The sequence below is a fragment of the Enterocloster bolteae genome (assembly GCF_002234575.2).
In the GTDB taxonomy this organism is placed as follows: Bacteria; Bacillota; Clostridia; order Lachnospirales; family Lachnospiraceae; genus Enterocloster; species Enterocloster bolteae.
In genome coordinates this window covers 3,919,448-4,034,790 of record NZ_CP022464.2, presented here as the reverse complement: position 1 = coordinate 4,034,790, position 115,343 = coordinate 3,919,448, and the positions used below count along the sequence as shown (strand labels likewise).

General features: G+C 49.5%; 107 protein-coding genes and 1 riboswitch (2 of these 108 running past the window's edge). Of the genes, 80 read left to right on the top strand and 27 right to left on the bottom strand.

Annotation, left to right across the window (positions count from 1 at the left end; translation table 11 throughout):
• The 10 genes from CGC65_RS18800 to CGC65_RS18755 form a co-directional block, all read left to right on the top strand.
• Window positions 1-617, top strand: the 3' end of a protein-coding gene (locus CGC65_RS18800; RefSeq protein ID WP_002564932.1) for a DASS family sodium-coupled anion symporter. Its footprint begins 796 nt before the window's first position; only the last 617 of its 1,413 coding nucleotides appear in the window; its start codon lies off the left edge, out of view; its stop codon occupies window positions 615-617.
• A 19-nt stretch (window positions 618-636) separates the two neighbouring features.
• Window positions 637-1,782 (top strand): amidohydrolase family protein, encoded by a 1,146-nt coding sequence (locus CGC65_RS18795; RefSeq protein ID WP_002564931.1) that lies wholly within the window; start codon window positions 637-639, stop codon window positions 1,780-1,782.
• 12 nt (window positions 1,783-1,794) lie between these two features.
• Window positions 1,795-2,895 (top strand): iron-containing alcohol dehydrogenase family protein, encoded by a 1,101-nt coding sequence (locus CGC65_RS18790; protein ID WP_002564930.1) that lies wholly within the window; start codon window positions 1,795-1,797, stop codon window positions 2,893-2,895.
• A 279-nt stretch (window positions 2,896-3,174) separates the two neighbouring features.
• On the top strand, window positions 3,175-4,278 hold the full coding sequence (locus tag CGC65_RS18785; RefSeq protein WP_002564929.1) for a mandelate racemase/muconate lactonizing enzyme family protein: 1,104 nt from the start codon (window positions 3,175-3,177) through the stop codon (window positions 4,276-4,278).
• 24 nt (window positions 4,279-4,302) lie between these two features.
• Window positions 4,303-5,703: an ABC transporter substrate-binding protein gene (locus CGC65_RS18780; protein WP_002564928.1), complete on the top strand. Its 1,401-nt coding sequence runs from the start codon at window positions 4,303-4,305 to the stop codon at window positions 5,701-5,703.
• 72 nt (window positions 5,704-5,775) lie between these two features.
• Window positions 5,776-6,678 carry a carbohydrate ABC transporter permease gene (locus tag CGC65_RS18775; RefSeq protein ID WP_002564927.1) on the top strand — a complete coding sequence of 301 codons (903 nt, stop codon included), beginning with the start codon at window positions 5,776-5,778 and terminating at the stop codon, window positions 6,676-6,678.
• Between the two features lie 13 nt (window positions 6,679-6,691).
• Window positions 6,692-7,531, top strand: a complete 840-nt coding sequence (locus tag CGC65_RS18770; RefSeq protein WP_227124364.1) for a carbohydrate ABC transporter permease — start codon at window positions 6,692-6,694, stop codon at window positions 7,529-7,531.
• A gap of 11 nt (window positions 7,532-7,542) precedes the next feature.
• A complete protein-coding gene (gene dgoD / locus CGC65_RS18765) occupies window positions 7,543-8,685 on the top strand; it encodes a galactonate dehydratase (RefSeq protein WP_002564925.1) in 1,143 nt (380 codons plus the stop codon).
• A gap of 39 nt (window positions 8,686-8,724) precedes the next feature.
• Window positions 8,725-10,254, top strand: a complete 1,530-nt coding sequence (gene argH, locus CGC65_RS18760) for an argininosuccinate lyase (RefSeq protein ID WP_002564924.1) — start codon at window positions 8,725-8,727, stop codon at window positions 10,252-10,254.
• Between the two features lie 138 nt (window positions 10,255-10,392).
• Window positions 10,393-11,559 carry an ROK family transcriptional regulator gene (locus CGC65_RS18755; RefSeq protein WP_002564923.1) on the top strand — a complete coding sequence of 389 codons (1,167 nt, stop codon included), beginning with the start codon at window positions 10,393-10,395 and terminating at the stop codon, window positions 11,557-11,559.
• 66 nt (window positions 11,560-11,625) lie between these two features.
• Here CGC65_RS18755 and CGC65_RS18750 read toward each other — a convergent pair whose 3' ends face one another.
• Entirely contained in the window at window positions 11,626-12,117 is a 492-nt protein-coding gene (locus CGC65_RS18750; RefSeq protein WP_002564922.1) for a VOC family protein, read from the bottom strand.
• Between the two features lie 130 nt (window positions 12,118-12,247).
• Between CGC65_RS18750 and CGC65_RS18745 the strand changes: the two genes are divergently transcribed.
• The 3 genes from CGC65_RS18745 (at window position 12,248) to CGC65_RS18735 (ending at window position 15,313) form a co-directional block, all read left to right on the top strand.
• Entirely contained in the window at window positions 12,248-13,147 is a 900-nt protein-coding gene (locus tag CGC65_RS18745; RefSeq protein WP_002564921.1) for an AraC family transcriptional regulator, read from the top strand.
• Between the two features lies 1 nt (window position 13,148).
• A complete protein-coding gene (locus CGC65_RS18740) occupies window positions 13,149-14,300 on the top strand; it encodes a metallophosphoesterase (RefSeq protein ID WP_002564920.1) in 1,152 nt (383 codons plus the stop codon).
• Between the two features lie 200 nt (window positions 14,301-14,500).
• The gene (locus CGC65_RS18735) at window positions 14,501-15,313 is read left to right on the top strand and encodes a sugar phosphate isomerase/epimerase family protein (RefSeq protein ID WP_002564919.1); all 813 of its coding nucleotides are present in this window, start codon (window positions 14,501-14,503) and stop codon (window positions 15,311-15,313) included.
• A gap of 15 nt (window positions 15,314-15,328) precedes the next feature.
• Here the strand turns inward: CGC65_RS18735 and CGC65_RS18730 are convergent, their stop codons facing one another.
• Window positions 15,329-16,111, bottom strand: a complete 783-nt coding sequence (locus CGC65_RS18730; RefSeq protein WP_002564918.1) for a nitroreductase family protein — start codon at window positions 16,109-16,111, stop codon at window positions 15,329-15,331.
• A gap of 182 nt (window positions 16,112-16,293) precedes the next feature.
• On the opposite strand from CGC65_RS18730, the gene CGC65_RS18725 reads away from it, so the two are divergent.
• Window positions 16,294-16,515, top strand: a complete 222-nt coding sequence (locus CGC65_RS18725) for a PF20097 family protein (protein ID WP_002564917.1) — start codon at window positions 16,294-16,296, stop codon at window positions 16,513-16,515.
• On the opposite strand, the gene CGC65_RS18720 is transcribed toward CGC65_RS18725, so the two are convergent.
• Window positions 16,510-17,658: a double-cubane-cluster-containing anaerobic reductase gene (locus CGC65_RS18720; RefSeq protein WP_002564916.1), complete on the bottom strand. Its 1,149-nt coding sequence runs from the start codon at window positions 17,656-17,658 to the stop codon at window positions 16,510-16,512. The two genes, CGC65_RS18725 and CGC65_RS18720, sit on opposite strands and share 6 nt — an antisense overlap.
• 1 nt (window position 17,659) lies before the next feature.
• Entirely contained in the window at window positions 17,660-18,433 is a 774-nt protein-coding gene (locus tag CGC65_RS18715) for an acyl-CoA dehydratase activase (protein WP_002564915.1), read from the bottom strand.
• Between the two features lie 262 nt (window positions 18,434-18,695).
• Here CGC65_RS18715 and CGC65_RS18710 point away from each other — a divergent pair, with 262 nt between their 5' ends.
• Both CGC65_RS18710 and CGC65_RS18705 read left to right on the top strand, forming a co-directional pair.
• Window positions 18,696-20,279: a sensor domain-containing diguanylate cyclase gene (locus CGC65_RS18710; protein WP_002564914.1), complete on the top strand. Its 1,584-nt coding sequence runs from the start codon at window positions 18,696-18,698 to the stop codon at window positions 20,277-20,279.
• A gap of 14 nt (window positions 20,280-20,293) precedes the next feature.
• On the top strand, window positions 20,294-22,894 hold the full coding sequence (locus CGC65_RS18705; protein ID WP_002564913.1) for an EAL domain-containing protein: 2,601 nt from the start codon (window positions 20,294-20,296) through the stop codon (window positions 22,892-22,894).
• 181 nt (window positions 22,895-23,075) lie between these two features.
• Here the strand turns inward: CGC65_RS18705 and CGC65_RS18700 are convergent, their stop codons facing one another.
• Window positions 23,076-23,699 (bottom strand): TetR/AcrR family transcriptional regulator, encoded by a 624-nt coding sequence (locus CGC65_RS18700; protein ID WP_002564912.1) that lies wholly within the window; start codon window positions 23,697-23,699, stop codon window positions 23,076-23,078.
• Window positions 23,700-23,861: 162 nt separating this feature from the next.
• Between CGC65_RS18700 and CGC65_RS18695 the strand changes: the two genes are divergently transcribed.
• From CGC65_RS18695 to CGC65_RS18665, 7 genes are all read left to right on the top strand, one after another.
• Window positions 23,862-25,223 carry an MATE family efflux transporter gene (locus CGC65_RS18695; RefSeq protein WP_002564911.1) on the top strand — a complete coding sequence of 454 codons (1,362 nt, stop codon included), beginning with the start codon at window positions 23,862-23,864 and terminating at the stop codon, window positions 25,221-25,223.
• Window positions 25,224-25,325: 102 nt separating this feature from the next.
• Window positions 25,326-25,736 carry a DUF2500 domain-containing protein gene (locus tag CGC65_RS18690; RefSeq protein WP_002564910.1) on the top strand — a complete coding sequence of 137 codons (411 nt, stop codon included), beginning with the start codon at window positions 25,326-25,328 and terminating at the stop codon, window positions 25,734-25,736.
• Between the two features lie 162 nt (window positions 25,737-25,898).
• Complete coding sequence (locus tag CGC65_RS18685) at window positions 25,899-26,753, top strand: threonine/serine exporter family protein (protein WP_002564909.1); 855 nt, start codon at window positions 25,899-25,901, stop codon at window positions 26,751-26,753.
• A complete protein-coding gene (locus CGC65_RS18680; RefSeq protein ID WP_002564908.1) occupies window positions 26,750-27,193 on the top strand; it encodes a threonine/serine exporter family protein in 444 nt (147 codons plus the stop codon). The genes CGC65_RS18685 and CGC65_RS18680 overlap by 4 nt, the downstream gene beginning before the upstream one ends.
• 348 nt (window positions 27,194-27,541) lie before the next feature.
• Window positions 27,542-28,213, top strand: coding sequence for a Crp/Fnr family transcriptional regulator (locus tag CGC65_RS18675; protein WP_002564907.1), 672 nt, complete (start codon window positions 27,542-27,544; stop codon window positions 28,211-28,213).
• Between the two features lie 62 nt (window positions 28,214-28,275).
• Window positions 28,276-28,974 carry a metallophosphoesterase gene (locus tag CGC65_RS18670; protein ID WP_002564906.1) on the top strand — a complete coding sequence of 233 codons (699 nt, stop codon included), beginning with the start codon at window positions 28,276-28,278 and terminating at the stop codon, window positions 28,972-28,974.
• A 15-nt stretch (window positions 28,975-28,989) separates the two neighbouring features.
• On the top strand, window positions 28,990-29,646 hold the full coding sequence (locus CGC65_RS18665; protein WP_002564905.1) for an HAD family hydrolase: 657 nt from the start codon (window positions 28,990-28,992) through the stop codon (window positions 29,644-29,646).
• Between the two features lie 87 nt (window positions 29,647-29,733).
• Here CGC65_RS18665 and glgD read toward each other — a convergent pair whose 3' ends face one another.
• The 6 genes from glgD to xdhA all read right to left on the bottom strand — a co-directional run bounded on the left by glgD (window position 29,734) and on the right by xdhA (window position 37,612).
• Entirely contained in the window at window positions 29,734-30,879 is a 1,146-nt protein-coding gene (gene glgD / locus CGC65_RS18660) for a glucose-1-phosphate adenylyltransferase subunit GlgD (RefSeq protein ID WP_002564904.1), read from the bottom strand.
• Window positions 30,873-32,081: a glucose-1-phosphate adenylyltransferase gene (locus tag CGC65_RS18655; RefSeq protein ID WP_002564903.1), complete on the bottom strand. Its 1,209-nt coding sequence runs from the start codon at window positions 32,079-32,081 to the stop codon at window positions 30,873-30,875. The genes glgD and CGC65_RS18655 overlap by 7 nt, the downstream gene beginning before the upstream one ends.
• Before the next feature lie 343 nt (window positions 32,082-32,424).
• Complete coding sequence (locus CGC65_RS18650; RefSeq protein WP_002564902.1) at window positions 32,425-33,765, bottom strand: uracil-xanthine permease family protein; 1,341 nt, start codon at window positions 33,763-33,765, stop codon at window positions 32,425-32,427.
• Window positions 33,766-33,791: 26 nt separating this feature from the next.
• The gene (gene xdhC / locus CGC65_RS18645; RefSeq protein ID WP_002564901.1) at window positions 33,792-34,292 is read right to left on the bottom strand and encodes a xanthine dehydrogenase subunit XdhC; all 501 of its coding nucleotides are present in this window, start codon (window positions 34,290-34,292) and stop codon (window positions 33,792-33,794) included.
• Window positions 34,285-35,175 (bottom strand): xanthine dehydrogenase subunit XdhB, encoded by an 891-nt coding sequence (gene xdhB / locus CGC65_RS18640; protein ID WP_002564900.1) that lies wholly within the window; start codon window positions 35,173-35,175, stop codon window positions 34,285-34,287. The genes xdhC and xdhB overlap by 8 nt, the downstream gene beginning before the upstream one ends.
• 10 nt (window positions 35,176-35,185) lie before the next feature.
• Window positions 35,186-37,612: a xanthine dehydrogenase subunit XdhA gene (xdhA, locus tag CGC65_RS18635; RefSeq protein WP_002564899.1), complete on the bottom strand. Its 2,427-nt coding sequence runs from the start codon at window positions 37,610-37,612 to the stop codon at window positions 35,186-35,188.
• Window positions 37,613-37,679: 67 nt separating this feature from the next.
• A riboswitch (purine riboswitch) is annotated at window positions 37,680-37,776 on the bottom strand.
• Between the two features lie 329 nt (window positions 37,777-38,105).
• Here xdhA and CGC65_RS18630 point away from each other — a divergent pair.
• From CGC65_RS18630 to CGC65_RS18605, 6 genes are all read left to right on the top strand, one after another.
• Entirely contained in the window at window positions 38,106-40,241 is a 2,136-nt protein-coding gene (locus CGC65_RS18630) for an EAL domain-containing protein (protein ID WP_319638720.1), read from the top strand.
• A 3-nt stretch (window positions 40,242-40,244) separates the two neighbouring features.
• Window positions 40,245-43,472, top strand: coding sequence for a response regulator (locus CGC65_RS18625; RefSeq protein WP_002564897.1), 3,228 nt, complete (start codon window positions 40,245-40,247; stop codon window positions 43,470-43,472).
• 4 nt (window positions 43,473-43,476) lie between these two features.
• On the top strand, window positions 43,477-43,845 hold the full coding sequence (locus CGC65_RS18620; protein ID WP_002564896.1) for an Hpt domain-containing protein: 369 nt from the start codon (window positions 43,477-43,479) through the stop codon (window positions 43,843-43,845).
• A gap of 19 nt (window positions 43,846-43,864) precedes the next feature.
• The gene (locus CGC65_RS18615; protein ID WP_002564895.1) at window positions 43,865-46,282 is read left to right on the top strand and encodes an ATP-binding protein; all 2,418 of its coding nucleotides are present in this window, start codon (window positions 43,865-43,867) and stop codon (window positions 46,280-46,282) included.
• Between the two features lie 58 nt (window positions 46,283-46,340).
• Window positions 46,341-47,888, top strand: a complete 1,548-nt coding sequence (locus CGC65_RS18610; protein ID WP_038281589.1) for a DUF4454 domain-containing protein — start codon at window positions 46,341-46,343, stop codon at window positions 47,886-47,888.
• A gap of 100 nt (window positions 47,889-47,988) precedes the next feature.
• Window positions 47,989-48,471 carry an NADH-quinone oxidoreductase subunit NuoE family protein gene (locus CGC65_RS18605; protein WP_002564893.1) on the top strand — a complete coding sequence of 161 codons (483 nt, stop codon included), beginning with the start codon at window positions 47,989-47,991 and terminating at the stop codon, window positions 48,469-48,471.
• Here the strand turns inward: CGC65_RS18605 and CGC65_RS18600 are convergent.
• Complete coding sequence (locus tag CGC65_RS18600) at window positions 48,449-49,042, bottom strand: DUF1062 domain-containing protein (protein WP_007038201.1); 594 nt, start codon at window positions 49,040-49,042, stop codon at window positions 48,449-48,451. The genes CGC65_RS18605 and CGC65_RS18600 overlap by 23 nt on opposite strands.
• Before the next feature lie 181 nt (window positions 49,043-49,223).
• Window positions 49,224-49,499, bottom strand: coding sequence for a CD3324 family protein (locus CGC65_RS18595; protein WP_002564891.1), 276 nt, complete (start codon window positions 49,497-49,499; stop codon window positions 49,224-49,226).
• 267 nt (window positions 49,500-49,766) lie between these two features.
• Here CGC65_RS18595 and CGC65_RS18590 point away from each other — a divergent pair, with 267 nt between their 5' ends.
• The 3 genes from CGC65_RS18590 (at window position 49,767) to CGC65_RS18580 (ending at window position 52,960) form a co-directional block, all read left to right on the top strand.
• On the top strand, window positions 49,767-50,051 hold the full coding sequence (locus CGC65_RS18590) for a YciI family protein (protein ID WP_002564890.1): 285 nt from the start codon (window positions 49,767-49,769) through the stop codon (window positions 50,049-50,051).
• A 123-nt stretch (window positions 50,052-50,174) separates the two neighbouring features.
• Complete coding sequence (locus CGC65_RS18585; RefSeq protein ID WP_002564889.1) at window positions 50,175-51,596, top strand: TolB family protein; 1,422 nt, start codon at window positions 50,175-50,177, stop codon at window positions 51,594-51,596.
• 155 nt (window positions 51,597-51,751) lie between these two features.
• Window positions 51,752-52,960 carry a dicarboxylate/amino acid:cation symporter gene (locus CGC65_RS18580; RefSeq protein WP_002564888.1) on the top strand — a complete coding sequence of 403 codons (1,209 nt, stop codon included), beginning with the start codon at window positions 51,752-51,754 and terminating at the stop codon, window positions 52,958-52,960.
• A 124-nt stretch (window positions 52,961-53,084) separates the two neighbouring features.
• On the opposite strand, the gene CGC65_RS18575 is transcribed toward CGC65_RS18580, so the two are convergent.
• Genes CGC65_RS18575 through CGC65_RS18565 form a run of 3 tightly spaced genes read right to left on the bottom strand, consistent with a single transcriptional unit; the run spans window position 53,085 to window position 55,921 of the window.
• Window positions 53,085-54,392, bottom strand: coding sequence for a TRAP transporter large permease (locus CGC65_RS18575; RefSeq protein ID WP_002564887.1), 1,308 nt, complete (start codon window positions 54,390-54,392; stop codon window positions 53,085-53,087).
• Window positions 54,389-54,892, bottom strand: coding sequence for a TRAP transporter small permease (locus CGC65_RS18570; RefSeq protein ID WP_002564886.1), 504 nt, complete (start codon window positions 54,890-54,892; stop codon window positions 54,389-54,391). The genes CGC65_RS18575 and CGC65_RS18570 overlap by 4 nt, the downstream gene beginning before the upstream one ends.
• 3 nt (window positions 54,893-54,895) lie before the next feature.
• Window positions 54,896-55,921: a TRAP transporter substrate-binding protein gene (locus tag CGC65_RS18565; RefSeq protein WP_002564885.1), complete on the bottom strand. Its 1,026-nt coding sequence runs from the start codon at window positions 55,919-55,921 to the stop codon at window positions 54,896-54,898.
• A 252-nt stretch (window positions 55,922-56,173) separates the two neighbouring features.
• On the opposite strand from CGC65_RS18565, the gene CGC65_RS18560 reads away from it, so the two are divergent.
• Window positions 56,174-56,725 carry a DUF3795 domain-containing protein gene (locus tag CGC65_RS18560; protein ID WP_002564884.1) on the top strand — a complete coding sequence of 184 codons (552 nt, stop codon included), beginning with the start codon at window positions 56,174-56,176 and terminating at the stop codon, window positions 56,723-56,725.
• A 126-nt stretch (window positions 56,726-56,851) separates the two neighbouring features.
• On the opposite strand, the gene hydA is transcribed toward CGC65_RS18560, so the two are convergent.
• The 3 genes from hydA to CGC65_RS18545 form a co-directional block, all read right to left on the bottom strand.
• Window positions 56,852-58,237, bottom strand: coding sequence for a dihydropyrimidinase (hydA, locus tag CGC65_RS18555; protein ID WP_002564883.1), 1,386 nt, complete (start codon window positions 58,235-58,237; stop codon window positions 56,852-56,854).
• Window positions 58,238-58,330: 93 nt separating this feature from the next.
• Window positions 58,331-59,065 carry an isochorismatase family protein gene (locus CGC65_RS18550; protein ID WP_002564882.1) on the bottom strand — a complete coding sequence of 245 codons (735 nt, stop codon included), beginning with the start codon at window positions 59,063-59,065 and terminating at the stop codon, window positions 58,331-58,333.
• A gap of 193 nt (window positions 59,066-59,258) precedes the next feature.
• Window positions 59,259-59,450: a hypothetical protein gene (locus CGC65_RS18545; RefSeq protein WP_007038195.1), complete on the bottom strand. Its 192-nt coding sequence runs from the start codon at window positions 59,448-59,450 to the stop codon at window positions 59,259-59,261.
• Between the two features lie 41 nt (window positions 59,451-59,491).
• Between CGC65_RS18545 and CGC65_RS18540 the strand changes: the two genes are divergently transcribed.
• Window positions 59,492-61,051: a helix-turn-helix domain-containing protein gene (locus tag CGC65_RS18540; RefSeq protein WP_002564881.1), complete on the top strand. Its 1,560-nt coding sequence runs from the start codon at window positions 59,492-59,494 to the stop codon at window positions 61,049-61,051.
• Between the two features lie 33 nt (window positions 61,052-61,084).
• On the opposite strand, the gene CGC65_RS18535 is transcribed toward CGC65_RS18540, so the two are convergent.
• The gene (locus tag CGC65_RS18535; RefSeq protein WP_002564880.1) at window positions 61,085-62,377 is read right to left on the bottom strand and encodes an MFS transporter; all 1,293 of its coding nucleotides are present in this window, start codon (window positions 62,375-62,377) and stop codon (window positions 61,085-61,087) included.
• 287 nt (window positions 62,378-62,664) lie between these two features.
• Here CGC65_RS18535 and CGC65_RS18530 point away from each other — a divergent pair, with 287 nt between their 5' ends.
• The 4 genes from CGC65_RS18530 to CGC65_RS18515 all read left to right on the top strand — a co-directional run bounded on the left by CGC65_RS18530 (window position 62,665) and on the right by CGC65_RS18515 (window position 65,869).
• Window positions 62,665-63,174: a DedA family protein gene (locus CGC65_RS18530; protein ID WP_002564879.1), complete on the top strand. Its 510-nt coding sequence runs from the start codon at window positions 62,665-62,667 to the stop codon at window positions 63,172-63,174.
• Between the two features lie 11 nt (window positions 63,175-63,185).
• Window positions 63,186-64,454 carry a glycosyltransferase gene (locus tag CGC65_RS18525; protein ID WP_002564878.1) on the top strand — a complete coding sequence of 423 codons (1,269 nt, stop codon included), beginning with the start codon at window positions 63,186-63,188 and terminating at the stop codon, window positions 64,452-64,454.
• Window positions 64,393-64,983 carry a lysophospholipid acyltransferase family protein gene (locus CGC65_RS18520; protein WP_002564877.1) on the top strand — a complete coding sequence of 197 codons (591 nt, stop codon included), beginning with the start codon at window positions 64,393-64,395 and terminating at the stop codon, window positions 64,981-64,983. The genes CGC65_RS18525 and CGC65_RS18520 overlap by 62 nt, the downstream gene beginning before the upstream one ends.
• Before the next feature lie 118 nt (window positions 64,984-65,101).
• Window positions 65,102-65,869 carry a cyclase family protein gene (locus tag CGC65_RS18515; RefSeq protein WP_002564876.1) on the top strand — a complete coding sequence of 256 codons (768 nt, stop codon included), beginning with the start codon at window positions 65,102-65,104 and terminating at the stop codon, window positions 65,867-65,869.
• Here the strand turns inward: CGC65_RS18515 and CGC65_RS18510 are convergent.
• Window positions 65,857-66,735 carry a LysR family transcriptional regulator gene (locus CGC65_RS18510; RefSeq protein WP_039897625.1) on the bottom strand — a complete coding sequence of 293 codons (879 nt, stop codon included), beginning with the start codon at window positions 66,733-66,735 and terminating at the stop codon, window positions 65,857-65,859. The genes CGC65_RS18515 and CGC65_RS18510 overlap by 13 nt on opposite strands.
• 289 nt (window positions 66,736-67,024) lie before the next feature.
• On the opposite strand from CGC65_RS18510, the gene CGC65_RS18505 reads away from it, so the two are divergent.
• The 11 genes from CGC65_RS18505 (at window position 67,025) to CGC65_RS18455 (ending at window position 79,082) form a co-directional block, all read left to right on the top strand.
• Window positions 67,025-68,512, top strand: a complete 1,488-nt coding sequence (locus CGC65_RS18505; protein ID WP_002564874.1) for a UbiD family decarboxylase — start codon at window positions 67,025-67,027, stop codon at window positions 68,510-68,512.
• Window positions 68,509-69,102: a UbiX family flavin prenyltransferase gene (locus CGC65_RS18500; RefSeq protein ID WP_002564873.1), complete on the top strand. Its 594-nt coding sequence runs from the start codon at window positions 68,509-68,511 to the stop codon at window positions 69,100-69,102. The genes CGC65_RS18505 and CGC65_RS18500 overlap by 4 nt, the downstream gene beginning before the upstream one ends.
• On the top strand, window positions 69,087-69,485 hold the full coding sequence (gene lpdD / locus CGC65_RS18495) for a prenylated flavin chaperone LpdD (RefSeq protein WP_002564872.1): 399 nt from the start codon (window positions 69,087-69,089) through the stop codon (window positions 69,483-69,485). Before CGC65_RS18500 ends, lpdD begins: the two co-directional genes overlap by 16 nt.
• Window positions 69,486-69,969: 484 nt before the next feature.
• Complete coding sequence (locus tag CGC65_RS18490) at window positions 69,970-71,076, top strand: autoinducer 2 ABC transporter substrate-binding protein (protein WP_002564871.1); 1,107 nt, start codon at window positions 69,970-69,972, stop codon at window positions 71,074-71,076.
• A gap of 109 nt (window positions 71,077-71,185) precedes the next feature.
• Window positions 71,186-72,718: a sugar ABC transporter ATP-binding protein gene (locus CGC65_RS18485; RefSeq protein ID WP_002564870.1), complete on the top strand. Its 1,533-nt coding sequence runs from the start codon at window positions 71,186-71,188 to the stop codon at window positions 72,716-72,718.
• A gap of 3 nt (window positions 72,719-72,721) precedes the next feature.
• Window positions 72,722-74,020, top strand: a complete 1,299-nt coding sequence (locus CGC65_RS18480) for an ArgE/DapE family deacylase (protein WP_002564869.1) — start codon at window positions 72,722-72,724, stop codon at window positions 74,018-74,020.
• 57 nt (window positions 74,021-74,077) lie between these two features.
• On the top strand, window positions 74,078-75,055 hold the full coding sequence (locus CGC65_RS18475; RefSeq protein WP_002578300.1) for an ABC transporter permease: 978 nt from the start codon (window positions 74,078-74,080) through the stop codon (window positions 75,053-75,055).
• Window positions 75,052-76,029, top strand: coding sequence for an ABC transporter permease (locus tag CGC65_RS18470; protein ID WP_002564867.1), 978 nt, complete (start codon window positions 75,052-75,054; stop codon window positions 76,027-76,029). The genes CGC65_RS18475 and CGC65_RS18470 overlap by 4 nt, the downstream gene beginning before the upstream one ends.
• 14 nt (window positions 76,030-76,043) lie before the next feature.
• Entirely contained in the window at window positions 76,044-76,793 is a 750-nt protein-coding gene (locus CGC65_RS18465) for a glutamine amidotransferase (RefSeq protein WP_002564866.1), read from the top strand.
• Between the two features lie 64 nt (window positions 76,794-76,857).
• Window positions 76,858-78,009, top strand: coding sequence for a M20 family metallopeptidase (locus tag CGC65_RS18460; protein ID WP_002564865.1), 1,152 nt, complete (start codon window positions 76,858-76,860; stop codon window positions 78,007-78,009).
• A gap of 50 nt (window positions 78,010-78,059) precedes the next feature.
• A complete protein-coding gene (locus tag CGC65_RS18455) occupies window positions 78,060-79,082 on the top strand; it encodes a LacI family DNA-binding transcriptional regulator (RefSeq protein WP_002564864.1) in 1,023 nt (340 codons plus the stop codon).
• A gap of 72 nt (window positions 79,083-79,154) precedes the next feature.
• Here CGC65_RS18455 and CGC65_RS18450 read toward each other — a convergent pair whose 3' ends face one another.
• A complete protein-coding gene (locus CGC65_RS18450) occupies window positions 79,155-81,137 on the bottom strand; it encodes a sodium-translocating pyrophosphatase (RefSeq protein WP_002564863.1) in 1,983 nt (660 codons plus the stop codon).
• A 242-nt stretch (window positions 81,138-81,379) separates the two neighbouring features.
• Between CGC65_RS18450 and CGC65_RS18445 the strand changes: the two genes are divergently transcribed.
• The 23 genes from CGC65_RS18445 to rhaD all read left to right on the top strand — a co-directional run bounded on the left by CGC65_RS18445 (window position 81,380) and on the right by rhaD (window position 103,747).
• Entirely contained in the window at window positions 81,380-81,775 is a 396-nt protein-coding gene (locus CGC65_RS18445) for a pyridoxamine 5'-phosphate oxidase family protein (protein ID WP_038281899.1), read from the top strand.
• Window positions 81,776-82,037: 262 nt separating this feature from the next.
• Entirely contained in the window at window positions 82,038-84,011 is a 1,974-nt protein-coding gene (locus tag CGC65_RS18440; RefSeq protein ID WP_007038186.1) for a putative bifunctional diguanylate cyclase/phosphodiesterase, read from the top strand.
• A gap of 115 nt (window positions 84,012-84,126) precedes the next feature.
• Complete coding sequence (locus tag CGC65_RS18435; protein WP_235622283.1) at window positions 84,127-84,771, top strand: GntR family transcriptional regulator; 645 nt, start codon at window positions 84,127-84,129, stop codon at window positions 84,769-84,771.
• A gap of 169 nt (window positions 84,772-84,940) precedes the next feature.
• Window positions 84,941-86,029, top strand: coding sequence for a TRAP transporter substrate-binding protein (locus CGC65_RS18430; protein WP_002564859.1), 1,089 nt, complete (start codon window positions 84,941-84,943; stop codon window positions 86,027-86,029).
• Window positions 86,030-86,044: 15 nt separating this feature from the next.
• On the top strand, window positions 86,045-86,539 hold the full coding sequence (locus tag CGC65_RS18425) for a TRAP transporter small permease (RefSeq protein ID WP_002564858.1): 495 nt from the start codon (window positions 86,045-86,047) through the stop codon (window positions 86,537-86,539).
• Window positions 86,536-87,813 carry a TRAP transporter large permease gene (locus CGC65_RS18420; RefSeq protein ID WP_002564857.1) on the top strand — a complete coding sequence of 426 codons (1,278 nt, stop codon included), beginning with the start codon at window positions 86,536-86,538 and terminating at the stop codon, window positions 87,811-87,813. The genes CGC65_RS18425 and CGC65_RS18420 overlap by 4 nt, the downstream gene beginning before the upstream one ends.
• A 21-nt stretch (window positions 87,814-87,834) precedes the next feature.
• The gene (gene ttdA / locus CGC65_RS18415; protein WP_002564856.1) at window positions 87,835-88,734 is read left to right on the top strand and encodes a L(+)-tartrate dehydratase subunit alpha; all 900 of its coding nucleotides are present in this window, start codon (window positions 87,835-87,837) and stop codon (window positions 88,732-88,734) included.
• Complete coding sequence (gene ttdB / locus CGC65_RS18410) at window positions 88,731-89,351, top strand: L(+)-tartrate dehydratase subunit beta (RefSeq protein ID WP_002564855.1); 621 nt, start codon at window positions 88,731-88,733, stop codon at window positions 89,349-89,351. Before ttdA (CGC65_RS18415) ends, ttdB (CGC65_RS18410) begins: the two co-directional genes overlap by 4 nt.
• 14 nt (window positions 89,352-89,365) lie before the next feature.
• Window positions 89,366-90,268: a L(+)-tartrate dehydratase subunit alpha gene (ttdA, locus tag CGC65_RS18405; RefSeq protein WP_002564854.1), complete on the top strand. Its 903-nt coding sequence runs from the start codon at window positions 89,366-89,368 to the stop codon at window positions 90,266-90,268.
• Window positions 90,268-90,879, top strand: coding sequence for a L(+)-tartrate dehydratase subunit beta (gene ttdB, locus CGC65_RS18400; RefSeq protein WP_002564853.1), 612 nt, complete (start codon window positions 90,268-90,270; stop codon window positions 90,877-90,879). Before ttdA (CGC65_RS18405) ends, ttdB (CGC65_RS18400) begins: the two co-directional genes overlap by 1 nt.
• Before the next feature lie 19 nt (window positions 90,880-90,898).
• Window positions 90,899-91,798 (top strand): dihydrodipicolinate synthase family protein, encoded by a 900-nt coding sequence (locus CGC65_RS18395; protein WP_007038184.1) that lies wholly within the window; start codon window positions 90,899-90,901, stop codon window positions 91,796-91,798.
• 70 nt (window positions 91,799-91,868) lie between these two features.
• Window positions 91,869-92,144: a citrate lyase acyl carrier protein gene (citD, locus tag CGC65_RS18390; RefSeq protein ID WP_002564850.1), complete on the top strand. Its 276-nt coding sequence runs from the start codon at window positions 91,869-91,871 to the stop codon at window positions 92,142-92,144.
• Window positions 92,141-93,019, top strand: a complete 879-nt coding sequence (locus CGC65_RS18385; RefSeq protein WP_002564849.1) for an HpcH/HpaI aldolase/citrate lyase family protein — start codon at window positions 92,141-92,143, stop codon at window positions 93,017-93,019. Before citD ends, CGC65_RS18385 begins: the two co-directional genes overlap by 4 nt.
• Window positions 93,012-94,418 (top strand): citrate lyase subunit alpha, encoded by a 1,407-nt coding sequence (gene citF / locus CGC65_RS18380; RefSeq protein ID WP_002564848.1) that lies wholly within the window; start codon window positions 93,012-93,014, stop codon window positions 94,416-94,418. The genes CGC65_RS18385 and citF overlap by 8 nt, the downstream gene beginning before the upstream one ends.
• 1 nt (window position 94,419) lies before the next feature.
• Complete coding sequence (locus tag CGC65_RS18375) at window positions 94,420-95,364, top strand: AEC family transporter (RefSeq protein ID WP_002564847.1); 945 nt, start codon at window positions 94,420-94,422, stop codon at window positions 95,362-95,364.
• A gap of 22 nt (window positions 95,365-95,386) precedes the next feature.
• Window positions 95,387-96,451 carry a tartrate dehydrogenase gene (locus tag CGC65_RS18370; RefSeq protein ID WP_002564846.1) on the top strand — a complete coding sequence of 355 codons (1,065 nt, stop codon included), beginning with the start codon at window positions 95,387-95,389 and terminating at the stop codon, window positions 96,449-96,451.
• Between the two features lie 104 nt (window positions 96,452-96,555).
• Window positions 96,556-97,191, top strand: coding sequence for a GntR family transcriptional regulator (locus tag CGC65_RS18365; protein ID WP_002564845.1), 636 nt, complete (start codon window positions 96,556-96,558; stop codon window positions 97,189-97,191).
• Window positions 97,192-97,209: 18 nt separating this feature from the next.
• Complete coding sequence (locus CGC65_RS18360) at window positions 97,210-98,178, top strand: D-2-hydroxyacid dehydrogenase (RefSeq protein WP_007038182.1); 969 nt, start codon at window positions 97,210-97,212, stop codon at window positions 98,176-98,178.
• Between the two features lie 268 nt (window positions 98,179-98,446).
• The gene (locus CGC65_RS18355) at window positions 98,447-99,415 is read left to right on the top strand and encodes an AraC family transcriptional regulator (protein WP_002564843.1); all 969 of its coding nucleotides are present in this window, start codon (window positions 98,447-98,449) and stop codon (window positions 99,413-99,415) included.
• 323 nt (window positions 99,416-99,738) lie between these two features.
• The gene (gene rhaB / locus CGC65_RS18350) at window positions 99,739-101,160 is read left to right on the top strand and encodes a rhamnulokinase (protein ID WP_002564842.1); all 1,422 of its coding nucleotides are present in this window, start codon (window positions 99,739-99,741) and stop codon (window positions 101,158-101,160) included.
• A gap of 3 nt (window positions 101,161-101,163) precedes the next feature.
• Entirely contained in the window at window positions 101,164-101,532 is a 369-nt protein-coding gene (gene rhaM, locus CGC65_RS18345) for an L-rhamnose mutarotase (protein ID WP_002564841.1), read from the top strand.
• Window positions 101,533-101,580: 48 nt separating this feature from the next.
• The gene (locus CGC65_RS18340) at window positions 101,581-102,831 is read left to right on the top strand and encodes an L-rhamnose isomerase (RefSeq protein WP_002564840.1); all 1,251 of its coding nucleotides are present in this window, start codon (window positions 101,581-101,583) and stop codon (window positions 102,829-102,831) included.
• Window positions 102,832-102,919: 88 nt separating this feature from the next.
• The gene (gene rhaD / locus CGC65_RS18335) at window positions 102,920-103,747 is read left to right on the top strand and encodes a rhamnulose-1-phosphate aldolase (RefSeq protein ID WP_002564839.1); all 828 of its coding nucleotides are present in this window, start codon (window positions 102,920-102,922) and stop codon (window positions 103,745-103,747) included.
• 129 nt (window positions 103,748-103,876) lie between these two features.
• On the opposite strand, the gene CGC65_RS18330 is transcribed toward rhaD, so the two are convergent.
• Entirely contained in the window at window positions 103,877-104,806 is a 930-nt protein-coding gene (locus CGC65_RS18330; protein ID WP_002564838.1) for an AraC family transcriptional regulator, read from the bottom strand.
• Between the two features lie 216 nt (window positions 104,807-105,022).
• Between CGC65_RS18330 and dctP the strand changes: the two genes are divergently transcribed.
• From dctP to CGC65_RS18300, 6 genes are all read left to right on the top strand, one after another.
• Window positions 105,023-106,045 carry a TRAP transporter substrate-binding protein DctP gene (dctP, locus tag CGC65_RS18325; RefSeq protein WP_002564837.1) on the top strand — a complete coding sequence of 341 codons (1,023 nt, stop codon included), beginning with the start codon at window positions 105,023-105,025 and terminating at the stop codon, window positions 106,043-106,045.
• A gap of 16 nt (window positions 106,046-106,061) precedes the next feature.
• Window positions 106,062-106,532, top strand: a complete 471-nt coding sequence (locus CGC65_RS18320; protein WP_002564836.1) for a TRAP transporter small permease — start codon at window positions 106,062-106,064, stop codon at window positions 106,530-106,532.
• A 1-nt stretch (window position 106,533) separates the two neighbouring features.
• A complete protein-coding gene (locus tag CGC65_RS18315) occupies window positions 106,534-107,841 on the top strand; it encodes a TRAP transporter large permease (protein WP_002564835.1) in 1,308 nt (435 codons plus the stop codon).
• Window positions 107,842-107,858: 17 nt separating this feature from the next.
• On the top strand, window positions 107,859-108,998 hold the full coding sequence (locus CGC65_RS18310) for a glycoside hydrolase family 88/105 protein (RefSeq protein WP_002564834.1): 1,140 nt from the start codon (window positions 107,859-107,861) through the stop codon (window positions 108,996-108,998).
• A 135-nt stretch (window positions 108,999-109,133) separates the two neighbouring features.
• Window positions 109,134-110,291, top strand: a complete 1,158-nt coding sequence (gene iadA, locus CGC65_RS18305; protein ID WP_002564833.1) for a beta-aspartyl-peptidase — start codon at window positions 109,134-109,136, stop codon at window positions 110,289-110,291.
• Between the two features lie 38 nt (window positions 110,292-110,329).
• Window positions 110,330-111,094, top strand: coding sequence for a CPBP family intramembrane glutamic endopeptidase (locus CGC65_RS18300; RefSeq protein ID WP_002564832.1), 765 nt, complete (start codon window positions 110,330-110,332; stop codon window positions 111,092-111,094).
• 29 nt (window positions 111,095-111,123) lie between these two features.
• Here CGC65_RS18300 and CGC65_RS18295 read toward each other — a convergent pair whose 3' ends face one another.
• The 4 genes from CGC65_RS18295 to CGC65_RS18280 all read right to left on the bottom strand — a co-directional run bounded on the left by CGC65_RS18295 (window position 111,124) and on the right by CGC65_RS18280 (window position 114,149).
• Complete coding sequence (locus CGC65_RS18295) at window positions 111,124-111,948, bottom strand: MBL fold metallo-hydrolase (RefSeq protein WP_002564831.1); 825 nt, start codon at window positions 111,946-111,948, stop codon at window positions 111,124-111,126.
• Between the two features lie 25 nt (window positions 111,949-111,973).
• Entirely contained in the window at window positions 111,974-112,519 is a 546-nt protein-coding gene (locus CGC65_RS18290; protein ID WP_080548729.1) for a TetR/AcrR family transcriptional regulator, read from the bottom strand.
• Window positions 112,520-112,760: 241 nt separating this feature from the next.
• A complete protein-coding gene (locus CGC65_RS18285) occupies window positions 112,761-113,120 on the bottom strand; it encodes a hypothetical protein (protein ID WP_002564829.1) in 360 nt (119 codons plus the stop codon).
• 117 nt (window positions 113,121-113,237) lie between these two features.
• On the bottom strand, window positions 113,238-114,149 hold the full coding sequence (locus CGC65_RS18280) for an EcsC family protein (RefSeq protein WP_002564828.1): 912 nt from the start codon (window positions 114,147-114,149) through the stop codon (window positions 113,238-113,240).
• A gap of 202 nt (window positions 114,150-114,351) precedes the next feature.
• Here CGC65_RS18280 and CGC65_RS18275 point away from each other — a divergent pair, with 202 nt between their 5' ends.
• Together CGC65_RS18275 and CGC65_RS18270 are read left to right on the top strand one after the other, a co-directional pair.
• Window positions 114,352-114,789: a MarR family winged helix-turn-helix transcriptional regulator gene (locus CGC65_RS18275; RefSeq protein ID WP_002564827.1), complete on the top strand. Its 438-nt coding sequence runs from the start codon at window positions 114,352-114,354 to the stop codon at window positions 114,787-114,789.
• A protein-coding gene (locus CGC65_RS18270; RefSeq protein WP_002564826.1) for an MATE family efflux transporter crosses the window boundary here: on the top strand, window positions 114,779-115,343 show its beginning. Its footprint extends 791 nt past the window's final position; the window shows 565 of its 1,356 coding nt (coding positions 1-565); the start codon lies at window positions 114,779-114,781; its stop codon lies off the right edge, out of view. Before CGC65_RS18275 ends, CGC65_RS18270 begins: the two co-directional genes overlap by 11 nt.

Below are 115,343 nucleotides of genomic sequence, written 5' to 3'. Positions count from 1 at the left end.
TGTTTGTCCTGTTCCTCCTTGCCATTCTGGGATGGATGTTCGGACCGAAGCTTCCGGTTGTCAACCTGAGCATGCAGGTGGTGGGCTTTGTGTTCCTGGCACTTGTTCTGCTTCTGGATGTGCTGGACTGGAATGATGTAATGGCTGCCAAAGGGGCCTGGAGTATCTTTATCTGGTACGGCGCTTTCTATGGCATTGCCTCAGCCCTGTCATCAGCCGGATTTTATACATGGCTGGCAGACCAGCTGGGTGTTGTGCTGGATCTTTCCCAGATGAACGGCATGGCAGTAACCGTGATTCTGGTGCTGGTCAGCCTGGCGGTGCGCTATTTCTTTGTCTCCAACAGCGCGTTTGTGGCATCCTTTTATCCGGTGCTGTTCTCCCTTGCAGTGAATACAAAGGCAAACCCTATGGTGGTGGGACTGCTGCTTGCATTTTTCGCCAGCTTTGGAGCCCTCCTTACCCATTATGGAAACGGAGCCGGCCTTATAACCTTTGCGTCGGACTATGTGCCCCAGAAGGACTTCTGGAGAGTGGGCACCATCATGGTGGCAATGGCCCTTGTTATTTTCTTTTTGATTGGCCTTCCTTATTGGAAACTCATTGGTCTTTGGTAAGATACCCGGAGGTGGTAGAATGTTAGATTTATTGATTAAGAACGGACATGTGATTGACCCGGCCAACCGGACCGATCAGGTAGGAAACATAGCGATTTATAACGGCAGAATCACCAGATATGAGGAAGGGGAGCCGGCAAGGCATGTGGTGGACGCCGCGGGAAGATATGTGTTTCCCGGACTGATTGACGCCCATGCCCATATGTTCCAGGAAGGAACGGAGATCGGCATATATCCGGATGTGGCCTATCTGCCCACAGGAGTCACGTCTGCCATAGATTTTTCGGCCGGCGTTGCCAATTATCCAATCTTCAGGTCGGCAGTGATTGCCAGGAGCAGGGTTACCATCAAGAGCTTCCTTCAGGTGTGTTCCGCAGGGCTGACCACAACCAGCTATCATGAGTGTATCAATCCGAAATTTTTCAACCCGGAAAAGATTGTCCGTATGTACCATGACAATCAGGACAATATCCTGGGGCTTAAAATACGCCAGAGTGAAGAACTGGCAGAGGGACTGGGCATTGAGCCGTTAAAGGAAACGGTCCGTATAGCCGGCATGGCAGGCTGTCCGGTGGAGGTTCACTGCACCAACATCCCGGTACCCACCAGTGAGGTGCTTAAGGTTCTGCGTCCCGGAGATATCTTTGAACATGTATACCAGGGAGTGAAGAACACGATCATTGATGAAAACGGCAAATTGTACGACTGTGTCAGGGAAGCCAGGAAACGGGGAATTATCTTTGACACGGCAGAGGGAAGGAAGCACGGTGATTTTGACGTCATGCTTAAGGCCAAGGAACAGGGATTTATTGCGGATATGTGCAGTACGGACCTGGTGTTGGGAAGTATGTTCAGACGCCCCATTTTTTCACTGCCAAACCTGATGTCCCGGTATATCTGTATGGGAATCCCCATGAGCCAGGTGGTCAGCATGGCCACAGAGCGCCCGGCCGGACTGATGAAAATGCAGGGAGAGATTGGATGCCTGTCGGAAGGGGCCAGGGCGGATGTGGCCATCTTCCGGTGGATGGATTTCAAACAGACCTATAAGGACTGGAAGGGGACTGCCTTTACCGCGGATAAACTGCTGAAACCCGAGATGACGGTAAAGGACGGGCAAATCATGTATTGTGCCCCGGATTATATTTATGAGGATTGGGTATAAGTGGATACTGTGATGGGAAACGGGATAAACAATGGGATGGACAGCGCTGTCAAATTCGGTGCAGGAAGGTATCGCCAGGGCAGGGGCGTACTGGAACACTGCGGACAGGAGATAAGGCGGTTTGGAAAAAAGGCTTACATTGTGTCCGGTCCCAGGGCTTTTGACGCTGTAAAGGACCGGCTGCTTCCCGGTCTTACAGAGGCCGGAGTGGAGTTTGTTGCTGAGATTTATGACGGTGTATGCAGTTATGAGGCGGCGGAAGCCCTCGGTAAAAAATGTCTGGACGCGGGATGCGACGAAGTGGTGGGCATTGGGGGCGGCGTCATCATGGACTTGTCAAAGGCAGTGGCCGGAAAAGCGGGAGTGGGCGTTATCAATATCCCTACCTCCATTGCCACCTGCGCCGCCTTTACAGCCATGAGCGTCATGTATACGCCCCAGGGAGCCATGAAGGACAATTGGAGATATGAATATGAAACAGATGGGGTATATGTGGACCTGGATGTGATCTCCGGGTGCCCCTGCCGCTACGCGGCGGCCGGAATACTGGACGCCATGGCAAAGAAGATAGAGATGCTTAACGGCAGGCCTGCCATGGAGCCGGATACGGCTGCCTTTGATTTATATACAGCGTACAGGATGTCTGAATTTGCCTATGATTTGCTGGAGCGGTATGGACACCAGGCCATAGAGGATATAAGGCGGGGGACGGTGACAAAGGCAGTGGAGTATGTCACCTACATCAACATTGCGGTCACAGGCATTATCTCTAACATTACAAGGAGCTTTAACCAGTCGGCCCTGGCCCATATGATATACTACGGAATCAGAACCTGTTTTACCAGGGAGGCAAGGCAGGCCCTTCACGGGGAAATAGTGGCAGTGGGATTGTTTGTCCAGCTTCACTATAATGGCCTGGGAGGGGAGATGGAGAACTTGAAGGAGTTCATGAGACATCTGGATATGCCTCTGTCCTTAAGGGAACTGGGGGTGGAGGCAACGGAGGCTAACCTTCTGATACTGGAACAGTATCTTGCTGATTCGCCGTATGTGGAGAGGACGGAAAAGGGGCTGGGGATGCTGCATGAAAGCATAAGGAAACTGTCTGAATGAAAATATAATATTTAAACGTACCGGGAAGATTCTGAACTTCCCGGTATTTTTTTTTTGTTTTCCCCTGTACATTGGAACAGCCGCCCAATAACAGCACGAAGCAGAGCATAAACCCAGGGACAATTGCCATTTTTGACTGTAAAAGTTATTTAAAATAATTTTGTAAATAAATTTTACAAAAGTTATTGACATAAAGTGTGGCGTAGTGATATAGTGTTAATAGAAAAAGGAATAAGAATAGTAAAACATACAAAATGCATAATAAATGGGAGGTCCGAAATGATAATTACAGATATCAGGATTCACGCATATTCCGCTGCCTACAAAAATCCGATTCGGAACGGCAAATATACATATCCTGCAACTGAAATCGTAATATGCGAGGTAGTAACGGATGAGGGGGTAAACGGTGTTGGATGGGTCCATGGCTCTGATATGGTGATAAAGGCAATGCTGAGTTTAAAAGACAGGGTCATAGGCCAGGATCCCTTTAACGTAGAGCGGATTTGGGAACGGATGTATCTTCCTAAAGTATATGGAAGAAAGGGGCTTGCTACTCGGGCAATCAGCGGCATCGACATAGCCCTTTGGGACATAAAAGGTAAGGTGGCGGGCAGAAGCGTTTGCCAGATGATGGGAGGATATGCCGACCGGATACCGGCTTACATAGCAGGCGGTTATTATGAAGAGGGAAAAGGATGGGATATGCTCCAGAGCGAAATGAAGGAAAACCTGAAGCGGGGAGCAAAGGCCGTAAAGATGAAAATAGGAGGCGTATCTATTAAGGAAGATTTGGAACGCGTGGACGCGGTACGGGATGCGGTTGGGCCGGATATACATTTACTGGTAGATGCGAATAATGCATATAACCGGATAGATGCTCTGAAAATGGGAAGGGAGCTGGAGCGCAGGAACATATACTGGTTTGAGGAGCCTTTATCACCGGATGATATCGAGGGCTGTGCTGAGCTTCAAAGAAAACTGGACATACCCATTGCCATTGGGGAGAATGAGTATACCAGATGGGGATTTAAACAGTTAATAGAGGCAAATGCAGCCCAGGTGCTGAATGCAGATGCCCAGGTGCTGGGCGGCATTACAGAGTGGAAGAAGGTAGCTGATTTAGCTATGTCGTCCCATGTGCTGCTGGCACCTCACGGAGACCAGGAGATACACGCACATCTGGTAGCTTCTGTTCCCAACGGCCTGATTGCGGAATATTACGACAATAATACAAACGCACTGCTAAAAGATATGTTTCCGGAACCTATCAGGCTGAACGAATTGGGGCAGATCATGGTTCCCCAGGCGCCGGGGTTAGGGGTGGAGATTGAATATGAGAGAATACGTCCATACTGTACGTATTCTTCTGATGATAAATAATAAAAAATGATGGGAGGTACAAAAATGACAAAGAAAGGGAAACGGATACTGGGGGTTATTATGGGAGCAGCCGTCATGATGGCTGCGGCAGGATGCGGACAGAGCGCTGACTCCGGTACAAAGGATGCACAAGAGGTAAAGGTATCAGAAAACAACGCGGAGAATGCAGATTCCGCCCAGGCAGAATCTGCAGAGGAAGCGACAGGAACCATTGAGATGTGGTCCATGCTGACACAGCAAGAGAGGGCCGATGAACTGCAGAAGCTGGCAGATTCTTATATGGAACAGAATCCGGGAACACAGATTAACATTACAGTCATGCCATGGAGCGGGGCCATGGACAAAATTGTATCAGCTATTATGGCAGGAAACGCACCGGATATTATGGTGACAGGAACGGGGTATCCCCAGTCCTTGGCTGGTACGGGAGGCCTGCTGGAGCTATCTGACCTTGTGGAGGAAATAGGGGGAAAGGATGCGTTTTTAAGTACATCCTTATCAGTTCAAGGTGCGTATGAGGATGGATTATATTCTGTTCCTCTTTATATCACTCCTTATGTGGCTTATTACAGGGACAGCTGGCTGAAAGAGGCCGGTATCGAGACTCTGCCCACAACCTGGGAAGAGTATTACGATATGTGTAAGGCCGTGACAGACCCATCCAAGGACAGATATGGTTTTGCCCTGCCTTTGGGAGACCTCCATGCCTGGAAAACGATTTGGAGTTTCCTGCAGGCCAATGATGTGGACCTTTTAAATGTGGATGAAAATGGTGAGTGGTATATTGACCTGGACGATGAAAGCCGGGCCGCCATGGTGGAAACCTATGACTACCTCTACAAATTAGTGAAGGACTGCGCGCCGGAGGGAACCGTGGGTTATACACAGACAAATGTCAGGGAAATGGTGGCAGGCGGTACTGTGATGAGCCGAATCGACACACCTGAAATTTACTATACACTGCAGTCCGTTGCCCCTGATGACATGGATGATGTATCTTATTTTAAAATACCCGGAAGAAAAAAGACAGGTTCCGGACAGGGATGGGTTGGATTGAGTATTTCTTCCGACGGCAATACAGGACTGGCAAAGGATTTTGTGAGATATATGTTTACAGGTGATAACATGGTTGACTTTTATCTCAGCTATCCATATGCCATGTTCCCAGCCAAGGAAGATCTCTTCCAGAACACCAAATATCAGGAAAATCTTCCTGACAATCTGAAAGAAATGGTACCGGATATGGCGCTTGATATTCTGTCAACATCCAATGGTTTAGGCATGGTCAATGGACCGTTCCCGGGCGCCGGCGAGTTTGAATCCCAGTGTATTCTGGGCAATGGCCTGATTAAGATGCTTTCAGATGGGTATAGTGCGGACCAGGCAGTGGATTATATTGTGGGCGAACTGGAGAAACTGTTATAATCATTTTGGGAGTGGATATTCTGAGCAGACACAGCAGAATATCCACTCTGTCTAAAAGGGGGTGGATACCGGATGTCTGGTAACAGGAAAAAGAAAAACAGGACGAGTACTCAGGGAACCTTGCTTTATATGCCGGCTATTCTGATTATATTTGGAATTGTGGTGTATCCGATGCTCTATGCTCTTGTAATGAGTTTTACAGGCTACAGCGTCAGAAAACCGGTCATGAACTTTGTCGGGATAGCAAACTATATAAAGATATTACAAGATGCCTCATTCTGGCAGGCAGTGGGACGGTCGCTTATCTTTACCTTTGGCTCACTTATACCGCAGGTTGTATTAGGGCTGGCCATTGCCATCCTTTTGAATCATCCGGACCTGCGTTTTAAGGGGCTGTTCAGAGGACTGGTGATAATGCCGTGGCTGGTGCCCACGGTAGCGGTTGCCATGATATTCAGGTGGATGTTTCATGACATTTACGGGATCATGAATTATATATTAATAGATCTGCATGTGTTAAAAGAACCCGTAGCGTGGATCGCCAATGAACATACAGCCATGTTTATCCTTATACTGGCCAATGTCTGGCGCGGCGTGCCTATGCTTATAACCATGTTCCTTGCGGGCCTGCAGGGGATTCCTTCTGACTTATATGAAGCGGGACAGATTGACGGGGCAAATGGCTGGAACCGGTTTTGTAAGATCACATTGCCGCTTTTGATGCCTGTTGTCATGGTATCAGGAATCCTGAGATTCATATGGACATTTAATTTCTATGATTTGCCATGGGTCATGACAGGAGGCGGACCGGCTGAGGCCACGCAGACAACTCCTATTTATGCATACAGGAGAGCGTTCAGCAGTTACAGAATGGGAGAGGGCTCTGCCATAACCATGATTCTATTTGTGATTTTAATTATATTTGCAGCAATTTATTTCATACTGAAAAAGCGGCAGGATAAGCTGTATGGCTAATGGGGGTGGACATGTGAACAGAAAAAACAGCAAGCTTCTGAAACTGATTGGAATACATATTCTGGCAGTGGCAGTGGTAATACCAATTATATTTCCCGTATACTGGCTGGTGGTTTCGGCACTGCAAAGTCCTCAGACCGTAACCAAGCTTCCGCCTTCCATCCTTCCTCAAACATATTCCCTGTATTTTGTGAAGAAGGTATTTACGGAATTTGGAATTGCCCGTTTCCTGTGGAACAGTATTTTTATTACGGTGGTTTCCACCATTCTTACACTGGCAGTTGCATGCCTGGCCGCATTCAGCTATAAGGCATATGAGTACCGGATGAAAGAGACATTCAGCAAAATGGTATTATTTGTATATATGTTTCCGCAGATCTTAATTATCATACCTATTTATCTGATGATGTCCAAGATGGGATTGATTAACACATACAAAGGGCTGATTCTGTGTTACATTGCATTTGAACTGCCTATCTGTATATGGACCATGCAGTCCTATTTTGAAACCATCCCGTCAGACCTGATTGAAGCAGCGGAGATAGATGGTCTGGCAAAAATCCAGACACTCTGGCATATATTCCTTCCTGTGGCATTGCCAGGGCTTGCGGCCAGCGGCATCATGACGTTTATCGGCATCTGGAATAACTTCCTGCTGGCCAACACGCTGTTAATTGATGAGTCAAAGAAAACATTGCCAGTGGTAATCGCGGACTTTAGTTCCAGAGACAGCATGCTGCAGGGGGATGTGCTGGCAGCCTCCATGATTGTATGCATACCTTCCTTTTTGTTTGCGCTGTTTGCCCAGAAGTATCTGGTGGGAGGTCTTACCAGCGGTTCCGTAAAAGGATAGGAGGAGTAAGGATGAAGATAACAGATGTAAGCACGCGGTTGATTGATCAATATATGTTTGTACGGGTGGATACGGATGAGGGTATATCGGGTGTGGGCGAATCCGGGGCATGGGCCTTCTTAGAAGCCTCAGAGGCAGTGGTGGAGACCTTCAAACGGTATCTGATAGGACAGAATCCTCTTTTGATAGAGCACCACTGGCAGTATATGTACCGGTGTTACCACTTTAGGGGAGCTGCCATCATGGGAGCGCTGTCAGCAATTGATATTGCCCTGTGGGACATAAAGGGCAAATATTACGGTGTCCCATGCTATGAGCTGTTGGGGGGAAAAGTACGGCATAAAGCCAGGGTCTATTATCATGTATTCGGATCCACCGGAGAAGAACTGATCCGGGGATGCAGGAATGCCAAAGCCCGCGGATTTACAGCAGTAGGGCATCTGACGCCCTTTGTGGATTCGGACCGCAGGGAAATCATGCCTCTTGAAAGCTTTGCCGCTAAAATAAGCAATGCGTCTGAACGCGTCTATCAATACAGGGAGGCGGTGGGAAATGAGGTAGACCTTTGTATTGAAATACACAGACAGTTAAATGTGCCGGAAGCAATTGCGCTGGGAAGGGAAATAGAACAGGCCAGACCCATGTTTTTTGAAGATCCGGTGAGACCTGACAATTTTGATGATATGGAAAAAGTAGCTGATAAAATACATATTCCCATCGCCACAGGTGAAAGGCTCCACACTTTAGAGGAATTTGGAATGCTTCTTTCACGTAATGCATGCCAGTACATACGCCCGGATGTGTGCCTGTGCGGCGGAATAACACAGGCCAAAAAGATTGCGGCCCTGGCGGAAGCCAGGGGAGTTCTGGTGGTGCCCCATAACCCCCTGAGTCCGGTCAGTACGGCGGCCTGCATCCAATTGGCTGCGGCCATACCAAACTTTGCGATTCAGGAATATCCGCTGGGCGAGGACAGTGCGCCTAAAAATAGGATAGTAAAATCCACTCTTACTCTGAAGGACGGCTATCTGACCGTGCCGGAGGGACCTGGAATCGGAATAGAGCTAAATGAATCGGCCATGAATGACTATCCGTACAAGCCGCGTTTATATGTGACAAAGCTGCGGGAGGACGGAGCTGTGGCAGACCAGTAAGTATATTATGAAAAGATGAAAGAGGAGGGCATAAGGGGCATGAGGCTGCCAGAGACATATACGGAATTAAGAAAGCAGACGCTGGAACAGGAAGGGATGAAATACCCAGGGAAGGCACTGGTTGCCATGGAGCTGGAACCTGGCTATGAGAGAGCTAAAAACCGGATGCTTCCCTATATTCAGGCAATAAATGAAGCCCATCTGATTATGCTGATGGAACAGGGGATTGTGGATGAAAACAGTGGAAACGTTATTCTAAAGGCTCTTGGGGAACTGGATCAGGAGTTCTATAAAAATACGGTGTATGATGGACGGTATGAAGACCTGTATTTTTATATGGAAAGCAAGCTGATAGAGGCGACAGACGGTATTGCGGGCAATCTGCATCTGGCCAGGAGCCGCAATGACATGTGCGTGACATGGTCCCACATGGCGGTGCGGGATGGCCTTTTGCAGGCCATGGAACAGTTCCTGTATCTGAAAAATGCCATTGTATTGTTTGCAGAGGAGCATAAAGACACCTTGTATGTAATTCATACCCATACACAGCATGCGCAGCCCGGATTATTGGGACATTATTTTCTCGGAGCCGCGGATATGCTGGAACGTGATTTTAAACGTCTGTGCAGAGCTTATGATGCAGTGAACCAGTCGCCCATGGGCGCTGCCGCAGTGACGACCACTGGTTTTCCTGTTTCCAGAGAACGGGTGGCAGAGCTGGCTGGTTTTTCAGGCATGATTGAGAATGCATACGATGCCATTGGAAACAGCGACTATTTGACGCAGACAGCCAGTGCGTTGGGATTGTGTGCTTTGGATATGGGCAGGATTGTTACGGATTTGCTTCTCTGGGCAACACAGGAAATGAATATGATTCATGTGGCGGACGGCTACATTTCCATAAGCTCCATTATGCCTCAGAAAAGAAATCCCATTGCATTGGAACATCTGCGGTCCTCTCTGTCTGTTCTGAAGGGAATGGCGGATACGGTACTGACCGGGTTTCTGAAAAGCCCGTACGGGGATATTTCTGATTATGAAGACATCGAGGATAGTGTATTTGGCTGCCTGGAGCTGTTCCAAAAAAATGTGCAGTTGTTCCGCGCAGTTATCAGTACGCTGGAGGTAAACAAAGAATTGCTTGAGAGCAGGGCCTATGAAAGTTTTTCCGTGGTTACTGATATTGCCGACCAAATGTACCGCTCTTATAAGATACCATTCAGGAAGGCCCATTCCTTTGTTAGTTTTCTTGTTAAAAAGGCGGGAACCATGGATTACAATTTAAAAAATATATCTGAAGAATTCTTTTCTTCTGCCTATCATGAGTTCTTTGGAGAGCCTTTTGCTTTTGATTTTACGCCCATCTCCCAGTGTATCAATCCCTGGCATTTTGTAAAATGCAGAGAGGTCAGAGGAGGAACCGGTGATAAGGCCATGAAGTCCATGATTGACAGGGCAAAAAAAGAGGTTGAGGCAAACCTGTTATGGATACAGGAGCACAAAAAGCAGCTGCGTGAGGCCGCGGAGACGAGAAAACAGGTGATTCAAAAGAAGCTGGACAAATTCTGATAATGATATTGGGCAGCCGTTTTATACAGAGGAAACGGCTGCCTTTTATCTATTGACACTGGAAGCAGGGGCAAGATATAATGATGATGGTAATACGGAAAAATGTAAAAAGCATTGGGCCGTTACAGGAGGGGGAATATGAAGGGGAATAATCTCAGTGATGTGAAGAAAGCCAACAGGCAGGTGGTATACGAATGTATCTGGTCCCATAAGGCAGTCACCATGACAGATATAGCATATATGACCCATCTCAGCCGTCCGACCGTAACCAGCCTGGTACAGGAAATGACAGCGGACAACCTGGTGGTTAAAAGCGGTTACGGCACATCCAACGGCGGCAGAAATCCCGTGCTTTACCACGCAAATGCTGGTGCGGCCTATGCCATGGGAATCGACCTGGAGTTTCCGAAAGTGCGTATGGCCATCAGCAATCTGGAATGTGAGAATATCTGCTTTTCCGTCCGTGTCTATCCCAGGGACTCAGATAAAGACCAGATGATACGTCTGCTGAAACAGCAGATGGATGACTTGATTCAGGATTCAGGTATTGACAGAAGCCGGCTTTTAGGGGTTGGAATGGGGATTCCGGGAGTGATTGACTATAAACAGAACCATTCGGTGCTGTTTGAACGGATCGAGGGATGGGAGAACGTACCCATTGGAGATATCATACAGAGATATGTGGGTAAGCCGGTCTATATATGCAATGATGTAAACCTTCTTTCCTGGGCGGAGAGAAAAGCGGCCCATCTTGAGGATGTACAGAATATGCTCTATATTGTTATCCGTTCAGGGATAGGCATGGCCATCTGGACAGACGGCAGCCTGATGCAGGGGGAGATGGGAAATTCAGGCCGTATCGGCCATATGACGGTTGATAAAAATGGACTGGAATGCAAATGCGGCAGCCGCGGGTGCCTGGGACTCTATACAAGCGAGAAGGCAATGATGCGGATATATAGCGAGCTTACAGGGAAAGAGATAAAGCAGGCAGGAGATTTGGTGCCTTTGGCAGAGAGCGGGGACAAGGCAGCCCTGCAGGTTTTTGAGACCTGCGGCAGGTATCTGGGTATCGGAATCGTGAATGTGGCCAATTTATTCGATATATCCGAAGTGGTGGTCTCTGCGTCCTTTGACGTTTCATATATTCTCAGGAATGCGCAGTACGCGCTGGATGTCAGGAAGATGAACACCATACGCAGAGAGGTGAAAATCAGAGAAGGATTATTGGCAGAAAGCGGGTTCGGCCTGGGTGGATGCCTTCTGGTCCTGGATAAAGAACACATGAGTCTTCTGGAGGGATAAATCCCTTTGAAGGCTCATTTTTTGACAGGCACCGGATGGCTCTATCCGGCTGCCCGCAGTTGTTTTTTACGCCACCAATTCAATTACATTTCCCTCCGGGTCAAAAACGCTGCTGCTGTAATGCTCCACCCCATAAAACCCCGGCTCACAGATAACATCATAACCTTCCATTATCAGCTGGCCGGTGAGTTCGTTGACACGTTTCCTGCTGCCAACCGTGAAGGTCAGACATACCGCATAGGAGGGGCGGGCCTGCATGGCAGGGGATATGGAGGATGGAGCGGAGGATATGAGTGCTGAGGCAAAAGATACGGAAGATAAGGCATCACAAATAACAGGCCGTTCCGGTATGAGCCTGATTTTCACTCCGCCCTCAAAGGACAGGTTGTACACGGTCCCGCCGAATGTGCTGTCTGCCAGGCCGGTATCCGCTTCCTGGCCATCTTTGCCGGCAGGGCGCGGCTCATCCGCGACCGCACCTAAATATTTCACATAAAAATCCTTCATTCTCTCCGGTTTTGCAGTATGGATGGCAATATAAGTTAACTTCATCTCCATAATCACTCCTTTGAAACAGAATCTCTTGCATATGTCCTTTTTTTTCATTATAATGGAGCTATAGAAAAATTTGTAATAATATAGCGGCTAAAAATAACAAAATCCTGTCTTGGGCTGGAGGAGACTTTAGATGCAGTTAAACTATCTGGAAGTAAATGGAAATTTGGAGGAAGTAACCTGCCACGGCACGCCTGCATTTCCCATGGAGGTGTATCTGGATGATCTGGATTTGTACCCGAACCGCAGTATCCCATGGCATTGGCATAAGGAATTGGAATTGGTCTACGTGCTGAGAGGCGCCATCGAGTTTCAGACCGGGGTCCGTTCTTACGTGCTTTCCAGCGGGCAGGGCGGGCTTCTGCCTCCTAATATGCTGCACATGGTCGCTCCCTATCACCATCAGCGCGGCAGCGCCTACTGCGCCGTGCTGGCGGACCCTTATCTGCTTCACGGCCTTTCGGGCGGATTGGTAGAGGCGCAGTGCGCCTCCTTTATTACAGGGGCCGATGTGGATTTTTTTCTGTTGGACAATACATGTCCATGGCATAAGGAGGCATTGTCCTGCATTCATGACATGTATCTGTGCGACTGCAGACGGCCTCCGGGGTATCTGTGGCGTCTCCAGATTCTGCTTCAGCAGACAGGACTTACGCTGTACGAAAACATGGACTTAAAACGGGAAAAGCACACTTCCTATTCCGATGTCCCATACAGGCGGGTCCGTTCCTGCCTTACGTTTATCCACCAGGAGTATGCCAGGAAGATACGGCTGGAGGATATTGCCAGGGCAGCCAGTGTCAGCACAAGTGAATGCTGCAGGGATTTTAAGGAGATACTGGGCCAGTCCCCGGTGGATTATCTTATTACCTACCGGGTGCGCATGGGAGAGTATCTGCTGACCCACACGGGTAAGAGCATTCTTGAAATTGCGCTGGCAGCCGGGTTTTCGGGAAGCAGCCATTTTTCCAATACATTTACCAGGTACATGGGATGCACGCCTCTTCATTACAGGAAGAGAGATGGAGTATAGGATGAAACTGATAAGCCTGTTTGCCGCACTTGCGGCTGTGATCGGATTGTTCGCCAATGCCGGACGGAAATTGTTCCAGTGGCTGGGGCCTCTTTTTCCGTGTATAGGACCATTGCCCTATGGAATTGCCTACGGTCTGGCTGTTACCGGGATTCTGGGCGCTTTTATTGTGAGCCGTGTTCCCGGAAACGGCATATTTGCGCCTGTTTTTTATGTCTGCCACTATCTTCTGGGGTTTATTGTCTACATGGTAATGCTGGTTAATCTGGCAGGATTGTTTCTGTTCCTGGCGGGACTGCTTCGTCTCTTGCCGGCGCCGCTGTCATGCAGGGCCGGCGTTGCCGCGGGAGCCATACCGCTGCTTCTTTCGGCGGCCCTTTCTGTGTATGGGGCAGTCCATGGCGCTGTGATACAGATAAAACCCTATGAAATCCAGATTGGGGGCCAGACACAAGAGAAGGCGCCTCTTCGGATTGCCCTAATCAGCGACCTGCATCTGGGGTATGTCATAGGAGAACATCACCTTGAAAAGGTCATTAACGCGGTAAACTCCACAAAGCCGGATTTGGTCTGTATTGCCGGAGATATATTTGACGGCGATGCCACGGCCCTGGCTGATGCCGGGACTCTTAAGGAACTGTTTTTGAAAATAGAATCGGTTTACGGTGTTTATGCCTGCCTCGGAAACCATGATGCCGGCCCCAGCTATGACCGGATGACGGAATTCCTCTCAGAGGCAGGTGTCCGGGTACTGCAGGACGAGGCCGTTGTGATAGACAGCCGTTTTGTACTGGCAGGAAGAAAGGACTCATTTCCTATCGGCGGGCAGGGAGAGCGGCGGGGGAGCCTGGAACTGCCTGAAAGGACAGAGGATCTGCCTGTGATTGTGATGGACCATCAGCCGGGAAATATCCGGGACTATGGGGAAGAGACAGACCTGATTCTCTGCGGGCATACCCATAAGGGACAGATGTTCCCCTTTAATCTGATTACGGATGCGGTTTTTGATGTGGATTATGGATATTACCGGGCATCCGTTGATTCGCCCCAGGTTATCGTCACCTCAGGCGCAGGAACCTGGGGGCCTCCCCAGCGGGTTGCCACGGACAATGAAGTGGCGGAGATACTGGTGATGCTTCCTGTAAGACAGTAAGGGCAGCTGAAGAAGGCATAAAGATACAAATAAGGACACATTCTTTGGCGAACCACGTTCTTGTTTTCAGACGGTATTTCTGTATGATGATAGATGATGGGCTGTTTTTCAGACTACAGACAGAGATTAATACAGACAGGGATTAATACAAACAGGGATTAATACAAACAGACATTAATACAAACAGAGAGGGATACAAGATGAAAATAGGCGTACGCGCACACGATTACGGTAAACACAGTATAGAAGGGCTGGCATCCCTGCTGCGTGAAGAAGGCTATGATGGGGCCCAGCTGGCGCTTCCCAAGGTATTTGAGGAGATTGACAGCTATGAGGATATCCGGCTGTCCCACATTGAGCGAATCAGAAGGGCATTTGAGAAGAACCGGGTGGAGATTCCGGTGATGGGATGCTACATGGACCTGGGCAATCCCGACCGCAGTGTAAGGGAGTATGCGGTGGAGACTTTGAAAAACTGCCTGCTTTACGCAAAGGAAATGGGAGCCGGCGTGGTGGGAACCGAGACAGCATATCCACGTTTGAGCAGGGAGGAAAGGGCTGCCTGGTGTCCGTACATGATGGACAGCCTTATGCGGGTTATGGAGGAGGCGCAGCGCATTGACATGAAGCTGGCAATCGAACCCGTGTACTGGCATCCTCTTGCGGACCTGGAGACCACGCTTAAGACAATCCGGATGGTGGATGACCCGGAGCACCTGCGGCTGATATTCGATGCCTCCAATCTGTTGGAATTCCCGGAGACCACGGATCAGGATGCTTACTGGAACCAGTGGCTTGCGTCCGTCGGGACGTATATTGACGTGATGCATATAAAAGACTACAGTCTGGGGAAAGACCGCGCATACCAGCCAAAACAGCTGGGGGAAGGCATCCTGCGGTATGCAGAAATCAGCCGCTGGCTTCATGAAAACAAACCGGACATGTATCTGCTCCGGGAGGAGATGAATCCTGCATCAGCCGGAGCAGATATTGCTTTTATGAGGCGGATGTAGAGGAAAACCGTGATTTCAACGGAAAATTACATCCGCCGCCCTTCTGGGAGCTGTTCTTTTATATGTAATATCAGGATAGCCCAGAAGGGCGCAGGCCTCTATCTTTTTTTCTCCCACTCCCAGCCAGTCTAAAACCTGGGGATTCATTTCAGCTGCCCTTCTCAGATAGCCGTTATAGAGGAATCCAAGCCCCAGTGAGACACCCATCAGTTCCATGTTCTGGGCAGCCAGCCCTGCGTCTATATTTGCCTCAGAAGCGATGAACAGGACGGCAGGCGCGTTGCGGAAGAGATAGTCCTGTTTTGAATCAGCCATATGGGCCTCATAAAAGCCCCGGTATGCCTGGGCCGGCCCCGGAGCAGGGCTGTCCAGAATACGGCCGATTCCGTCCCAGATAAGAGTTTTTAAGATTTCCAGCTCCTTCTGGACAAAGATAAAGCGGCAGTCCTGCATATTCTTGGCTGTGGCTGTATACCGTCCGGCCTGCAACAGCATATCCAGGTCCCCGGAGCTGACAGGCTTCTGTTTGAACCTTCGCACGCTGCGCCGGTATTTGATTGCCTTGAGAAGCCGGTCTGAATCCAGTCCGGCCTGTTCCTGACTCAGCTCCTCCACGTCTCCCATATCATATTCCGGTATGGACACGGCGTTTAAAGGACAGACAGCAACACAGTGGCCGCAGAGGATACAGTTTCCGGACACCTCTGCTTTTCCTTCCCTCAGAAACAGGTTGTTTGCGATACAATCACTCATACACTGCCCGCAGCCGGTGCAGGCGTTTCTGTTTATTTCTACCATATGTATCTCCTCCTTTGATTCTTTGTCCGACATACTAAATATTATAACCCAGGGAAAATGACACTGCAACACCGGTTCCTGAAACCAGCTGTCCAATTCCTGGCCCATGCGGGAGCTTATTGTGTTTTTTTCTTCTCTGTGCTATGCTCAATGAGAAGAAAAACAAGGAGGCAGTGGAAGAAATGAAATGTCCTTATTGCAATCAAGAGATGGAAGCAGGATTCCTCACATCAGACGCCCGCTGCATTGCATGGAGAAGGGAGCGCCATGAGCCCGGTCTGGTTTCCCGTAATGACAGGAACAGCGGCGTACAGTTAGCCAGAAAGACACTGGGGGCAGCGGTAGTGGAAAACGCCTATTGCTGCGCAGCATGCAGGAAAATCGTGATAGATTATTCCTTATAGCATCTCGATGAAGGCAGCCATCCTTGTGTTCAGCTGGCCCACGTCGGCCTGGGAATAGTCTGTCTCCACAACGGTATAGGGAAGTCCCTTCTTCTCCTTCACCAGCCTGCGCACCAGGGAGGTTTCCACATTGTAGGTGTGGCATGCCTGCAGAACCAAATCCACCACGCCGTCCACATGGAAATCGTCAATAAGCCTGTCTAACAGCTCCATACGCCTGGGGTTGGGGGACATACAGGAACAGCCGATGTTCAGGTATTTCCTGGCCAGGGCGTCATATACATCAGGGTTATCCTCATCAATGGGGTCTAAGGGCTTCATGCCGGAGCAGTTTTCAAAGCAGACCACCACGCCGCCGTTATCCTCAATGGCGCGCACTACCTTGAGGGCGGCACCGCCGGAGGGAGAACCGGTCACCAGGATTCTGGCCCTCTTTCCAATATTCCTGCCCTGGGCGTATTCAGCCTCAATCTTATCCGTGATGGCATTCACTTCTTCTGCCAGTGTATCAATTTTCATTTTAAATCCCGTGCCGTAAACAATGTTGACGATATCCAGTCCAAGAGCCGGTGCCGGGTCCAGGGCCATCACATACTGAAGGCGGTTAAGGGCCGCAAGAATCTGGTTTCTGTTATGTATCTGGCAGCGGATGGCATCCTCAGTGATGACAGTGCCGAATTTCTTCTCCAGCACCTCCTTAAACCGTATCAGTTCCTGGCGGTAAAGTCCTATTCCGGCTTCTGTCTGGCAGTTGGGTAGTTCAATGACATGGACCGGCTTGAATTCAGCCAGCATCTCGTACATTTTCTTTTTTCCGTCGCAGGTCGTCTCGCCTACAATCAGATCAGAGAAATAAAAGAAAGGACATTTGTCTGTCTTGGCAAAGCCGTAGCTGGATTTGATGAGGGGACAGAGGTTTCTGGGCAGATCCTTTTCAGCGTCAGGTATGGTTTCATCAGTCACAGAACAGAGTCCCACAACAGAGGCACCCATGGCGTGAGGGATTTCCCTTGGAAGATAGGTACAAAAGACACCGACCACAGGTATGCCTTCCTCCTTTAATTCTTTTATGGCAAGAAACGAATTTTTCCTTGCATCTGCAAATTCTTCAAATATTTCGGGCAGTTCTTTCTTCAACTCCATATCAGTTTCGGCTCCTTTTCTTTAGTTTTCCATATCCCAGTACGGCTGCTCCTACGGCCCCGGTATACTGAGAGAGCGGGTGAGTGGTTATATGGGAGGTATTCATATATTCTCCCAGCACGGATCGCATAATCTCTGACTGTGCCAGACCTCCCGAGAAGAAAATATGGGGATGTCCGCCTGTCAGACGCTGGGCAAAGATGGCGGTCCTGTGGCAGATGGAGTGGACGCATCCAAGTACAATGTCGCCGGGAGGCGTCTCCTGGGCCATCAGTCCTACTATCTCGCTTTCCGCAAAGACAGCGCACATGCTGTTGATAGGCACGGGACGGCAGCCCTGCACGAAGTCGTCCAGATGTGAGATGTCGCTTCCTACCCGGGCCATAATCATTTCCATGAAGCGCCCGGTGCCGGCCGCGCATTTGTCGTTCATTAAAAAATCATTTACCTGCCCATGGCTGTCAAGGGTAATGACCTTGCAGTCCTGTCCCCCGATATCAATGACAGTATCACAACCAGGGGCCAGATAGGAAGCGCCCGCACCATGACAGGTGATTTCCGTGATTTTGGCGTCCGCCTCCTTTAAAAGTTCACGGCCATACCCGGTGCTCACCACGAACCCGGTTTCCTCCGTGTAAAGCCGGTCGTAAATGTCCCTCAGAATCTGGCCCGGCCGCATGGAGGTGGGAAGCATGTGGCATCCTACCACATTTATTCCGTCGAACAGGACCCCTTTGGTCATGGTTGAGCCTGAATCAATCCCTAAACTAAACATATAAACTCCCTTGTTTTTTCGCTTTTATACCTATTTGAGTATAAATAGCTGAGAAAAAATAGTCCAATTGATATTCTGAATGAGTTTTGATTTGAGATTGAAAATATATATAGGGAAATTGAATGTCATTTGGATTGAAGGGATGGATTGCCTTTCAATTGCCCCGCTATTTGGTAAATATTGTTGATTAAAGATTTTGCTTATGCTACAATTAAATAATATACATTTGGTAAAAGCTGATGTTCCGCGGGGAGGAAATCATATGTACCGATGCAGGATGAAGATAGCGATTTTCAGCAAGGATACCATGCTCTCTGAGCTGGTCCGTTCTCTCGAACCATTGGAGCATTTTACACATGAAATCACAGTGGCGCCTGAGGCAAATCAGGAAATTATGAGGGAGAGCAGGCTTCTCATATGGAATCTGGACGACTCTGTGCCGCCCTCTAAGCTGCGCTCCCAGTGTGCAGCGGAAGCCTCGCTCATATTCTGCGGCAGCCGCCAGCGCATAGGCGCGCTGCCTCCGGAAGAATTTGGGGCTGCGGATGAGTTTTGGGAGACGCCCCTTGTCAGGGATTATATTAAGGTACGCCTGAAACGCATGATGGAACAGATTAAGCTGGGCTACGATTATTACATGACCCGGACCTACCTGGATACGGCCATAGACAGTATACCGGACATGCTCTGGTTTAAGACACTGGACGGGATTCACGTCAAGGTGAATAAGGCGTTCTGCTCTGTGGTGGGAAAGACCAGGGAGGATGTGACGGGGCGGAACCACTGCTATATATGGGGGGTATCCCCGGATGATTATGAAAATGGGGAGGCCTCATGCCGGGAGTCGGAGGATGCGGTTATAAAGGAGCGGCGTACCCTGCAGTTTACGGAGTCTGTCAAGGCATCCCACGGCATGCGCCAGCTGCGCACCTATAAGTCCCCTATAGTGGACAGGGACGGTGTCACGGTTCTTGGAACTGTGGGTATCGGCCATGATGTGACGGACCTGGTAAACATGAGCGCTGAGATAGAAATTTTGCTGCAGAGTATGCCCTATGCCATCCTTTTGTGGGATAACAACGGGAAGATACTTAATGCCAACAGAAAATTTGAGGAGTATTTTAAGCTTCCCAAAGAAGCAGTAATCGGGCAGGACTATGATGCGTGGATAACAGGGGCCTTCGAGGAACAGCGCACCATTAACAGCGAAGGATACATGGAAGCGCGTGTATCCCGGAGGGATGGGTCAGGTAAGATGCTGGAGATTCACGAAAATTCCGTCTATGATGTATTCAATCATGTGGCCGGTAAGCTTTGCATTTTCAGGGATGTGACAGTGGAGCGGGATCTGGAGAAACAAATCCGCCACAGCTCTAATACAGATTTCCTTACAGGACTTTATAACCGCAGATGTTTTTACCAGTACATACATAACAACCGTGGCGGCAGGACGGTCAGCCTGATGTACATTGACCTGGACCGGTTTAAGGAAGTCAATGACACATATGGCCATAAGGTGGGAGATGCCGTGCTGGTGCATACGGCGGATGTACTCAGACGATTGTTCCGGGACGACTTCGTGGCCCGGCTGGGCGGGGACGAATTCCTGGTGGTCCGTCTGGGAAAGTGCAGCATGGACCAGATGGAGCAGGAGGCAGAGGCCTTTTTGAAAGAAATGAGGACAGCGTTTCTGGCAGCGGAACAGACCGTTTCTTTGTCAGCCAGCGTGGGAATCGCTCAGAGCAGCGATTCCATGGTGGACATTGATGCGCTTCTCCAGCGCAGTGACCAGGCCCTTTACCAGGCAAAGAAGGCCGGCCGGTCCAGATACTGCGTATACAGATAAAAGGGGATTAGGACATGATATCACAAAAACAAATTCTGATTGTGGAAGATAATGAAATTAACCGTATGCTGCTGGGAGAGATACTTTCTGCGGACTATCAGGTCGTGGAGGCTGAAAACGGTCTGGAGGCCCTGTCCGTCCTAAAGGAGCGCGGGGATGTGATTTCACTGATTCTGCTGGACATAACCATGCCTGTTATGGATGGATATACCTTTCTTTCCATTGTGAAAAAAGACCCTGTGTTTTCTTCTATTCCGGTTATCGTAACCACCCAGAGCGACAGCGAATCGGACGAGGTGGCTGCCCTTTCCCACGGTGCTTCGGATTTTGTTGCTAAACCCTACAAGCCACAAATCATCCTGCACAGAGTGGCAAGCATCATTAATCTGCGTGAAAATGCAGCCATGGTCAACCAGTTAAAATATGACCGGCTGACCGGGCTTTACAGTAAGGAATTTTTCTTCCAGAAGGTGAAGGAGGAACTGGCCCGGCATCCGGAACGGGAATACGATATCATTTGTTCTGATATTGAGAATTTTAAATTAGTCAATGATGTATTCGGTCTTCCGGCGGGAGACAGGCTGCTGCGGGAGGTGGCTGATTTTTACCAGTCCCAGGTAGGGGACAAGGGGATATGCGGTCATTTTAACGGAGACCAGTTTGCCATACTGATGGAGCGCAGGTGTAAGTATACCGATGAGATGTTCATGGAGGCAACGGCACGGGTCAATGCCCTTCCCAATGCAAAAAATGTGCTGGTGAAATGGGGCATTTATTCCATTGAGGACCGCACTATTCCGGTGGACCAGATGTGCGACAGGGCTCTTCTGGCTGCCTGCGGCATCAAGGGGCAGTACGGAAAATATTTTGCCATATATGATGACCGGCTGCGCAGCAGGCTGCTGCGGGAACAGGCTATAACGGAATGCATGGAATCTGCACTGAGAGAGGGGCAGTTTGAAATTTATCTCCAACCCAAATACAGCGTAAAGGAGGAACGGCTTTCTGGGGCGGAATCCCTGATACGGTGGAATCATCCTGAATGGGGCCTTCAGTCGCCGGGACAGTTCATTCCTCTTTTTGAACAGAATGGTTTCATCACCCAGCTGGACCAGTATGTGTGGGACCAGACATGCGCCATCCTGCAAAGGTGGGAGCAAATGGGATATCCATGTATACCTGTTTCCGTCAATGTGTCCAGGGCGGATATTTATAACGTGGATCTTCCTGAAATTTTGACAGAGACAGTCCAAAAATACGGGCTTCCCCCATCCCGGCTCCATCTGGAAATAACAGAAAGCGCGTATACGGAAAACCCGTCTCAGATCATTGAGGTGGCGGGGCGGCTGCGGGAATTGGGCTTTATCATAGAGATGGACGATTTCGGCAGCGGTTATTCCTCCCTGAACATGCTCAATAAGATGCCCATTGACATTCTGAAGCTGGATATGAAGTTTATCCAGAATGAAACGGAAAAGCAGGCCAGCCAGGGAATCCTTCGTTTTACCATGGGTCTTGCCCGTTGGATGGATCTGAGTGTGGTGGCGGAAGGCGTGGAGACCAGGGAGCAGTTTGAACAGCTGAGGGAAATCGGCTGTGATTATGTTCAGGGATATTATTTTGCCAAACCCATGCCCTGCGGGGAGTTTGAGAAGCTGATAAGGGAACAGCCGGAGGAGGCTGCCATGGAATCGTCTATGGAGGATGTTTCTTTTCACGGAAAACAGCGGCCTGTACTTCTGATTGCGGACGAGGATGATGCCTATTGCAGGCAGGTGCGCAGGATATTTGAGTCCCGGTATCAGATTGTGGAGGCATCGGACGGAGAGAAGGCCCTTGCCTGCATTGCCAGCTATGAGAATAAGATTGGGGCAGCTATCATCAGCCTTACCCTGTCAGAACCGGATGGATTTCAGATATTGGAAATGCTTCGGAGGGAACGGGCAGTATGGAATATACCTGTCATAGCCACTTCATGGGACGGAAGCCAGGAGGAACAGGCTTTGGATATGGAGGCAGATGAATTCCTGCGCAAGCCGCATACTGCAGCCGTCCTGGAAAGGCGTGCCGTGAGGGCCATGAGGTCGGCGGCCTCCAGGGAACGGGAGCGCATGCTTGAAGGGGAAGCCTGTCAGGATTATCTGACCGGACTGTTAAACCGCAGAGGCCTGGAGGCTGCCGCGGATGCTCTGGACGGGAAAGATATGCCGTTGGCTGTGTATCTCTTTGATTTGGATAACTTAAAACACATCAATGATACATTTGGCCATATGAGGGGAGACCAGACCATATCGGCTTTTGCAGAACTGCTGAGGGAACAGACAAGGGAAAGCGATATACTTTCCAGGTTTGGCGGTGACGAATTCGTGGTTATTATGAAACAGATGAAATCAGGGGAAAGCGCTGTCAAAAAAGGGGAGGACATATGCAGGAGCATCTGTGAGTATCCCTTTGCCGACAATGTCCGGGCCTGTTGTTCTGCCGGTGTCGTCATTTGGGACACCAGGAAACCTCTGCCGGCCATACTGGAGTATGCGGACCAGGCCCTGTATCGTGCCAAGGCTGAAAATAAGGGCGGCTGCTGTATGTGGGAAGACGGGTATGAATATCCATAAAATAAGGCGGCCGTGTGCTTTGCCCATAAATATATTATAGTAGGATTTACGGCAATTGGTAATAAGAGTGAATTCATGTTTATGCCTAAGAGGGTTCCGGGTGAATTATCCGGAGCCCTTTCCGGACTGCGGGTGAGAATGTGACCCACAAACTGCAGGGCAGCCGTAAAAGCGGCCTGAATTATTTGGAGATAATCCGATATAAGGCTTCTATCCCCGCATTTAATAACCTTTCCTTTTCTAATCTTGCTTCTTTAAAAATAATCCGATCAACAAGTGCTGTAATGAAATCTACTATTACAACGGATACAGCCTCTAAATCTTCATACGGCAGCTCGCTTTGATACCGCCTAATATATTCATATGTTGCCATCTGCACTTTTTCCGACTGTGAATCTTTTATCGCCTTAACTTCTGGTTTTGCAAAATAAAGTACGTTTAATTCCCGTAAGAAATCCTTTTCTGCTTCATGTAACTGAATCAGAGTATTTACGAGGTCATAAAGCCATTTTTTCGGTTCCTTTAAATAAAGCTGCGCACTTGATTCAGGGCGCAGCTTTTCAAACACATTTGAAAAGTGGTATTGGTTGCTGCGCTCCAACAATTCTGTGAGTATAGCGTCTTTATCAGGGAAATAAGAGTATAGACTTCCAATAGATATACCGGCGGTTTTCGCAATTTCATTTGTAGTTGTATTGTAATAGCCGTTCTCACAGAACAATGACTTTGAAACCTCAAGTATAGTTTCTTTCATCTGGATACTTCTCTTTTGCTGCGGACGACGTACAGATTTTTTGTTTTCCATTTTATCAACTCCTGATTACTATTTTAGTATAGGAGGATGGGTTTGTCAATAAAAGTGAGTTAAAACTCACATAATCATTGACAAACGACAAATACGAGCATATACTCAGATTATAAACGCGAGTAAAAACTCATGTAAAGATTGAATTGGAGGAGTCCGCTTATGGAAGTAGCAGAAAAAATCAAAACACAACCAATCCCAAAACTGATTTGGGCATTATCAGCACCGGCTGTGCTCTCGTTGTTGTTGAATGCACTAAACACAGCTATAGACGGTATATTCGTAGCTAAAAGCGCAGGGATAACGGCCTTGTCGGCGGTAACAGTATCATTTGGTGTTATTCTCATTATTCAGGCGCTGTCGCTTCTGATTGCAGCAGGGGCATCTGCCTCCATTTCTCTTAAAATGGGAAAATCCGATAAACAGGGCGCGGAGAAAATTATTGGAAGCGCTTGTATGCTTTCAATCCTGTTTTCAGCGGCCATTACAATCATCGGGTTGCTGACAATTAAGCCATTGCTTTCCCTATACGGAGCAAACGCTGATAACATGGTGTATGCTAAAGAATATATCACAGTTATACTAAGTGGTTCCTTTTTCTTTGTCACCGCCCAATCAATGAACAACTGTGTGAAAGGTATGGGATATGCCAAAAGAGCTTTTTTGAACTCTCTATCCAGTGTAGTTACAAACACAATTTTAGACGCTGTTTTTATATTTGTTTTTAAGTGGGGTGTTTTTGGAGCAGCTTTATCAACGGTCATTGGTAACTGTGTTTGTATGCTTTTGGCAATGCAGTTTTTATGCTCTAAAAAGTCCGCAGGGAATCTAAAGCCAAGTAATATAAATCTAAGTGCCAGCAAAAAAATTATGTCGACAGGTGCTCCTGCTTCTATTACTCAGTTCGCATTAAGCCTGGTTTCTCTGACATTTAATCATGTTGCTGCATTTTATGGGGGAAACGTAGGGGTTGCAGCCTATGGAATCATGTATAACACAACCATGTTAGTCTATATGCCGATTATTGGATTAGGCCAGGGAATACAGCCTATCTTTGGATTTAATTATAGCGCGGGGAATTATACGCGGGTAAGGAGCACACTAAAATACTCTATAACCTGTGCCACTATTTTTGCAGCAGGAATGTTTTTGGTGATAGAGCTATTTAGCAGTCAAATCATAAGCACCTTTGGCGGGGCCGGTAACAAGGCGCTCATGGATATGGCTGTGCCGGGTATCCGCATTTTTACTCTGCTGCTTCCTGCTGTGGGATTTCAGATGATAAGTGCAAATTATTTTCAGTATATTGGTAAAGTAAAACAGTCTGTTGTTCTAAGTGCGCTTCGGCAGTTATTACTGCTGATACCGTTTGCAATCCTATTACCGACAGTTTTTGAGGTCACAGGAATATGGATAGCAACGCCCACAGCAGATTTTATTTCCCTGATTGTGACTGCAATTTTTGTTCGGCAGGAAGTCTGCGTAATTCATTCGCAGGAACTAGGCGTAAATCTGGTGAACTAAACAATAGTCTATTTTTTAGGTTATATTAAGTAAATTGTAAGATTACCGGGCTGTATATATGATAATATGGAGATATACAACGGGAAAGAGAGGTGTGGATTTATGTACATGGATTCCTTTTTCTGGGGAGGCGGCTTTGAAATCATGTTTACACTGGTATTTGTGCTCATCATAGGAATATTTGTGGTTACGGCGGTAAAGGGACTGAGCCAGTGGAACAAGAACAATCATTGCCCCAGGCTGTCGGTAACAGCTTCCGTGGTCTCCAAAAGGACCAATGTCAGCCGCCACAGCCATCCCAATGCAGGGGACGCCACAGGAGCCCATGGTTTCCATTCCACTACATCCACCAGCTATTACGCGACGTTCCAGGTGGAGAGCGGTGACCGGATGGAGCTCTCCGTGACAGGGACTGAATATGGGCTGCTGGCAGAGGGGGACCGGGGAAAACTGACCTTCCAGGGAACGCGCTATCTGGGATTTGAGCGGCTGGGGAATGTAGAGCCGGTTTGATCTATACTTGCTGCGCATGCACGTTCCTGAATATTTTTGTCTTATTATACTCCTGGGTTGTAAGCATTTCCAGGGAATGATAAAATGAGAGAGGAAACGAAACAATATAAGCCAGAACAAAGAGAAAACAGGCCAAAAAAGAGAAGCAGGCAGGAGCAGGTAATGCAGGGGAATCAAGTTATATACGGGCAGGAACAGAATAGTCAAAGACAGAATGCTGAACAGAATAGTTTCAAACAGGATAACAGAGAGAAGGAAGTCATGGAGGTTTCCCTTCAGGCGGGGCATCTGCTCCTGGAGAATGGAGCTGAGATTTCCCGGGTGGAGGAAACCATCGAACGGATATGCCGCTATTACGGCGTCTGTTCCGGCAATGCATTTGTGCTCACTAACGGTATCTTCGTCACAGTGGGGAGCAGGAATGAGCCTGATTTTGCCAAGGTGGAGCACATTCCGGTGAGCGGGACTCATCTGGACCGTGTGGCGGCTGTGAACCAGCTCTCCAGGGAGATAGAGGCAGGCATGTATACGGTCAGAGAGGTGGCTGAAAGGCTGGAATGTATAAAGAGCATGCCGGGAAAGCCTAAATACATGCAGGTGCTGGCATCCGGTTGCGGCAGCGCTGCCTTCTGCTATCTGTTCGGGGGCAGTATATGGGACAGCTCTGTGGCGCTTATGACCGGTATCATTTTGTACATCTACGTGCTTTATGTCAGCGCCCCCCATCTGTCGAAAATAGTGGGAAACATAAGCGGGGGTGCCCTGGTGACGATCCTGTGCAGCACCATGTATCTGGCCGGAATGGGACAGCATCTGAATTACATGGTAATCGGATCCATTATGCCCCTTATACCCGGAGTGCCCTTTACCAATGCCATACGGGAAATCGCGGACAGTGATTACATTTCCGGATCAGTGCGGATGATGGATGCGCTGCTGATATTTTTCTGTATAGCCATTGGCGTGGGCGTGGGATTTTCACTGGCAGGATGGGTGACGGGAGGTACATTGTTATGATACCACAGGTCTGTGCAGCCATGATGGGCACCATTGCATTTTCACTGCTCTTTGGAGTGCCGAGAAAATATTATATCTGGTGCGGCCTGATAGGAGGAGCCGGGTGGGCTGTATATGTGCTGGCTTCCGGTTATGTCAGCGGGGCAGGCGCCTCCTTTGCCGCCACAGTGGTGGTCATATTCCTGTCCAGGGCAGCCGCAGTGGTAAACCGTTGTCCTGTCACTATTTTTCTCATATCAGGCATATTTCCCCTGGTGCCTGGAGCAGGAATTTACTGGACCGTCTATTACCTGGTGACGGAACAGCTGGGGCTGGCTGTGTATACGGGGTATGAGGCTGTGAAGGCCGCGGTGGCCATTGTGCTGGGGATTGTATTTGTGTTTGAGCTGCCCCAGGGTGTGTTCCGGTGGATGGCGAAAGCATTCGTTAAAATTCCATAAAGTCCGCCCCGCTGCGGGCGCTTTCACACATGGATCCCTTCTGGAAGCGGTATGTTTTAACTATCACTTGTTTGTGTGGGAATTTGAACGCTTGGAGTATATAGACGGCCCTTCGGAGAAAAAAGTAGTTGATGTTGCCGGCACTTTGCCGTATTATGATGGTATAGCACTCTGCGTGGCCGCGGACGATGAGACAGATGCCGTAAACAGGGAGGAGCCTACGGTTTAACGGTGAAAAGTATTACGATGATTTTGGTGACATACCGGACCGGCCGCCGGCATAGACTGTATCAAAAAAGGAGGAGCTGTTTTTCGCAGCCCCTCTTTCATGTTTTTTGGAGGCCGCATATGTATGAACATTTTTCAATTCCCGGAGAGTCCTGCAGGATTCCCTTTGCAGACCTTTGCAGGAGAAACAGTGAATTCAGGACCTATTTTATAAGAAAGACCTACGATGCTTCCCAGTGCATCCATCCCCAGGGGACAAAGATTACCAGCTTCGGCATCGTGGAGACAGGAATCCTGAAAGCAGTGGATCACACCAGAAAAGATGCGGAAATGTGCCATGCTTATTTTGAGGCCAGGGATATTTTTCCGGAATTCCTGTATTTTTCCGGTGAAAAGGAGTACAGTTATACTCTGGCCGCTGAAAAGCGGTCCACGGTGTTGTGGGTGCCGGTCCAGGTGATGGAAGAAATGCTGGAGAAAGACAGGCAGCTTCTCTATGCGCTGCTGCTGTATGTCTCCCAGCGGGGGCTTAAAAACCAGCTTTATCTCAACTGCCTCAATTACCAGACCATCCGTGAGCGGATCGCTTACTGGATTGTGGGAATGCATAACATCGCTCCCGCGGAGACCATCCGCATGCCCGGCTCCCAGCTGATGCTGGCCAATATGCTCCATGTCAGCAGGTCCTCCCTGAACCAGGAGCTGAAGCTGATGGAGAAGGAGGGATATTTCCGTATTAGGGGACATGAGATGCAGGATTGGGATAAGAAAAAACTGGAGGAGCTGGTTTAGAACAGATTTCCCCTGAGCCGGACGCTGCTGGTTTACGAGAAAATAAGCGGGGAGTTGTGAATATGAGTTTGTATGCCATTGGAGATTTGCATTTATCCTTTACTGCCAATAAACCCATGGATGTATTTGGAAGGGAATGGAAAGACCATGTGAGGAAGATAGAGAAGAACTGGAGGGGAAGGATTGGCGCAGAGGACACGGTGGTCATCACAGGCGACCATTCCTGGGGACGGAATCTGGAGGAGGCCCTGGCTGATTTGGATTTCATCCAGTCCCTGCCGGGACGAAAAATTCTGCTGAGGGGAAATCATGACATGTTCTGGGATGCAAAGAAAACATACCGTCTGAATGAGATGTTTCAGGGGCGGCTATCCTTTCTTCAGAATAATTATTATGCCTACAAGGAATACGCCCTGGTGGGGACAAAGGGGTACTGCTATGAGGGAAAGGATTCACCGGAACATTTTGAGAAGCTGGTGAAAAGGGAGCTGGAGCGGCTTCGCATCTCCTTTGAGCTGGCCGCTGCGGACGGCTGCAGCCAATTCATCATGTTCTTACATTATCCTCCTACCAGTATCGGAGAGATGGAAAGCGGGTTTACTGAGATGGCAAAGGAGTACGGGGCAGAGCAGGTGGTGTATTCCCACTGCCACGGGGAAGCCAGGTATCAGGACAGCTTTCTGGGAGAGGTGGACGGGATTGAGTATAAGCTGGTTTCATCGGATTATCTCAGATTCCGGCCGGAGAAGATTTTGAGGTGATGAGGAGGAGCAAAAGTGAAGTACAAGGCAGTGATATTTGATTTTGATTACACCCTGGGAGACTGCACAGAGGGCATTGCGGCCAGTGTGAACCACGGGCTTAAGAAACTGGGATATGAGGCCGGGGAACTGGAGGATATCAGAAAGACCATAGGCCTGTCCTTAAAAGAAACCTTCGCCTGTCTCACAGGGAGCCGGGACCAGGAGGAGGCACAGCGGTTCAGTATCTATTTTAAAGAAAAATCTGACCAGGTGATGGTGGAGCATACAAGGCTCTATCCCGCGGTCGGACCAGCGTTTGAGGAGCTTCGCAGGCAGGGGTGCAGGATTGGAATTGTGACTACAAAATATCATTACAGGATTGACCAGATACTGGACAAATTCCAGATAGCAGGCCTGGTGGACGTGATAGTGGGGGCTGAGGATGTAAAGGCTGAGAAGCCAAGCCCTGAGGGACTGCTTTATGCCATGGAGCAGCTGGGGGCGGACCGGAAGGAAGTCCTTTATACAGGGGACAGCGTGGTGGACGCAAAGACAGCGGCCGGAGCCGGTGTGGATTTTGCCGGCGTATTGACCGGAACAACGTCATTCCGGGATTTTGAACCCTTTAACCATATATGTATTGTCAGGGATTTGGCGGAGCTGATGAATGCTTTGACGCAGGAGAAATAGGAGAAACAGATAACAGGAGAAACAGATAAAAGGAGGATGTCCCCACCCGGGCGGACACCCTCCTTTTTCAGCCCATTCAGCTGCTTTCTATACAATCTGATACTTTGCCACGTACACCGGGAACGTAACAGTGCCTTTTATAATTTTGCCCCTTGTAATGGTCGCATTCTTATCAGTCACAACATACTCCACGCCGGCGTCTGCTTCTATCACCGTATCCTGCATGAGCACACAGTTCTTTACCCAGGCGCCCTTTCCTACCTTGACACCGCGGAACAGGATACTGTTTTCCACCTCACCCTCGATGATGCAGCCGTCGGCAGCCATGATGTTGCTGACCTTTGAGCCGTTGATATACCGGGCCGGATTGTCGTCGCGAATCTTGGTATAGATGGGATTGCCGGCGGAAAAGAGCGCGTCCACATTGACATCGTCTAACATCTTCATGTTCTCGTTAAAATAGCTCTTCATGCTGCTGATTCGCGCCACATATCCGTCATAGCGAAATGCCTGAACATTCAGCCTTTCTAACTGGGGCGCCAGGATATCGCGCTCAAAGTATACCTGTCCGCGCACATAGGCAGTGTTTATCTGGCTAATCAGGAGCTCCCGGTCAATGATGTAGATGTTCATGGAGATATTCTGCATTCCCGGTTCCGAGGAGTTCATGTACATCTTGGTAACACGGCCGTTGTCAATGGCCAGGGTATAGTAGAGGCTTTTTCCGATGTCACGGTGTTCGATGAGGTCAATGGGAAGAGGTTCCTCCTTGTAAGCCACGGTAACATCGGCATGACTGGCCATATGGGCTTCAATCAGTGCGTTGAAATCAAAGTTGACAGCCAGGTTTGTATCGGCCATAACCACATACTTTTCCTTTTGTTCCTTCAGGAAATCCAGGATACCGGCCAAGGCTTCCACGCGGCCGTTGTAGATGCTCACTGTCTTTTCTGCATAAGGCGGAACCAGGTTGAGTCCGCCGTTTTTTCGCGTCAGGTCCCATTCGCGGCCTGAGCCCAGGTGGTCCATCAGGGAGTGATAATTTCTGCGGACAATCAGGGAAATATTGTCAATTCCGCAGTTGGCCATGCTGGAAAGGATGAAATCCACCAGACGGTAACGGCTGGCAAAAGGAATGGAGGCCATCAGGCGCTCGCTGACCAGATCGGGAACCAGGGAATCATAGCTGTTGGGGAAAAGGATGCCCAGGGCATTTGCATTGGAATTTACCATTGTTCTTCACCGCCTTTTACATTATTCTTTACCATGGCACTGGGGCCAATCTTGGCGCCGGGCCCGATTTCAATGCCGGGACCAATGGTGGCCACGCCTTTTTCACTGTCAGAGGGCATGGCCCCTACCACTGCGTTTTCTCCGATTACCACGTTCTCAGCCACAATACAATGTTTTACCACGGCGCCTGATTTGATGGTGGTGCTGCCCATGACAACAGCGTCCTCCACCTGCGCCCCGGCCTCCACCTTTACGCCGGAGAAGAGGATGGAATGCCTGACCTGACCGTTTATACGGCAGCCGTCGGTAATCATGGAATTTTCCACCAGGGCATCGCCGCTAATCTTATGGCCGGTCATACCGCTGTTTCTGCTGTATATCTTCCAGTTTTCGTCAAAGAGATTGATGCCGCTGTGTTCCGGATCCAGGACCTCCATGTTGGCCTCCCAGAGGGAGGAGATGGTTCCTACGTCTTTCCAGTATCCGTTGAAATGATAAGCATACATCCTGCGTCCGTCACGCAGCAGATTGGGAATGATGTTGTTTCCAAAGTCATTTTCAGAGTCAGGGTCAGCTTCATCCTCTATGAGGTACTGTCTGAGGATGTCCCAGTTGAATATGTAGATGCCCATGGAAGCCAGGTTGGACTTTGGATTCTTCGGCTTTTCCTGGAATTCGGTGATGCGGTCATCCCCGTCAGCCACCATGAGTCCGAAACGGGACGCGTCCTCCCACGGCACTTCCATGACAGCCACACTGAATTCAGCCCCTTTTTCCTTGTGGAATTTAAGAAAATCGCTGTAGTCCTGTTTGCAGATCTGGTCTCCTGAAAGGATGATTACATACTGCGGGTCGTACCGTTCAATAAAGGAGATATTCTGATAAATGGCATTGGCCGTGCCCTTGTACCAGTCTGAACCGGATGCTTTCTGGTAGGGCGGGAGTATATGGACACCTCCGTACAGGCGGTCCAGATCCCAGGGCTGTCCGTTGCCGATGTACTCATTCAGGACAAGAGGCTGGTACTGGGTCAGGATACCCACTGTATCAATTCCTGAATTCACGCAGTTTGAAAGCGGAAAGTCGATGATGCGGTATTTACCGCCAAAAGGAACCGCGGGTTTTGCCAGTTTTTGGGTCAGCGCGTAGAGACGGGAGCCCTGGCCGCCGGCAAGAAGCATTGCAATCATTTCTTTAGCCATAATATTTCCCCCTGATTGGTGTTGAATATTTATACAGATTGTACCATGTATTGGAAAAAAAAGACAGGTATTTGTGCAAAATAATTGAAAAAGTGATGAAAAAGTGGGGATAATATAAAAAAATGACAAGTATATTCGCCGGAGCAGGACATAGGCAGAACAAAGCAGCAAAATATAAAAAACAGGTGACATATAATAAAAAGTGTTGTATAATAACGTTATACTTAAAAAAGAATAACGATAGTTAAAAGACTTTAGATGAAAGAAAAACAGAAATAAAAAAGGAGCTGCTGCTCCATAAATGATGACTCATCTATGGAGCAGCAGCTCCCGCAGACAATCTTTACCCTTCCAGGGTCTTGATATCCATATCCTTTGGAAGCACCAGGCTTAAAAATACGGAGACCACAAATACAACCGCAACCACATTGGCCGAAAATACAGACTGGACCAATTCAGGGAAGATATCCCAGATCCCGATTTCGCTGGCTGTGGTAAAACCGATGCCCACTGCCAGGGAGAGGGAGACAATGACTATGTTTCTCTGAGAAAAACCGCATTTGGCAATCATCTGTACGCCGGAGGTAAGAATGGTGCCGAACATCATGATGGTGCATCCGCCAAGCACGGCCTGAGGCAGGGAAGCAAAAAAGTTTCCCACAGGCGGAAGGAGTCCGGCTAAAATCATGCAGGCCGCCCCTGTCATGATTGTGAAACGGTTGACCACCTTTGTCATGGCCACCAGGCCCACATTCTGGGAGAATGAGGTTACAGGCGGACATCCGAATACAGTGGAAAGGGCGGATGCGTAGCCGTCGCAGGCCAGGGAGCCGGATATTTCTTTTCCCGTGATTTCACGGTTTAAGCCGCCTGAAACCAGGGCCGAGGTGTCGCCTATGGTCTCTGCCGCAGATACAAGAAAGATGATGCAGGCCGAGATAATGGCCCCTGCATGGAACTCGGGCATAAAGGGAAGCAGATGAGGGAAGGAAATGATTCCGCCGGACATAATCAGGCTTAAATCCACTTTCCCAAGGAAGATGGCGATTACATACCCCACAATCAGTCCAGCCAGTACGGACAGCTGTTTTAAGTATCCTTTTGCAAAGATGTTCCACAGAAGACAGGTCAGAAGGGTGATGGTACCCAGAATCAGGTTCTGGGCGGAACCGAAGTCGTCTGCATATCCGCCGCCAAAGGACCTGGCGCCCACTGTGAAAAGGGAAAATCCGATAGCTGTAACCACAGAGGCAGCCACCACTGGGGTAATGATTCTGCGCCAGTATTTGGCCAGAAGTCCCAGGGTACCTTCAAAGATACCGCCTATGAGCACGGCTCCCACCACAGCGGGATAACCGTAGTTGGCTGCAATGGTGCTGAGAACGGTGACGAAGGTAAAGCTGACGCCCATGACAACGGGAAGCTTAGAGCCAATCCGCCATATGGGATACAGCTGAATCATAGTGGCGATGCCTGCCACAAACATTGCGTTCTGGAGCAGAATGGCTGTCTGGGCCTGGCTCAGGGCAGGCTGTGCCGCTCCTGCTATGATGGTAATAGGCGCAAGGTTGGAGACGAACATGGCCAGGATGTGCTGGAGGCCGAAGGGGATGGCTTTGGCGATTGGCACCCTTCCCTCCAGTTTGTATATGTTGTTGATACTGCAATTGGTATTGCTGTTCATGATTGGTTCCCCCTATAAAATGATAGTTAATCGGTCCCGCCGGTTTTGTGGCTGACCTGATATACCTCCTCCACAATCCGTTCCATGGCGTTGAGAATGTTCTCATAGCCGGTACATCTGCACAGATGCCCGGATATCAGCTTCTTAAGCTCTTCCCGGTTGTATTTTTTTCCGGTTCCCACAATCTCCACCGCGCTCATGATAAGGCCGGGAGTACAGAAGCCGCACTGTACGGCTGCCTCCTCGATAAATGCCTTCTGAATGGGTGACAATTCCCCGTTGGGCCCCTTTAAACCTTCCACTGTCATGATGCTTTTTCCCTCGGCCCATAAGGTCATGTAGATACAGCTGTCTATGGCTTCTCCGTTTACCAGAACGGTACAGGCACCGCATTCCCCGACCTCGCAGCCCTTTTTCACGGATGTAAGCCCCAGACGCTGGCGCAGGGTATCGAGCAGGGATTCCCTCTCATCCACAGCCAGTTCCACTTCTTTACCATTTACTTTCATGTGTACAATCTTAAGCATTGATCGCACCTCCTGCTTTTTTTATTGCCTCTGCCAGGGCCCGTTTGGATAATTCTTCAATGAGCTGCAGACGGAATTCCTTTGACGCCCTCCATGAGGAGCGGGGATTCACTTCTTCCAGTGCAGCCTTGCCGAACGCCAGGACAGCCTCACTGTCATTAACTGCGCGACCCTTTAAACCATCCTCCGCCTTCCTGCATCGCAGGGGAGTGGGACCAGCCACGCCGTATCCCAGCCTGACATCCTCAATCCGCTTCTTATCCTGGCTCAGCTTTACACGCACCGCACAGCCCAGGGTGGCAATTTCCATGGCTTTTCTCTTGCCGTACTTGATGTAATGGCCGCTCCAGCCTTCGAAGCTGTCCCTGTGTACCAGGAAACCGGTACAGACCTCGGTCCGGTCGCGGACCGTCCGTCCGGGACCTGTATAGAATTCACAGACCGGCACCCTGCGTTTGCCCTCAGGACCCTCTAACAGCACATCTGCCTCCAGGGTCCACATGGTGGAAGCAGAGTCTGCGGAGGTGGCTCCATTGCAGATATTGCCGCCGATAGTACCGGTATTGCGTATCTGCGGACCGCCTACCATGTCCACGGCGTCCCCAAGCATGGGTATGTATTTCTGGATCAGGGCATCGTTGGTGATATGGGAAAATGCAGTGCCTGCGCCTATCCACAGATCTCCGTCATCAAGGAGGCGGACTCCCTTTAATGCTTCTATATTATGAATGGATACAACGGATCTTCCGGCATCCTTTCCCTCTCTGACACGAATCAGAACGTCTGTACCGCCGCTTATGATTTCAGCGTCAGGATTTTTTACCAGGGCATTTATGGCGTCGGCCACATCCTTGGCCTCATAAAATGATTTGATATCAAACATAACCTTCTCCTTATATCAGACCTTTTTCTTTGAATTTTTCAATGAGCCGCTGAGCGGTCATGGGAGTCACATCCATCTGGACTCCGGTGGCGTTTAAGATGGCGTTGCGGATGGCGGGGGCCACCGGAATGGCAGGAGGCTCGCCCAGGGATTTGTTACCGTAAGGGCCGGTGGGGTCCTCCAGCTCAATGAACGCCACGTTTAAGTCCGGCGTGTCCATGGCGGTTGGAATCTTGTAATCCAGCAGGTTATTGTTTAAGGGCCTGCCTGTCTTTTCATCCACCAGCAGCTCCTCCGAAAGCCCGTATCCCAGTCCCATGCTCATGCCGCCGTGGACCTGGGCCCTGGCGGTCAGCGGATTGATGAGGATTCCGGAGTCATGGACATTGATGATATCCTTTACCGTTACCAGACCAAGGGGAATGTCCACCTCGATTTCCACAAAGCAGCAGCCGGAGGAAAATGTGTTGTCCTTGCACTGGTTAGTGACCTCGGCTGTGATATGTACGGAACGGTCCAGGGAATAGAAGGCGGTGTCCGCTACCACGGACAGGTCGAAGAGCACGGGCTCCCCGCCGCTTACCACAATCTTACTGTTTTCTATGTCCAGCATATCCGGTGATACCAGCTCCCCTTCCTTAAGTCCCAGTGTCTCCCTGAGCAGGGCAGCGGCAGCCTTTACTTGGTCAGCGTATACTGTTTTGGATAGGTCGCTTACATCGTGGCTCAGCATGTAAGCAGCGTATTCCAGTATCTTAAGTCGGAATTCCTCGCCGCATTTCCTGCAGGCCATGCCGGACACATAGGTCTGGCGGGATGCATAGGCCCCGGTGTCAAAGGGGGTCACGTCCGTGTCCTGGGTGGATACGATGTAGACCTTGTCAAAGGCTATGCCGGTTGTCTGGGAAGCCATCTGGGTGAATACGGTGTCGGCTCCCTGGCCGATCTCCGTGGCGCCCATGCACAGCTGCATGGAGCCGTCCTGGTTGAGTATCATGCGGGCGGAAGCTGTTTCAAGGGAGATGGGATGCACGCCTGTCTTATAACAAAAGATAGCCATGCCCACACCTTTTCGGACCGGGCCGGTCTGATTGCGGTATGCGCTCCATTTCTCGTCCCAGCGTATGTGTCGTCGCCCTTCCTCGATGCATTTTTTCAGACCGTAAGAATGGAAGGTGATGCCGTTGGCCGGGTCCACGAAACCATCCTCCATGCAGTTTTTCAGCCTGAATTCACAGGGATCCATGCCAATGGCGTCTGCCAGATCATCGGTGAGACATTCCGCGAACCATGCTGCCTGGGGAATGCCGTAGGCTCTCATGGCGCCGGCCGTGGGAGAGGAGGTGTATACGGTGAAGCAGTCCACCTCGGTACCCAGCTCGTCTCTGTAAAGGTCCTTGAACACATTGCCGCAGTTAGCGCAGATGGCGTGGCCGTGGGATGCATAGGCGCCGTTGTTGGCATAGGCCTCCAGCTTCCTGGCCAGGATGCGGCCGTCCTTTGTCACAAGGCCCCTGCATTTTCCTTTGATGGCGTGACGGGTACGGGTGCCGGAGATAGTTTCCTCCCGGCTGATTTCCAGCCTGACAGGCCGTCCGCCGACGGACATGGTCAGGAATGCGTTTAAGGGTTCATAGAGCACGTCCTGCTTGTTGCCGAAGCCGCCTCCGATGTAAGGCTTTATAATGCGGACTCTTCCGATTGGAACCCCCAGGGCCTGGGCTGTACAGCGCCTGACTATGTGGGGAATCTGGGTGGAGGATACCACGGTTATCTTACCGTTGGTGTCCACATAGGCCCATGAGACAGGCAGCTCTATGTGGCAGTGGGAAATCCTCGGGGTATCGTATTCCTTTTCCAGGGAAATGATTTCCTCAGGCCCGTAACCGGACCCGGCTTTCTCAAGTCCTCTCTCATAGGTGAATTCACTGTCACCCATGGTCATGTGGGAGTGTACGATCACATTGTCCTTCCTGAGATCCGGGTGCAGGGGAGTGGCATCCTCTGCCATGGCTGCTTCCACTGTAACAATAGGAGTATATTCTTTATATTCCACCTTAATCAGGCGGGCTGCCCTGGCCGCGGCCACCTCATCCTCAGCGATGACAGCCGCAATATCGTCCCCGTAAAGGCGGACCCTCTGGTTCAGTATTTTCCTGTCACAGATATCCTGATGCTTCTTTTCCACGCTCCACGGATGGCCTGCCGTAGGAAACTGGCAGTCGGGAACATCGAAGCATGTGACAATCTTCACCACACCAGGAACCTGATAGGCCTCTGTCAAGTCAAAGCTTTTGACCAGGCCGTTGGCAATGGTAGAGTGCACGACCTTACCGTGCAGGATGTCTCTCGGTTCCAGATCCGCGGTGTACTTGGCCTCCCCGGTCACCTTCCCGTAAGCATCAACACGTTTTACTTGCTGCCCTACAATATTCATTTTTTGATTTCCTCCTTACTTTTCCTGCCAATTTTGGTGCGAATCTTTACACAAACAGAAAAAAAGAGCTGGCTACATTAAGATATGTAGCCAACTCTTTGCGGTAGTTGGTAGAGACTCTGGGCCAATCCCCAGGATATACATATTGGCAAAAGAAATGTTAAATTGTTATCTTAAAAAGAATTATAGTACCTAAAAAAGTTTTAGTCTATGGCAAAAATTGAGAAAATTGAAGATGCTTTATTGTGCAATATATACAAAAAAGTGCCGGAGTGATGAAAATGGTGCATGCACATACGAGCTGGTTTCTGTAGCGTCCTATTGCATTTTCTACCTGTTTTTGTTATATTTAAACCATTGGAAATTTGTCAAAAGAACGTCTATTTTGGTGAAACCACGATATATATTTATAAGGAAATGAAGAGGAAGCCTGGTTTTGCCGCAGGATAAGCAGTATCATCGGCAGGTAAAGGCCGGGCAAAGGTATGAAACGATGATTTCACAGAAGAAAATTTTGGTCGTGGAAGACAATGAAATAAACCGAATGATATTAAGGGAAATCCTGTCGCCCCAATATAAAGTGCTGGAAGCCGGTAATGGAGCGGAAGCACTGTCTGTCCTGCGTGAATATGGGGAGATGGTTTCTCTTATTTTACTGGACATCGTCATGCCTGTTATGGACGGATATACATTTCTTTCTCATATCAAAGCGGATTCTTCCTTTTCATCTATTCCGGTAATCGTAACAACCCAGAGCGACAGCGAATCTGATGAGGTTGCGGCGCTGTCACACGGCGCGGCTGATTTTGTTGCGAAGCCCTACAAGTCCCAGGTGATTCTGCACAGGGTGGCCAGTATCATCCATTTGAGGGAAACGGCTGCCATGATTAATCTGGTTCAGTATGACAGGCTTACAGGGCTCTACAGCAAGGAATTTTTTTACCAGCGGGTAAGGGAAACTCTGATGCAGCATCCTGACAGGGAGTATGATATCATTTGCTCCGATATCGTGAATTTCAAACTGATTAATGATATATTCGGCATTCCTGCCGGGGACCATCTGCTAAATGAGATTGGCAGGCTTTATAAAAAGGTGGCCGGGAAGAATGGAATCTGCGGTCATTTTCACGCGGACCAGTTTGCCTGCCTTCTGGAACGGCGGTGGGAGTACACGGATGAGCTGTTCATCCGGTGCAATGCCAGGGTGAATACCCTTCCAAATGCCAGGAATGTGGTGATGAAGTGGGGAATATACCAGGTGGCTGACCGGAATGTGTCTGTAGAGCAGATGTGTGACCGGGCTCTTTTGGCTGCCCGCAGCATTAAGGGACGGTATGGAACGTATTTCGCGGCCTATGACGACCAGCTGCGCAACCGTCTTTTAAGGGAGCAGGCCATAACGGACAGCATGGAGCCGGCCCTTGCGAAGAAGCAGTTTGAGGTTTATCTGCAGCCCAAGTACAGGATTAAAGACCACAGGCTTTCAGGGGCAGAGGCCCTGGTCCGGTGGAGACATCCGGTGTGGGGATTCCAGTCCCCCGGAGAGTTCATTCCCTTGTTTGAACAAAACGGTTTCATCACAAAGCTGGACCAGTATGTGTGGGAACGGGCTGCATCCGTCCTCAGGGAATGGGACAACAGAGGATATCCTCCCATCCCTGTGTCCGTCAATGTATCCAGGGCGGATATCTACCATAAGGACCTGGCAGACATGCTGCTTGGAATCGTGCGCCGATACAGGCTGCAGCCGTCACGGCTTCACCTGGAGATAACGGAAAGCGCGTACACCGAAAACCCTGAGCAGGTAATCGAGACAGTGGGTTATCTGAGGGAACTGGGCTTTGTCATTGAGATGGATGATTTCGGAAGCGGATATTCCTCCCTCAATATGCTGGGCAAAATGCCAGTGGATATCCTTAAGCTGGACATGAAGTTTATCCAGGATGAGGCCGCAGGGCCGGATGACGGCGGAATCCTCCATTTTATCATGGAGCTGGCCCGGTGGATGGACCTGAGCGTGGTGGCAGAAGGAGTGGAGACCAGGCAGCAGCTGGAGCGCCTTAAGAAGGCGGACTGCGACTATGTGCAGGGGTATTATTTTGCCCGTCCAATGCCCATAAATGAATTCGAGGAACTGCTCAGAGACGGACATACAGCCATGGAGCAGGAGGGGATGGGCGATGAAAACCTCCGGGAGTCTCAGCCGTTTCCTGTTCTTCTGGTCGCGGACGAGGACGCCTGTTACCGCAGGAATGTTAGGGAAACCTTTGAGGGAAGCTTTCAGGTGATGGAGGCTGGGGACGGCAAGGCGGCCTTAAGATGTATGGCTGACAGTAAAAGCAGGATTGCCGCTGTGATTCTCAGCCTGACCCTTTCAGGGACAGATGGTTTTTCCGTGCTGGAGGTACTTCAGAGGGAAAAGATGGATCCGGATATACCGGTCATTGCCACAGGCCCGCAGAACGAGGCTATGGAGGACCGGGCAATGGAGCTGGGGGCGGATGATTTTGCGGGAAGGCCCCATTCCCAGAAGAGCCTGAGACGGCGGGTGCTGCGGGCCATCCATGCGAAGGCACCGCGGGAACGGGCGGCCCGGCCCGGACAGATATTGACTTTGGGGGAGGATTAACATATGAAGAGACAGATGACGCCCGGTGAAACATTACGGGAGTTCTGCCGCGCATGGTTTGTACAGCGTGACGCAGAAAGAACCCTTGCATTCCTGACGGAGGATGTGGGGTTTGTGGGCACGGGAACAGACGAAATGGCCAGCGGAAGGCAGCAGATGGCCGGGTACCTTGCGCAGGATATCCGGGAGATACCGGAACCCTTTGAATGTGAGCTTTCCCCCATCTATGAACAGCCTGTGGCTGATGGGATCTATAACATGTCAGCGGATTTGACCCTTAAGAATTCCAAATACACCTGGTATCTGAGGGCCTTCTTTACCTTGGTTTTGTCCGGGGAAGAATGGCTGGTCAAGAGTTTTCATGTGGCAGAGCCGGCCAGCAGCCAGAAGGACGCGGAGCATTATCCGGGGACACTGGTCATGGAACATACCAGCAGACTGCGCCAGGAGCTTTTAAACAATTCTCTGCCGGGCGGTATGATGGGAGGATACATAGAGGATGGTTTCCCATTTTATTTCATTAACCGCAGGATGCTGGAATATCTGGGGTATGAGAACGAGACGGAGTTTGTATCCGACATTGAAGGAATGATTACAAACTGCATGCATCCGGATGACAGGAACAGGGTGGACCAGCTGGTGGCCTGCCAGCTGCAACGGTCAGAGGAGTATGTGGTGGAATACCGGATGAGGAAAAAGGATGGTTCCTATATCTGGGTACATGACCTGGGCAGGAGGGTGACATCTGAGGATAACCGTCCTGCCATCATGTCGGTATGCATGGATATCACTGAAGAAAAGCAGATGCGTGACCGGATTAAAGAGATGTATGAGGAGGAGCTTTCCTATTTTGCGGAACAGTCCTCAGCCGACGGGAGTATACAGGGAAGCCTTAATATCACCACAGGGTGCCTGGAATCCTACCTGTCAACCGCGGATACATCCATTGCAAAGGTGGGTGATGCCTACGAGGATACCATCGAGAACCTGGCAGCCTCTGCCGTGGACCCGGTCTATGGGGATGGAATCCGCCACTGCCTTAACCGGGAGCGGGTGCTGGCTGATTACGCGGTTGGCAAGGTGGATTACCGTTTTGAGTTCCTGCGCAGAAACAACAGCGGCATAATTTTCTGGGAAAGCACCATCATGCATTCCTGCCAGAATCCTGAGACTGGTCATGTCATACTTTTCTTCTATACCCAGGATGTGACGGAGAAAAAGATGCAGGAGCAGCTTTTCAAGCGGATCGCGGAGCTGGATTATGAGAGCATAACAGAAGTGGATATCCTGCGGGATATGGCGTACAGGACCATATTGGTGGATGAGTCCAATATGGATACCATGCTGCCGGACCACAGCCGGTTCCAGTCGGAGATACGCGCCATCTCCGGACGCTATATGGATGAGGCGGCCAGGGAGGAATATCTCCGTAAGCTGGATTACGATTACATGAAATCACAGCTGGCCCATAACGACGCTTATACGTTCATTGTGGAGATGCGGGATATGACCGGTGCGACCCGGGTCAAGCGTTTCCGGGTTTTCTATATCAGCAGGGAGCTGGAGCGGGTATGCGTGGCCCGCACCGATGTGACGGACGTGGTTCTAAAGGAACAGAGGCAGAAGGAGGAGCTGGCTGCCGCCCTGGTGGCGGCAGAGCAGGCCAATGCGGCCAAGAGCGACTTCCTCTCACGGATGAGCCATGAAATAAGGACTCCCATGAACGCCATCATCGGCATGAGCACCATAGCGGCCCAGTCCATAGGGGATGACGAGCAGGTGGAGGATTGTATTTCCAAAATTGGCATTTCCTCCCGGTTCCTATTGTCGTTAATTAATGATATCCTGGATATGAGCCGGATTGAGAGCGGCAAGATGCTGCTCAAGAGCGAGAAGATTCCAACAGAGGAGTTCATCAACGGCATTAATTCCATCTGTTACTCCCAGGCTGATGTCAAGGGGGTGGAATATGAGTGCATTGTGGACCCGGTGCTGGATGATTACTATATAGGTGATGCCATGAAGCTCCAGCAGGTGCTCATCAATATCCTGAGCAATGCCATCAAGTTTACCCAGGAGGGAGGCAAGGTCACCTTTTCAGCCTCCCAGCGCAGAAAGACCAAGAATGATGCATCACTGCGGTTCATTGTAAATGATACGGGGGTGGGGATGAACGAGGAGTTCCTTCCACATCTGTTTGAACCCTTTTCACAGGAATCCACAGGGACCACCTCCCTGTATGGCGGGACCGGGCTGGGGCTGGCCATATCCAAGAACATTGTGGATATGATGGACGGCAAAATCACGGTCCGCTCCATTAAGGGAATCGGTACAGAGTTTACAGTGGATGTCAAGCTGGGAATCACCGAAGAAGAAAAGCTCAGGCATAACCAGAAAAAACAGGATTACAATTTCTCCCACCTGAAGACACTGGTGGTGGATGATGATGTAGCTGTGTGCGAGAGCGCGGTTGTGACCCTTCACGAAATGGGAATCAAGGCAGAGTGGGTGGACAGCGGCCGGAAGGCAATTGACCGGGTTAAGAAGCTCTGGGATGAAGGCCGGTATTTTGACATGATACTGATTGACTGGAAGATGCCGGGAATGGATGGAATAGAGACAGCCAGACGAATCCGTGGTATAGTCGGAGCAGAGGTGACCATCATTATCATGACTGCCTATGACTGGATTTCCATTGAACATGAGGCGAAACTGGCCGGGGTCAACCTTCTGATGAGCAAGCCCATGTTCAAGTCCTCCCTTGTTTCGGCCTTTTCAAGAGCCCTGGGCGAGAAGGAGCAGCAGGCGCAGCAGCCGGAGGTAAATGATTATGATTTTACCGGTAAACATGTGCTGCTGGTGGAGGACAACCAGATTAACACAGAGGTGGCCATGATGCTTTTGGAGAGCAAGGGATTCAAGGTGGATACGGCTGAGAACGGGCTGCGTGCCCTGGAACTTTTCAGCAAATCAGACAAGGGATACTATGACGCAATTCTGATGGATATACGGATGCCCCTGATGGACGGACTGACAGCTGCCACCAACATCCGCCATCTGAGCAATGCCGACTCAGGAACCGTTCCCATTATTGCCATGACAGCCAATGCATTTGATGATGATATAGAAAAGAGCAAGGCGGCAGGGATGAATGCCCATCTTGCCAAGCCCATAGAGCCGGAACGGATGTACCAGACTCTGTACGATTTCATATATGGAAAGGAAGCATAAGAAGATGGACGATTTTGAAAGGATATTTGAAGCCTATGGGGCGGATTACCAGGTTACTCTGGGACGGTTTATGGGAAACAGGAAAATGTATATGAAGTTCCTGGGAATGCTGTTTCAGGATGAAAACCTGAGTAAACTTGGAAATGCCCTGGAACAGGGGGATATGACGTCTGCCTTCGAGGCTGCCCATACCCTGAAGGGTGTTACGGGCAACATGGGGCTGACGCCTCTGTACGATGCTGTGTGCACAATTGTGGAACCTCTGAGGACAAGGGAGGACAGGGAGGACTACACAAAGATGTATGAGGATGTCTGCAGGCAGTTTAAACGGGCTGAAAAGCTTCGGGCGGATTTGGCTGAGATAAGCGATTAGAGGAAGATGGGAGGGCGTCATGACAGCTGAAAATCTGATGAATCTGCTGGATTCACTGACAGAAACCAGCGTATATGTCATTGAGGAGGAATCCCACCGGCTGTTATACTTTAATGAGCGGTGCCGGAATACGGGACGCGGCAGGGCTGCCCTGGGAATCCGGTGTGATGAAGTATGGCCGGAATTGTGCGCCAACTGTCCCCTTAAGATGCTGGGGGACAGAGTGTCAAACCATATGGTTTGTTATGACCCGATCCTTAAATTAACAGTAGATGTCACTGCCAACCGGATTAACTGGGAGGGCAGGGTACCGGCTGTGGTGATTACCGCAGCGCCCCACCGCCTGAACTTTGAGGAGGAGCAGGGATTTCAGAAAATCCGCCAGATGTATGCCAGCAGCCTGGTTACTGTGTTTGACGAATGCATCATTGCCAACCTGACCAGGGATTATTATGTGAGCTGCCAGAAGGATGTGGTGTGGGACGACATACCGGAACAGGGGAATTTCGGTTCAGAGAACCGCAAATACGCCCAAAAGGCACTGCATCCGGACGATCTGGAATGTTTTAATGAGAATTTTTCCAGGGAGTCCATGCTTTGTATGTTTACAGAGGGAAAAAAGCAAATCACCAGAAGGCTGCGCCGCAGGGCAGACAACGGTTCCTACCGCACGGTGGAGTTTACAGCTGCCAGGATAGGAAACCAGGAGGATGAGTGCTGGTGCGTCCTGGTATTTCGGGATGTCCAGGATGAACTTTTACTGGAGCAGGAACGAAATGTGGAGATCAGCCAGCTGGCCACGGCAGCCAAGGCTGCATACCAGATGCTGATAGCGGTGAACCTGACACAGAATACCTATCACATGGTGGAATACCAGCGGTTTCCGGTGAAAGCACCCGATCCGGAGGGCCGTTTTGACGAACTGATTGAGTTTGAGATGGAGGCGGTCCACCCGGACTACAGGGAGGAGTTTCGCAGCAAGTTTACCAGGAAGGCTCTGACAGAGGCATTCCAGAGGGGAGAATGCATTCTGTCCATGGATGTTCCCCACATAGGCGAGGATGGAATTTATCACTGGAATTCCACCCAGGTGGTGAAGGTGGAAAGTCCTTATACCCATGATCTGATTGAGATTACCCTGTCCAGGAATATTGATGAAGAACGCAGGGTGCAGCAGGAGACCCTGGAAAAAGAACGGCAGGCAAAGCTTTTGCTGGAGGATGCACTTAAGAAGGCGGAGAAGGCGAATAAGGCAAAGAGCGACTTCCTTTCCCGCATGAGCCATGATATCCGTACGCCCATGAATGCCATCATAGGGATGACCGAGCTGGCGCAGCTGCACATTGGGGATGAGGAAAAGCAGAGGGATTACCTGAACAAAATCGCTTCCTCCGGCGCCCATCTGCTGGGATTGATTAATGAAATCCTGGATGTGAGCAAGATTGAAAGCGGTGTCATGGAGCTGTCTGAGAGCCCCCTGAATCTGCGGGCTTTAGCCGGGGAAGCGGCGGAGATGGTGCGGATTTCCATGGAAAACAGCCAGCAGGAGTTCCAGGTGGATATAGACGAGTCCTTTGATCCCTGGGTCATGGGGGACGCCAGGCGTATCAGGCAGGTGTTGGTGAATATCCTTGAAAATGCCTCGAAGTATACCGGCCAGAGGGGAAAAATCACCTTCTCTGTATGCGAGTTTAAGAAGGAAGAACAGCGGACGGGAACCTACCGTTTTATCATCGAGGATACGGGGATTGGCATGAAACCTGAATATATGGAGCATATATTCGAACCATTCAGCAGAGCCGATGACAGCAGAACCAGTAAGGTACCCGGCACTGGACTGGGAATGACCATTGTAAAGAATCTGATATCCATGATGGACGGGGACATCCGTGTGGAGAGTGAATATGGGAAGGGATCCAGGTTTACCGTTACTCTGTGCCTGGATAAGTGCGGGAATACGGGAGAAGCGATCCAGCCTGCTGTTTCAGGGCCGGAGGCAGCCTACCGGGGCTTACGGGTCCTTCTGGTGGAAGATAATGAGCTCAACCGGCAGATTGCGTCGGAGATGCTGAAACTTCTGGGAGTCAGGGTGGAGATGGCTGAAAATGGCCGCGAGGCAGTGGAGGCAGTGTGTTCCCACCCGGCCCTTTATTATGACGCGGTGTTCATGGATGTGCAGATGCCTGTGATGAATGGGTACGAGGCTACCAGGGAGATACGCGGTTCCGGGATGGAGCGGATAGGGGAGCTTCCCATCATTGCCATGACGGCCGACGCCTTTGCTGAGGATGTAAAGAGGGCCCGCCTGTCAGGCATGAACGGACATTTGGCAAAACCGGTTTCCATTGAACTGCTTCGGGGCGCCCTGTCCGGCTGCCTGGATTGTAAGAGGAAGAACAGGTGGGACGAAATGATGGATATATCCGGTCCGAATTAATGGAAGGAATGGGGTTACAGTGATTAGGAGACAGATTGTAAGGGCTGGATGGGCCGCCATGGTCCTGCTGGTTTTGACTTCCTGCGGGATGAAGGATAGAAAGCAGACATATCCCCAGGATGAAGGCGTCACACAACAGCAGGAACAGGCGGGCGGCCAGTCTGAAAAACATGAGGCCTCGGGAACAGAACCGGGCCTATCCCGGAAACCGGTAGCCGGGGGCGGGGGAAATGCCGTGGGTGCAGGGAATGCCAGCGCTGCCGGGAATGCAGGAACGGCCGGGGGTACCGGGGCTGCCGGAAATGCCGCACCAGCCGGGGGCGCAGAACCGGAAAGGCCGGGAACTGCTGTCAGGGCAGTGCAAAACCTGGAAGCCTGCAATCAGCTAATAACAGGCAGCTTTTTTAAAGCGGGGGACATACGGTGCGGCCTGTCCTTTGAACTTACCGGGGAAGGCTGGGAATCAGACAGGCTGAAATGTGTATTTACCCTTCCGGATGAGATGCATACCAGTTATTATGACAGCATGAGAACCGCTGAGATTCTGACTGAGAAGGGCAAAAAGGCATATAAGATAACACCGGAGACCATGGAAGAAGTTCCGCGGGTCCCGGCGCTTACATATACCATTAAATTTGCAATGGATGATGAATCCGATCCTCATATATCAGTGAAAGGGGAGGGTGGACTGGCCGGAGACTATTATCTGTTTGAGGACAGTCTGACCTTTCCGGATGTATTTTCGCGCTATCTGTCCAGGGCAGATCTATGCCTCTGGCCCACGGAGAATTTGTGGCTTCTTCGGAATGAAATCTATGCAGCCAACGGAAGGCAGTTTAAATCCGATGTGCTGAGCCGGTATTTTTCAGAAAAAAGATGGTACAGGGGAATCATTGAACCGGATTCCTTTTCAGATTCCATTCTGTCGGATGTAGAATCTGGAAATATTTCCCTGATACAGAAAATGGAAAATGATACGGACAGGGACAAGCTGGACGGGCGGAACCAGTATGGACTGGAGGACCTACCTCCCGCGCCCTATCTGCAATATCTGGGCAGGTATGATGAAACCGGACTGAGCGGTGACCTGTCCCAGGCCAGGGATATGGGGGCGTACTATGCTGTACCGGGAGAGATATCGGTTCCTGCTTCCATTACCAGGGAGCAGCTTCAGACAGTTTTGGAGGGCGGACAGGTAAGGGTGACTCTGAATGAGCTTACAGGCGAAAGCCGGATGCTGTCGCTGAATCCGGGCCAGGAAGATACGCTTTATGGTTTTCTGCTTTATGAAGCAGGGGAAGAACCGGCAGGCCAGGGATATGAGACAGGAATCAGGCCGGATTACAATACGGATGAATACCACCTGTGGCAGACCAGCTGGGATACGGTGATGAAGACGGTCTACAAGGGAGATATCTATATTATGAAGGGAGCTGTCTCCGGCGCGGATACCGGGCTTTTAAGGGCATCACAGTATCAGCATGAGATTTTCCCTGATCCTGCGGACCCGGAAACAGGACTGGTTTTCTGCGGCCAGGTGACAGGGAACAGGCTTTATTACAATTCCAGGGGTCATTTTACTGCCATATACTATCTGGGGGATTGATATAAAAGAGGCTGTAAAAAATTCATGGGGTAAAAACAGGTTTTTGTGAATAAAATCCGCCCCGCAGGCCCAAAGCTATACTGGAAGCGAGGTTTAGCATATGCAGATAAATGAAAATGAAGCCCGGGATGACCAGACCAGGGAAATCCTGGACTACTACCGCGGGCTGCCGGAGCGTTCTTCGCAGGAGGCCATTGTGGAGATGTTGAGGGAACTGCAGGACATCCATGGCTGCATCAGCCCTTATATGCTGGAGCAGGCAGCGGAGGCTGCCGGGGTACGGGACTCCATGGTGCAGGCCATATGTAAGCGGTATCCCAGTTTAAAGACAGCGCCCTATAACCATGAGATCATCCTCTGCACCGGAAGGAACTGTGCGTCAAAGGGAAGCATTACTGTCATGGATGAACTGAAAAAAAGGCTGGGAGTGGGAAAAAACGGCATATCAGAGGACGGGACCGTGTGCCTTAAGACCAGAAACTGTCTGAAGAACTGCCGGAAGGCGCCCAATGTCATGGTGGACGGACGTTTGTGTTCGGGCCTGGACGCAGAGGGCATACTCAGGGAATTAAAACGCCGGTGATGTAAAGCCGTATATGGTTTCCTGTCCTGCTTTTCTTCAGTTCACGGCCGTCTTCACATTGGATCCTGCCGCTTTGCGTCAGCTGGTCCAGCCTTTTCTGGGACAGTTTCAGTTTACTTTTTAATACTGCATGTACCCGCAGGGGAAGCGGGTATGGGTTGTCAATCTGCAGAACCATGGATGAGTCTGGGTCAGTTGATGCAGGTGAGTCAGCCAGTTGGAAAACCTGTCCTTCCACGTGGTAGGAGGGCAGCTGTATCTGGGCGCCATTTAGGCGGAGGAACCTGGTGTCCATGGCGTACTGCATAGCCAGGGAAGTGTCATTTGCGTGAAAGCGTGAGAGCATACCGGGAGGAAGGCTTCCGGGATTTATGCGGGAATAGATGGCTGCGTTCCAGGTGGAGCTGCAGCAGGAGCATTTATAGATCAGCCATATGTCCAGGTACTTTCCCTGGGCGTTGACCCGGAACTGTCCGGAGCTTACGAATTCCTGCCTGATATTGCATTTTTTACAGTGTCTCAGAGGAGCAGGCGGCCTGTCATACTGTATGGTCCATTTGATGTCTTTCATGTTGTGTTCCTTTCCTGTCTGCCGGGCTACGAGCCGTGGTCTGCGGGCAGTAAAAAGTGTAACATCCTCACAGGCGGATACCAACCTAATTCTTGTTTGATAAATAAAGTTGAGACATACAGATGGGATCAAAAAGCCCGGACAGATGCGGAAGATTCGCATGGGTCCGGGTCTTTTTTGATTATTTATTTTTCTTTTCCTGGCCTATGATTCTCTGTATGCTTTTAAGCGACAGACAGTACAGGGAGGACAGCTCGTCCGTACTCTTGCCGGACAAATAATCACTGTAAATCTGCTGATTGCGGAGACGAAGCTCCTGCCGGGTGGAGGTCCCCTCGCCCCAGCACTTTTTATGCCCGGCAGTCTTCGGTATATATATCAGCGCGCCGTCCACGTATTCCTGTACCTGCTCCAGCAGTTCACGGGGCAGGATACGGTCCGCTTTTTGATAGCTCATGTTGCTCTCCTGTGGTTTATTTTAAGCGGGAAAGCAAAGGCTATGTAAGGCCATGTTCCATTATAACCGGATTATGGTACAGCTGCAGCAGCCTTTGCTACGCAGCGATAACGATAGGATTAAGCATAAGCCTGCAACCCTCCTTTTCAGATACTGTAGTTTTTATAGTATACCATATCAGGGAAAAAATGTATGCCTTATTTTCTTTTTATAAACAAGTTTGAGCAGGGATAAAATAAATTAAAACAGAACAGGAGATACAATAATATGAAGTATTTTTTGGTGGAAGGAAGCATAAAAGACGCCGGCAGGATGACGGATGAAATCATGAATGAGCATATGGCCTGCACCCGGGCAGCCATGGAGCGGGGGATGATTTTTATGTCCGGTCTGAAGGCGGATATGAGCGGCGGTCTGTCTGTCATGAGGGCAGAGCATGCAGGCCAATTACAGGATTACCTGGACAATGAGCCGCTTTTTGTTCATGGAATACAGGAGTACAGGGTGGTTGAATTTGATGCCCATTACGTAAATAAAGATCCGGAAGGGTGATTTGGCCGGAAGGATGAGATTGTCTGTGAATAAATCGTAAGATATTATTTGTTTTTTAGAGAGGGATTTCCTTCCTGCAAGGATATAAAATAGAATCATAATTCAAGCAGAGGAGGAATCGGGATGAAACGAACAGCGGCATGTCTGGCCGGCCTTTTAATGCTTGTGCTGCTGGCCGGCTGTAAAGGAGGCGCGGATGAAAGCGGGGCACGGGAAAACAAAGGAGACATTGAGACATCGGGAACAGTTTCCGTCCTATATGCGGCCAATGACGGACTTTATCTGATTAGGGTTTTGCGTAATGGTGCAGAAGATGCGAATGCGGCAGTGAGTACTGAGAGGCTGGCAGAAGGAAAGGACATTTCTTCCCCCTTATTTTCTTCGGATGGGAGAATGGCCGGCTATCTGCGTCAGGATGGCTTCTATGGATGCAGTATTGAAACGGGGAAAGAAGAACTGCTTTTAAATGGAGCATTGTCTTTTGTCCCAGACGGGAAAGAGGGATTTTATGCCAGCTCCAGGGAAACAGGAATCGTGAGGGTGCATATGGGCCGGGAACAGGAGGAAGTTTGGAAGCCGGAACCGGTGGAGGGCGGCTGGATTCAGTGTGAGAAGCTGACATTGTCTCCGGATGGAAAAAAACTGGCATTTGCCCGGCGCAGGTACGTGGACCGCAGGAAAGACCCCGGCCTTTCCTTGTTTGAACAGAACCAGGGAATCTGGATGATCCAGATGAATCTGGAGAAGGAGAAGAAACTCAGTGTCCTCATACAGATAATCGGTGAGGAGCCGCCTTTCTTTGAGCGGATGGAGGAGACGGACGGAGAACCATACCCATATCTGTGGCCGGCTAAGTGGTCCCCTGATTCGTCCAGGCTTTTTATCTGGCAGGATGTTCTGTCAGGTTCCATGCGCTCAGACGGAATTGGTACGGCTGTCTATGATACGGTGTCCGGCACTATGATAGATCCGTTGGGAGAACAGGAGGAAGTAGTTCTGCCCTATAATGAAAATGTGGTGTTTGGAGAGGACAATTCCCTGTTTCTTCTTGCGGGTGCGGGAAGGGAAATGGCGCTAGACAAGGAACTGGTCAAGATACCGCCTGAAAAGGGCGCGGTTCATGAGAAACTTAAGACACCTGGTCTGGTGCCCCAGAGCCCGCAGGTGTCATACGATGGAAAAAGCATATTTTTTGCAGCGTCAAAGGAGCTGGAAACAGGAGAACAGGTGGAATATCCCATATGGCGCCAGCTTTACCGGATGGAAAACGGTCATGTGGCAGAACTGACTAACGATTCAGAATACTCCAGTGAATTCCCTGTTCTAACCGGGGACGGCTCCGCCCTTGTATTTGGACGCGTGGATAAGGAGGGAGGCATGAGCATCTGGAGCGTTGGCACAAACGGAAGCGGACTTCAAAAACTGGCTGATTTGGAAGAAAATATAAGCACGGATGAGACAAATGAACATTATCCGGCCGGCTACGAGGATTTTTACGGCCGTGGAAGCTGGTCCTCAATCATGTCGGTTTATGCGTCCAAGTAAAACCGGTTTGAGGTAATAAGCAGGAAGTGGTGCCGGAATGGTATCAGAGATTGTTAAATATTTACTTTTTTGGTATTTAGTAGTAATAATGTTAAGAATATGTTATAATTATAATTGCATTTATGCAAAAATACTAAAAAAGGGGAATTATGCGTATGAAAAAGAAACCACTTGCACTATGGATTTTTACTGGATTGGCATTAGGTATTGTGGCAGGCATGTTGTTGATGGGCCGGCCGGACATTGCGGAAATTTACATCAAGCCCTTTGGCACCCTGTTTCTGAACCTGCTGAAATTCATCGTAGTTCCCATTGTCTTGTTCTCCATCATGAACGGTGTTATTTCCATGAAGGATATTAAGAAGGTGGGAAGCATTGGAGGTAAAACCGTCATCTATTATATGTGCACTACCTTTTTTGCGGTCACTCTGGGCCTTTTGATTGCGAACCTGTTCAAAAAGGGATTTCCGGTGCTGTCCACCAGCTCTCTGGAGTATACGGCAGCGGAAACGCCCAGTTTTATCCAGACCCTGATTGGTATATTCCCAAGCAATATCATCCAGCCTATGGCTGAGGCATCCATGCTTCAGGTGATTGTGGTGGCGCTGCTCTTTGGCTTCGGCACCATTGTGGCGGGAAAGAAGGGAGAGGTATTTGGAAACTTTGTGGAGAGCGCCAATGATGTGTCCATCGCGGTTATGTCCTTCATCATTAAGCTGAGCCCCATCGGTGTGTTCTGTCTGATTACGCCTGTTGTGGCTGCCAACGGACCCCAGATACTGGGCAGCCTGGCCTTTGTGCTTCTGGTGGCTTATATCGGGTACATACTCCATGCCTCATTGGTGTATTCGCTGACCGTGAAGTCTCTTGCGGGCATTGGACCCCTTAAGTTTTTCAAGGGCATGGCTCCGGCCATGATAATGGCGTTTTCCAGTGCATCTTCTGTGGGCGCCCTTCCTCTTAACCTGGAATGCGCGGAAAAGTTGGGGGCCAGAAAAGAGGTTGCCAGTTTTGTACTTCCGCTGGGCGCTACCATCAATATGGACGGAACCGCTATTTACCAGGGAGTGTGCGCTGTGTTTATCGCTTCCTGTTATGGAATCAACCTGACCCTGTCCCAGCAGATTGTCATTATACTGACAGCTGTTTTGGCTTCCGTGGGCACGGCCGGCGTGCCGGGCTCCGGTATGATCATGCTGGCCATGGTGCTTCAGAGCGTAGGGCTTCCTGTGGAAGGCATTGCCCTTGTGGCCGGTATCGACCGTCTGTTTGACATGGGACGTACCACGGTAAATATTACAGGAGATGCTGCCTGCGCAGTGATTGTTTCCCATCTGGAGGATAAGAGGTTAAAGAAGGCGTAAGCCTGAATTTCATAAGAATAAAAGGAATGGCCGTGCTGTGATGCGATGTCTCACAGCGCGGCCATTCCTTGATACATGTTATATATAATGTTTTATGCATAACCTGTTTTATACATAACCTGTTTTATACATAACCCATGAGTCCCGGAAGCCACAGCGACAGCTGCGGTATATAGGATACCAGCATCAGCACGATAAAGATAGCGCCAAAGTAGTAGAGCAGAGGACGTATAACCTGTTCTATTTTTGTCTTTCCCACCTTTACTCCCACGAAGAGTGTAGTTCCCACCGGAGGAGTGATGGTGCCGATGCAGAGGTTGAATATCATCATGATTCCAAAGTGTATGGTATTCATGCCCAGCGCCTGGCAGATGGGAAGGAAAATAGGGGTGAAGATAAGGCAGGCAGGCGTCATGTCCATAAAGGTTCCCACAATCAGCAGCAGAATGTTGATAATAAAAAGAATCACATAGCGGTTGGTGCTGATTCCCAGCATGGCCTCCGATACAGCGGTGGGGATGCCGGTGAAGGCCATGACCCAGCTCATGATGCTGGATACTCCGATAAGGAAGATGATAATGCCTGTCATCTCTGCGCTGTCCAGAAAAATCTTAGGCAGCTCCCTCAGCCTGATGGACTTGTAAAAGAAGATGGACAAGACCATGCTGTATACCACGGCTACCACGCTTCCTTCGGTGGCCGTGAAAATGCCGGAAATGATGCCGCCAATGACAACGATGATCATGAACAGACACGGGATGGCCTGGAAGAATACCTTCACCTTCTCAGAGCCTGTATAACGTTTGGTGCTGCGGTATCCTTTCTTCCTGGCAAAGAAGTAAATGACCACCATACACGCAAGTCCCCAGAGTATGCCCGGAATATAGCCTGCCATGAAAAGGGCTGCCACGGAGGTGCCGCCGCTGACCAGGGAAAAGGTAATCATTACATTGCTGGGGGGAATCAGAAGGCCGGTGGGAGCTGTGGCAATGTTGGCTGCCGCAGAAAAGTCCCTGTCATATCCTTCCTCCTCCTCGATGGGGCCGATGATGGATCCCATGGCAGAAGCAGCCGCTGTACCGGAGCCGGAAATGGCTCCAAAGAGCATGTTGGCCACGGCATTGGTGTGGGCCAGGGCGCCGGGAATGCTGCCGGTGAATAGCTTGGCAAAGTTGATTAGGCGGATGGCAATGCCTCCCTTGTTCATAATGTTGCCGGCCAGGATGAAAAAGGGAATGGCCAGCAGACTGAAAACAGAGATGCCGGAGAAAATTCTCTGAGCGCCCGTAAGAACAGAAGCCCCCAGGTTCAGCACCGGAAGAATGGCACAGATGGAGGATACCGCCAGGGCAATGGCGATGGGAACACCTGCTAACAGCATTACTGCCAGCAGAACGAAAATCACAAGACCACAAAATACAGCTATACTCATACCTTTGCCTCCCCTGGTTCACTGAAATCTTTGTGCAGCATATCTGCTGCGTTCATGACGCTGAATACCATAATCAGCAGGCCAGCAATGGGAACAATGATGTAGATCCATCCCATGGAGATGCGCAGGGATGCCGTAATCTGTATCATGGTCAGCTTTGTGATGGAGATGCCGCCGTATACCATGACAACCCCTGCAAAGAAGAAGCTGAGCGCGTCGATGAAAACCTCCAGATACCGGCGGGCCGGTCCGGTCAGCTTGTCTGCCATGAATCCCATCCTCATGTGGTCCCGCTTGCCGAATACATAGGCGGAGGCCAGGAGCGACATCCAGGTAAAGGAGTAGGTGAGAAGCTCTTCGGATATGGTGCTGGGGCGGTTGAAGAAATAGCGCGTCACAATTTGATAGGTGCCAACCAGGGTCATAAGGATAAACAGAAGGGTAATGACAACACCCAGTATCTTCATGATGGCTGCCCTTAACTTATGCATTGTGTCCATGGTTTAATGGTCTCCTTTCCTGGAATCATTGACGGTCTGTATATATTGGTAAAAGTCCCGGATTTTCGGGTTGTTTTCCAGCATTTTCTGATGTAAGGGCAGTACCTTTGCCTTAAAAGCCTCCACATCTGTTTCGATGAAGGTTACGCCCATATCATGGGCTGCGATCTGTTTTGCCTCCTTGATGCTTTTATCCCATTCCACTAATTCCACCTCTGTGGACAGGGCCGCTGCCTCCTTGAATACCTGAAGTTCCTCAGGACGTAAGCTGTTTAGAAACTTAAGGTTGGCAACCAGCATGTCCGGTACCATCTGATGCTTGTTGTATGTATAATACTTGGCCACCTCGCCGTGCTTATTGTTGGTCAGGGCCAGCTCGTTGTTCTCTGCACCGTCTATAACGCCCTGCTGGATGGCTGTATATACCTCGCCGAATCCCATAGGAGCAGCGGCAGCGCCGAAGGCATTGACCATGTCCACGCTGGCCGGGCTTTGCTGTACACGTATTTTCTTGCCCTTTAAATCGTCCGGCGTGTTGATGGGAGTCTTGGCGTAAAAATTACGGGTTCCCGCATTGTACCAGGTTACCACCCTGAAACCAGCCTCGTCCGTGGACTTGTATATATTTTCCATATAGTCTGTGTCTTCCATCACAGACCGGTACACTTCCTCGGAGTCAAAAAGGTAAGGCATGCTGAAAATCTCATAGACATCCGCAAATGTCTCCAGATTTGCCGTACCTGCAATGACAAAATCAATTGCTCCTGTCTGGGTCAGCTCGATTGCCTTCTGTGCAGACCCCAGAATTTCATTGGGAAATATCTGCACCTCATATTTATCTCCCAGATGTTCTTCCACATATTCCTTAAATGCAAGCATTCCCAGGTGTTCAGGATGGGTTTCCGACTGTGCGTGGGACACGCGGATAATCCATTTGCCTGAGGAAACGAGACTGCATCCGGAAGCCGATACCATGACAGCGCCGGCCACAGCTGCAATTGCAAGCTTTTTCATTAAAACACTCACCATTTCCAATCCCTCTCTTTATTTATGTATGTCAATGTCTGCAGAACATGTAACCGGGTTTTATTATATCGACAAAATTGTGTATAATCACTGGATAATTTTAATATTTGAGAGTAAATTATTGTCATATAACGAAAATTGTATTAACAATAATTTAACGAATTTTTAGCGCTATATTAACATGACGGATGGCAGACAGATGGAATCAATGGTATAATTGGGGAAAATGGTTGAATGGGGAAAAGGAGGAGAGGGATGAAAGGGTTTAAACGTGAGAACAGGCTGCTGTCCCTGTGCGGGCTTAATTGCGGACTCTGCACCATGTATCTGGGCAAATACTGTCCTGGCTGCGGGGGCGGGGAGGGCAACCAGCCATGCGCAATGGCAAGGTGCAGCTTACAGCACCCGGGGGTTGAGTATTGCTGGCAGTGCCGTTCGTTTCCCTGTGACATATATGAGGGAATTGATGAATATGATTCCTTCATCACACACAGGAACCGGTTCAAAGACATGAAACGGGCAGAGGAAATAGGAGTGGAGCGTTATAATGAGGAGCAGATGGAAAAGTCCCGGCACCTGGAGATGCTGTTGGAGAATTATAATGATGGGCGAAAGAAAACATTTTACTGCCAGGCGGTCAATCTGCTAACGCTGCAGGATATAAGGGACGTAATGAAGGTTCTGGCAGCAGAAGCCGGGGACGGGCTATCCCTAAAGGAAAAGGCCAAACGGGCGGAAACACTTTTTCTGGAAAGGGCAGGGGAGCAGGGGATTGAACTAAAGCTGCGGAGAAAACCGAAGAAGTGAGGTCCGGTTAAGGAGTAAGCCAGAGGCCGGGTCAAGGTGTGAATGATAAAAAGGGTGCGGCAGTATCACGGAAACTTCATGTGACACTGCCGCACCTTTTATGCATATGGATATATGCGGGGACGCTTATTTGTGATAATAGTCATAACACAGACCATAGGGCTTGCATTTCTGCCAGCGCCCCATGCCGCGTTCGCCTACGAACCTGCCGTTTTCGGCCACCAGCCGGCCGCGCAGAAAGACCTGTTGGGGCCGTCCCTGGATTTCAAATCCTTCAAATGGTTCATAGTCAATACCGTGAAGGCTGTCTTTGTTGGTGATGATTCCCTTCCATTCAGGGTCGAAGATTACCACATCAGCGTCAGCGCCAATGCGCAGATCTCCCTTGTTGGGCAGTCCCACCACCTTGGCAGGATTGGCGGCAAAAAGCTCCACGAATTTCCGGCGGGTGATTTTTCCGGTGCATACACCGTAGGTCCACAGCAGGGCCAGCCGATCCTGTACTCCGGGACAGCCGTTGGGGATATTGGAAAAGTTGGTGCCTTTTTTCTTTGCTCCCTCATATCCTCCGTCCAGGGCGCAGTGGTCAGAACCAACTGCGGTCAGCCAGCCCTCGCGCACGGCCTGCCAGAGGGCGTCCACATGCTCTTGGGGACGCAGCGGCGGGGAACATATGTATTTGGCTCCCTCAAAGCCCGGTTTATCCAGGCAGTCTGTGGTCAGAGTCAGATAATGGGTACAGGTTTCCCCGAAAATGGGCCAGCCGTCATTGTGAGCATTCCTGATGGCCTCCATGGCTTCCCGTATGCTGACATGAACCACGAAAAGGGGGCAGTCCGCTGCCTTTGCCAGGGCAATGGCCCTGCCTGTGGCTTCCTCCTCTGCAATAGGAGGACGGGCATAGTAGTGGTAAACCGGGGCAGTCTTGCCCTGGCTGAGGTAATAACGGGTCAGAATGGTTATGATGTCCGCGTTCTCAGCGTGGACCATCATGGTAACGCCTGCGTCCTTTGCATTCATCATGGCGCTAAGTATGGCTTCATCATCACAGTAAAATGCAGTGCCCTTGTATGCCATAAAAAGTTTCAGTGTGGCCACGCCCACCTCCGGCAGATGCCTGACTTCCTCAAATACAGATTCCTTTGGGTCCATGATGACTGCATGGAATGCAAAGTCCACAGAGGAAGTGTGTTCTGCCTTGGCTGCCTGCCGCCGTATGGCGTCCAGAAGCGGTACGTCCTTTTCCTGGGGGGCAAAGTCCACAATGGTGGTGGTGCCGCCTGCTGCTGCCGCTTCCGCTGTCTCGAAGAGGCGTCCGCCAAAGGAACCGTAGTGGACATGTTCATCCACTCCTCCCGGCATTACGTATTTCCCGGAAGCGTCAATGGTCCGGCTGGCGTTTACGCTCAGATTCGTTCCAATCTGGCGGATGGTCTCACCCTCGATATAGATATCACCTGTAAATTCACTGGCGGCGGTCAAAATGGTTCCATTTTTTATTAGAAGGCTCATATAAGCTCCTTTCATGGACCTGGGATACGCCGATTCCTGACAATGGGGACCGGCGCATCATATTTAGTAAAACCTGGCCTGGCGGATTAACGGTTAATCCAGTGAACGCTCATGCTTGGTATAGACGTTGGAATCAATTCCTTCCAGATATTTGACGACCTCCTCCACCGGCACCACGTCGGCAAACTTGGCTTCCATGTCAAACAGGTTCCACTCAATAACGCCCGGAACACGGTCGCCCACAGTTCCCTCCGGAACAATGGTCTTAAAGCCGTATCCGGTGGAATCCATGACCGTATGCCTTACGCAGGCACAGGATGTGGCGCCCATGACAATCACCGTATCCACACCCAGGAAATTCAGGGTCTGGGCCAGATGGGTCCCGAAGAAGTTGGAAGCATATTTTTTATGGATAACCGGCTCCTCAGGGCGCGGTTTCAGCTTGGGGTCGATTTCCAGCCATTCGGAATTGATATCCAGGGCGCTCATAGGTATCTTTTCATCCCAGCGGGGAAGATCCCACTGCTGTTTTCCTATGTATCCGGTGGTGGTGTGGAAGATGGGAACGCCCGATTTGCGGCCGGCTTCCAATACCTTTAATGCATTGGCGCAGACTTCCTCGGAGTGGTCGCAGGTAAACGGGTGTCCCTCACTCATCCAGGCCCTGGCCATATCTACGGTGGTAATGGCGGGAGCCTTTCCAAAGCCCATCTTGCGCATGAAGCCCCGCTCCTTGTAAATCCTGCGGGCCTCGGCAAAAGCCTGTTTAAGAAGTTCCTCATTAAAATCATAGTGGTCTACATATTTATAGTCCTTATTCTCTGCCATGAATTGCGTACCCCTTTCTTTGATATACAGTTTTGTTGTTCAGATTACGGGTCTGTTCCGGACCAGACCTATTAAAAAAGATTGTTATTTTGGCCAATAACTTTCTTAATATTTATTGACTTTTGTGCAAGCTGCTGATATGTCTATAGTATAACAAGGGATTTTTTGTTTGAAAAGGGGTTTGGCCTCTTTGTCAGCGCCGGTACCATGACAGCTGTCTGTCAGAGGAGGTGCCGGTGATACTGTAAGGGATGCTGCCGGTGATACTGTAAGCGATGCTTCTGGTGATACTGTAAGCGATGCTTCTGGTGATACTGTAAGCGATGCTGCCGGTAATAGTGTCTGCGGAATTGTGGGTGATACTGCCGGTGGTCCCGCGGGTCACACTGCTTCCAAGAAAGGGATGTTTTAGAGGAGGAGATTTCCATGACAGAACGAAAATTATCTACGCTGGGTTATCTGATGGACCGCCTGGGACTGTCCACAGCAGCCCTGGCCAGAAGGCTTCATGTGGACGCCAGCCTTGTGAGCAAATGGCGCAGCGGCAGCAGGCGGCTCAGCGCTAAGTCCGTATATTTTGATGAGGTATGCAGGATGCTGCTGGAGCAGAACCCCATGGCCCTGACGGATGCTCTCCGCTCTCTGGTTCCTCTGGAGGAACCAAAGAGGGAAGAAGGAGAGAGGGGAAAGAGGGGGGACGGCAGCCTGTCAGAGGCGGAGGGGATATGGGGGACAGAGGGTATATCAGGAACTGGCGGATCGTCGGGAACAGAAGAGCTGCTTTACCGCGTGCTGAATGACCGGCATTTTACGGTGCCAAAGGCATTTACCATTCGCGCTGAGGCACTCTGTACAGCGGAGATTGCCATATATACCAGCGGAGAGGGAAGGCGTCAGGCCATTTCCGATCTTTTGGAGATTGCAGAGGCCATGGAGACGCCGGGAGAGCTGTTTTATGTGGATTCGGAGCAGACTGGATGGCTGCTGGAGGATACTGCTTATGCCAGGGAATGGGTGGTACGGATGGTCCGGCTGCTGGACCGGGGATTTGTTTTTAAGGCGGCCCTGCATTTTTCTGTTTCGGTCGACAAGTTTGTGGCATTCTTTCAGCTGTGCAGTCCCCTTATATTCCACCGCAATGCCCGGTGGTATTATCACCAGTATTATGATGAGAACATTTACTGGTTTTCCTTTTTTATTCTGGAGCATGCCATGAGCATTGCAGGTATGTCCATGTCACCGGAACAGACCTCCGCCACGGTCTACACGGATGCGTATTCCATACTTCAGCACAGAAATGTGGTGGAGATGGTTCTCACCAGCTGCCGTCCCATGTTTTCAGACCTTTCCATGGGATTGGGTGCAGAGGCGGCCAGGATGCTGCGGGAACAGGGGCGAGCCGGTGAGACTCTGTTTTCCTATCTTCCGGCGCCGGCTTTCATGAGCGCCGGAGAACAGCTGTTTGATGATATTCTCAGGGATAATGAGATAACAGGTGCAGCAGCTTCCCGGTTAAGGGAAATCAACAGACAGCTGCGGGGCCTGGTGGAGAATCAGCTCACAGGCGGACAGGGAGAATTTATCCAGATTCTGCAGCTGGGAGAAATGGAACACAGGGCAGACACCTGTTTTATCAGCACCAGCCTGTCCCTTCTGGGGAAAAGAAAGGTGGTGGTTTCACCGGCCCATTATGCCAGAGGGCTCAGGGAACTGGCCCTGCGCCTGGAAGCGTTTCCGGCCTACCGTCTGTTTCTGGCCGCAGATGCTGACGACATCCGTATTCCTGCCATGAACTGTTGGTGCAGGGGAACGTCCTGGATGGTGCAGATGGACTGTGAGGGTTTTAGACTGTGCCGGGAACCCACACTCTGCGGCGCGGCCTATACCACTCTGGAACAGGGATGGCGCAGGGTACCGCCGGGACGAAAGGACCCGGCGGCTGTCAGGGCAGTGCTGGAATGGCTGATTGAAAGACTGGAGAAATAAGGCGGGGTGAACTCTGTGCCGGAACGGCAGATTCTATGCCGGCATCTGCACACACTTATCTGCCGGCTTTTCAACGCGTTTCTGACTGAGATTGATGCATATGAACATGATTACAATAGTCAGGACAGTGAGCAGGGCAAGGATGGTCAGAGCAGGTTTATAGGAGCCGGTGATATCGTATGCCAGGCCGATGCCGGAACTGCCGATGGCGCCGCCGGTCATGGTGAAGGCGGAGATAAAACCATAAATCTCACTGTAGTTTTTTGAACCGAAAATACTGGTGGTCATGATGGGAATGGCCACAGTAGCCGTGCAGGTGCCAAATCCATAGAAAACAGCTGACAGATACAGCATGAGGGGACCTCCCTGAACCATAATGAAGCAGATGAGGAAGATAAAAAATGTGCCGCAGCCAAAGAGAATGCCTCCCTTGGGTCCGAAACGGTCAAACATATGCCCCAGAACCAGCTTTCCCGCGAGAGCCACAATGGAATAGACAGAGATATAGGCTGCGATGGAAGAAGGGGCAAAACCAGTGGTCTGCAGGTAGTAGCTCATGTGTCCCATGATACAGGATGTAAAATAAATCAGGAATCCGCCGGCTGCAAACATCCACAGAATCGGTGTTTTCCTGGCTTCACTCAGTGTGGCGTTCCAGCTGTTTGCCGGAACGCTTTTGTTTTTCCCATGTTTACCGGAACTTTCTTCTCCATGTCCATATGGGAAGAGCCCCACATCTTCAGGGGAACGTCTGACAATAAAGGCAGAAATGGGTATCAGCACGCACAGGCTTACAGCCCCCAGGATGAAATAGGCCCTGCGCCAGCCAAACATTCCGATGGTCCAGGACAAAAACGGACTGAGAAAGGTTCCGCCCAGGCTAATTCCCATCATGGCTATGCTGATCATGAGTCCGCGGTTCTTTTCAAACCAGTTTGTGATCAGGACGGTCACAGGTATGGTACAGGCTCCCATTGCAAAGAATCCCTGAAGGGCGCCCACCAGATAGAACTGCCAGAGCTCGTGGCAGAAACCGTAGCAGGAATAAAAGCCCATGGTACCGATGACGCAGACAACGAAGGTGGGACGCATATATCTGCCTCTTAACAGTTTTCCGGCGATGGGTCCGGTAAATACACAGATGATACTGGCAATTGTGGTTGAAAGGAAATAAGCGCTGGTGGCAAAGCCGGTCTCTTTAATGATTTGCGTGGTAAACAGCTGGGCCAATCCAAACCGTGTGGAGTAGGCAAACATCAGGGTCAGGATACAGCAGACCAGGATTACCCAATGGTACATACTTTTGTTTTGTTTCTTCACTTCCATAATAAAAATCCTCCTTTTAAAGTGTCTGGCAATTGGTTTTTTTGTGATGTTTTCTCTGGGTTTTTCATTTCGGTTCCATGAGAGAGTATATAGTGCATGATTTTTTTGCGAAATCAGGCTGTGTTTTGTTAAAAATATTCTAACACGAAAATGTATGGAGAAGTTATCCCCATAATTTTATGGGGTATAGGAAATTACTTATAACTTCTTTAGAAATCCTTTTGCTTTTTTTGGAGGGCAAGTTTAGATTCCTGATTTATGATATGGTCCATTAGGAGGAATCACATATGGATGTTCAGATGCTGACACAATACTTTCTGAGATATGGAGCTGTTTTTATATTTGTAATCATACTGCTGGAATATATGAACCTTCCGGGATTCCCGGCCGGGATCATTATGCCGCTGGCAGGCATATGGGCAGCCAGAGGACAGATCAGTTTTTTCATGGTAATGGCCCTTGGCCTGGCGGCCGGACTTCTGGGAAGCTGGATTTTATATGGAATCGGACGGATGGGAGGGGACTTATTTCTGGACCGTTATCTGAAACGTTTTCCCAAACATGAACCGGTTATCCAAAGGAACTTCGAACTGCTCAGGACCAGGGGAGCAGCCGGAATATTCATCAGCAAGCTGATTCCCATGATTCGTACCATTATCTCTATTCCTGCAGGTGTCATCCGGATGAATTTTGTTAAATATACCATAAGTTCAGCCCTTGGCATTTTTGTCTGGAATTTTTTCCTGATTGGAGCCGGATATGTGATGGGCGACCATGTGTTTCAGTTGTTATCATAGAAGGAGGCCCCATGAATATTGCAATGTTTACCAACAATTACAAACCATTTATAGGAGGAGTGCCGATTTCCATTGAACGGCTGTCGGAAGGATTAAGGTCACTGGGCCATAGGGTTACGGTATTTGCTCCTGAACCGGAAGGGAAGCTGTCAGCGGAGCAGGAGAAGGATGTGGTGCGTTTTAAGGTTTTTTACCGAAAGGCGGACAGAGGGATGGTCCTGGGAAACTGTTTTGATAGAAAAATCGAAGCATTTTTCAGGGAGGGAAATTTTGATGTGATTCATGTCCATCATCCTGTGCTGGTAGGGCAGACGGCCCTGTATCTGGGAAAGAAATACAATATACCGGTAGCCTACACCTACCACACCCGGTATGAGGAATATCTCCACCATTTTAAGTTATATGAGGCTATGGCTTCCGGCGAATATCCGGTAAGCCGGATTGCCAGGTATGGAAAGGAGATTCTGGTTCCGGCCTTAATTACCGCATTTTCCAATCAGTGCGACCTGGTATTTGCCCCAACCTCCACGATGAAGGACCATCTTCTGGAGCAGGGTACAAAAACCAGAATATCGGTACTGCCCACAGGTCTGGACCGTGTTTCGTTCCAATACGATGAGATGCTTTCTTCTGAAATCCGGAATATGTACGGGAACGGGTGTCCGTACCTTTTTGCCACCACAGCGCGGCTGGAAAAGGAAAAAAACCTGGATTTTCTTTTTCGGGGTACTGCGCGTCTTAGGGACATACTGGGGCAGGACTTCCGTCTGATGGTAATTGGGGACGGTACCGAGAGACGCCATCTGGAGGAGTTAGCCCGAATGCTTGGAATCAGCCGCCAGATTGTATTTACGGGGAAGATTGAGAATACCCGGGTGCGGCATTATCTGAATGCGGCAGATGCTTTTCTATTTGCGTCCAAGTCTGAGACACAGGGAATTGTGCTGCTGGAAGCCATGGCTGCGGGCTGTCCCGTAGCAGCCGTTAGGGCCTCCGGCGTTGTGGATGTGGTCAGACAGGGAATAAACGGATATATGACAGAAGAAGCCCCGGAGGCTTTTGCTGCCGCTGCAGCCCGGCTGGTATTGGAACGGGGGGTCTGGTCAGGAATGTCGGAGGAGGCCCGTAAGACAGCAGAATTGTATGAATCCGGACGGATTGCAGCTCTGGCAGCAGAACAGTACGGACTTATGACAGGACAGAAGGAGGATGCCGGTTATGAAGAACATGGCAAAGGCATGCTTGTGCCGTCTATATTACGGCTATTTAAGGCTGCTTGAGAAGACGGTGCGGCTGGAAGTGGAGATGCCCGATATATGGACCAAAGATATGCCTGACAGGGGCGCTGTCATTGGTTTCTGGCATGAGGACAGCTTCTTGATGAACCTGCTGCTCAGGAGACTGTCGGAGGGACGTGACATAGCGGTCATAGTGACCTCAGACGGGCGCGGGGATTACATTGAAAATATAATCAAACGCTGTAATGGAAAGGCCATAAGGGTTCCGGACGGCTGCAGGAGCCGGGATTTTCTGAGAAATCTGATCGAGGAGGCAGGGTGTCCCGGAAAGACTCTGGCAGCGGCTATGGACGGACCTCTGGGGCCAAGAAGGGTTCCGAAAACCCTGGGATTTTACCTGGCTGAAAAGGGAAAGAAGAATTTCATCGAAGTCCGGGCCGGGTATTCCAGGGCTGTTTGCCTGAACTGGCGGTGGGACCATTACCGTATCCCGCTGCCGTTTACCAATATAAAGATATCTCTGAAGGATTGCGGTATAACCGGGGACAGGAATGCGGTGCTTCCGGGATGATATTAAAGGTGATATAAAAGGTGGGCGTATTTTTCTTGTAATGACCCAGCGTACACGCTATAATGGAGTCATTAGAATTTAACAAAAGAAGCAAAAATACGACAGGAGGAACCGGAATATGTATGAATTATGGGAAGATTTAAAGAGGCTTAAGAGGTGCCGCTGGGTCGAGCTGTCCCACCCGCTCAACAACGACAGCCCGTACTGGGGAGGAATTCCGGAGGGGGCTGTGGAACTTTCAAAAACCGTATATGACTGGGGAAATGAACTGGAATGTCTGATTCAGACCTTCAAATTTCCGGGGCAGTTCGGCACGCATATTGATTTTCCGGGACATTTTATCAAGGGGGAGGCATTGTCGGAGCAGTACGGCGTCAAGGACATGGTCTTTCCCCTGGTGGTCATTGATATCTCTGAAAAGGTGAAAGAAGATGTGGAATATGCTGTGACCGTTGAGGACATCAGGGAGTTTGAGGCCGCGTACGGGGATATTCCGGATGGGGCTTTTGTGGCCCTTTATACCGGTTGGAGCAGGCGGTGGCCGGATATGGACGCTATTTCAAATTTTGACCAGGAGGGCGGGGAGCATTTTCCAGGGTGGTCCATGGAGGCACTGAGATACATCTACGAGGTGCGGAACGCGGCTGCCAACGGACACGAAACGCTGGATACGGATGCATCGGTACTGGCAGCCCGGTCAGGAGACCTGGCCTGTGAGCGCTATCTGCTGGACAAGGGAAAGCTGCAGGTGGAAGTCATGTGCAATCTGGACCAGGTGCCAGCGGCCGGAGCCATTGTGTTTGCAGTGTTCCCTCCTATTGAGGGAGCCACAGGACTTCCTGTCCGTATGTGGGCCGTGGTGCCGGAGCAGGTTCAGCGCGTATAACCTTTTGCATAGCGGAGAAATTCGGCCATGGCAGATGAAACCTGTCCCTGCTTTTTTCCGGCTATGCCGATGGACAGTTTGCCGGCGGGATCTATGGGAACAGAGACAATGTCTTTATATTGGAACAGCCTGAAATTTTCCTCCGGCAGCAGGCTGATGCCTTCATGGACAGCCACAGCGCTGATAATGGATTCCATGCGGGCTGTGCGCAGCAGATGGAGGCGGATACCAGCCTTCTGGAACAGGTCCATGCAGAAATGGTAGATAGATGTATAGCTGTGCATCAGTATGAAGCCCTCTCCGGCAATGTCGTTCAGGGAGATGCAGGATCTGTCTGCCAGTCTGTGGTTTTCAGGCAGGATTGCAACCAGCCTGTCTTCTGCCAATGGAAGGAAGGTATGGGTTTTACTGTCCAGCATGTTGCTGCGGGTGATGATGAGGTCATAGGCGTTGTTGGAAAATCCCTGCAGCAGGTCGTGTTCCTCAACTTCCTCCAGAAAAACATGGATGAGGGGATGGCTGTCTGCAAAATCCTTCAGCATGGCTGTGAGATGGTACTGGGACAAGATGGGGAGGGTGCCGATGGACAGCCTCTGGCCTGCTTTTTCCTTGAATTCGCTGATTCGAAAGAGGGTTCTGCGGTATTCTTTGGACAGGTTCAGGGCTTCCTCGTAGAACATGTGCCCTGCCTCTGTCAGGACGGCGGAGCGCCGGCTTCTGTCCCACAGCTGGATATCCAGTTCCTTTTCCAGCTTCATGAATTGTTTGGACAGGGCGGACTGGCTGATGTGAAGTGTCTCCGCGGCGTCCAAAAAGGTGTCGCATTGAACGGCCGCAATAAAATAATCCAGTTGTTCAAAGGTCATATCTGTCATCCGTTTCTTTCTGGGACATATGAGAGGGCATATTCAGATTCATGCCTGTTCTTTATATGTTCCGGTTTGCTTTGTGAATACATTCCAATTTGGAAACAATTATACCATAAGATGAATTGATTCTCCAGTCCTTATCCGTTAAGATGTGAGATAGAAGATGTGAGGTATAAGCCGTGTGATAAAAGCTGTGTGACAGAAGCACGATGCATGAAACATCCGTCAATGAGAAAAGAAATGATAACAGGCGTATGGTAAGAAACGCCGGACAGGAGATTATGATATGGCAAAGAAGGTCAGGGATTTGAGAAGTGCGCTGGAATTATTGGCAGAGCTGCCGGGGCAGCTGCTGGAAACAGACGTGGAGGTTGAGCCAATGGCGCAATTATCCGGGGTGTACCGGTATGTGGGAGCGGGAGGTACGGTAAAGCGGCCTACCAAGGAAGGCCCGGCCATGATTTTTCACAATGTGAAGGGACATCCCGATGCCAGTGTTGCCATCGGCGTGCTGGCCAGCAGGAAGCGTGTGGCTGCCCTTTTGGACTGTAAGCCGGAGGAGCTGGGAAAGATGCTCTGCCGCAGTGTGGAGAAGCCGGTTTTACCTGTGATGTGCCAGGGGGAACCGGTCTGCCAGCAGGTGGTGCACAGGGCTGATGAGCCGGATTTTGACCTGTATAAGCTGGTTCCTGCGCCAACTAACACGCCTTATGACGCCGGCCCATATATTACTCTGGGCATGTGCTATGCCGCCCATCCGGATACAGGGGCCCATGATGTGACTATCCACAGGCTCTGTATCCAGGGCAGGGATGAGCTGTCCATTTTCTTTACGCCAGGTGCCAGACATATCGGAGCCATGGCGGAGAGGGCGGAGCAGCTGGGCCGCAGGCTTCCCATCTCCATCAGCATCGGAGTGGATCCGGCCATTGAGATTGGTTCCTGCTTTGAACCGCCCACCACGCCATTGGGGTATGACGAGCTGTCGGTGGCAGGTGCGCTTCGGGGAGAGCCGGTAAAACTGTGCCGGTGCCTGACCGTGGATGAACTGGCCATAGCCAATGCGGAGTACGTCATTGAGGGAGAGGTGGTTCCCAACGTTAGAGTCAAGGAGGACCAGAACACCCATACAGGCTTTGCCATGCCGGAATTTCCCGGATATACAGGGCCGGCCAGCGACCAGTGCTGGCTCATCAAGGTCAAAGCGGTCACCCACAGGGTGCATCCCATTATGCAGACCTGCATCGGGCCCAGCGAGGAACACGTGTCCATGGCAGGAATCCCCACAGAGGCCAGCATATACGGTATGGTGGAAAAAGCCATGCCGGGCCGGCTTCAGAATGTATACTGCTGTTCTGCCGGAGGCGGAAAATACATGGCGGTGCTTCAGTTTAAGAAGTCTGTTGCCAGTGATGAAGGCAGGCAGAGACAGGCTGCCCTTCTGGCCTTTTCCGCTTTCAGTGAATTGAAGCATATTTTCCTGGTAGATGAGGACGTGGACTGTTTTGATATGAACGATGTGCTATGGGCCATGAACACAAGGTTCCAGGGAGATTTGGATACCATCACCATTCCGGGGGTGAGATGCCATCCTCTGGACCCGTCCAATGACCCGGCATTTTCACCGAGCATAAGAGACCATGGCATTGCTTGTAAGACTATTTTTGACTGCACGGTCCCATTTGACCAGAAGGACCGCTTTGTACGGGCCAGGTTCATGGAATTGGACCCGTCCGAATGGGTAAAGCAGAAAAATGAGGGGAAGATTTCATGAGAAGCACGGGTGCCAACCGTGGGGGTAAGAGGATTATAGTAGGGGCTACAGGCGCCAGCGGGCTGCCCATCCTGATAAAATGTCTGGAGTTAATAGGGGAACAGCCGGAATATGAGTCCTATCTCATTATGAGCCACAGTGCTGTTCTTACATTAGGCCAGGAGACGGACCTGTCTGCGGAGCAGGTGGAAGGGCTGGCTGACCATGTCCTGGGCCCGGATGAGATTGGAGCCGGGCCTGCCAGCGGATCCTTTGCCGCGGAAGGGATGCTGATTGTGCCCTGCAGCATGAAGACCATTGCCGGAATCCATGGAGGGTATGCTGAAAATCTGATTCTGCGGGCAGCGGATGTGACCATCAAGGAGCAGCGGACGCTGGTCCTGGCAGCCAGGGAGACCCCCTTAAGCCCCATACACCTGAGGAATATGTACGAGCTGTCCATGATGCCCGGAGTGAGAATAATTCCTCCCATGATGACCTTTTATCACAGGCCGGAGAATATGGAGGAGATGATATATCATATTGCTTCCAGGCTGCTGGAGCCGTTTGGAATCGAGGGAAAGGAGTACCGCAGATGGACTGGATTATAAGGGGACGAAAGGAACTGTCCTGTTCTTATATGGAGGCAGGCACTGCTTTTTTAGGGGAGGATATTCTGGCCTTTGTACAAGGAGGAGACAAGCCGCATATTGGATGTACGGTCCAGTCAGTGCCAAGGCCGTCCCTGACAGGAAACGGAACCATAAGCGTTACATCTTCCATACTGAACCTGACAGGCCACAAGGACGAGGCCCTGTGCCGGAGGCTGGCGGAGAAACTGTGCAGGGAAACCGGCCGGGTGGTGGTGTGCACCGGAGGCTTCCATATTGACAACATGAAGCCGGAGCAGATAGACGAGGTGGTGAAGGCTCTGGACGGGCTGGCGGATGAGATTGTGTCAGGGATTGCTGGGGCAGGATACAGCCCCCTTTAAAAGAAGGTGATGACAATGTGCCTGGATGCGTTCAGGTTATATTGAACAGGGGAAATGCGAGTATTTTTGATGAGTGATGGTAATAGATTGAGGGAGGTTTTCGCCGGGAGCGGAAGCCTCCTTCGCTTTTTTGAATAAAAACAGCAGGTTAGTGCATGGGGAGGGGGAATAATCAGTCTTTTATGAGTATTTTTTAAAATGAAAAGATAATTAAATAATATATAGTAAATAATCTTTGGAAAAACGCTTTTCTTATTTGCTGAAGAGAATTACGCCATATGGCATACGGGTAAGGAAATACATATTAGCAAACATGGAATTAATACACAAATAAAACAAAAAAACCAAAACAATACTTGACAATATATACATAATAAAGTATTATTAGTTTAAACACAAAAAGAAAAAATAAGAGATATTATTTTTTTTTACTTTTCGTGGAAAAACGTTTTACCAAATACAATTTTTTTAAGGAGGAAGAAAAATGAAGAAAAAAATGAGTAAGCATGTAGCATTGTTATTGGCGGCAGCTATGACAGCAGGTTCCCTGGCCGGCTGCTCCGGAGGGCAGTCAGCGCCGACAGGAACAACGGCGGCTGAGGCCAAGGCAGAGGACACCAAGGCAGAGGAACCGGCAGGAAGCACAGAAGCTGCAAAAACAGAAGAGGGCACAGGCGATAAAGTGAAGATTGCATTTATTCCCCAGTTGATCGGTATTCCTTATTTCTCTGCCATGGAGAGCGGCGGTAAGAAGGCGGCAGAGGACCTGGGAGTGGAATTCCTGTATACAGGATCAACTCAGGCAAGTGCGGCAGAGCAGGTTAAAATTATGGACAGTCTGATTAAGCAGGGGGTAAATGCGATTTCATTGTCCGTGTTAGACAGTTCTTCCACCAACCCATACATAAAGAAAGCGCAGGAAGCCGGAATTAAGGTTTATACCAGTGACTCGGATGCTCCTGACAGTACCAGAGATTTCTATGTGGCGCAGGCATTGGATAAGGACTTGGGTACTACTTTGATGGACTGTCTTGGAGAGCAGATGGGCGGCAGCGGCAAGGTTGGAATTGTATCCGGCGAATCCACGGCAACTAATCTGAACACTTGGATTGACTATATTAAACAGCGCCAGGAAGAGAAGTATCCTGACATTGAGATTGTGGACATCCGTTATACACAGGGTGGAAGCAGTGAACAGGCATTAAAGCAGGCCCAGGAGCTGATGACACGTTACCCTGACCTTAAGGGACTGGTTGCAGTGGCATCCTCAACTATACCAGGTGTTGCTCAGGCAGTACAACAGGAAGGCAAGGCAGGAGAGGTTGCAGTAATTGGTTATGGTTCACCAGCTACAGTTAAACCGTTCATCGAATCCGGCGTTATGAAGCAGTCTGTTCTCTGGAATGCATATGATTTAGGATATCTGACTGTATGGGCAGGCAAGATGGCAGCAGAGGGCAAGGAATTTGAGGCGACTAATCAGATTGAATGTATTGCAGACCCGGTTACATGGGACGCAGAAAATAAGATTCTTCTTTTAGGCCAGCCTCTTATTATTGACAAGGATAATGTAAATGACTTTGATTTCTAACGTTGCGAGTGAAAATATAGAGCGTATTAAGTAAGGCATCAGACAGGGCGCGCATTCAGACGGCACAAGGAGGATGTGTGCCCTGCTTTTTAGAAGGGAGCTGAGATAATTGGCGGAAGAAATCATCCTGAAGGCGGAATCCATCAGCAAGTCATTTGGCGGTGTAAAGGCGCTGCAGAATGTTAGCTTTGAATTGAAAAAGGGAGAGATACTCTCTGTAATCGGAGAAAACGGTGCCGGTAAATCCACTTTAATGAAAATTGTGGCCGGGGCCCTTAAGAATGACAAAGGAGAGATTTATTTTGAAGGAAAAAAGCTGAGTCTGAATTCTCCATTAGATGCCGTCAAGACGGGAATATCCATTGTATATCAGGAACCCAATATATTTGCGGATATGTCTGTTTTGGAGAACATCTTCATGGGTAATGAAGTGGTAAATTTAAACAAGACAATTCAGTGGACAAAAATGTACGAGGAGGCAGTGGAAGCCCTTAAATTGGTGGGTCTTAACGGCAATATTCTTCATCTGACAATGAGCGAATTGTCTATTGGAAACCAGCAGCTGGTTCTGATAGCCAGAGGAATTTATAAGAAGTGTAAGATTCTGATACTGGATGAGCCGACCTCCATACTGAGCCATGGAGAGTCTGAGAAACTGTTTGAAATCATTGCAGACCTTAAGTCCAAAGGGGTCAGCATCATGTATATCAGTCACAGGATTCCTGAGATACTGCGAATTTCAGATAATATTATTGTACTCAGGGATGGCTGTCTGACAGGCACCCTGTCTCCCAGGGAAGCAGACGAAGAATCTATCATCACGGCCATGTCGGGCCGTAAAATCAATATGAGCGTATACCAGACCCGAGAGATTAAAGACGATACAATACTGGAAGTCAGAAATCTGGGGTATAAGAATCAATACCAGAATATTACATTTTCATTGAAACCCGGTGAAATCCTGGGGATGTACGGCTTGGTTGGATCGGGCCGCTCTGAGATAGCCAGGGCCATATTCGGGGAGACAAAGGCCGAAACAGGAAACATCATTTTTGAGGGGAAGGATATTACAGGAACGGATATTAATGGTGCCATAGAAAAGAATATATTTTATGTGCCGGAGGACAGAGGAGCCCAGGGGCTCTTTGATATTCACCCTATCAGGGACAATATGAGCGTATCTTTTTTGGACGGCTTCTCTAATAAATTCAGCTTTATCCGTAAGAAGGAAGAGAGAAAAGCAGTACAGGATAATATAGAAAAATACAGCATCAAGACACCCTCCCAGGACCTGAGTGTCAACAGCCTGAGCGGAGGAGGCCAGCAGAAGGTGCTGCTGTGCCGGTGGCTTATGAGAAAACCAAAAGTCCTCATATTGGATGAACCGACTAGAGGAATTGATGTGGCCACTAAGGCGGAGATACATAAATATATCATGGAACTGGCGGCGGAAGGTGTGGCCATACTGGTAATATCATCAGACCTGCCTGAAATAATGGGGGTAAGCGACCGTATCCTGACCCTGCACAAAGGAACCATCACGGCCGAGTTTGACAGGGAAACAGTAACGGAAGAGAAGATTCTGAAAAATGCGCTGAATCTGTCAGACCAGTCTTTAAGTGTTCATAGCGAGGAGGTTTAATAAATGAAAGAGAAAGTATATCGGTGGATAGATGAAAATGAGGGGGAGGTTGTAAAGCTGCTGCAGGAACTGATACGGATACCAAGCGTCAATCCGTATTTCGATGAGGATAAGCAGTACATGCAGGAGGGGAAGGCCCAGGCATATCTGAAAGAATATTTGGAAGATATGGGGATGGACACGGAGCTTACCTACCCGGATGCCGGGAAACTGGTGGCGTATAAGGATAAGGCAGGTTATTATGCGGACCATACCTTTGAAGACAGGCCAAATCTGCTGGGGACATTGAAAGGGGAAGGCGGAGGAAGATCCATTCTGCTCTCAGGCCACATGGATGTGGTACAGAGAGGAAATAAATGGGTACATGATTCCTTTGGGGCGGAGATAGTGGATGGAAAAATATATGGCAGGGGAGCTCTTGACATGAAGGGTGGTATTGCGGCCATGACGGTAGCCCTAAAAGCTATTAGCCGAAGCGGGATAAAGCTGAAGGGCGATGCAATGATAGGAACCGTGGTGGACGAGGAGGCCGGAGGAATGGGTACCCTGGCACTGGTGGCTGAAGGATACAGGGCAGACGGCTGTCTGATTACGGAACCCACCCACCTGAAGATTGCGCCTCTTTGCAGAGGAATCCTTTGGGGAAAATTAATCATTGAGGGAAGGTCAGGACACATTGAACTGAAACAGGGAGATTACAGAACCGGAGGGGCAGTGGACGCCATTGATAAGGCATCCCTTTACCTGGAACATTTCAGGAGGCTCAACAAGGAGTGGTCCGTGACCAAGGAACATAAGTACCTGCCTATTCCATGCCAGCTTCATGTTGCCCAGTTTAATGCAGGGGAGTACCCCACTACATTTGCTAATCATGCGGAATTGGTATTTGACGCTCAGTATCTGCCGGCAGAGAAGGATGAGAACGGACTGGGCTCCAGGGTAAAGAAGGAGCTGGAGGATTTTGTCCAGGCAGTTGCCATGACAGATCCGTGGTTAAGAGAAAATCCTCCCAGAATAGAGTGGCTCATAGATGCTGACTGTGGGGAAACGCTGGATGACCAGCCATTCTTCCAGACCGTAAGGGACAGCGCCAGAGAGATAAATCCAGGTTCAGAGGTAGAAGGCATCTGCTGCCATACTGATATGGGATGGTTCTGCAATGTGGGTATTCCTACCATGAATATTGGGCCCGGAGATTCCAGACTTGCCCATCAGGCGGACGAGTATGTGGAAGTTGATGAACTCGTAACCTGCACCAAGATGATTGCCTCTATTTTAATGGACTGGTGCGGTGTGGCGTGATGAGGTCAGAAGGGCCACGCTATCGTCTTCGCAGATTATGTGGATGGAGGTAAACATATGTTTAAAAAATACGTTCCAAAGCCGGGGCGCAGGGAATATATAACATTTTTGATCCTGTTTCTGGAAATCGTTCTGTTCGGCATCTTTGCTCCTAATTTTCTGACTGTATCCAATCTGGTCCGTGTGGTACAGAATAATGCAGAGATTGCCATTGTCAGTATCGGCATGACCATTGTCATGCTGTTGGGCGGAATCGACCTGTCGGTGGGTTCTGTCATGGGAGTCATCGCCATTGTCATAGGATACATGCTTCAGGCAGATATAAACATTCTTTTGATTGCGGTTGTGGCTATCTGTATCGGCATTGGACTGGGCCTGGTCAACGGTTTTTTGGTGGCAAAGTTTAATATACCGGATATGATTGTCACACTGGCAACCATGAATATCTGGAAAGCAGCTATATTTGCACTGCTGGGAGGCAAATGGCTTACGGGTCTGAATCCCAGTTATGGAGTTATCACCCGTGCCAGAGTACTGGGAATTCCGGTGCTCCTGCTTTTCATCATCGGTGTCTATGCTGTTTTTTATTATTTCCTTATGTATCGCAGATTTGGCCGGCATATTTATGCGACTGGGTGCAATCCTCAGTCTGCCAATTTGAGCGGCATTAATATCGCAGGTGTCAAGATGGTATCTTACTGTATATCCGGTGGCATTGTTGCGATAGCAGCTATGCTTTACATAGCCAGAATGGGGAGTGTGGAGATGACTATTGGTTCAGATCTTCCCATTGCATGTATTGCCGCAGTGACCATCGGCGGTACCGGCTCCAAGGGAGGCGGAAAAAGAGGCAGTGTCATAGGGACGCTTGCAGGGGTACTATTCATCGCATTCCTCAAAAACGGTATTGTAATTCTTGGAATTCCTTCACTGCTGGAGAACTGCTTTATAGGACTTCTAATCATCATCTCCGTACTGTTTGATGCATTGACATCCAGATACGGGCTTTTAAAGGGGAAGGGGGAAGCTGCATGAGTAAATTAGCATTTTCAATCGCAAAGAGCAGAACGAAATTCCTTCTTCTGCTTCTGGCACTGGAGATTGTGGTCCTCTCCTGTATCAGCCCATATTTTCTTAGTCTGGGCAATCTATTACAGATTACCCAGTTCGGAGCAGGTCTGACCCTGCTGTCACTGGGAGAAGCTCTGGTAATGGTTGGAGGAAAGGACGGTATTGATATCTCCATCGGTTCCACCATGAGCCTTTCAGGTGTTATATTTGGCCTGGCAGTTATGGGTGGGGCAAGTATACCGGTGGCTATTGTGATTTCATTGGCAGCAGGCGCTGCCCTGGGCGCTGTCAACGGTGTGCTTATAGCCATGGCGGGTGTGCCGGCGCTGATTGCCACCCTGGGTACCCAGTATGTGTACAGCTCGCTGGCATTATATCTGACCGGCGGAATACCCATCAGCGGATTTCCGGAATCCTTTGAGTGGCTCTCACTTAAAAGTACATTTGGAATACCTAATCAGATACTGTTTGTGGTGATTCCGGTCACCATATTGGTATTCATATTGATTTACAAGATGAAGTTTGGACGGCGTGCTTATCTTATGGGGACAAATCCTGAGGCAGCCAAGTTCACAGGAATCCGTGAAGTAAGGATTCGTATGGGAATATATATACTGGCCGGCGTTCTGGCTGCCATCAGTGCTGTCATCAATAATTCATGGCTTATGACGGCCAGGGCGGATGCTGGTACGGGAATGGAGATGCAGGCCATAACTGTGGCTGTATTAGGCGGTATCAGCGTGGCCGGCGGCAGCGGACATCTGGGCGGTGTTCTGATTGGTGTCATCATCATCACCATGATGAATTCCGGATTACAGATTGCTAATATTAATTCCGTATGGCAGCTGGCAGTCCTGGGCCTTATTCTGATTCTGGCTATCATACTAAACCATATGATGAATAAGTTTGTTATCCGGGTCGAGAAAAATAGAGAATAAAAAAGGAAGGGTAGATGAAAATGAAACGAGTATTACTTGCGGGAGAATCATGGATGAGTTATACCACCCATGTGAAGGGATTTGACAGTTTTTATACATCCGTATATGAGACAGGAGAAAAATGGCTGAAAGCAGCTCTTGAGAAGGGGGGATACCAGGTGGATTTTCTGCCGAATCATCTGGCTTCGGAAGAATTTCCATTTACTATGGAAGAAATTAAGAAGTATGACTGTGTAATTCTCTCAGATATAGGAGCCAACACGCTGCTGCTTCCGGTCCCCACTTTTACCAGGAGCCAAAAGATGCCTAACCGGGCAAAGTTGATCCGGGATTATGTACTGGAAGGGGGAAGCCTTATCATGGTAGGCGGTTATCTCACTTTTTCCGGTGTGGACGCAAAGGGTAAATGGCATGATACCGCGGTTCAGGAGGTGTTGCCAGTAGAGGTGCTGACCGTGGATGACCGTATGGAGCACTGCGAAGGAGTAAAGCCCCAGGTGGTCAGGGAACATGAAGCGCTTTCAGGCATACCGGAGGACTGGCCGGAGGTACTGGGCTATAACAGAACCATTCCAAGGGAAGATGCTGTAGTGGCGGTGGAAGTGGAAGGAGATCCGCTGGTGGCATTTGGTTCCTATGGCAAGGGGAGGAGCGCTGTATTCACTACAGACTGCGCGCCTCACTGGGCTCCGCCTGAGTTCTGCGAGTGGGAATATTATGATAAAATCTGGCAGGGAATTGCTGACTGGCTGACAACGAAGTAGTGTAGTGTGAGGCACCGCATATTTGCGGCGCCTCATTGTTTCTATAAAAGAAAGGTGATTGCAAATGAAGGAATATGATGAATATGGATTTTTACAGGCAGTTTTGGAAATACCAAGTGTAAATGGAGCAGATGACGAGGGGGCAGTGGCCAGGTTCCTCTGTGATTTCCTGAGAGACTGCGGTGTGGACAGCCAGGTGATTCCCATTGACGACAGCCATGCGGATGTGATTGCCAACATAAAGGGAGAATCAGAGGATTTAGTGGTGTTAAACGGTCATCTCGACACAGTTCCCTATGGGAAACGTGAGGAGTGGGACACACCTCCTGAACGGTGTGTCAGGAGGAATAACCGCTTTTATGGAAGAGGTGCCAGTGATATGAAGAGCGGTCTGGCAGCAATGGTCTATGTACTGGGAACCATGGTTAAGGCCGGCTGCAGTCCCAGAATGAATCTGTGTTTTATGGGGACATGTGATGAGGAAAAAGGAGGACTGGGGGCCAGGAAAATCCTGCAGGAAAACCGGATGCCGCAGCCGTCACTCCTTCTTATAGGCGAACCAACAGGACTGAAACCGGGCGTGGCTCAAAAAGGCTGTATGTGGATTGAATTGACGGTGGACGGAGTGACCAGCCATGGGGCCTATCCGGATGAAGGCATCAATGCAGTAGAATATGGCATGGACATTGCAAGGGAGTTTAAAGAAATAATAGGTTCACACAGTCATGGTATATTGGGAACAGCCACAGTGCAGGTAACAAAAATACAGGGTGGCATTGCACCTAATATGACACCTGACAGAGCTGAAATATTTATGGATGTGCGTACCGTTCCGGGGATGGAGCCAGAGGATGTGGTGAAGATGCTGGAGGATGTATGCTCGCGGCGTTTTAAGAGGTGTCCGGGCAGGGGAGGATATCATTATAATGTGGTGAACCAACGCAGGGCCATTGAGATAGAAGGAAGCCACCCATGGGTGGCGGAATTTGATGAGGTACTAAAACAGATGGGTCTGAGTACACAGAGGGTAGGCATTAACTATTTTACTGATGCGTCCATTTTGACGGAATATAACCACAGTATGCCGGTTCTGTTATTAGGACCAGGAGAACCGTCTCTGTGCCATAAACCCAACGAGTATGTAGAGCTGGAAAAATATTCAAAATATGTTTATATTATGAAAAAAGTCTTTTTTACGTCTTTTGAAAATGATTGAAATATCGTATAATCAGAGATAAGAATATAGAATTAATGAGGCATGGAACATTGAGGACAACGATAAAAGACATCGCAAGATATACGGGTTTTTCGGTGACAACCATTTCCCTGGTTTTAAATGGAAAAGCAAAGAAGATTCCAAAACAGACAAAGGATGTCATTCTGGAAGCAGCGGATAGGCTGAATTACCATCCAAATCAGGTAGCCGTGGGTTTGGTAAAAAAGAGGACCAATACAATAGGGCTAATCATATCAGATGTGAGCAATGTATTTTTTTCCAATCTGGCTAAAGGAGTGGAGGATGAATGCCGCAGACAGGACTGGAATTTGATTCTCTGCAATACCAATGACAAACATTCGCGGGATATATCCTACATACAGGTCCTGGCCGATAAGGGCGTAGATGGTATCCTTTTCTGTATGGCTCTTGACAGCAGTAAAAAGAAGGGGATGGAAAGCATTGGTCTGATGGAGAAGCTTAAGATTCCTTTTGTCATGATTGACCGTTTTCTGGAAGGAGCCAGGTGCTGTTTCGTGAGCCTGAATCATGAACTGGGCGGATATATGGCCACGGAACATCTTTTGAAGCTGGGGCACAGACGGATTGGATGCGTTACAGGACCGGATGTGTTGGAGGATTCTATGGCACGTCTTACGGGGTATAAGAAGGCTTTGGCGGAATATGAAATTGATTTTGAACCCTCCCTTTTATACCACGGCAATTATGACAGGGAGAGCGGTATAAACGGAGCGGATTACCTGGTGGATAAAGATGTATCAGCTATATTTGCATTCAACGATATGTGTGCCTATGGGGTATATAACCGTCTGAAACGCCTGGGCAAGTCGGTTCCGGAGGATATATCCCTGGTGGGGTATGATAATATCTTTTTTTCGGAGATACTGGATGTGCCTCTGACATCAGTGGAACAGCCTGTGTATGAGATGGGGGTTGAGGCAGTGAAACAGCTGATTGATGGTATCAACAGCGGGAATTGCGCCGAGAAGAGCATTTTGTTCCAGCCCAGATTGATTGTTAGGGAGAGTACGTCAGAGTATAAGGAGCGGTAAGAAAATTGTGAAATTGTGAAAAAAGGGACTCCGGAACATCCGGAGCCCTTTTTGTAAGGGTGATATTAATTATTAGATTAATCCTCCAAACTGCAGGAACAGAGGAGCAAATACCAGAGACACAATCGTCATCAGCTTAATAAGAATGTTGATGGAAGGACCTGAGGTATCCTTGAAGGGATCGCCAACTGTATCGCCAACTACAGCGGCCTTATGAGAATCACTGCCTTTGCCGCCGTGGTTTCCTTCCTCGATGTACTTCTTTGCATTATCCCATGCGCCGCCGGAGTTGGACATGAAGATGGCCATTAACACACCGGTTACCAGAGCGCCGGTCAGAAGTCCGCCAAGGGCAGATGGTCCCAGGATGAGACCGGTTGCCAGAGGCGCCAGCACTGCCATCAGACCTGGCAGGAACATCTCGCGAAGGGCGGCTTTGGTGGAAATGGATACGCAGGAAGCGTAGTCAGGCCGGTCAGTTCCCTTGAGAATACCGGGTTTTTCCCTGAACTGGCGGCGTACCTCCTCAATCATCTGATGGGCGGCCTTGGATACGGATTCCATGGTCATGGCAGAGAAGAGGAATGTCAGCATTCCGCCGATGAAAAGTCCTACAATAACATGCGCGTTAAGGATGTCAATGGTGGTGAGCTTTACTGCCTCAGCATAGGAAACAAACAGGGCCAGAGCTGTAAGGGCAGCAGAACCGATGGCAAAACCTTTGCCGATGGCAGCGGTTGTATTGCCAACAGAGTCCAGCTTGTCAGTTATATCCCTGACGTTTTTGTCCAGACCGGCCATTTCGGCGATTCCGCCTGCATTGTCAGCGATGGGACCGTAAGCGTCAATGGCTACGGTGATTCCGGTGGTGGACAGCATGCCTACGGCTGCCAGGGCAATTCCGTAAAGGCCCATAAGTTTGTTGGAAATCAGAACACCCACACACACCAGCAGGATAGGAACTGCGGTTGACTGCATTCCCACTGCAAGGCCGCTGATAATGGTGGTGGCGGAGCCGGTTTCAGACTGCTTGGCAATTTTTTTGACAAAACGGTAATCGCCGGATGTATATATTTCAGTGACAGCTCCAATCAGCACGCCTACCAATAAACCTGTAATGATGGTAAAGGCAGCCATGAAATTGCCGAAGAATATGCGGCTGAGGATAAGGGAGCAGACCACTACCAAAGCGGTTGCGCTGTACTCGCCTGTTTTTAATGCCTTGTGCGGATCGGAATTGCCGATGCTCTTGACTAACAGGGAGCCTATGATTGCGGCAATGATACCGCATGCTGACAGCACCAGCGGAAAAACAATGCCTGCTTCCTGATAGAAAACCAGTCCCAGTGTCAGAGCTGAAATCAGGGAACCCACATAGGATTCAAACAGGTCGGCACCCATACCGGCCACATCGCCTACATTGTCGCCTACGTTGTCTGCGATAACAGCTGGGTTACGGGGATCGTCCTCTGGGATGCCGGCCTCTACCTTGCCTACCAGGTCAGCGCCAACGTCAGCTGCCTTGGTGTAAATGCCTCCGCCCACACGGGCAAAAAGTGCGATGGAAGAAGCGCCCAGGCTGAAGCCTGATAAAACGGATACGTCTCTTGTAATTATGTAGAGAACGCCTACGCCCAGCAGGCCTAAGCCTACCACGGCCATTCCCATAACGCTTCCGCCGGAGAATGCAAGGGCCAGTGCGCGGTGCATGCCGGATGTACGGGCAGCATTAGCGGTACGGCTGTTGGCGCGGATGGCGGCGTTCATGCCCAGATAACCGGCCATGGTGGAAAATCCGCTTCCCACAAGGAAACATCCGGCTGTAATCCAGTTCCGTGTTCCGAAACCGATGACAAAGAATAACACAGCTACAAAAACGACCAGTATGCGGTACTCAGAAGCCAGAAATGCATTGGCGCCCTCTGCGATTGCGTCAGCAATCTCACGCATCTTGTCAGTGCCTGGATCCTCCTTGACGACCTGCTGTCTTAAAATGACAGCAAACAGGAGTCCAAGCAGCCCCACTACTGGGACTAAGAATAACATTTGTTCCATAATACCCTCCTAAATGATTGGTTAAGATAAGATCTTCTTAATGGGATTGTAACAGAGTTACTGGGATTTTTCAACAAAAAATGTTAGAATACCTTAAAATAATTGTAAAACAAATGGTATCTTTAAGATACCATAGCACTGTCAGGTGCCTATCCCACTTAAAAGTGCGTTCTTGCAGGCGCACGGTACGCATTTTATAATACTGGTATAAAAAATAAGTTAAAGGAAGGATGAGAATTATGATGAATAAAGTTGTGGATTTTTTACAGGCAAATCCTGTACAGTATCTGGGGACCGTTGGCAGGGATGGGAAAGCAAAGTGCCGTCCCTTCATGTTCTGTTTTGAGAAAGATGGAAAGCTGTGGTTCTGCACCAACAACCAGAAGGATGTGTACAAGGACATGCAGGCTAATCCGGAGGTGGAAGTATCTGTTTCTGATCCCGCTTATGCGTGGCTTCGTCTCCACGGCAGGGCGGTTTTTGAAGATAATATGGAGGTAAAGGAAGCCTGCATGGCTAATCCGATTGTGAAAGGTCAGTATAATACAGCCGACAATCCCATTTTTGTTGTTTTTTACCTGGAGAATCCCCACGGTGTGATTGCTGATTTTTCCGGCAACCCGCCTTATGAATTTTAAGGGCACAATGAAGGAAGGATACAGAGCAGAAATATTTGAAATTGTATTGACTAAAAATTCCCGGCGCCAATGTGGGCCGGGAATTTTTTTGCGCCTTTTCGCGGGAGCGGAATAAGAATTGCGGAGGTGAAATATTGCGGTGAAATATTTCCCATATTGGTTATTGATGTAAACAGAAATTTGGTATATGATTAAGAAATGATGACACCTTGTACACGTTGAGAAAAAAGATTGAAAAGGGGTTTTAGTACAGCGGGCAGGGGTGGGAAATGGCAGGTATATAAGGGTGAGATGGAACATAGCTCCGGAAACAATATCATTGGTTATCCTGGGAATTATATGGGTGTATGCCAGGAAAGGCAGCCATCTGCCAAGTCTGAAAAACAGGATGTTCCAGGAGTGTCTGACTGTTACCTTTGCGGCCATGCTGAGCAATATACTGTCCACCTTTATGCTGAGCGGCTATATCCTTGTGCCTGTCTGGGTCACATGGGCAATCACCACCATATACTTTATACTGACACCTCTTATGGGGATGGTGTATTATCTTTATGCGGTTTCCGTTATATATGAAGAAAGGCCCCAGCTTAACCGCATGATTCTGTTAGGCGGAATTCCGGGGGCTGTCTATACATTGCTGGTACTGTCCAATTTTTTCACAAAATGTCTGTTTGATATCACTGCAAATCAGGGCTATGAGCAGGGCAGCCTGATTTTTATAACCTATCTTATTTTTTATGCGTACTGCGCGTGTTGCATTGTCATTGCGGTCAGGAACAGACGCTCCATAGACCGCCACATTTATCACATATTGGCCACATTTCCTGTTTTGGCTGTTCTTGTAATATTTTTCCAGCAGATGTACCCCAATATTATATTGTCCGGTTCCGCTGCCACCTGTGCATTGCTGATTATTTACCTGCATCTCCAGAACCGTCAGATATCCCTGGACTATCTCACCAATGTACCCAACCGTCAGGAACTCCTTAACATGCTGGACCTTCTTCTGAGAAGGTATCCGGATAAGGATTTCACGCTGTTAGTGGTTTCCATACGTGATTTCAGACAGATTAATAATATCTGCGGACAGCACAGAGGAGATGCTTTTTTAAAGCTGGTATGCGCCTTTTTGTGTAGTGTGGGTCCCAAGGAAAATGTCTACCGGTACAGCGGGGACGAGTTTGCGCTTTTGTTTATCAATGACAGGGGGGAACGCGTCCGGCAGTGCGTCCTTGACATAGAGGCCCGGATGAGACAGCCGTGGCAGAACCAGGATTACCAGTTCAAGCTTCCGGTAGTGATGGGAATTATACGGCGCTCGGAGTATGTGAAGACTTTGGAGGAAGCGGTCAGTTATATTGAATACGCGGTATCACAGGCCAAGACTGGCAGATATGGACAGGTTTGTTATTGTGACCAGGAGATGCTGGAAAAGCTGGAGCGGAGGAAGAAAATCATCAGGATTTTGAAAGCACAGCTTTCCAATCACAGCGTGGAGATGTATTACCAGCCCATTTACTCCGTGGAAACAGGGCAGTTCCTGTATGCGGAGTCCCTGATGCGCATGAATCATACCACCATAGGTCCGGTCTATCCAAATGAATTCATACCCATTGCGGAGGAGACAGGTCTTATTATTGAACTCACGTATGTAATACTGGATGAAGTCTGTAAATATATTAACCAGCTGATTGAAAAAGGACTGCCCATGGAGGCCATCCATGTGAACTTTTCCGCCATCCAGTTTTCCCAGCCGGATTTGTCCCGGAAAGTGCTGGAGATTATACAGCGAAACGGTACGCCTATGTCCGCCGTTAAAATCGAGTTTACAGAGAGTACGCTGGCAGAGAACCCGCAGGTGGTAACGGATTTTGCCTTGGAGATGAGAAAACATGGGATTGAAATGGGACTGGATGATTTTGGGACAGGCTACTCCAATATTGCCACGGTGATCCGCATCCCGTTTGGAACCATTAAACTGGATAAAAGCCTGATATGGGCGTCCATAGATAATCCCACCTCGGCCCTGACCATAAGGCATCTGGTGCATGCCTTCAAGGACCTGGGAATGACCGTGATTGCCGAGGGTGTGGAAACGGAAAGCCAGAGACAGCTGGTTGAGGATATAGGAGTGGAACAGATACAGGGATACTATTATTCCAAGCCCTTGTCCATGGAGGAGATGGAGGAGTTTCTTAAAATAAACAGATACGGTTCCGCTGGGGGAGGGGAGTAAAGGCATTGCGTTATCCGCGTATAACTGATATAATCATGTGATAATGGATACAAAATAAAAAGAGTCGTAAAAGAAGCTGAAAGGAGGTATGCAGGGAAACCTGCATACATTATATATGAAAAATATTAGTCCAATTAAAATGTGGTCTGCCAGGGAGCAGGTGGTCAATTCCCTCAGGGAGGCAATACTTACAAGTGAGCTAAAGGCAGGAGAGAGGCTGGTTTTAAGCGATTTGTCAGCCCGCCTTGGAGTCTCCGTCACTCCAATCAGAGAGGCTCTGCAGAGTTTGGAAAGGGAAGGTTTGGTCCAATTGATGCCTCATAAGGAGGCTGTTGTGGTGGGAATCGACCGCAAATATGTCACTGATTACTATGTGACCAGAGCGATACTGGAAAGCGAGGCAGCTGCCATGGCCTGTGATGCAAAGGACATGACTGTTTTGCTCGGCCATTTAAAAAGGATGGAACAGGTCATAGAGGAGGAGCGTTATCAGGATTACGCTGATGCAAATTATGATTTACATGAAGCAATCTGGATTCTGGCTGATAATGAAAGGATGGAAGGAATCCTAAAGACACTTTTTATATCCAATTCCCTGGCCAGAAATACCAGCCTTAAGGATAATGCCCTCGTATCATTTGGGGAGCACAAGGAGATTGTGAAGGCGATACAGATGAGAAATAAGCAGGATGCAAGGAAGAAGATGCATGCTCATATGATGCGAAGCCTCAGAGACACATTGTCTAAGTATGAAGAATAACAGGAAATTGTGAGGTTTGCTGCATAAAAGCGATAAATGGTATTGACATTTGTGCATAATACTAATATAATTTATACATAAATATTGGATACATTATATCATATAACATATATTTACAAAGTGTATCCAGTTTATGGGGCTATTAATGTATAACTAAGGAGGAAAAACAATGAAGAAGGGAAAGCACTTAGTAAGTCTGATTTTAGCAGCAGCCATGGCAGCAGGTCTGACAGCATGTGGGGGACAGACGGCACCGCAGACAACAGCAGCAGCTTCAGAGGGGACGAAACAGGCAGAAGCAGCAGCGCCGGCTGAATCACAGGAGAAGGAAGAAGCGTCGGCAGGTAAGGCAGAGGTTACATTATCACTGAACCATGTGGGTGCTACCACCCATCCCTACCAATATGGTTCCGAACGGTTTGCAGAGCTGGTTTCAGAGAAAACAGGCGGCCGGATTGCAGTGGAGGTATACCCTGCTTCCCAGATTGCATCTGGTGCAAAGGCAATAGAATTTGTGCAGATGGGTACCCTGGATATAGCTCTGGAGTCCACCATGGCTGCTGAGAACTTTATACCTGAGATAGGAGTTCTGAATCTTCCTTTCCTGTTTGAGAATGCGGACCAGGCATTTTCGGTATTGGACGGAGATGTGGGTAATGAACTGAGAGCAGCGGCCGAGGCCAAGGGTTTTAAGATTTTGTGCTGGATGTACAACGGTTTTAGGGATATCAGCAATTCGGTTAAACCTATAACCGCACCTGAGGATTTAAAGGGACTGAAAATACGTGTCCCGGAGAGCCAGGTATTCTTAAAGACATTTGAGACGCTGGGAGGAGTGCCCACACCCATGGCCATATCTGAGGTTTTTACAGCCATGCAGCTGAAGACAGTTGACGGACAGGAGAATCCGTCCGCCATTTTTGTTAATAACAAATATAACGAGGTAAATGACTACTATTCTGTGACCCATCATATCTTCACGGCAGAGCCGTTAATCATGAGCCTGGATAAGTTTAATTCCTTCAGTGAGGAAGACCAGACCACATTATTGGAAGCAGCCCAGGAGGCAGCAGAATACCAGAGACAGCTGGCCATAGACAGTGCGGACCAGGAACTTCAGCAGATTAAGGATGCAGGTGTCAACGTGAACGTAGTGGAGGATATGAGTGATTTCAAGGCAGCTGTCCAGCCGGTATATGAGACATTCAAAGACCAGTATGGTGCTCTGATAGAGAAAATCCAGGAAGCAACAAAATAGGAGGAGTGTGATTTCATGGGCAATTGTGTGCTCAGAGTGATCCATATAGTGGATAAGTTCATGGAGGTGTTCTCTGCATTGATACTGGGAGGAATGACACTTTTCATATTTGCTCAGGTACTGGCCAGGTATGTATTTAAATCCCCCCTTGCCTGGTCTGAGGAAGGCGCCAGGTTTATGTTCATCTGGATGACCTTCATTGCGGGGTATGTGGGGGCAAGAAAGGGACAGCATATAGGGGTAGAACTGATTCAAAACCTGTTTCCGGAATCCATCAAGGCGGGTATGAAAGTGCTCTGTGATCTGATATCCATTGGATTTTTTATCTTGGTACTGTTTTACTGCTGTGCCCAATGGGATAAACTTAGTGCCCAGACATCGCCCGCGCTCAAGATTCCAATGGCTTTTGTCTATCTGGGAATGATGCTGGGATGTTTTGGAATGGCAGCAAGCTATTTTTTGCATATCTTTGAAGTGCTGAAGAAAAAAAGGGGGGAGGAGGCCTCATGACAGGATTATTGTTTGGAAGTTTTTTTGTACTTATGTTTCTGGGGGTTCCCATCGCTGTGGCTCTTGGACTTGCGGCGGTGATTGCGATTGTGGCAGGTCTGAACTCGTCTTTGATCGTGACGGCCCAGTCCATGTTTAATGGAATCAACTCCTTTCCGCTTATGGCAATCCCTTTTTTTATCCTGGCAGGAAACATGATGGGAGAAGGCGGGATATCCAAGAAACTGGTTACATTTGTTAATTTACTATTCAGCCGTATTACAGGCGGCCTGGCCATGGTGGCCATAGGGGCATCTATGTTCTTTGCAGCCATATCCGGCTCATGTCCGGCTACCACAGCTGCCATAGGAGGAATCATGGTTCCCGAAATGAAGGACAGCGGCTATGAAAAGACCTTTGCAGCGGCTACTGTGGCGGCAGCGGGAACAGTGGGGCAGGTAATTCCACCCAGCATTCCCATGGTTACATACTGTGTTCTGGCCAACACATCAGTGAGCACACTGTTTCTGGCCGGCGTGGGACCGGGCCTTCTGATGGGACTGACAATGATGGTGGTAGCTTACCTGTATGCGAAGAAGCATAATGTTCCTGTAATAAAGGAAAAGAAAAGCCCTAAAGAGGTTCTGCATATATGCCTGGACAGCATGTGGGCCCTTATCATGCCTGTCATTATTCTGGGAGGAATATACAGCGGCATATTTACTCCCACAGAGGCAGGAGCCGTGGCAGCCGTATATGGGATGGTGGTAGGATTATTTGTATATAAGGAACTTAAGTGGCGGGATATACCAAAAGTGGTGTGTAATTCAGCCGTGGCGGCCTCGGTTATCATGCTGATTATGGCCACGGTATCCACTTTTGGGTATGTACTAACTATGGCAAGGATACCCCAGGTCATAGCGTCATCCCTCCTGTCCTTTACTACAAATAAATACGTTCTGCTGTTCCTGTTTAATATCGTGGTCCTGATTGCCGGGTGTTTCCTCAATTCATCAGCAGCAATCGCCCTTTTGACACCGATTCTCCTTCCGGTTCTGACCAGCGTGGGGGTGAGTCCGTATATGGTGGGAATCGTATTCATAGTGAATATGGCAATCGGCATGATTACACCTCCGGTAGGCAACTGTCTGTACGTGGCATGTAATATCGCGGACATTAAATTTGAAGCGTTGGTAAAGGCTATTATGCCCTATCTGATTGCACTGATTATATCTCTGCTGGCAATCACATATATAGAGCCAATCAGTATGACCCTGGTTAACTTATTAGGATAAAACAGAGCGAGGTATAGAATTATGACACACGAAGATGCAAAACAAAGGTTCACGGACATCATGGAGAAATTCATTGGAATGAGCAGCAAGCGGCTTCCTGATGATGTGTACGCAAAATTAAAGGAGTGCGGAGAGAAAGAAGACAGCGATATCCAGAAGGTTATCTACAACGCGTATTTTGAAAACCTGGATATGGCAGGTAAGCTTAGCCGGCCCTGCTGTCAGGATACGGGACTCCTTCACTTTTATATTAAGATGGGAACGGGATTCGCCTATCAGGGCATGGTAGCGGACTGTCTGAGAGAGGCCACCCACAATGCTACCTACAGCGCACCTCTGCGGCAAAACACGGTGAATTATTTTGAAGAGAGGAATACCAACGACAATACCGGCGAGAGAATGCCATGGATTAACTGGGATATTGTGCCGGATAATGATGACCTGGAAATCATAACGTATTTCGCAGGCGGCGGCTGCTGCCTGCCGGGACGTTCGCAGGTGTTTAAGCCTTCTGACGGATATGCGGCAATCATCCGGTATGTATTTGACGCGGTGTCTGATTTGGGAATCAATGCATGTCCGCCTCTGATTGTGGGCGTGGGATTGGGACATAATGCCGAGAATGCAGCCCTCCTGTCTAAAAAAGCATATCTGAGGCCTCTTGGTACAAGCCATCCTCATCCAAAGGGAGCACAGCTGGAGCAGGATTTGCTGGAAGGACTTAACAAGCTGGGAATAGGAGCCCAGGGCCTGAGGGGAAATTGTGCTGCCATGGAGGTGCATATAGAATCATCCGCCCGCCATACGGCTACCATTGCCATTGGTGTGAATGTGGCATGTTATGCCCACCGTCGGGGCGTGATCCGGTTCCACAATGACTTGTCTTATGAGATGCCGACATATAAGGGGGTAACGCTATGAAAAAGATTTTAACGACACCGGTTACAACCGAGGATATTAAAGATTTGAGAGTTGGGGATATTATCTATCTGTCGGGGGAACTGGTCACAGGGCGTGACGATGTACATCACCGAGTGGTTCATGAGGGACTTACCTGTCCCTATGATTTTGCCGGCGGCGCCGTCATGCATGCAGGACCTATTATAAGGGAAGAACCGGGGAAGAATACCATGATTTCCATTGGCCCTACCTCTTCCATCCGAATGGAGGCGGACGCGGCGGATTTTATCCGCCTTACAGGAGTGAAAATCCAGGTGGGAAAGGGCGGAATGGGTGAAAAGACCTCTGCGGCATGTAAAGAGTATGGAGCAATTCACTGTGTATATCCGGGGGGCTGCGCCGTATCGGCGGCAGCCCATGTGGAAGAAATAAAAAATGTGTACTGGCGGGAACTGGGGATGCCTGAATGTCTGTGGGTAATGAAAATCAAGGAATTTGGTCCTCTCATCGTATCCATTGACACAGAGGGAAATAACATGTTCGTGGACAACAAGAAATATTACGCTTCCCGCAAAGAGGAGTGCATGGCTCCGATTATTGACAGTGTCAAAGATTATATGAAGGTAGAACAGGCATGAAAGGAGGGATGGAAATGATGACAAAGACAGAGGCCGTGGAATATATGACGGATATTATGGCGAAATTCGTGGGATACAGCGGGAAAGTACTGCCCGATGATGTGACGGAAAAGCTGAAGGAACTCAGGGTACTGGAGACAGATGAGCTTCCCAAGACCATATATGACACCATGTTCAGAAATCAGGAACTGGCGGCACAGTTGGACCGTCCCTGCTGTCAGGATACAGGAGTTCTGCAGTATCTGGTGAAATGTGGTACCAGGTTCCCGCTTATTGATTTTGTGGAATCACTACTTAAGGAAGCAACTGTTAGGGCGACCTTTGATGCGCCCCTCCGCCACAACAGCGTGGAGACGTTTGACGAATACAACACAGGTAAGAATGTGGGAAAGGGGACTCCTACCGTATTTTGGGAGATTGTTCCGGAGTGTGATACCTGTGAGATTTATTCTTATATGGCTGGAGGAGGATGTTCACTGCCGGGAAAGGCCATGGTACTGATGCCAGGTCAGGGATACGAAGGAGTCACAAAGTTCGTGCTGGATGTAATGACAAGCTATGGATTAAATGCCTGTCCTCCCCTGTTGGTGGGCGTTGGGGTGGCCACTTCCGTGGAAACGGCTGCGTTACTGTCAAAAAAGGCATTGTTCAGAACGCTGGGGTCTAAAAATTCAAATGAAAGGGCAGCCAAGTTGGAGAAGCTTCTGGAGGACGGCATCAATGAAATCGGGCTGGGGCCTCAGGGCGTATCAGGCAAAATGTCTGTCATGGGCGTACATATCGAAAATACGGCCAGACATCCGTCTACTATAGGCGTGGCAGTAAATGTGGGGTGCTGGTCCCACAGGAAGGGACATATTATATTTGATAAGGATTTGAAATACACCATCATATCTCACAAGGGGGTGACTCTGTAATGGCGAAGAAAATATTAACCACACCTATAAAGGCAGAAGATCTGGAAGATATACATATAGGTGATATTATATATCTCTCAGGTCATATTACCACTTGCCGCGATGTTGCCCACAGACGTCTTATCGAAGGCGGGAGGAAACTTCCTGTGGACCTGGAAGGCGGGGCCATCCTGCATGCCGGTCCAATCATACGTCCTTTGGAGGATGGACGGTATGAGATGGTTTCGGTTGGGCCAACCACCAGCATGCGCATGGAGAAATTTGAGAGGGAATTTATCCGGGAAACGGGCGTGCGCCTGGTAGTGGGAAAAGGGGGCATGGGCATGGGAACAGAAGAAGGGTGTAAGGAATACAAAGCCCTGCACTGTGTATTTCCCGCGGGCTGCGCAGTTGTGGCAGCTGACAGCGTGGAGGAAATTGAGCAGGCTCAGTGGCTGGATTTGGGAATGCCGGAGACTCTGTGGACATGCCGGGTCAAAGAGTTCGGCCCTCTCATTGTATCCATTGACACATATGGACGGAATCTTTTTGAGCAAAACAAGGTGAAATTCAATGAGAAAAAGGATAAGGTTTACGAGAGAATATGCAGGGAAGTACATTTTATAAAATAGCGGGAGAGCAGGGAGAATCATGGTATTTACACAGTGGAAAGGAATATTCCCATATCTTGTATCGCCCGTAGATGAATATGGGAAAGTAAAGGAACAGGTGCTGCGCAATCTGGTGGAGCATCTCGTTGGGTGTGGTGTCCATGGACTTACCCCCTTGGGCAGTACCGGGGAATTCTTTTATCTTGACTGGGAACAGAGAAGGGAAATCGTCAGAATTGTGGTAGAAGCCGCTGCCGGGAGAGTGCCTGTGGTTGCCGGAGTTGCCGCATCCACAAACAGAGATGCGGTATTTCAGGCAGCTGAATTTGAACGGCTGGGGGTGGATGGAATCCTGGGAATCCTGAACGTATACTTCCCTTTAAACCAGAACGGGATTTATGACTATTTCGCAAGCATTGCAGATGCAGTGTCCTGTCAGGTGGTGGTATATAATAATCCTAAGTTTACAGGTTTTGAGATTGAGATCCCAACCTTGAAAAGACTGTCCCAAATATCAAACATAAATTATTATAAAGATGCGTCCGGCAATATCGGGAGACTTCTTCAACTGAGCAACGTGGTTGGAAACGATTTGAAGATATTCAGCGCATCTGCCCATGTACCTGTATTTGTCATGATGCTTGGAGGGGCCGGTTGGATGGCGGGCCCTGCCTGCCTGCTTCCAAGAGAGAGTGTTATGCTGTATGAACTATGTGAAAAAAAACACTGGGACGAGGCATTCAGACTGCAGAAAATCATGTGGGAAGTGAACCGTGTTTTTCAGAAATATAATCTGGCAGCATGTGTAAAAGCAGGCCTTCAGTTTCAGGGATTTTCAGTGGGAAATCCGATTCCGCCGAACCAGCCGTTGGCAACAGATGCACAAAAAGAAGTTGCCCAGGTCATCGGGATGATTCAGAAAGAGTTCCATACGTCTTGATGTATGGAACTATATTTTGAATATTATTTTGTATCCAATATAAGATAAAACAATAAAAAGGGGGAGAGATATGATAATTCATAAAAATGCTGTGGCTGGTACCCTGGAATCCAGTGATATTCTGGTTGTTGTTCAACCGGCAGAGCATGGCATACACATAGAACTTCAATCTACGGTATACCAGCAGTTTGGAGATGATATCATAAAGACAATCTGTGAGGTAACCGAATCGCTGGGAGTGGAGGCGGCATCCATTCAGGCCAACGACCATGGCGCTCTGGACTGTACGATCCGGGCCAGGGTTGAGACGGCACTGCGCAGGGCGTCAAAGGAGGAAGCTATATGAGACGTACAATGCTATTCTTACCAGGAAATAATCCCAACATGATTATGAACGGCGGTCTACTGGGAGCGGACAGCATTATATTTGATTTGGAAGATGCAGTGGCTCCCGACCAGAAAGATGCAGCCAGGATTCTGGTGAAGTCGGCTCTGCGTTCTCTTGATTTCGGCGGATGTGAAATCATTATTCGGATGAATGCTCTGGATACTCCTTATTGGGAGGAGGATATTGAGGAGATGGTGCCGCTTGGTCCATCTGCCATCATGCCCACCAAGGTCAGTGACGGGGATTACATCAGGAAGCTGGAACAGAAAATTACTGAAACAGAAGAGAAGAACGGAATGGATGTGGGAAAAATCAAGCTGATACCGCTGCTGGAAACAGCTATGGGGATTGAGCATGCCTATGATATAGCAATTGCATCGCCCCGGATGGAGGCCCTTTATCTGGGAGCGGAGGATTTGACCGCGGATTTAAGATGTGAACGGACGAAAGAAGGAGCGGAAATTCTTTATGCCCGGGGCCGCCTGGTATGCGCGGCCCGGGCCGCCGGGATTGAGGCATATGATACCCCGTTTACGGACGTGGAAGACATGGAGGGGCTCAGGAGGGATGCCAGGTTCGCCAAAGGGTTGGGATATACAGGAAAGGCAGTTATCAATCCGCGCCATGTGGAGGACGTAAACTGTATTTTCAGTCCAAGTGACAAGGAGATACGCTACGCAAGGGAGGTATTTGGGGCCATCAGAGAAGCCAAGCGCCAGGGAAAGGGTGCTATCTCTCTGAGGGGAAAGATGATTGATGCTCCCATTGCGCAGAGGGCAAAGCTTGTACTGGAAGCGGCATCTGAGCTAAAGGGGGTGAATTATTTTGAGTAAATTAGTTTCAGACCTGAGGGAAGCAATTGAACGGTGCGGATTAAGGGATGGTATGTGCATATCCTTTCACCATCATTTCAGAGGAGGGGATTTTGTCCTGAATATGGTGATGGATGAAATCGCAGACATGGGATTCAAAAATTTGAAAATCAATGCCAGCTCTATCCACGATAGCCATGCTCCTCTGATAAGACATATGGAAAATGGCGTGGTAACGGCGCTGGAAACAGATTATATAGGGCCAGCGGTAGGAAAGGCTGTCTCTCAGGGCGTTCTCAAAACGCCGGTTATATTCCGGACACATGGGTCCAGGCCCAGTGCAATTGAATCTGGCCAATCTCATATTGACATAGCTTTTCTGGGAGCTCCCGCGTCGGATGACAGAGGAAACTGTACCGGGACTATCGGCAGGTCGGCCTGCGGTTCGCTGGGATATGCGTTTGCAGACGCGGCATGTGCAGATAAGGTGGTCATCATCACGGATTATCTTGTGCCTTACCCGCTGACCAGGCGCTCTATTTCAGAGGAGTATGTGGATTATGTGGTGAAGGTGGATGCCATCGGAGATCCGGCAGGAATCGTATCAGGAACCACCAGACTGCCAAGGGATCCCATTGCACTGAAAATTGCAGATTATGCGGCAAAAGCCATAGAAGCCTCTGGCCTGTTAAAGAACGGATTTTCATTCCAGACAGGTGCGGGCGGCGCTTCTCTTGCAGTGGCAGGATTCCTGAAGGATATTATGTTAAAGCAGGGGATAAAGGGAAGCTACTGCCTGGGCGGGATTACAGGTTATGTTGTAGATATGCTGGAGGCCGGCTGTTTTGAGGCAATACAGGATGTACAGTGCTTTGATTTGAGAGCCGTGGAATCCATCAGAGATAATCGAAACCATGTGGAGATAACAGCCAGTCAATATGCAAGCCCTACTGCCAAAAGTACAGCTGCCTCGTCTCTGGACGTGGTAGTATTAGGTGCGACCCAGATTGATACCCAGTTCAATGTCAATGTACATACAGATTCAAATGGTTATATTATAGGAGGATCGGGTGGACATACTGATGTAGCTGAATGTGCTAAGATGACGATTATCGTGGCACCGCTCAGCCGTGCAAGGATGTCGATTGTTGTGGATAAGGTGGATTGTATATCAACACCAGGTTCTTCTGTGGATGTTTTGGTGACCCAGTATGGCATATGCGTGAACCCATGCCGCCGTGATTTACTGGAACGTTTTACCGAAGCAGGTATCCCTGTGGCGGATATACATGATTGGAAGGCCATGGCTGAGAAGATGAATGGAATCCCACGGGGGATTGAACATAAGACTTCCAGAATTGTAGCCAGAGTTATGGGGCGGAATGGAACACAGATGGATACCATATATCAGGTAGAGTAGTATGGAACATCTTATATTTGCACTAAATGCCACCGTACCGATATTCTGTCTTGTGCTGCTGGGAATGGCGTTTAGGATGACAGGTATCCTGAATCGTGATTTTGCAGATAGGATAAACCATTTTGTATTTAACATCTCTTTGCCGGCAGTTCTGTGGAGGGATCTTTCGGGAGCTGATTTCCTTAAAGTCTGGGACGGGAAATTTATCGGTTTTTGTTTCATGGCCACTACGGCCAGTATCCTCATTGCCGCCGCAGCATCCATGTTCCTAAAGAAAAAGGAGATAAGGGGTGAATTTATACAGGCATCATACCGCAGCAGCGCTGCTTTACTGGGAATAGCTTTTGTGCAGAATATATATGGAAATTCAAGTATGGCCCCATTAATGATTATCGGCTGCGTACCACTGTATAATATTATGGCAGTAGTGATTTTGGAAATGATGAGGCCGGGCAGGGGAAGAATTAACAAGGGGCTTCTGATAAAGACTTTGGCGGGAATTCTGCATAATCCTATCCTATGGGGAATTATATGCGGCATGGCGTGGTCGGCATCAGGAATCCCACGGCCTGCTGTCCTGGTAAAGGTGATCGGCGATGTGGCCGTGCTGGCCACACCACTGGGACTGCTGGCAATGGGCGCACTTTTTGACCTGGGACGGGCCGGGAAAAGCATAGGTCCGGCACTGTCAGCCAGCTTTATCAAATTGGCCGGATTGGAGTTTATCATTATCCCGGCTGCCATAGCGGCAGGATTCAGGAGGGAGGCACTGACCGCAATTTTTATCATGCTGGGTTCAGCCACCACATTTGGAGCTTTTGTAATGGCTAAAAATATGGGGTATGACGGTGACCTCACCTCGAATACAGTTATGATTACGACCTGCGGATGTGCGGTGACATTGACAATCGGGCTTTATATTTTAAAGAGCCTGAATCTGATTTGAGGAAGGAGTTGGGGGAATTCACATGAAAGTACATAAAATTGCAGTCATACCAGGAGACGGAATAGGGCCGGAGGTGCTGGAAGAGGGAATTAAAATACTTAAAAAGACAGCATGCCTGGATGGAGGCTTTTCCTTTGAGTTCACACATTTCCCATGGGGATGCGAGTATTATCTGAAACATGGAAGGATGATGGATGAGAACGGGATTGAGATACTGAAGGATTTTGATGCCATATATCTGGGTGCCGTGGGAGCACCGGGAGTACCGGACCATATATCTCTGTGGGAACTGCTTTTGAATATACGTAAAAGCTTTGACCAGTATATTAATCTGAGGCCGGTGGTATTGCTCAGGGGAGCACCCTGCCCGCTTAAGGATGTGAAATGTGAAGACATTAATATGATATTTGTGCGGGAGAACAGCGAGGGAGAATACGCAGGCAGCGGAAGTTGGCTGTATAAGGGAAAGACCAATGAAGTAGTGATTCAGAATAGTGTATTTTCCAGAATTGGATGTGAACGTGTAATCCGCTATGCCTATAATCTGGCGAGGGAAAAGGGGAAGACACTGACAAGCATAAGCAAGGGAAATGCTCTGAACTATTCCATGGTTTTCTGGGATCAGATATTTAAAGAGGTGGGACTGGAGTATCCGGATGTTAAGACATATTCATATCTGGTTGACGCTGCCAGCATGTTCATGGTTAAGGACCCAAAGCGCTTTGAGGTTGTGGTGACTTCCAACCTGTTTGGGGACATACTCACCGATCTTGGAGCAGCAATTGCAGGGGGCCTGGGGTTGGCGGCAGGAGCTAATTTAAATCCTGAACATAAATTTCCCTCCATGTTTGAACCGATTCACGGGTCTGCACCTGATATTGCAGGCCATAATATCGCAGATCCCCTGGCTGCCATATGGTCAGCCAGCCAGATGCTGGAGTTTTTCGGATACAATAAATGGGCTCAGAGGATACTGGATGCAGTGGAGACAATTATGTGGGAGGGAAAGAGACTTACACCGGATATGGGGGGAAGTTCAACCACATCCCAGGTGGGAGATGAAGTGGCAGCTATACTGGAACGGTAATCAGAGATAATCTTGTGGTGAAGCAAGGCGATTGACAGAGGTTGCCACAGGCGCTAGAATATGGAGGGGGAGACATCTCAATTAACTATGAAGTGAGGAATTAAATGAAAAGCATCCAGAATATTCAGACCAAGGACCTTGTGGTCCATATTTTACGGGAACAGATACTTTCGGGCGATTTGAAGCCGGGAGAGGAATTGGCCCAGGAAGACGTGGCAGAAAAGTTAGGAGTATCCAGAATGCCTGTGAGAGAGGCGCTGCAGGCACTTACACAGGAAGGTTTTCTGACAAGGATGCGTAATCGCCATGTCTGTGTGTCCCGGATGAAGAGGATACAGGTGTTGGAGTCATTTCGTATCATGGCCGTTGTGGAGGCTGAGATGCTTGGAATGTTGGATGAACGGGCTGTTCAGGTGCTGTCGGCTCATATTGATGAAACGGTTAAAATATTGGAGGAAGGCAGCGAGGACAAGGGCAGGCAGATGGAATTGGAGTACCATTGGCTAATAGGCGAGCTGCTTGATAATCCGTATTTGCAGCAGATGCTTAAGAAGCTTCAGGAGGGTTATCTGTCATATGTTCTTTTAAAACTGCCTTTTATACATAGCGATAGAGTGGCTCACTTAAGACGGTTGGGGGATGCTGCCAAGGAGATCGGGGGGCCGGGCATAAAGGACGCTTTGCTGGGGTATTTTGAACATCTGGCGGACAGCCTGCTTGACAGGACGGCCGCATTATAGGAGGAAAGGGTGCAACAGATGAAGATAGTGGTATTAGATGGCTATACAGAAAATCCGGGGGATCTTACCTGGAATGAAATAAGTGCTATGGGCGATTTGACCGTGTATGACAGGACGCCGGTGGATGATAAGGAAGAAATCATCAGACGGATTGGCGATGCACAGGTGGTTTATACAAATAAAGTGCCGCTGGACAGAGCAGTTTTTAATGCCTGTCCCTCCATCGCTTTTGTGTGCCTGCTGGCTACGGGATATAATGTGGTGGATGTAGGATGTGCCAGGGAAAAGGGAATTCCTGTTTCCAATATACCTACATATGGCACAGATTCTGTGGGACAGTTTGCCATTTCCCTGCTTTTGGAGATATGCCATCATATCGGCCATCATGACCAAGCTGTCAAGAGCGGGCGGTGGGAGAAAAATGCAGACTGGTGTTTTTGGGATTATCCTTTAATTGAACTGGCCGGAAAGACCATGGGAATCATCGGATTTGGCCGCATTGGCCAGAAGACAGGGACCATAGCCAAGGCTCTTGGCATGAATATATTGGCATATGATCAGTATCCCAACGATGCCGGCAGAGCCATTGCCGCTTATACGGACCTTGATACATTACTTGGAAATTCAGATGTCATTGCCCTGCATTGCCCGCTTTTTCCGGAAACGGAGCGGATGATTAACAGGAAAAGTATTGAAAAAATGAAAGACGGCGTAATCATACTCAACAATTCCAGAGGTCCTTTGATTCATCAGCAAGACCTGGCAGAGGCATTAAACAGCGGAAAGGTATTTGCGGCAGGTTTGGATGTGGTGGATACGGAACCAATCAGGGGGGATAATCCGCTTTTGAAAGCGAAGAACTGTATTATTACGCCGCATATATCCTGGGCACCCAGAGAAGCCAGACAGCGTATTATGGATATGGCAGCCGGTAATCTCAAAGCTTTTCTCGCAGGAAAACCGGTAAATGTGGTAAATGGAGGTTAGAGAATATAGGAGGCGCTGATGCGTGCCGGGACAGAGAGGTTCGCTATGATATGCGCTGCAACTGTTCCTGACTGTCTGTAATAAAAGCTTTCCGAACCTATGGCAGGGGAGGAAAGTTTTTGAGCATATTGCAGAAAACTTTGTATATGAAAGGCTTTCCAAAGCGTCTGCCGTTTGTTATACTATTTTGTAAATAAAATGACAGCGCCGTTGCTTGTCTGGAAATTGCTTTTCGTCAGTTTTCTTTAATTATAGAAAGGGGATTTACATGAACCAGGAGCTGATTCAAAGCCTGAGCGTCATTACAGAAGAAGAACAGAAGATACTGGCAGGCAGTGCAGATATTGACAGGACCCTGTATATGGATCGTGAGGACATGGTCATTGACAGCGATAAGCTCCTGGAAGCCGGACAGCTCATTACCATCCGGCCCCATACCCGTTTCGTGCATTTTCCGGAGCACACCCACAACTATGTGGAGGTAATCTATATGTGCAGGGGAGAGACCACCCATGTGGTGGATGGCAGGGAACTGAAGCTTAAGGAAGGGGAACTGCTGTTTTTAAACCAGCACGCGGTCCAGGAAATCCAGCCTGCGGGTCAGGATGACATTGCGGTGAATTTTATCATTCTTCCCGAATTTTTTGATACGGCCTTCCGCATGATGGGGGAGGAGGAGAATCTGCTGCGGGATTTTATTGTGGGATGCCTCTGCGACGATACCAGGTACGGACGCTATCTTCATTTCCAGATTGCGGATGTGCTGCCGGTCCAGAACCTGGTGGAAAACCTGGTGTGGTCCCTTATGCATGAGCGGGAAGGAATGCAGGCCATGAACCAGACTACCATGGGTCTGCTGCTGCGGCATCTTATGCATTATACGGGGCGGATCCGGGTAAACCGCGACAGCGAACAATCCTTTGAGCAGCAGCTTACCCTTCAGGTGCTGCGCTACATAGACGAGCATTACCGGGAGGGAAGCCTGACAGAGCTGGCAGCTTTGATGGGATATGATGTGTACTGGCTCAGCCGTGCCATCAACCGCCTGCTGGGCCGCAATTACAAGGAATTACTGCAGATTAAACGGCTGAACCAGGCCGCGTTTCTCCTGCACAGCACGCGCATGCCGGTGGCGGACGTGAGCTTTGCTGTGGGGTATGACAATACCAGCTACTTTTACAGAATATTCAGGACCTATTACGGTATGTCTCCCAAGGAGTACAGGAAGAACGGATAGAATGTTCCGGGCGTGGAATGCCCCTCAGTTTCAAATTCTGCTTATGTGCAAATAAGGACGCATTTTTTCATAAATGCCGTTCTTATTTTTTTGTTTTATATGGTATATCATGAAAGCAATGAGCCACTGCACTAAGCTCGTAAAAGACCTCGCTAAGTGCCAGTGACATGTATCGCACGTAAGCGTCTAAAGACAGACGCCAAGTGCTCATAACGAGCCACTGCACTAGGTACGTAAAAGACCTCGCTAAGTGCCAGTGACATGTATCGCACGTAAGCGGCCCAAAGACGGCCGCCAAGTGCTCATAACTAGGAGGTGTGACAGTGAACCGTTATTATCTTGCAGTGGATATAGGGGCCTCCAGCGGCCGCCATATCCTGGGGTGGATGGAGAATGGGAAGATGAATCTGCGGGAAATCTACCGTTTTTCCAATGGGATGGAAATGGTGGACGGGACCCTGTGCTGGAATCTCGTTGGGCTTTTTGAGGAAATTAAGGCCGGAATGAGAGAATGTAAAAAACTGGGTATCAACCCGGAAAGCATGGGGATTGACACCTGGGCTGTGGACTTTGTACTTCTGGACAAACAGGGACATGTGCTGGGCAAGACTGCCGGCTACAGGGACAGGCGCACCGAGGGAATGGATTTAAAGGTGTATGAGCGGATTTCCAGGGAGGAACTGTACCGGAGGACCGGTATCCAGAAACAGATTTTCAACACGGTTTACCAGCTGATGGCTGTGAAGGAAAAACAGCCGGATATCCTTTCACAGGCAGAAAGCTTTCTTATGATACCGGATTACTTAAACTTCCTGCTGACCGGGGTACAGAAACAGGAGTATACCAATGCCACCACCACTCAGCTGGTCAATCCCTCTGAACGTACCTGGGACAGGGAACTGATTGAGGCTCTGGGATATCCGCAGAAGCTTTTTGGCGGGCTGTCCATGCCGGGAACCGTGGTGGGAAGGCTCAGTGAGGATGTGCAAAAGGAGACCGGACTGGATTGCCGGGTGGTGCTTCCGGCCACCCACGACACTGGCTCCGCCGTGGCCGCCGTACCGTCCAACCGGGACCATGTGCTCTATATCAGCTCCGGTACCTGGTCCTTAATGGGGACAGAGCTTAAGGACGCTGACTGCCGGGAGATGAGCATGGAGGCCAACTTTGCAAACGAGGGCGGATATGAGTACAGGTACCGTTTCCTTAAAAACATCATGGGGCTGTGGATGATTCAGTCCGTGAAAAAGGAGTGGAAGGAATCGGGGGAGGATTATTCCTTTGGCGAGATATGTAAGAGGGCTTCCCGCGAAACCATTTCCTCCATTGTGGACTGCAATGACAGCCGTTTCCTGGCTCCTGAAAGCATGTGCAAAGCAGTGAAAACTTACTGTGAGGAGAGCGGACAGCAGGTTCCTGAGACTAAGTGGGAGATGGCTGCTGTGATTTACAACAGCCTGGCGGACTGCTACCGCATCTGCTGCCGGGAAATTGAGGCCCTTACAGGCGTGAGATATGACTGCATCCATATCGTGGGAGGCGGAGCCAATGCGGACTACTTAAACCGCCTGACGGCGGAGGCCACAGGAAAGACCGTTTACGCGGGACCCACGGAGGCCACGGCCATCGGCAATCTGGCTGTGCAGATGATAGAGGGGAAGGAGTTTAAGAGCCTGAAGGAGGCCAGGGACAGTATTTTTTGCTCATTTGAAATCAAGACCTATGAACCTTCTGAGAAGGTTTGATAAATGATGACTGTTGAGGCTGTTACGAGAAATGATTTGACGAAGGGAGGGTACCGCATGGTCAGGAAGGGATTTAAAATGTTCCTTAATCCGGGAATGGCAGAGGAATACGAGAAGCGCCACAATGCGCTGTGGCCTGAGATGAAAGAGATGATACGCCAGTACGGAGGTCATAACTACAGCATTTTTCTGGACAGGGAAACCAATGTGCTCTATGGGTATCTGGAAGTGGAGGATGAGGCGCTCTGGGCTGAATCAGCAGATACGCCTATAAACCGCAGATGGTGGGACTATATGGCCGACATCATGGAAACGAATGCAGATAACAGTCCGGTATGTGTGGATTTTGTACCGGTGTTTCATTTGGATTAACAGATGACTGGTATATAAGTAAGATTTAATGATGAAAAGGAGAGAACCATGAATATACAGGAAAGATATGAATCAGCAAAAGAAATTTACGCCGGATTAGGGGTTGACGTGGACGCCGCAGTGGAGCGGCTTAATCATATCCCTGTTTCCATGCACTGCTGGCAGGGGGATGACGTTATGGGCTTTGAGGGCGCGGACAGTCTGTCAGGCGGCATACAGGCAACGGGAAACTATCCGGGAAAGGCCAGGAATCCCCAGGAGCTTATGGCGGATATTGACAAGGCGCTTAACCTGATTCCGGGCAGGCACAGAATCAACCTTCATGCCAGCTACGCCATTTTCCAGGATGGGGAAAAAGTAGACCGAGATGCACTGGAACCAAGACACTTTGCAGATTGGGTGAAATTTGCTAAGGAGAGAGGCCTGGGACTGGATTTTAACCCCACCATGTTCTCCCATCCAAAGGCTGAGAACGCCACTTTGTCCAGTGAGGATCCCCAAATCAGAAAATTCTGGATTGACCACTGTAAGGCCTGTGTGCGCATATCCCAGTACTTTGCCGAGGAGCTGGGAAGCCCCTGCGCCATGAATATCTGGATTCCGGACGGCTTCAAGGATATTCCGGCTGACCGAATGAGCCCCAGGGCCAGGCTTAAGGACTCCCTGGACCAGATTTTGGCCATGGATTACGATAAGAGCAAGGTGCTTATCGCAGTGGAATCCAAGGTGTTCGGCATTGGCATGGAGAGCTGTACCGTGGGCTCCCATGAGTTCTATATGAACTATGCGGCTTCCAGGGGTATTATGTGCCTGCTGGACAGCGGCCATTTCCATCCCACGGAAATGATATCTGATAAGATATCCTCCATGCTGCTGTTTTCAGACAAGATTGCCCTCCATGTAAGCCGCCCCGTGCGCTGGGACAGCGACCACGTGGTGCTCTTTGACGACGAGACAAGGGAGATTGCCAAGGAAATCGTCAGAAATGACCCGGACAGGGTGCTTCTGGCCCTGGACTTCTTTGACGCCAGCATCAACCGCATCTGCGCATGGGTGGTGGGCATGAGAAACATGCAGAAGGCCCTTTTATACGCCCTGCTGATGCCAAATGAGAAGCTTGCAAAGCTTCAGGAGGAGCGCAGGTTCACGGAGCTTATGATGGAGCAGGAAGAGCTTAAAACGTATCCCTTTGGGGATGTATGGGACTATTTCTGCCAGATGAACCAGGTTCCGGTGAAGGAGCAGTGGTTTAAGGAAGTCCAGGCCTATGAGAAGGAAGTGCTCTTAAAACGCAGTTAATGTGTTAATGGAGCCGGGGACGTTTATCCCAGCAGCATAAATTCAGGATAGTGAATCTCAGCAAGAGATAGAGAGTGAGGATTAGAAAATGAGAGTATTGGACACAGCCTTTGCAAAAGGCTTCATACGTGTGTGTGACGATGGTTTTAACCAGAACTGGCATGAGAGGAACGGCGGCAACTTAAGCTACCGCATCAAACATGAGGAAGTGGAGTCCGTGAAGGAGGAGCTTTCTTATGACGGGAAATGGCAGCCCATCGGCACCAGTGTTCCTGCCCTGGCAGGGGAGTATTTCATGGTGTCGGGAAGCGGCCGGTTTATGCGCAACATGATTCTGGAACCGGAGTCCAACTGCTGCATTATAGAAGTGGACCAGGCAGGGGAGAACTACCGTATCTGCTGGGGACTCGCAGAGGGCGGCAGGCCCACCAGCGAGCTGCCCACCCATCTGATGAACCATGAGGTGAAAATGAAGGCAACAGAGGGGAGATACAGGGTGATTTACCATGCCCATCCGGCGAACATCATTGCGCTGACCTTTGTCCTGCCTCTGACAGACGAGGTATTCACCAGGGAACTGTGGGAAATGGCCACGGAATGTCCGGTGGTATTCCCATCCGGCATAGGCGTGGTTGGCTGGATGGTGCCGGGCGGCCGCGACATTGCAGTGGCCACCAGCAGGCTGATGGAAGAGTACGACGCAGCCGTATGGGCCCACCACGGCCTGTTCTGCGCGGGCGAGGACTTTGATTTGACCTTTGGCCTGATGCATACCATTGAGAAGTCAGCGGAAATCCTGGTAAAGGTGTTGAGCATCCGTCCGGACAAGCTACAGACCATTACACCCCAGGATTTCAGAAATCTGGCAGCGGATTTCCATGTAAACCTGCCCGAGAAATTCCTGTATGAGAAATAGGAAGAACAAAGAAAATCAGGAAGATTGAGAAGGCAATATAAAGACAAAGAAAAGAGGGAGCGTTCCGCCGTTAAGGGGCATGCTCTCTCTTTTGATGCATGGAAGGAATCATACAAAGTTGTGGCGAATCTATGGCTGCCGGTGGGAGGAAAGCTGCTCTGTGTCCTCCTCAAATTCCGTGGTCTGTTCATTGGTATAGGTCACTGTGTTCAGGGTCTTGCGGTATTTGAGCGGGGAAATAGTCATGAAGGACTTGAACATCCGCTCAAAATAGGTCAGGCTTTCATAACCCAGCTCATGGGCAATCTCCGAGATGCTCATGTCTGTCTCCTCCAGCAGGCGTTTGGCCTTGCGGATGCGGTGTATGTTGGTGTACTCAGTGACTGTGTATCCCGTAATCTCCTTAAAGGTGCGGCAGACATAATATTTACTGAGATAAAAGTGTGCGGCCAGCTCCTCCAGGGATATGTTCTGTTCACAGTTTTCGGAGAGATAGTCTGCGATGGCGTAGGCTGTGCGGTATTTGGGATGGTCTGAGGAGTGGGGGCTGGCGCCCTCCTGCTTTGACACATAGGAGGTTATCTTAAAGAGCCACGTAAGGGTCTCAAGATCAATGCCGACCTTGTAATTATGGGCTTTTTCAGTCATGGCAATGCGCAGGTTGCGGTAGAAATTGAGGAACAGGGCCTGCTGTTCCTTGTCCAGATGGTAGACCCCGTAGTGTTCATGAAAGAACCGGACCAGCTGCAGGGAAGGGTACTGCCCGTCAAAGGCTTTCATCCTGTCATAGCTGACATACAGGATGACGCGGTTGTGGCCCGTATCCTCTGCCGTGACGGACTTTGTCATGTGAATCAGGTTGGTGTCCACCAGAATCAGGTCTCCGGAGCGGGCCACATATTCCCTGTTGTTGAAAAAGAAAAGGCGTTCCCCTTCAATGATATAAAAAATTTCATACTGGTTATGGAAATGCTTTACCCGCATGTCAAATTTGCCGTACCGGACCATCTGCTCCAGGGAAATTCCCTCAATCTCTCCGTAAAATGTCACTTTTTCCATATACCGGCCACATCCTCCTGTTCCCATGTATCTTTCTATAGTATAGTTGTAATAAATAAAGGCGGACATGTCAACAGAGGAGAGCAATATAGTTTGAAAAATTAAAAAAGAATGCAACAGGGAATAAGAAACAGCCTCCTTCCTGTGATACAATCTAGTCAAACAAAAGCACAGCAGCAAATTCAGCGTGAATCACGTATGAAAAGGAGAGAGAACATGAAATCTTGCAGGAAAACAATCGGTATCGCGGCGGCGCTTTTAAGCATAGCCGTAATATGTGTGACCTTTTTCCAGGTGACAAGTGCAAAGGCCAGCGATAAGCTGGTAATCAGGCTGGCCCACAACCAGGCGGCCGGATCCGAGATAGCGGATTCCATTGCCCTGATTTCAGATATCGTGGCCGAGGATGCATCCATGAACATGGAGGTGCAGATTTATCCCAGCGGCGTCCTTGGGACTGAAAAGGATATCATCGAGATGGTGAAGGCGGGAATCCTGGACATGGCCAAGGTCAGCTCCAACACTCTGGGGCAGTTTAAAGAGGAGTACTCCATATTTGCAGTACCATATCTTTTTAACGGACAGCAGCATTATTACGATGCCATGCAGAAATCGGAGAAGGTGAAAGAACTGTTTATGTCCACGGAGGACGAGGGCTACATAGCCATAGGCTACTATGCCAATGGCGCCAGGAACTTCTATCTGAAGGAAGACAAGCCCTGTGTGGAACCGTCTGCATTAAAGGGCAAGAAGATACGTTCCATGCCCAACACCACCTCCATGGATATGATTGAGGCCATGGGAGGAACCCCGGTTCCCATGGCTGCAGGAGAGACATACGCTTCACTGCAGCAGGGAATTGTGGACGGAGCGGAGAATACGGAGCTGGCCCTTACCGTGGACGGCCATCAGGATTTGGTGAAGTCCTATACATATACAGAGCACCAGTACTCCCCGGACATCTACATTATCAGCACCAAGACCTGGAACCGCATGACCAGGGAACAACAGGACTACCTGGTAAAGGGCTTTGAAAAGACCAACGAGAACTTCAAGCAGCTTTACAACGGAATGATGGACCAGGCCATGGAAGAGGCCGAATCCAACGGTGTGCACGTTTACAGAGACATAGACAAGACAGCGTTCATACAGGCAGTACAGCCCATCCATAATAAATTCTGTGCAAAGGGCGAGAGCTATAAGGCCCTGTATGACGATATCCAGAAGTATGCAGAGTAAGAAGGGGGAAAGCAAGATGATGAAAATATTGAACCGGTTTCTGGAAACCGTGCTGGCCATTCTGGTGGCGCTTATGGTAGTGGGGTGCTTCTGGCAGGTAATCACCCGTTTCCTGCTGCACAATCCCAGCAAATATACGGAAGAACTGTTAAGGTACATGCTCATATGGCTTACCATGCTGGGGGTGCCCTACGCCTACGGCAAGGAGAGCCACCTGTCCATTAACCTGATTACCAGGACATTTAAGCCAAAGAACCTGACCAGGACAAAAATCGGAATCGAATTCCTGGTCCTGTTCATCAGCGTCTTTGTGATGATAGCAGGAGGCGTTATGGTGACCCTTAACTCAGCCGGACAGATATCACCGGCCATGGAACTGCCCATGCAGGTATATTATATCTGCGTACCCATAAGCGGCGTTCTGATGGTGTTATACTGCCTGCAGCGTCTCATCACGTTCGCAAAGGAATTAAAGGAGGAAAAATAGTATGGAAATTCAGGCAGCCATTGTTCTGGTCCTGGTATTCTTTCTCATGCTGGCCATGAGCGTACCGGTATCATTCAGCATTATCTCAGCGTCACTGCTGACCATCATTATGTTCCTGACACCCGGATTTGGAATGTTTGTCTCTGCCCAGAAGATTGTCAGCGGCATTGACAGCTTTACACTTTTGGCCGTGCCCTTCTTTGTGCTGGCAGGTCTGCTCATGAGCAGCGGTGGCATAGCCAAACGGCTGATTAACCTGGCCATGCTGTTTCTGGGCAGGGTTCCCGGTTCCCTGGCCATGACCAACATAGCAGGCAATGCCATGTTTGGTTCCATATCCGGTTCAGGCATTGCAGCGGCAACAGCTATCGGAGGCGTCATGCTTCCTCTGGAAGAGGAGCAGGGATACGACAAGGGCTTTTCAGCAGCCGTGAATATTGCCACTGCGCCTGTGGGCCAGCTGATTCCCCCCACTGCTTCCTTTATCGTATATTCAGCTGCCAGCGGCGGCGTCTCTGTTGCGGCCCTTCTCATGGCGGGCTGGGTGCCGGGACTTTTGTGGGCAGCCCTGTGCATGGTGGTGGCCTGCGTCTACGGCGCAAAGCACGGATATGTGATGAAACGGGACAAGATGACTGCGGCCATCATTTTAAAGACCATATGGGAGGCCATTCCCAGCCTGTTCCTCATTGTCATCATCATTGGAGGCATCCTTTCCGGCTATTTCACACCCACCGAGGCTTCAGGCGTGGCAGTGGTGTACGCCTTCCTTTTGTCGGTATTTGTTTATAAGAGCATTCAGATTAAGGACATCTCCAAGATACTGGTGGACACAGCGGTTATGACCACCATTGTCATGCTGATTATCGGCGCGTCCTCTGTGCTGTCCTTTGTCCTGTCCTTCACAGGACTGCCGCAGGCCATCAGCAGCCTGCTTTTAGGAATCTCCGATAACCGGATTGTCATACTGTTAATCATCAATATAACACTGCTGATTGTGGGAACCTTCATGGACATGGCTCCGGCCCTGCTCATCTTCACGCCTATTTTCCTTCCCATTGTAAAGAGCCTGGGAATGGACCCCATCCAGTTCGGCGTCATGATTGTCATGAATCTGTCCATCGGTACCATCACACCTCCGGTGGGAAATGTACTCTTTGTGGGCTGCAGCGTTGCCAGACTGCAGGTGGAGGACGTGATGAAAAAGCTGCTTCCGTTCTTTCTGGCGATTGTGGCGGCATTGATGTTCATAACCTTTGTGCCCGGATTCAGCATGTGGCTGCCCGGTGTCCTGGGATTGTTAAAGTAGGAGGATAGGGAATCAGAATGAGAAGTGTAAAACTTAGGACGTCAGATAAAAAGAAAGTGCAGGAAAAGCTGGACCTTGTCATTGAAAAGCTCATGAATCTGGGCGGACCGGAGAACGGGGAGGAGTTAGCTGAGGGCGGTGAAGCCATTGGCTTTTTCAAACGGGATTTTGGAATCCGGGAATGGGACTGGCCCCAGGGCGTGGGACTGTACGGCCTGTTAAGAATCATGCAGGCCCGGAAGAACGAGGATTATAAGGAGTTCCTGTACCAGTGGTTCAAGGATAACATAAGGGAAGGGCTTCCCTCCAAAAACATCAATACCACCACGCCCCTTCTCACCCTGGCAGAGCTTAACGAGTATTATCACGACCAGGAATTTGAAACGCTGTGCCTGAAATGGGCGGACTGGCTCATGAACTGCCTGCCCAGGACCAGGGAAGGGGGGTTCCAGCATGTGACCAGCGCCAACGGAGACCGACAGGGTGTGCGGCTCAATGAAAATGAGATGTGGATTGACACCATTTTCATGACAGTGCTCTTTCTCAACCGGATGGGGCAGAAGTACCAGAACCAGGCATGGATTGACGAGTCCGTCCACCAGGTGCTGATGCACATTAAATATCTGTGCGACAAGGAGACCGGACTTTTCTACCACGGCTGGACCTTCAATGAAAGGAATAATTTCGGCGGAATCTTCTGGTGCAGGGGAAACAGCTGGTTTACCTTAGGGATACTGGATTATATCGACATGTTCAGGGGGACCATGAATGCCGGTGTAAAGGAGTTTGTGGTGGATACATATAAAGCCCAGGCTGAGGCCCTTAAGGGACTTCAGGGCAAAAGCGGCCTGTGGCACACGGTGCTGACCGATGCGGACAGTTATGAGGAGGTGTCGGGCAGCGCCGCCATCACCGCGGGCATTCTCAAGGGAATCCGCTACGGAATCCTGGACGATTCCTATTTGGCCTGCGCCTGGAAGGCAGTGGAAGCCATTCTGGACAACATTGACAGGGACGGCACCGTACTCAATGTGTCGGGCGGCACTGGCATGGGATATGATGCGGACCACTATAAAAATATATTGATTGCGCCCATGGCCTATGGGCAGTCGCTGACCATATTGGCTCTGGCAGAAGCTTTGCTGCATCTGGACTGATATCTTCCTGCGTTTTATGAAAGTGCCTGTAACCGTCAACAGGCACTTTCTTTTTTTCCATATTAATAATATAATAGGCACATATATATTACGGCCGTGCTGTAATGATTTTGCTGAAAGAGAGGAAATGAATCCATGAAAGTATTGAAACAGGGAGATATATATGCGCCGGAGCATCTGGGAAGAAAGGATATTCTGATAGAAGGAAGCCGCATAGCCAGGATAGCGGACCATATAGATGAATACGACCAGATTGAGGAGGTGGAGAAGGTGGACCTGGGCGGGCACATCCTGACGCCGGGATACATGGATATCCATGTCCACATAACAGGCGGGGGCGGCGAGAGCGGACCCGCCACCAGGGTGCCGGAGGCGAGCCTCAGCGTGCTGGTGAGAAACGGCATTACCACGGTGGTGGGACTTTTGGGCACAGACGGTATAACCAGAAGCCTGGAGAACCTTCTGGCAAAGGCAAGGGCTTTCAATGAAGAGGGAATCACCTGCCGTATCCTTACAGGAGCATACGGATATCCCTCCCCCACCATCACAGGGAGCGTGGAGCGGGATATAGCTCTAATTGACCTGATGGTGGGAGTTAAAATCGCCATGAGCGACCACAGAAGCTCCAATCTGACAGGGGAGCAGCTGATTTCCCTGGCAACCCAGGCCCGAAGGGCCGGCATGCTCTCCGGGTGCTGCGGCTATGTCACTATCCATATGGGAAGCGGAAAGGCCGGGCTGGATCCTCTGTTCTATGCGATTGACAACAGCGATGTGCCGGTTCAGAAGTTCCTTCCCACCCATATGGGACGCACCCAGGAGCTGTTTGAACAGGGACTGGAATTTGTGAAGCGGGGCGGAACCATTGATATGACGGCAGGGCTTACAAGGGAGGAATTAGAAGAGACGGCGGACCAGATTCTGAGCTACCTTAAGCAGGACCCGGAGGGGCTTAACATGACCATGTCCAGCGATGCGTACGGAAGCGCGCCCAGGTTCAATGACAAGATGGAGTGCATCGGCCTCACCTATGCATCCCCCAAAAGCCTTCACCAACAGCTGAAGGTGCTGGTGTGCGAGCGGGGAGCCAGCCTGGAAAAGGTGCTGAACCTCCTGACTAAGAACCCAGCCAGGGTGCTGGGACTGACGGGAGTCAAGGGGACTGTGGCGGAAGGCGCAGACGCGGATTTTGTGGTGTACGATGATTCCATGGATATCCTCCATGTTATGGCCGGAGGCAGGAAGGCTGTGTGGGATAAAGAGGTTATTATGAAGGGGACATTTGAAGAGTAGGGAAATGAGTATTTGACTGAAGGGCAGAGGTGATTCCTATGGTATTTCTGGTGTTTACCGCATGGCTGATTCTGTCGCAGGTAATGATCAGCCTGGTTCAGGCTTTCTTTGCTCCGGCAGGGTACGGATTCCTGGCCGGGATTACGTATGCGGCCCAGGCGGGGGCACAGGTGGTTTTTATATGGATTTTCCGTTCCCACCTGCCCCATGCGGCAGGAAAAAAAGAGGCAGGGCTCAGGAACGGCTTGCAGATGGTCCTGTTTTCAGCCATGACAGGAATTGGCCTGTGTATGGTACACCGCGTCCTTTTTTTCCTATTTCCCCAGATTGCACAGAGTACATTGGGACAAATGACGGCTGAGGAACAGAGCCGAATCTTAAACAGTGCCAGGACTCCTGCCTATTTCCTGTATGTGGGCCTGATTGGGCCTGTCCTGGAGGAGCTGGTATTTCGCGGAATCCTGTTTAACTGCTGCAGCGGAAAATATGGAAGGTGGTATCCGGTGTTTATTACGGCCCTCTTGTTCGCTGTTTCCCACCGCAATCCTGTGCAGTTTGTCAGTGCAATATGTATGGGGCTGGTTCTCGGCTCACTCCTGACCCTGACAGGAGACATAAGAATAACAATGATGATACATATCTCCAACAATGTTTTTTCTGTGATGCAGTCTCCGTTTGTAAAAAGCGGGTCTGAGTTTTCACTGAGCCCCGCCGGTATAATAGCGTCTGTTTTGATCGGTTTTCTGTTCCTGGTCTGGGGTTTTGTCCAGATTAAAAAAAGGTGGTCCAGGGGGAACCCATGACGCAGATAAAGGGTTCCGGCCTGCGGCGGCTATAGGACAATCTCCATGCCGTCATAGGCAAATGATACATTGTCCAGCTTTTTTTCAAATTCCCGGTAGTAAGCATAGGATTTACCCCAGTACTCATCAATATGGGTAATGACAATGCGCTTTATCCTGTATGTGCGCTTCAGCTCCAGCATCTCGTCCAAGGTGAACATATCGTCTCTGAACGGTGCAGAATCAAGAGAGGACCCGTCTTTAAGTATGCCGTCGTCGGAAACCAGCCCGATGATTAAAACATCCGTGTCATAATACAATTCATTGGGGACAAACGGCTTCACATCGCAGCAGGCGTAAACAGCTTTTTTGGAGCCGTCTGATATAACATAAAATGTCATATTGCCACGATGGGTTTTGTTATTTACCAGGTGTAATTCTATGGAACCGATTTTAGCATAGTTAGTCCTGTTGATTGAAATGCAGTTCAGAATATTCTGATAGTAGTACAGGCCATCGCCGTTCCAGGCATTGATATCGTCTATAACCTCTGGAAGTGCTATGAACTGTATAGGGGTTCCCTTGCCGGTAATGCAGTCATAACCCAACGGCTCCACGATTCGCATGCCCCGCGTATGGTCAGGATCCTTGTGGGAGATGGAAAGATAATCAATCCTGGAAATACCCTGCCTTTCACAGGCGACTGCAATGTCCTCCGGCGTGTCAATGAGCATTCCGATGTCCTCAATATAAAGACTGGGCCCTAAGCGCTCGTACCGGCCCCGTTTGGTTCTTGCTTCCTGGCATACCGGGCATTTACAAAAAGGGTTGGGAATCAGAAACATACCGCCGCTTCCTGCAATTTTAAGCTTCATCCGTATTCACCTCCTGGCATGAATTTTACTTTACCAACATAGATCTGATTTCACGGATCATGCCCTCTGGTATATTATCATCGTCCAGTGGCATGATACTGCTCAGCATCCGCACGCCCTGATAAGAGAACAGCAGCAAATCCGCAACCGCGTCTGCATGGGCCTGCCTGAACTCGCCTTTGCCAATGCCGTATTCAATCAGGCTGCAAAGCATTGTCTTTGAACTGTAATACTGCTTCAGCATGGCATTGTCCTCTGTTAACGGCAGGCCGCTGTAATACTCATAAAAAGCAAGTCCTAACGAACCGCTCCGGTCAAGCATCTCGGACTGGTAACGCTCTAATAATTCGTCCAATATGAGGGACGCCGGCAGGCCCCGTTCCATTTTCCCGGCAACCTGGCTTTCAAGGCCTGACATAAGTTCCTCTATGATGTCGGCAAATACCTGGCCGGTACTCCCGTAGTGCGTATATAATCCGCCGCGGCTAAGACCTGCCGCCTCACAGATATCTTTCATTGTAACATCCTTAAATCCCTTCTGAACAAATAAAGCCAGTGCCGCTTTCCGTATGGCGGCCTTTGTTTTGTCTCCTTTTTTGCCCGTGCTTTTGTCACCTGCCTTTCATTTTGCCAATTTCCGACACTCGTGTCTGTTTTAAATATACGACACTTGTGTCGGAAAGTCAATGGTTAAATTCCGGCATCGCTGCAAAGAAAAAAGAGCATCCGCCATTTCCAGGGGATACTCTTTTGATGTTATGCGAATCGGATATACGATATGTCCGATATACGGCTTGTCTGAACTGTTATTCTTATTTAAGAATGTCATCCTTCTTTTCAAGAATGGCCTCTGCGGCTGCGCAGGCAGGACAATCACAGTATTTTGCCCCTGCGGCCTTGATTTCCTTTGCATGGGCTGCCACTTCCTTGGCCTTGTCTGCCCCGAAGACCTGGGCGCCCATCTCAGATTCTGCAAAGCCAATCAGGCCGTCAACCGGCATGATGTCTGCTTCCAGCTCAGCAATGTATGTTTTTGTTGCTGCGGCCTCATTCTCAGTTCCAACCGCATCCAGCCAGGTCTGGGCGGATGCCTTTGCCTCTTTGCTGCATGATGCTGCATTCATTAATTCGTGAGTTTTTTCGACGACGAAACTTAATACTTCCTTATCCATAATTGATAGCCCCGCTTTCTTCTGAAATTTACCTATATTTTACCATAAATGTCCGACATTTGCAAATTAAACATATAGTTTGTCCTATATTGACCTATATCTGCCCTATATGCGGTCCTATATATCAGGATTGCTTTTTTCCAGAAATCTGCGCTTATATTTCATATCCGCATAATCAGCGATCCGTTTGAGATAAACAGCGTCATACATTCCACCTATGATTCCCGCAATGGGGATTCCCTGCAAAAATTTCATGTACAGCAGTTCTGAGGAAAGGGCATGGGATGCCTGCTGCATAAGGCTGGTGCAAAGAGAGGCTGTATCATGGGATTCAGGTCCGCCGGGAAGAGCAGCAAGGCCGTCCTGGCCGGAGAACGTTCCGGACAGAGGTGTTCCGGACAGAGGTGTTCCAGACAGGGCCGTTTCAGACAGAGGCGTCCCGGTGCGGATTAAGCGTCCCATGGCGTCCAGACTCCGGTTGCCGGATTCAGCCGCATCACCTCTGGACAGGGCAGTGGAAATCAGCTTTAATATATAACATTGTTCCTCAGCCGTATCGTAAGAGAATCCGTAGCTTATGGCTGTTTCATAGATGCTTTTCAGGACCATGCCGGTAAACAGCGGTATGTCGGGAAGTCCGATGCCCAAAGCTCCCAGGCCGATTCCGCCGGCACCGGCTGCGGCCAGGTTCCTGACCTTATTCTTACCGGCTTCCCTGGAAAATGCCTTCATAGTCTTTCTGCTTTCCTTCAGCCCTGCGGCGTAAGCATTGACTTTATAGGTATTTTCCATATCCTCCTTCCGGTATGTTTTTTCTATGATGGATGTTCCTCGGTTGAATATCAGCTCAAATGCCTTATAAAATGCCAGGTTCAGGGTATCCTCCAGTTTTTCCGGGACAAAACGCTCCAGCTTCCGGTTCAGCAGAGGCTCCTTTTGATGCCGGGCTGCGGTTATAAAACGCCCCTCCTTTTTTTCTAACGCCTTCCATTCCATCTGGCGCGGGCTTTTTTTCAGAGGTCTTATCATGATTTTCATTCCTTTCTGGTATGGGGCTGCTGTTATGATGTATCATACCATAATCAGGCGGGAAGAAATATTTTATTTTTATTAAAATGTGTTTCACTTTGCAGGGGGATGAACCGCGGGTTGACAAATTGGCGGATGCTGTGTATAATGGTTGACTGATACAACAGTTGCATTATACAATAGAAATAACAGGGAGAGCAGAATGAATCAGTATACGGGAATATACCGGCGTTGTGAGCTTTGGTTTATCCGGAGGGAGTTAGAGCAGTTTGGACTGCAGCCTCTGGAGGGGAAAATCATTATGTTTCTTCAGGACAACCAGTGTACCCAGGAGGACATCGGCGCCCATTTTGACCTGGACAAGGGAAGGATTGCCAGAAATCTGTCTGAGCTTGAGGAAAAGGGACTGGTGCGGCGTCTCATCAACGAGAAGAATAAAAGGCAGAAGTTTGTAAGTCTTACTGTCAGGGGGAATCAGGTTCTGGAAGAAATACACCGCATATCAGGCAGGTGGGACGAGATTTGTTTTGCGGGATTCACAGAGGAAGAGCGCGGGCAGCAGCAGGATTATCTGCGGCGGATTGCTGAAAATGCAATTGAATATAAACACAGAGTAGGAGAATGTACATATGGTAAATAATCTGACTGAGGGAAAACCTCTTAAATTGCTGTTTTTCTTTGCAATGCCCATGGTCGTGGGTAATCTGTTCCAGCAGCTCTACAACATGGTGGACTCCATGGTGGTGGGGCGTTTTGTGGGGGAGGATGCCCTGGCAGCCGTTGGTTCATCCTTTCCCGTGGTCTTTTTGTCCGTTGCCATTGCGGCGGGGCTGTCCATGGGCTGTACCGTGGTTATTTCCCAGTTTTTCGGGGCAGGTAAGATACTTGAAATGAAGATAACTGTTTCCACGGCCCTCATATCCCTGGGAGTGATTGGACTTATTATTATGGGAATCGGGGAAATCATCGCGGGACCTCTGCTGACCCTTTTGGGAACAGACCCGGACATTATGGCTGACTCCCTTGCCTACCTGAGGATATATTTCGGGGGAGCCGTTTTCCTGTTTTTGTATAATTCGCTGAACGGTATCTACAATGCACTGGGAGACAGCCAGACGCCTCTTAAGTTCCTTATGGTGTCGGCCCTGACCAATATTGTCCTGGACCTGCTGTTTGTCATTCAATTCAACATGG

Excerpts from the sequence above, each read along its gene's own strand:
- CGC65_RS18795 (WP_002564931.1), top strand. The coding sequence starts at position 637 with ATGTTAGATTTATTGATTAAGAACGGACATGTGATTGACCCGGCCAAC.
- CGC65_RS18790 (WP_002564930.1), top strand. The coding sequence starts at position 1,795 with ATGGGAAACGGGATAAACAATGGGATGGACAGCGCTGTCAAATTCGGT.
- CGC65_RS18785 (WP_002564929.1), top strand. The coding sequence starts at position 3,175 with ATGATAATTACAGATATCAGGATTCACGCATATTCCGCTGCCTACAAA.
- CGC65_RS18780 (WP_002564928.1), top strand. The coding sequence starts at position 4,303 with ATGACAAAGAAAGGGAAACGGATACTGGGGGTTATTATGGGAGCAGCC.
- CGC65_RS18775 (WP_002564927.1), top strand. The coding sequence starts at position 5,776 with ATGTCTGGTAACAGGAAAAAGAAAAACAGGACGAGTACTCAGGGAACC.
- dgoD (WP_002564925.1), top strand. The coding sequence starts at position 7,543 with ATGAAGATAACAGATGTAAGCACGCGGTTGATTGATCAATATATGTTT.
- argH (WP_002564924.1), top strand. The coding sequence starts at position 8,725 with ATGAGGCTGCCAGAGACATATACGGAATTAAGAAAGCAGACGCTGGAA.
- CGC65_RS18755 (WP_002564923.1), top strand. The coding sequence starts at position 10,393 with ATGAAGGGGAATAATCTCAGTGATGTGAAGAAAGCCAACAGGCAGGTG.
- CGC65_RS18750 (WP_002564922.1), bottom strand. The coding sequence starts at position 12,117 with ATGGAGATGAAGTTAACTTATATTGCCATCCATACTGCAAAACCGGAG.
- CGC65_RS18745 (WP_002564921.1), top strand. The coding sequence starts at position 12,248 with ATGCAGTTAAACTATCTGGAAGTAAATGGAAATTTGGAGGAAGTAACC.
- CGC65_RS18740 (WP_002564920.1), top strand. The coding sequence starts at position 13,149 with ATGAAACTGATAAGCCTGTTTGCCGCACTTGCGGCTGTGATCGGATTG.
- CGC65_RS18735 (WP_002564919.1), top strand. The coding sequence starts at position 14,501 with ATGAAAATAGGCGTACGCGCACACGATTACGGTAAACACAGTATAGAA.
- CGC65_RS18730 (WP_002564918.1), bottom strand. The coding sequence starts at position 16,111 with ATGGTAGAAATAAACAGAAACGCCTGCACCGGCTGCGGGCAGTGTATG.
- CGC65_RS18725 (WP_002564917.1), top strand. The coding sequence starts at position 16,294 with ATGAAATGTCCTTATTGCAATCAAGAGATGGAAGCAGGATTCCTCACA.
- CGC65_RS18720 (WP_002564916.1), bottom strand. The coding sequence starts at position 17,658 with ATGGAGTTGAAGAAAGAACTGCCCGAAATATTTGAAGAATTTGCAGAT.
- CGC65_RS18715 (WP_002564915.1), bottom strand. The coding sequence starts at position 18,433 with ATGTTTAGTTTAGGGATTGATTCAGGCTCAACCATGACCAAAGGGGTC.
- CGC65_RS18710 (WP_002564914.1), top strand. The coding sequence starts at position 18,696 with ATGTACCGATGCAGGATGAAGATAGCGATTTTCAGCAAGGATACCATG.
- CGC65_RS18705 (WP_002564913.1), top strand. The coding sequence starts at position 20,294 with ATGATATCACAAAAACAAATTCTGATTGTGGAAGATAATGAAATTAAC.
- CGC65_RS18700 (WP_002564912.1), bottom strand. The coding sequence starts at position 23,699 with ATGGAAAACAAAAAATCTGTACGTCGTCCGCAGCAAAAGAGAAGTATC.
- CGC65_RS18695 (WP_002564911.1), top strand. The coding sequence starts at position 23,862 with ATGGAAGTAGCAGAAAAAATCAAAACACAACCAATCCCAAAACTGATT.
- CGC65_RS18690 (WP_002564910.1), top strand. The coding sequence starts at position 25,326 with ATGTACATGGATTCCTTTTTCTGGGGAGGCGGCTTTGAAATCATGTTT.
- CGC65_RS18685 (WP_002564909.1), top strand. The coding sequence starts at position 25,899 with ATGCAGGGGAATCAAGTTATATACGGGCAGGAACAGAATAGTCAAAGA.
- CGC65_RS18680 (WP_002564908.1), top strand. The coding sequence starts at position 26,750 with ATGATACCACAGGTCTGTGCAGCCATGATGGGCACCATTGCATTTTCA.
- CGC65_RS18675 (WP_002564907.1), top strand. The coding sequence starts at position 27,542 with ATGTATGAACATTTTTCAATTCCCGGAGAGTCCTGCAGGATTCCCTTT.
- CGC65_RS18670 (WP_002564906.1), top strand. The coding sequence starts at position 28,276 with ATGAGTTTGTATGCCATTGGAGATTTGCATTTATCCTTTACTGCCAAT.
- glgD (WP_002564904.1), bottom strand. The coding sequence starts at position 30,879 with ATGGTAAATTCCAATGCAAATGCCCTGGGCATCCTTTTCCCCAACAGC.
- CGC65_RS18655 (WP_002564903.1), bottom strand. The coding sequence starts at position 32,081 with ATGGCTAAAGAAATGATTGCAATGCTTCTTGCCGGCGGCCAGGGCTCC.
- CGC65_RS18650 (WP_002564902.1), bottom strand. The coding sequence starts at position 33,765 with ATGAACAGCAATACCAATTGCAGTATCAACAACATATACAAACTGGAG.
- xdhC (WP_002564901.1), bottom strand. The coding sequence starts at position 34,292 with ATGCTTAAGATTGTACACATGAAAGTAAATGGTAAAGAAGTGGAACTG.
- xdhB (WP_002564900.1), bottom strand. The coding sequence starts at position 35,175 with ATGTTTGATATCAAATCATTTTATGAGGCCAAGGATGTGGCCGACGCC.
- xdhA (WP_002564899.1), bottom strand. The coding sequence starts at position 37,612 with ATGAATATTGTAGGGCAGCAAGTAAAACGTGTTGATGCTTACGGGAAG.
- CGC65_RS18630 (WP_319638720.1), top strand. The coding sequence starts at position 38,106 with ATGATTTCACAGAAGAAAATTTTGGTCGTGGAAGACAATGAAATAAAC.
- CGC65_RS18625 (WP_002564897.1), top strand. The coding sequence starts at position 40,245 with ATGAAGAGACAGATGACGCCCGGTGAAACATTACGGGAGTTCTGCCGC.
- CGC65_RS18620 (WP_002564896.1), top strand. The coding sequence starts at position 43,477 with ATGGACGATTTTGAAAGGATATTTGAAGCCTATGGGGCGGATTACCAG.
- CGC65_RS18615 (WP_002564895.1), top strand. The coding sequence starts at position 43,865 with ATGACAGCTGAAAATCTGATGAATCTGCTGGATTCACTGACAGAAACC.
- CGC65_RS18610 (WP_038281589.1), top strand. The coding sequence starts at position 46,341 with ATGGTCCTGCTGGTTTTGACTTCCTGCGGGATGAAGGATAGAAAGCAG.
- CGC65_RS18605 (WP_002564893.1), top strand. The coding sequence starts at position 47,989 with ATGCAGATAAATGAAAATGAAGCCCGGGATGACCAGACCAGGGAAATC.
- CGC65_RS18600 (WP_007038201.1), bottom strand. The coding sequence starts at position 49,042 with ATGAAAGACATCAAATGGACCATACAGTATGACAGGCCGCCTGCTCCT.
- CGC65_RS18595 (WP_002564891.1), bottom strand. The coding sequence starts at position 49,499 with ATGAGCTATCAAAAAGCGGACCGTATCCTGCCCCGTGAACTGCTGGAG.
- CGC65_RS18590 (WP_002564890.1), top strand. The coding sequence starts at position 49,767 with ATGAAGTATTTTTTGGTGGAAGGAAGCATAAAAGACGCCGGCAGGATG.
- CGC65_RS18585 (WP_002564889.1), top strand. The coding sequence starts at position 50,175 with ATGAAACGAACAGCGGCATGTCTGGCCGGCCTTTTAATGCTTGTGCTG.
- CGC65_RS18580 (WP_002564888.1), top strand. The coding sequence starts at position 51,752 with ATGAAAAAGAAACCACTTGCACTATGGATTTTTACTGGATTGGCATTA.
- CGC65_RS18575 (WP_002564887.1), bottom strand. The coding sequence starts at position 54,392 with ATGAGTATAGCTGTATTTTGTGGTCTTGTGATTTTCGTTCTGCTGGCA.
- CGC65_RS18570 (WP_002564886.1), bottom strand. The coding sequence starts at position 54,892 with ATGGACACAATGCATAAGTTAAGGGCAGCCATCATGAAGATACTGGGT.
- CGC65_RS18565 (WP_002564885.1), bottom strand. The coding sequence starts at position 55,921 with ATGGTGAGTGTTTTAATGAAAAAGCTTGCAATTGCAGCTGTGGCCGGC.
- CGC65_RS18560 (WP_002564884.1), top strand. The coding sequence starts at position 56,174 with ATGAAAGGGTTTAAACGTGAGAACAGGCTGCTGTCCCTGTGCGGGCTT.
- hydA (WP_002564883.1), bottom strand. The coding sequence starts at position 58,237 with ATGAGCCTTCTAATAAAAAATGGAACCATTTTGACCGCCGCCAGTGAA.
- CGC65_RS18550 (WP_002564882.1), bottom strand. The coding sequence starts at position 59,065 with ATGGCAGAGAATAAGGACTATAAATATGTAGACCACTATGATTTTAAT.
- CGC65_RS18540 (WP_002564881.1), top strand. The coding sequence starts at position 59,492 with ATGACAGAACGAAAATTATCTACGCTGGGTTATCTGATGGACCGCCTG.
- CGC65_RS18535 (WP_002564880.1), bottom strand. The coding sequence starts at position 62,377 with ATGGAAGTGAAGAAACAAAACAAAAGTATGTACCATTGGGTAATCCTG.
- CGC65_RS18530 (WP_002564879.1), top strand. The coding sequence starts at position 62,665 with ATGGATGTTCAGATGCTGACACAATACTTTCTGAGATATGGAGCTGTT.
- CGC65_RS18525 (WP_002564878.1), top strand. The coding sequence starts at position 63,186 with ATGAATATTGCAATGTTTACCAACAATTACAAACCATTTATAGGAGGA.
- CGC65_RS18520 (WP_002564877.1), top strand. The coding sequence starts at position 64,393 with ATGAAGAACATGGCAAAGGCATGCTTGTGCCGTCTATATTACGGCTAT.
- CGC65_RS18515 (WP_002564876.1), top strand. The coding sequence starts at position 65,102 with ATGTATGAATTATGGGAAGATTTAAAGAGGCTTAAGAGGTGCCGCTGG.
- CGC65_RS18510 (WP_039897625.1), bottom strand. The coding sequence starts at position 66,735 with ATGACCTTTGAACAACTGGATTATTTTATTGCGGCCGTTCAATGCGAC.
- CGC65_RS18505 (WP_002564874.1), top strand. The coding sequence starts at position 67,025 with ATGGCAAAGAAGGTCAGGGATTTGAGAAGTGCGCTGGAATTATTGGCA.
- CGC65_RS18500 (WP_002564873.1), top strand. The coding sequence starts at position 68,509 with ATGAGAAGCACGGGTGCCAACCGTGGGGGTAAGAGGATTATAGTAGGG.
- lpdD (WP_002564872.1), top strand. The coding sequence starts at position 69,087 with ATGGACTGGATTATAAGGGGACGAAAGGAACTGTCCTGTTCTTATATG.
- CGC65_RS18490 (WP_002564871.1), top strand. The coding sequence starts at position 69,970 with ATGAAGAAAAAAATGAGTAAGCATGTAGCATTGTTATTGGCGGCAGCT.
- CGC65_RS18480 (WP_002564869.1), top strand. The coding sequence starts at position 72,722 with ATGAAAGAGAAAGTATATCGGTGGATAGATGAAAATGAGGGGGAGGTT.
- CGC65_RS18475 (WP_002578300.1), top strand. The coding sequence starts at position 74,078 with ATGTTTAAAAAATACGTTCCAAAGCCGGGGCGCAGGGAATATATAACA.
- CGC65_RS18470 (WP_002564867.1), top strand. The coding sequence starts at position 75,052 with ATGAGTAAATTAGCATTTTCAATCGCAAAGAGCAGAACGAAATTCCTT.
- CGC65_RS18465 (WP_002564866.1), top strand. The coding sequence starts at position 76,044 with ATGAAAATGAAACGAGTATTACTTGCGGGAGAATCATGGATGAGTTAT.
- CGC65_RS18460 (WP_002564865.1), top strand. The coding sequence starts at position 76,858 with ATGAAGGAATATGATGAATATGGATTTTTACAGGCAGTTTTGGAAATA.
- CGC65_RS18450 (WP_002564863.1), bottom strand. The coding sequence starts at position 81,137 with ATGGAACAAATGTTATTCTTAGTCCCAGTAGTGGGGCTGCTTGGACTC.
- CGC65_RS18445 (WP_038281899.1), top strand. The coding sequence starts at position 81,380 with ATGAATAAAGTTGTGGATTTTTTACAGGCAAATCCTGTACAGTATCTG.
- CGC65_RS18435 (WP_235622283.1), top strand. The coding sequence starts at position 84,127 with ATGAAAAATATTAGTCCAATTAAAATGTGGTCTGCCAGGGAGCAGGTG.
- CGC65_RS18430 (WP_002564859.1), top strand. The coding sequence starts at position 84,941 with ATGAAGAAGGGAAAGCACTTAGTAAGTCTGATTTTAGCAGCAGCCATG.
- CGC65_RS18425 (WP_002564858.1), top strand. The coding sequence starts at position 86,045 with ATGGGCAATTGTGTGCTCAGAGTGATCCATATAGTGGATAAGTTCATG.
- CGC65_RS18420 (WP_002564857.1), top strand. The coding sequence starts at position 86,536 with ATGACAGGATTATTGTTTGGAAGTTTTTTTGTACTTATGTTTCTGGGG.
- ttdA (WP_002564856.1), top strand. The coding sequence starts at position 87,835 with ATGACACACGAAGATGCAAAACAAAGGTTCACGGACATCATGGAGAAA.
- ttdB (WP_002564855.1), top strand. The coding sequence starts at position 88,731 with ATGAAAAAGATTTTAACGACACCGGTTACAACCGAGGATATTAAAGAT.
- ttdA (WP_002564854.1), top strand. The coding sequence starts at position 89,366 with ATGATGACAAAGACAGAGGCCGTGGAATATATGACGGATATTATGGCG.
- ttdB (WP_002564853.1), top strand. The coding sequence starts at position 90,268 with ATGGCGAAGAAAATATTAACCACACCTATAAAGGCAGAAGATCTGGAA.
- CGC65_RS18395 (WP_007038184.1), top strand. The coding sequence starts at position 90,899 with ATGGTATTTACACAGTGGAAAGGAATATTCCCATATCTTGTATCGCCC.
- citD (WP_002564850.1), top strand. The coding sequence starts at position 91,869 with ATGATAATTCATAAAAATGCTGTGGCTGGTACCCTGGAATCCAGTGAT.
- CGC65_RS18385 (WP_002564849.1), top strand. The coding sequence starts at position 92,141 with ATGAGACGTACAATGCTATTCTTACCAGGAAATAATCCCAACATGATT.
- CGC65_RS18375 (WP_002564847.1), top strand. The coding sequence starts at position 94,420 with ATGGAACATCTTATATTTGCACTAAATGCCACCGTACCGATATTCTGT.
- CGC65_RS18370 (WP_002564846.1), top strand. The coding sequence starts at position 95,387 with ATGAAAGTACATAAAATTGCAGTCATACCAGGAGACGGAATAGGGCCG.
- CGC65_RS18365 (WP_002564845.1), top strand. The coding sequence starts at position 96,556 with ATGAAAAGCATCCAGAATATTCAGACCAAGGACCTTGTGGTCCATATT.
- CGC65_RS18360 (WP_007038182.1), top strand. The coding sequence starts at position 97,210 with ATGAAGATAGTGGTATTAGATGGCTATACAGAAAATCCGGGGGATCTT.
- CGC65_RS18355 (WP_002564843.1), top strand. The coding sequence starts at position 98,447 with ATGAACCAGGAGCTGATTCAAAGCCTGAGCGTCATTACAGAAGAAGAA.
- rhaM (WP_002564841.1), top strand. The coding sequence starts at position 101,164 with ATGATGACTGTTGAGGCTGTTACGAGAAATGATTTGACGAAGGGAGGG.
- CGC65_RS18340 (WP_002564840.1), top strand. The coding sequence starts at position 101,581 with ATGAATATACAGGAAAGATATGAATCAGCAAAAGAAATTTACGCCGGA.
- rhaD (WP_002564839.1), top strand. The coding sequence starts at position 102,920 with ATGAGAGTATTGGACACAGCCTTTGCAAAAGGCTTCATACGTGTGTGT.
- CGC65_RS18330 (WP_002564838.1), bottom strand. The coding sequence starts at position 104,806 with ATGGAAAAAGTGACATTTTACGGAGAGATTGAGGGAATTTCCCTGGAG.
- dctP (WP_002564837.1), top strand. The coding sequence starts at position 105,023 with ATGAAATCTTGCAGGAAAACAATCGGTATCGCGGCGGCGCTTTTAAGC.
- CGC65_RS18320 (WP_002564836.1), top strand. The coding sequence starts at position 106,062 with ATGATGAAAATATTGAACCGGTTTCTGGAAACCGTGCTGGCCATTCTG.
- CGC65_RS18315 (WP_002564835.1), top strand. The coding sequence starts at position 106,534 with ATGGAAATTCAGGCAGCCATTGTTCTGGTCCTGGTATTCTTTCTCATG.
- CGC65_RS18310 (WP_002564834.1), top strand. The coding sequence starts at position 107,859 with ATGAGAAGTGTAAAACTTAGGACGTCAGATAAAAAGAAAGTGCAGGAA.
- iadA (WP_002564833.1), top strand. The coding sequence starts at position 109,134 with ATGAAAGTATTGAAACAGGGAGATATATATGCGCCGGAGCATCTGGGA.
- CGC65_RS18300 (WP_002564832.1), top strand. The coding sequence starts at position 110,330 with ATGGTATTTCTGGTGTTTACCGCATGGCTGATTCTGTCGCAGGTAATG.
- CGC65_RS18295 (WP_002564831.1), bottom strand. The coding sequence starts at position 111,948 with ATGAAGCTTAAAATTGCAGGAAGCGGCGGTATGTTTCTGATTCCCAAC.
- CGC65_RS18285 (WP_002564829.1), bottom strand. The coding sequence starts at position 113,120 with ATGGATAAGGAAGTATTAAGTTTCGTCGTCGAAAAAACTCACGAATTA.
- CGC65_RS18280 (WP_002564828.1), bottom strand. The coding sequence starts at position 114,149 with ATGATAAGACCTCTGAAAAAAAGCCCGCGCCAGATGGAATGGAAGGCG.
- CGC65_RS18275 (WP_002564827.1), top strand. The coding sequence starts at position 114,352 with ATGAATCAGTATACGGGAATATACCGGCGTTGTGAGCTTTGGTTTATC.